A 110144-nucleotide genomic window follows, 5' to 3' on the forward strand; every position below is an offset into this window, starting at 1 on the left:
ATCTGCATCTTGTCGGCGTTGCGCACCAGCGTGTCGAACTTGATGCCGAGCTCGTGCTGGGCGGCAGCAACTTCGTGGTGATGCTTTTCGACGACGACGCCCATCTCCGAGAGAACGGTCAGCATCTCCGAGCGCATGTCCTGGCAGCTGTCGACAGGCGGAACCGGGAAGTAGCCGCCCTTGATGCGCGGACGGTGACCGAGGTTGCCGGTTTCGTAATCCGTGTCGTCGTTGGAAGGCAATTCGCTGGAGTCGAGCTTGAAGCCGGTGTTGTAAGGATCGGCCTTGTACTTGACGTCATCGAAGACGAAGAATTCGGCTTCAGGACCGAAGAAGGCGGTATCGCCGATACCAGAGGCCTTCAGGTAGGCTTCCGCCTTCTTGGCGGTGCCGCGCGGGTCGCGGTTGTAAGCTTCGCCGGAGACCGGATCCAGAATATCGCATAGGATGACCATGGTGGACTGCGCGAAGAACGGATCCATGTGGACCGTGTCCGTGTCAGGCATCAGCACCATGTCGGATTCGTTGATGGCCTTCCAGCCCGCAATCGAGGAGCCGTCAAACATGACGCCATCGGCGAACATGTCTTCATCGACGCAGACGATGTCCATCGTGACATGCTGCAGCTTGCCCTTGGGGTCGGTGAAGCGCAGGTCAACGAACTTGACGTCGTTATCCTTGATTTGTTTGAGAATTTCGCTTGCCGTCGTCATTAAATTTCTCTTCCCTTGACTTAGATGACGATTTTTAGCCGCGGCCGAAAGGCCGGGCGGGTTAAATGGCGTCTATGCCAGTTTCACCGGTGCGGATTCGAATGACCTCTTCGATGTTGGAGACGAAAATCTTTCCGTCGCCGATACGGCCTGTTTGTGCAGCCTTGCGGATAGCGTCGATCACCGCTTCCGCATTTTCATCCGCCAATACGACTTCGACCTTCACCTTCGGCAGGAAGTCGACGACGTACTCGGCGCCACGGTAAAGTTCCGTGTGGCCCTTCTGACGGCCGAAGCCCTTCGCTTCCGTCACGGTGATACCCTGCAAGCCGACTTCCTGAAGGGCTTCCTTCACTTCATCGAGCTTGAAGGGCTTAATGATCGCTTCGATCTTTTTCATGAGAAAATGTCTCTCCGCTTCCCCTGTTACAGCAGGACTACTCCCCGCTCGGCCAACGTGATGCACGTATCATGCCAGATGCGGATGGACCACCGTAAAAAAATCCCGGCGAATTTACGCCGAGAGGATGGATTGATGAGGATTTTTCGGAAAAATGGAAGCGAATTCGCGCTGAAATGCGTTGGATAAGTAAAATTTCGCAAAAAAATGCCGTGCACGTCATATTCGTACTCCAGCAAGGCCTTGAATACATTCGCATAATTATTATGCAAATGCATATTTATTGACCTAATTGAGCGATTTAAACGCGGTTGTTTTTGAGGCAAATTTCGCATCTATAATGTTCGCCATGATAACGCCGCTCGCCGATTTGTTGCTCTCTCCCGATGACATGGCCGCCGTCGATCGCGACGCTGCCGCCTCCGGCATTGATTCCTATCAGCTTATGGAAAAAGCGGGGCAGGCGGTTGCCGCAAGCGCGCTTCGACATTTCCCCGAGGCGCTACGTTATGTCGTCCTGTGTGGCCCAGGCAACAATGGCGGCGATGGCTACGTGGCGGCTCGCGCGCTCAGGCAGAGCGGAGTGGAGGTCGGGCTGTTCCATGTGGGCGATCCGCGGCGGCTGAAGGGCGATGCCGCACGCGCCTTTGCCGATTGTCCGATCGAGGGAGAGGCGATCCGAAACTACGCGCCACGCCCGGGCGACGTAGCTATCGACGCCATCTTCGGTGCGGGGTTGTCGCGTCCGGTTCCGGATGAGGTTACCGCAGTCGTCGCGCGGACCGCGGAGGCGGAGGTTCCCGTTATTGCCGTCGATTTGCCGTCCGGGGTCGACGGACGCAGCGGCCATGTCCTCGGCGCCGCCTTTCATGCGGAGCGCACGGTGACCTTCATGACTCGCAAGCCCGGTCATCTGTTGCTGCCCGGACGCGATCTTTGCGGCGCGCTGGAGGTTTTCGACATCGGCATTCCCGCACGCATCGTTCGCGCCCATTCCGATGGCATGATCGCCGAGAATATGCCGGCCCAATGGCAGGAGAAGATACCGTCAACAGGCGCGGACACGCACAAATACAAGCGCGGGCATCTCGTCGTCTTCTCGGGAGGGCCGAATGCGACCGGTGCGGCGCGCATGTCGGCCATGGCAGGTTTGAAGGCGGGGGCGGGGCTTGTCACCATCGCTTCACCGGAAGACGCGATGGCTGTCAATGCCGGCATGCTCACGGCGATCATGTTGCATACTGTCGAGGACGATGCGTCGCTGCGGGAATGGCTTGCCGATCGGCGGCTCTCGACCTTCGTGCTCGGTCCCGGCTTCGGTGCCGGCGAGAAGGCGCGCCGGTTCTGCCTCGCGCTCGCGGATCGTCATCTGGTCCTTGATGCCGATGGCATCACCTCGTTTCGCGACGATCCGCAAATTCTGTTCGACGCCTTTGCGGAAGGGCCGACGCGATTGGTGCTGACGCCGCACGAAGGCGAGTTCGCGCGACTTTTTCCCGATATTGCCGCCGATGGTGCATTGAGCAAGGTCGACAAGGCAAGGGCGGCTGCGGCGAGGGCCCACGCCGCCATCATCTACAAGGGCGCCGACAGCGTGATTGCCGCTCCGGACGGCAGGGTACTGATAAATGCCAATGCGCCGCCCTGGCTTGCCACCGCCGGCTCCGGCGACGTGCTTGCCGGTATCGTCGGCGGACTGATGGCGCAGGGTGCGCCCGCTTTCGAAGCCGCCGCCGCCGGCGTCTGGCTGCACGGCCTGGCGGGCCAGCGCGCGGGAAAAGGGCTGACGGCCGAAGATCTCGTCGCCAGCGTCACCCCTTTCTGAAAGCAGGCAGCTATTTTGCCACTTCTTCCTGCAGGGCAATGGCGCCTGGTGGCGCGTTCACCTTGCCCTCATGGATCATGAAGGCGAAGACATCTCGCGGCTCCACCTTCACCTTGCGGTCCTGATCGATCAGCGGCAGATCATCCGGCACCTTGCCTTCGGCCCAGGTTTTCAGCCGATCGGCCCAGGCTTTCAGATCCTTCGGCGGGTAGCAGGTCTTGATGTCGTCCGATCCCTTCTGCAGCCGGGCATAGACGAAATCGGCGGTGACATCCGCAATCATCGGATATTCGAAATGTTCGGCGCAGACGGGCGCGATGTTGTATTTTGCCAACAGCGCTATGAATTCCGGCACCTTGAAGGAATCGTGGCGGACCTCGACGACGTGCTTCAGCGGCAAGCCGTCCTGCTTGGCCGGCAGCAGCTTCAGGAACGCCTCGAAATCGTCCGGATCGAATTTCTTCGTCGGCGCAAACTGCCAAAGCAGGGGACCAAGATGATCGCCGAGCTCGCTGATGCCGGAACCCAGAAACTTCTGCATCGATTCACCGGCCTCGGAAAGGACCCGGCGGTTGGTGACGAAGCGTGTGGCCTTGAGCGAGAAGATAAAGCCGTCAGGCACGTCCGCAGCCCATTTGGCGAAGACCTCGGGCTTCTGCGTGCTGTAATAGGTACCGTTGACCTCGATCACCTTCAGCTTGCGGCTGGCGTAATTGAGCTCGTCCTTCTGCTTCAGGGTGTCGGGATAGAAGGTCCCGCGCCAAGGCTCAAAAGTCCAGCCGCCGATGCCTGTGCGGATTTCGCCCGCTTTGGTCATTCTCTCCTCCATGGACGTTCATCGGGTGAAAACTCACTCCGCCGCTGCGACCTTCTTCATCGGCCGCCGCTCCAGCAACTCCTTCAGGAACTGCCCCGTATAGGAACGCTTCTCCTTGACGATGGTCTCCGGCGTGCCCACCGCAACGATCTCGCCGCCGCCATCGCCGCCCTCGGGACCGAAATCGAGGATCCAGTCGGCTGTTTTGATGACCTCGAGATTGTGCTCGATGACAACGACCGAATTGCCCTGATTGACCAGCTCGTGAAGCATTTCCAGCAGCTTGGCGACGTCGTGGAAGTGCAGCCCGGTAGTGGGTTCGTCGAGGATATAGAGCGTGCGGCCAGTCGATCGCTTCGACAGTTCCTTGGCTAGCTTGACGCGCTGCGCCTCGCCACCCGAAAGCGTATTGGCCTGCTGGCCGACCTTGATGTAGCCGAGGCCGACATCCTTCAGGCTCTGCAGCTTGTCGCGCACGGCAGGAACCGCCGCAAAGAAATCGACGCCTTCCTCGACAGTCATGTCGAGCACATCGGCGATCGACTTGGTCTTGAAAGTGACGTTCAGTGTCTCTCTGTTGTAGCGCTTGCCATGGCAAACGTCGCAGGTGACGTAGACGTCGGGCAGGAAGTGCATCTCGATCTTGATGACGCCATCGCCCTGGCAGGCCTCGCAACGGCCGCCCTTGACGTTGAAGGAGAAGCGGCCCGGCTGATAGCCGCGCGCCTTTGCCTCCGGCAGCCCGGCAAACCAGTCGCGGATCGGCGTGAAGGCGCCGGTATAGGTCGCCGGGTTCGATCGCGGCGTGCGTCCGATCGGCGACTGATCGATGTCGATCACCTTGTCGATATGCTCGAAGCCGTCGATGCGATCGTGATCGGCGGGGATCTCGCGCGCGCCCATCACACGCCGCGCGGCGGACTTGTACAGCGTCTCGATCAGGAAGGTGGACTTGCCGCCGCCGGAAACGCCGGTAACCGCCGTGAAGACGCCGAGCGGAATGGAGGCAGTGACGTCCTTGAGGTTGTTGCCTCTTGCGCCGACGACCTTGATCTCCTTGCCCTTCTTGATCTTGCGTCGCTCGTCGGGAACCGGCACGCCGAGTTCGCCGGAGAGATATTTGCCGGTCAGCGACTTCGGGTTCGCCATGATGTCCTGCGGCGTGCCATGCGCGATCACCTGGCCGCCATGCACGCCGGCTGCGGGGCCGATATCGACCACGTCGTCAGCCGACAGTATCGCATCCTCGTCATGCTCGACGACGATGACCGTGTTGCCGATATCGCGCAGATGCTTCAGCGTCTCCAGAAGGCGGGCATTGTCGCGCTGGTGCAGGCCGATCGACGGCTCGTCTAGCACATAGAGCACGCCTGTCAGTCCTGAACCGATCTGCGACGCCAGCCGGATACGCTGGCTTTCGCCGCCCGAAAGCGTGCCCGAATTGCGCGACAGGCTCAGATATTCGAGACCGACGTCATTCAGGAAGCGCAGGCGATCGCGGATCTCCTTGAGGATGCGCACTGCAATCTCATTCTGCTTGTCGGTAAAGGTCTCGGGCAGCACGTCGAACCAGTCGCGGGCAACCCGGATCGACATTTCCGCGACCTGGCTGATATGCAGCTTGTTGATCTTGACCGCCAAAGCCTCCGGCTTCAGGCGATAGCCGTTGCAGGCCGGGCAGGGGGCGGCCGACATGAAGCGCTCGATCTCCTCGCGCGCCCAGGCGGAATCCGTTTCCTTCCAGCGCCGTTGGAGGTTCGGCACGATGCCTTCGAAGTTCTTGTGCGTCGTATAGGAGCGCGCACCGTCGGCATAATGGAATTCGATCTTGTCTTCCGTACCGTTGAGGATGACGTCCTTCGCCTCGTCCGACAGCTCGTTCCACCGGTTGCCAAGCTTGAAACCATAATGCTTGCCGAGGGCTTCGAGCGTCTGATTGTAATAGGGCGATGTCGATTTGGCCCATGGCGCAATGGCGCCGTCCCGCAAGGTGCGCTCCGGCTCCGGCACGATCAGATCTGGATCGATCTTCTGCTGTGACCCCAGCCCGTCGCAAGACGGGCAAGCGCCGAAGGGATTGTTGAAGGAGAACAGGCGCGGTTCGATCTCCGGAATGGTGAAGCCGGAAACGGGACAGGCGAACTTCTCCGAAAACAGCACGCGCTCATGCGTCTCGTTCAGCGATTTGTTGGCCGAGCCGCCGGCAGCGGTTTCCTCTGGTGGCAGCGGCTTGTCAGCGAACTCGGCAACGGCAAGGCCGTCGGCAAGACGCAACGAGGTTTCGAAGCTGTCGGCCAGACGAGCCGCCATATCGGGCCTGACGACGATGCGGTCGACCACGACGTCGATGTCGTGCTTGTACTTCTTGTCGAGCGCCGGCACATCGGCGATCTCGTAGAACTGCCCGTCGACCTTGACGCGCTGGAAGCCCTTTTTCATGAGCTCCGCCAGTTCCTTCTTGTATTCGCCCTTACGCCCGCGCACCAGCGGCGCCAGAATGTAAAGCCTGGTGCCTTCCTCGTAGGCGAGAACGCGGTCCACCATCTGGCTGACCGTCTGGCTCTCGATCGGCAGGCCGGTAACCGGCGAATAGGGCACGCCGACGCGCGCAAACAGCAGGCGCATGTAGTCGTAGATTTCTGTCACTGTGCCGACCGTCGAGCGCGGATTGCGCGAGGTCGTCTTCTGTTCGATCGAAATGGCCGGCGAGAGGCCGTCGATCTGGTCGACATCCGGCTTCTGCATCATTTCCAGAAACTGGCGGGCATAGGCTGACAGGCTCTCCACATAGCGGCGCTGTCCTTCGGCATAGATCGTGTCGAAGGCGAGCGACGATTTGCCGGAGCCGGAAAGCCCAGTCATGACGATCAGCTTGTTGCGCGGCAGGTCGAGATCGATGCCCTTGAGATTGTGCTCACGCGCACCACGTATGGAAATAGTCTTCAGTTCGCTCATCGTTTTACGCTGGTCCCTTGGAGTCTGCCTTTATTTAGTGATGGCTGCCCGCGAGTCGAGGCTGAAATGATGGCCGGAGCCAGGTTTTCGATTCAGTTGACACGATCATAGAGACAAACTAGAACAAATAAAGAACAAAATCGCCCTTGGATATTTCTTTGTGGATGAAGATGCCTTGGGCGGTGCTTGGATAACACCTGATGGCGGCAATGGTCTAAGGTGTGCTGGTGAAATTTAAGAGCCGTCGATGGGCGGCAAGCAGGGTGATGTCATGGCCGGTAGTGTGAACAAGGTAATTCTGGTTGGAAATCTCGGGGCGGACCCGGAAATCCGCCGCACGCAGGATGGCCGGCCGATCGCCAACCTCAATATTGCCACCTCGGAAACCTGGCGCGACCGCAATTCCGGCGAGCGCAAGGAAAAGACGGAGTGGCACCGCGTTGTCATTTTCAATGAAGGTCTCTGCAAGGTCGCCGAGCAATATTTGAAGAAAGGCGCCAAGGTTTATATCGAAGGCGCGCTTCAGACCCGCAAGTGGCAGGATCAGAACGGCCAGGATAAGTATTCGACCGAAATCGTGCTGCAGGGCTTCAACTCGACGCTGACCATGCTGGACGGTCGCGGCGAGGGCGGTGGCTCTGTTGAGGGCGGCGGTCGTGGTGGACGCGGCGGCGGCGACTTTGGTGGCGGCGATTACGGCGGTGGTGACGACTATGGTCAGTCTTCACCGCCATCTGGTGGCCGCGGCGCAGCAAGCGGTAGCCGTGGCGGCGCGCCAAGCGGCGGCGGTGGCAATTTCTCGCGCGATCTGGACGACGATATTCCGTTTTGAGCTTGGTGGTACGAGCAGCCGGATTTTCGAAGGCCTGCCTTATCGGCAGGCCTTTTTCATGGAAGCTTCAACGCTGCCCGCGCACCATCCACGACAAACTGGGCGGCAAGTGCGGCGAGGATCACACCGAGCAATCGCGTGAGGATGGCTCTGCCAGTCGCGCCGAGCATACGGTCGAGCCTGTCCGAAATGGCAAGGGCTGCGAAGACGAGCCCAAGATTGACGGCGATGACACCGATCAACTGCGCCCGGTCGAGCGTGGTCTGCAACGAGCTTGCCAGCAGGATCGTGGCCGAGATCGCGCCCGGGCCGGCAATCAGGGGTAGGGCCAGCGGGAAGACCGCGATGTTGCGGATATGATCCTGCGTGATCGCGATCTCCGTCGTCTTTTCCTTTCTGTCCTGCCGCCGCTCGAACACCATCTCGAAGGCGATCCAGAACAGCAGCAGACCGCCGGCGATGCGGAAGGCTCCGATGGAAATGCCGAGAACGCCGAGCACGCTCGCGCCGAACAGGGCGAAGGCCGCCAGGATGAAGAGGGCTATCAATGAACCCCGCAGCGCCACCTGCTTGCGTTCGGCGCGGTTCATGCCGGCGGTGAGGCCGATGAACAGCGGCGCCAGGCCTGGCGGATCGACGGTGACGAGCAGTGTGGTGAAGGCATTGATCAGCGTATCTGCGCTCGCCATATGATCCCCGGCAACGGTTCTTTGTCGTTGTTATGACCCATTGTTATGCGAGGAATAGGCTTTCGCAAAGCGCAATGCGGCGCTATAGGCATGTTGCGCCACGGAAATGTTCGATTTCACGGCTTAAAGGGCAAAAGCCTGTTCAAAAACATCGGGCTAAATTGGCGCTCGCCAGGCCTTTCGGCTATAAATTTCGCAGTGATTCTAAAAGAGATCGTGATCTGTTTTGACTGAGCAAACACCACCCGGCGGCGGGAAGCTCCCGCCAGGCATCGAGCCGATTTCCATCATGGAGGAAATGCAGCGATCGTATCTCGATTACGCCATGAGCGTGATCGTCAGCCGCGCGCTTCCCGATGTCCGTGATGGTCTCAAGCCCGTCCATCGGCGTATCCTCTATGCTGCGCATGAAAGCGGCTATCACTGGAACCGCAAATACGTGAAGTCGGCTCGTCCGGTCGCCGACGTCATGGGTAAATACCATCCGCATGGCGACGCCTCGATCTACGACGCCTTGGTCCGCATGGCGCAGCACTGGTCGCTGCGCGTACCGCTCATCGATGGGCAGGGGAATTTTGGTTCGATCGATGGCGATCCGCCGGCAGCGATGCGTTACACGGAATCGCGCCTGACGAAGGTCGCCCATGAGCTTCTTGAGGATATCGACAAGGAAACGGTCGATTTCCAGGAAAACTACGATGCGACGACGGAAGAACCGAAGGTTCTGCCGGCCCGCTTCCCCAACCTGCTCGTCAACGGCTCCGGCGGCATTGCCGTCGGCATGGCGACGAATATTCCGCCGCACAATCTCTCGGAAGTGGTCAACGGCTGTATTGCCCTGATCGACAATCCGGCGATCGAACTGCCTGAGATCATGGAGATCATTCCCGGCCCGGATTTCCCGACCGGCGCCAAGATCCTCGGCCGTGCGGGTATCCGTTCCGCTTATGAGACGGGCCGTGGCTCCGTCGTCATGCGCGGTGTCGCCGTCATCGAGCCGATGCGTGGCGATCGCGAACACATCATCATCACCGAAATTCCCTATCAGGTGAACAAGGCGTCGATGATCGAGAAGATGGCCGAGCTGGTGCGCGACAAGCGTATCGAAGGCATCTCCGATCTGCGCGACGAATCCGACCGTCAGGGCTATCGCGTCGTCGTCGAGCTGAAGCGCGATGCCAATGCCGAGGTCATCCTCAACCAGCTTTATCGCTATACGCCGCTGCAGACCTCCTTCGGCTGCAACATGGTGGCGCTGAACGGCGGAAAACCCGAACAGCTGAACCTGCTGGATATGCTGCGCGCCTTCGTGGCCTTCCGCGAAGAAGTGATCAGCCGTCGCACCAAGTACCTGCTGCGCAAGGCGCGCGATCGTGCGCACGTCTTGGTCGGCCTCGCGATCGCCGTCGCCAATATCGACGAAGTCATTCGCGTTATTCGCGGCGCTCCGGATCCGCAGTCGGCGCGTGAAGAACTGATGACGCGCCGCTGGCCGGCGGCGGATGTCGAATCCCTTATCCAGCTAATTGATGACCCGCGCCATCGCATAAACGAGGACGGCACCTACAACCTTTCGGAAGAACAGGCGCGTGCCATTCTCGAACTGCGCCTGGCACGTCTGACCGCTCTCGGCCGCGACGAAATCGACGAAGAGCTCAACCAGATCGGCGTCGAGATCAAGGATTACCTCGATATTCTCTCTTCTCGCGTCCGCATCCAAACCATTGTAAAAGAAGAGCTTATCGCCGTTCGCGACGAGTTCGGCACGCCGCGCCGCACCGAGATCGTCGATGGCGGTCTCGAGATGGACGACGAGGACCTGATTGCTCGTGAGGACATGGTCGTCACCGTGTCGCATCTCGGCTACATCAAGCGCGTGCCGCTGACGACCTATCGCGCGCAGCGTCGCGGCGGCAAGGGCCGCTCGGGAATGACCACGCGCGACGAGGATTTCGTTACCCGGCTATTCGTTCTCAATACGCATACGCCGGTGCTGTTCTTCTCCTCGCGCGGCATCGTCTACAAGGAAAAGGTCTGGCGCCTGCCGATCGGCACGCCGACCTCGCGCGGCAAGGCGCTGATCAACATGCTGCCGCTGGAGCATGGTGAGCGCATCACCACGATCATGCCCCTGCCGGAAGACGAGACCACATGGGATAATCTCGACGTGATGTTCACGACGACGCGCGGAACCGTGCGCCGCAACAAGCTGTCCGATTTCGTCCAGGTCAACCGCAACGGCAAGATCGCCATGAAGCTGGAGGAGGCGGGTGATGAAATCCTCTCCGTCGAGACCTGCACCGAGCATGACGATGTGCTGATGACGACTGCGCTCGGCCAGTGCATCCGCTTCTCGGTTTCGGATGTGCGCGTCTTTGCCGGCCGCAATTCCGTCGGTGTTCGCGGCATCAGCCTGGCGTCGGGCGACAGCATCATCTCGATGACGATCGTCCGCCATGTCGATGCGGAACCCTGGGAGCGGGCGGCCTATCTGAAGCGCTCGGTCATCGATCGCCGGTCGACGACCGGCGACGACGAAGAAATCGCGCTGGTTGGCGAGGAGGTCACTGAAGAGGGACAGCTGAGCGACGAGCGCTACGAAGAGCTGAAGGCGCTGGAGCAATTCGTTCTGACGGTTTCGGAAAAGGGCTTCGGCAAGCGATCCTCGTCTTACGATTTCCGTATCTCCGGCCGTGGCGGCAAGGGTATCCGCGCCACCGACACGTCGAAGACCGGCGAGATCGGCAAGCTCGTTGCCGCCTTCCCGGTCGAGGACAGCGATCAGATCATGCTTGTCTCGGACGGCGGTCAGTTGATCCGTGTGCCCGTTGGCGGCATCCGCATCGCCAGCCGCGCTACCAAGGGCGTGACCATCTTCTCGACCGCCAAGGACGAGAATGTCGTCTCCGTGGAACGCATCAGCGAGCCCGAAGGCGAAGACGATGCAGTGATCGAGGATGACGGCACGGCCACTGGCGAGCCAGGAGAAGCGGCCGGCGACATCGAGGGCGCAAGCGAGGAATAAGTTCGCTGCGTCCGGCGACGCAAGCGGGGTTCAACTCCGTCCGTGGTCAAAAGTAGAGTGTCTACAAACGCATAAGCCTGCCTTGAAAAGCAGACTTATGCGTTTGTTTTTGGGCGATACGCACGAGCGGTGGATGAGCTGGTCTCTATTCCGGCCGCCTGCTGCTCAAGGAAAAGGCGGCCGCACGTCCAGGCTGCCCCGGTCCAGTTGCGCCAGAACTTCGCCATAGCCGAAGCGGGAGTGCCATCCAAGCACGGCACCCGCCGAAGTCGAGGCGTAGATGCGATCGATCGTTCGCGGCAAGGGCCACTTTCGGCGTTCGAACTCGGCGGCGAGTGCGGGCACGCGCAGCCTGATGACAGACGCCGCATCGATCGCGAGATCCTCGCAGTCTCCGCGCTCGAAAAGCGTTCCGACAGAAACGATATGGCGTTGAAAATGATCGCCGCCATTCCTCAATGCCGCCGCATGGGCGTCGGCCACGTCCCGGATGTCGACTCCGCGATGCAATCGATAGACGGCCATCACATTTCCCGGTTCGGGGAAACTCCGAGACATGCGCAGAATGCGCACCTGCAAATCCGGGCCCGCCATGTTCTCCAGGATTTTCTCGGCTTCCAGTTTCGTGCGATGGTAGATGCTTCTAGGCTGCGGTTCGGTGGTCTCGTCGATCCATATGCAGCGGCCTGGCACGACCGCGTGACCATAGAGTGCCGTGGTGCTGGTGAATACCAGTCGCTTGACGCCGGCGGCTAAAGCCACCTCTCCCAAAAGGCGTGTCCCCTCGACGTTGACGCGCCGAAATTCGTCGTCGGAGACGTTTCCGACATGAGGGGCGTGGAGCGCCGCGCTATGGATAATTGCATCCGCACCCGCCAAGGCATCCCGCAGAAGCGATGCATCGGCGAAATCCCCGACAAGATGCGTTGTCGAGAATGGAGAGCGATCGATCCCCAGGATCTCGCTATCCCCTGCCAAGGCATTGAAAATCGCGCGGCCAAGCCGCCCGGAGCTGCCTGTTAGGACAATGCGCATCTCGATCCCTTAGCGACATGGGCAACATTCCGATTGAGGAAATCGGCATGTCCAAGGTCGCAAAATCAGGGTCCTGCCGCAACGGTAATCTGGCAACAAGATCAGCGAATTGATCGTGATATTTCATGGCATAAAAAAACCGGACGCTAAGGGAGCGTCCGGTTCAAGTCCATCCGAGCACCTGGTGGGGTAAGTGTGCTCGGTACGCGGAGATCAGAGCGTCTTGTGACGCTTATGCAGCCTCTTGCTCTCTTCGCTTTCGCGATGGAGCGCCGAAATGGTGGATGCGACGGAGACGATAAACATGATGCTGATGAAAAGCGTAAGCACCGTCAAAATCGTGAACATGATCGCTCCCTCCTTTGGTGGGACTAGCGTTCAGATCCCTTAGTATTGGCTCGAGGCAACGAAGGGGCGAGCCGAAGCAAAGGGACCATAAATCTTCGACTGGTCTGGTTTTTGATCGTAAAGCGCGATGGTAGCTGCAAGCATTCCCGAAATCATGGCCATCCAAACGACGTTAATAAGGGTGATCTTGTCGGGCATACTAATCTTCCTTCTTGCCGCAATGTGCAAATCTGTGTTTCGGACTTTAAACGCGGCGGTTCGTAAATGGTTCCGCCGTTGTTGAGAGGGTATTTAGCAATGCGTGCCTGAAGCGACCTTGAATGCCTTGTTCATCTGGCGTTCAGGTTCGCGATGCGTCCTGCGCATAGCAATGGCGATTTCTTGGGCAGAACTGATGCCCTCGGCACTTTCCGAGGCTGAATCCCATTCGATCGCGTAGTTATCGGCGAAAAGATGAACGAGGTATTCGACGACAAATGAACCGATGATGGCGCCTGCGATAATGAAGACAAGCATGGCGGGATGTTCCTAGAGCCGGGGAGGCGAGCCGTTGAACCAGGCTCGTTCGATGTTGGTGCCAATAAAGCATTGGCGAGCTGAAACAGGCTTGAACGCCGTATTCATCTGCGGTTCAGAGGCGGCCCTGGGGTTGCAAATGACTTGCGATACGGCCCCATCCGTGACAAAAGGCGTCGAAACAACGAGCCGGCTTGGTATGACGACAGCCTTTTATCCCGGATCCTTCGACCCGATGACCAACGGACATTTGGATGTCCTCGTGCAGGCGCTGAATGTCGCCTCGAAGGTTATTGTCGGGATCGGTATTCATCCCGGCAAGAAGCCGCTCTTCTCCTTCGAGGAGCGGGCTGAGCTGATCCGCAGATCGCTCGCGGAGGCCGTTCCGCCAAAGGCGGGTGATATTTCCGTTGTCGCCTTCGACAATCTGGTGGTCGATGCCGCCCGCGCGCAGGGTGCGACCCTGCTGGTGCGCGGCCTGCGCGATGGCACCGATCTCGACTACGAAATGCAGATGGCCGGCATGAACAGGCAGATGGCGCCGGATATCCAGACGCTGTTTCTGCCAGCCGGCACAGCGTCGCGGCCCATAACTGCCACATTGGTGCGGCAAATCGCATCCATGGGCGGCGATGTCAGCGCCTTCGTGCCGTCAGCGGTTCTGGAAGCCCTGACTGGCAAACTCAAAGATGCGGCCAGCGCCAAAAGCTGAGCTGAAATCCATTTCCGAACGGAGCACCCATGAAACTTTTCCATATCGCATTGGCAGGCTTCCTGAGCCTTGCCGCCTTCGCCGGCAGCGCATTCTCGGCAGCAGCCGCGGATCTTCTCACGATCCAGCTCAAGGATGGTCCCGTTGTCATCCAACTGATGCCTGAGGTTGCTCCCAAGCACGTCGCGCAGATCGAAGCGCTGGCGAAGAAGGGCGAATACGACAATGTCGTCTTCCACCGCGTCATCGACGGCTTCATGGCTCAAACCGGCGACGTCAAGTTCGGCAATACGACAAAGGGTTACAACGCGCAGAAGGCCGGCACCGGCGGCTCCGATTTGCCGAACCTTCCGGCCGAATTCTCCAAGGTTCCTTTCACGCGCGGCACGGTCGGCATGGCGCGCGCCCAGGACCCGAATTCCGCCAATTCGCAGTTCTTCATCATGTTCGCCGATGGCGATTCGCTGAACGGCCAGTACACGGTCGTCGGCAAGGTCATCTCCGGCATGGAGCTCGTCGACAAGATCAAGCGCGGCGAGGGGCAGAACGGCGAAGTGAGCAACCCGGACAAGATGGTCAAGGTCACCGTCACCAAGAAGTAAGTGTAGAACATATAGAACGAGGAAACGAACATGGCTGAGATCAAGGATCCCGAAAACACCCTCATCCTGGAAACCACCAAGGGCGAAGTTGTCATTCAGCTTCTGCCGCAGGTCGCTCCCGAGCATGTCGCTCGCATCAAGGAACTTGCTCGCGAAAAGGCTTATGACGGCGTCGTCTTCCATCGCGTCATCGATGGCTTCATGGCCCAGACCGGCGACGTGGAACATGGCAAAGTCGGCGGCAATACCGCCCGCGCCGGGACCGGCGGCTCGTCCAAGCCGGACCTGAAGGCTGAATTTTCCGCCACCTCGCATACGCGCGGCACCTGCTCGATGGCGCGCTCGCAGAACCCGAACTCCGCCAACTCGCAGTTCTTCATCTGCTTCACCGATGCACCCTGGCTGAACAAGCAGTATTCGGTCTGGGGTCAGGTGATCAGCGGCATGGACAATGTCGACAAGATCAAGCGTGGCGAGCCGGTGAAGGATCCGGACTCGATCGTCTCCGCTCGGGTTGCCGCCGACGTCTGATCGTGATTATTCCTGAAACCCGCCTCTTGCGCTTCGGGCGTGGGGGGCGGGTTTCGCTTTGCCTGGATGAGCTGAATGCGTGTTGACCTTTTCGATTTCGACCTGCCGGATGAGCGTATCGCGCTCAGGCCCGCCGACCCGCGCGATAGTGCGCGCCTGCTCGTCGTCGATCCGAATGACCGCGGCAACACGCTGAGCGACCATCTGGTCCGGGATCTGCCATCCTTCCTGCGCCCAGGCGACGCCGTGGTCTTCAACGATACCAGGGTGATACCGGCGCAATTGGAGGGCATTCGCCATCGCGAGGGCGCGCCCGGCCAGCAGGTCTCGGCGACCTTGCACATGCGCAGCGCGCCCGATCGCTGGAAGGCTTTCGCCAGGCCCGGCAAGCGCATCAAGATCGGCGATCGTATCCAGTTCGGCCATGGCGAGACCGTCTGTTCGCTCGGCACGCTTGACGCCACGGTCGAGGACAAGGGCGAGGGCGGTGAGATCACCCTGCTGTTCGATCTGTCCGGCCCGGCGCTGGACGAGGCAATCGCCACGGTCGGCCATATTCCCCTGCCGCCTTACATCGCAGCCAAGCGCGCGGAAGACGAGCGTGATCGCGCCGATTACCAGACGATCTATGCCCGGGAAGAGGGCGCTGTCGCAGCGCCCACAGCCGGCCTCCATTTCACCCCGGCGCTGTTTGCAGCGCTCGACGCCATGGGTGTCGAACGGCATTTCGTGACACTGCATGTTGGTGCCGGCACGTTTCTGCCGGTCAAGGCCGACGATACCGACGACCACAAGATGCATTTCGAGATCGGCTATGTCGACGCCGGGACAGCGGGCAAGCTCAATGCCGTGAAGGCGAGGGGCGGACGCATCATCTGCGTCGGGACGACGTCGCTGCGATTGATCGAAAGTGCTGCCGATGACGACGGCACCATCCAGCCCTGGCAGGGTGCCACCGGTATCTTCATCACGCCCGGCTACCGCTTCAAGGCCGTCGACATGCTGATGACCAATTTTCACCTGCCGCGCTCGACGCTGTTCATGCTCGTATCGGCCTTCGCCGGCCTCGATACGATGCGCGCGGCCTATACCCATGCTATCGAGACGGGCTATCGCTTCTATTCCTATGGCGATGGCAGCCTGCTCTACCGGAAAGACTAGGACGAGATGAGCGAGAGCTTTCAATTCCAATTGAAAAAGAACGATGGCGGTGCCCGCCTCGGCGAAGTGTCCATGCCGCGCGGCACGATCCGCACGCCGGCCTTCATGCCTGTTGGTACGGTCGGCACGGTCAAGGCGATGTATCTCGACCAGGTGCGAGAAACCGGCGCCGACATCATCCTCGGCAATACCTACCACTTGATGCTGCGCCCGACCGCCGAACGTGTCGCGCGTCTCGGTGGCCTGCACGAACTGATCCGCTGGAAACATCCGATCCTGACCGATTCCGGCGGCTTCCAGGTGATGTCGCTGTCGGGCTTGCGCAAGCTCGACGAGAAGGGCGTCACCTTCAAGTCGCATGTCGACGGCAGCCTGCATCATATGTCGCCCGAGCGCTCGATCGAGATTCAGGGACTGCTCGGTTCCGATATCCAGATGCAGCTCGACGAATGCGTGGCCTTGCCCTCGACGCCGAAGGAGATCGAGCGCGCCATGGAGATGTCCTTGCGCTGGGCGGATCGCTGCAAGGCGGCCTTCGGCGACCAGCCGGGCAAGGCGATGTTCGGCATCGTGCAGGGCGGCGATATCCCCGATCTGCGTGTCCGTTCCGCGCAAGCTTTGAGCGGATTGGACCTGAAGGGCTACGCCGTCGGCGGCCTTGCCGTCGGCGAGCCGCAGGAGGTCATGCTGCGCATGCTCGAGATCACGCTGCCTGAGCTGCCGACCGAAAAGCCGCGCTATTTGATGGGCGTCGGCACGCCGGACGACATCCTGAAATCGGTTGCGCGCGGTATCGACATGTTCGATTGCGTCATGCCGACCCGCTCCGGCCGGCATGGTCTCGCCTTCACCCGCCGCGGCAAGGTCAATATCCGCAATGCACGCCACGCCGAGGACATGCGCCCGCTCGACGAGCAGTCCAACTGCCCGGCCTCGCGTGACTACTCCCGCGCCTATCTGCACCACCTCGTCCGCGCCAACGAGGCGCTCGGTGGCATGCTGCTCTCCTGGCACAATCTCGCCTATTATCAGGAGCTGATGCAGGGCATTCGCCAGGCAATCGCCGAAGACCGCTTTGCCGATTTCATGGCGGAGACTCAGGAAAATTGGGCGAGGGGCGATCTCGAGCCGGTGTAAGCCGTGAATATCGGAGGCGTTGGCGTACGCTTGCTCCCGTCACGATTTCGCGCTATTCGATGCTTGTCGAAAAAGGCAGGGTCGGTCTCGGTAAGCCCGACCCCTTCCACCCGGAAGCTCTGCTCCACGCCATCGGCGTGAGAACCCACGACGCGGAACTTGGCCATTGTGGCCGAGTGTCCCGCGTTGGCGTGGGCCGTTTCGACCGACATGTCTCCGCGGGAAAGCCTCTTGGAGCTGTCATGCGACTGAATCATCTAGATCTGCACGTTCCCGATGTCGCCGCGACCCGGGATGTTCTTGTCTCCGCGTTCGGCCTGACCGAGGTCGAAACACGTGGCGCAAACGGTCTCGCGATCCTATGCGACGATGCCGGGCTTGAGCTGGTCATCAGCCGACCAATCGAGAAATTCGGCGGCGCCGACACCGTATCGGTCGGCCGCAACACCTATCATATCGGCTTCATGCTCCCGTCTCGCGAGGCTGTCGATGCACAATACGAGCGGGCGAAAGCGGCTGGCTGCGAGATGAGACAGCCGCCTGCCGCGATGCGTGGCGGTTGGTCGTTCTATTGCTTCGCGCCCGGACAAATTCTCATCGAGGTCGGCTGGCGCAGCGAGTGAACCTGCATGGTAAATCATTTATTATCAATTGATTGCTATCATTAATTGATATCGTTTCGAGCCGATCGGGGGCATGACGCCAGGGATGCACCCGGAGCTCCAGCAGAGCTCGTGACGGCTTTGCGATAGGAAAGTATTGGGAAAAAATAGCGAATCGGAATAAACGGTCCTTCCGCCAATGATAAGCATCACTGGCTAATTTGATTGCGTAACGCTTGGAATTTTGAAGAAATCCGGCTACAACGCATTCTCTTTGTCGATAAGGGCTGTTCTACTGAAACTAGGAGGCACTTGCCGTTGAGGGCGCAACGCAAATTGGGGGCATGTCTTTCGGGACTATTGCTTGTCGGTCTGGTAGCCACGAGCTGCACGACGACGCAGAAGGCAGCACCGAGCTCCCGCAGTTCGACGAAACCCATTCGTCCAGCGAAAGTTACATATAATTACACCGCAAAGGACAGAGACTGTCTCGAGCGCGCAATGTATTTCGAGTCGGAACATTCCGACCATGATGGATATATGGCAGTCGGGACAGTCGTGATGAACAGGCTGACGTCCGGCGCCTATCCGAATACGATCTGCGGTATCGTAGCTCAGGAAAGACAGTTCGCGCCCGGAGTGATGGTCAAGGAAGTCAAAGCCCAGGCACAGCCGGACCTTGATCTTGCAGCGACTGCTATTCTGCGGGGAGAGCGACATCCTGGCGTGAAGGACGCGATGTTCTTCCATACCCAGGGTCTGAGATTTCCCTATGATAACATGCACTATGTTGCCATAGCTGGTGGAAACGCCTTCTACGAGAAGCGCGGTCGCGACGGCGAACTGCAGACCCCCGCACCGCTTCCGGCCTATGAAGTTGCGATGAACTACGTGTCCGGGCAGAGCATGTCGGCGACGCAATCTCCGTTCGTTCTGCCGGAGACGCAACCGATGCAGCCAGCACCTTCCGTCGCCACCTTTACGCCGGTATCAAACCCGACTGTCAATTTGCCGACAGCGACTACGCTGGTTCCGGCTGAAGTTCCCATTCCGACACCGGCTCCGACTTCCATGTCGATTTCGGCGCCTGTCACAGATGCAAATGCAGTCGCCACTCCGGTGCCGACCTCCACCATAGCCGTTCCGCAGCCGCGCCCGAATTTCGACAGCGGCAGCTTTTCCGGCAACTCTCTGAGAATTCGAGGCTAGAGCGTTTTCGCTTTTCTTCGAATCGCGAAAACGCTCTATCTTTTTGTTTATTTACGCATTCCAGACGGAAAACCGCTTCGCACTTTTCCTGGAAATGCTCTAGCCAATGCCTTTTAGCGGCGCGTACTGTCTTTCGTGATGGACGCGCCGCCCTCTACGGCACCATTTCCCTTCAAATACCTTCGCTCGTCGCATTCGGCAGGATTTGCACGCCATTGATCTTGTAGGCACCATCAGGCTGTCGGGTTATCTGGTAGATCGCCGTCCAGTCTTTGCCGTCGGTGCCTGTGATCAGCACTTCCTGATAGACGACGGCGCCGTTATCGATCGCGCGGCTTTTCCCGAATGCGTAGTTGCCGGGGTGATAGACCGGCTGGTAGGCCTTCTTCACCATGGCAAAGAAAGTATCCTTGTCGGGAAACAGCGCCTTGATGCCAGGCGCTGCGAAGGAATAGGCGGCGGTTGCATCGTTATGCAGGAAAGCGCCTATCTGTTCCTGGATCAGGCTCTGGGCGGTCTGCACCAGGTCTTCCGCGCGCGCTGTCGACGCCAGGATGAGGCAGAGCATGGCGGCTACGGGAAATACACGCATGGGCGATCTCCGGCTATGTCACAGCCAGAATAGCGCGCTTCCCGCCTTCGCGAAAGCGGCTATTGCCAGCGGCGGAACAGCGCGCTGGCATTGACGCCACCGAAGCCAAAGCCATTGGAAATGGCATAGTCCATGGCCATCGGTCGGGCGGTCGTGCCGACCAAATCGATGCCTTCGGCCGACGGATCCGGTTCCTGCAGGTTGCGCGTCGGCGGGGCGATCTGGTCGCGCAGCGCCATGATGGTGAAGATCGCTTCCATGCCGCCGGCGGCTCCTAGCAGATGGCCGGTCGCCGCCTTGGTGCCGCTGACCGCAATTGCGCCATTGCGGCCGAAGACCGTCTTGATAGCCTCCATCTCGCCATGGTCGCCCACCGGCGTCGACGTCGCATGCGCATTGAGATGCTTGACCTCGGCCGGCGAAATCCGTGCCTGCGAAAGAGCCGCGAGCATCGCCCGGCGCGCGCCGTCACCATCTTCCGGTCCGGCCGTCATGTGATAGGCGTCGGCGGCAGTGCCGTAACCGACGAGTTCGGCAAGCGGCGTGGCGCCGCGGGCAAGCGCGTGTTCCAGTGTCTCGATGACGAGCATGCCGGCGCCTTCACCCATGACGAAACCGTCACGCGCGCTGTCGAACGGGCGGGAGGCTTCCTCCGGCCGGTTGCTGAAGCCGGTGGAAAGGGCTCTTGCTGCAGCGAAGCCGCCGAGGCTGACCTTATCGATGCAGGCTTCGGCGCCTCCGCAAATGGCAACATCGGCCTCGCCGGAGCGGATCAGCCGAGCCGCATCGCCGATTGCCTGGACGCTGGCCGCGCAGGCCGTGACCGGCGCGCCGAGCGGCCCCTTATATCCATAACGGATGCTGACCTGGCCGGCGGCGAGATTGACGAGGAAGGACGGGATGGTGAAGGGCGACAGCCGCCGGACGCCACGCGTTTCGGCCGTGCGCACCGCATCGGCGATGGCCGGAAAACCGCCGACCCCCGACGCTATGATCGTGGCGGTACGCTCCAGATCGAGAAGCTCCGTCGGCTGCCAGCCGGCCTGAAGGATCGCTTCCTCAGCGGCCGCCATGGCAAAGAGGATGAAGCGATCCATCTTCTTCTGGTCCTTGATCGGCACGTAGCGGTCGACATCGAATCCTGCTTCCGGGTCCTCATCGATGCTCGGAACGATGCCGCCGACCTTGGCGGCGAGATCGCCGACCATCTCCTCGGGCAGCAGCCTCAGACCGGAGCGACCCGCAATCAGCCGCTTCCAGCTCGCATTGACGCCGACGCCAAGAGGGGAAACCAGGCCCATGCCGGTTACGACGATACGATCCATGTCTTGCTCCTATTTAATCAGGCGTCGAAGCCTAAAAACCATGCTTTCATCTGGGCGATGCGCTCATGAACGGCGTCATCGGCGGCCGGCCCGGGCACCAATATCGTGTCTTCGGGATGAAATGCGCGGCCGGTTACCCTGTCGATGAGAAGGGGATCCCGATCCTCGCCCGTGTCGGCATCGGCGAGCCGCATGGCGACTTCCTCGGCCGGCAGATACTGATTGCCCCAGGTGAAAAGCGCCATCAGAACCGGAAAGAAGTCGCGCCCCCTAGTGGTCAGTACATATTCGTAGCGCGGCGGCCGCTCATTGTAGAGACGCCGCTCGAACAGGCCTTCATCGGTCAAGTGCTTGAGCCGCCGCGTGAGGATGTTCGGCGCGACGCCGAGATTTCTCTGGAATTCGTCGAACCGGCTCAGCCCCTGAAACGCGTCCCGCAGGATGAGGATGCTCCACCAGTCACCAACGCTCTCAAGCGCACGCGCGGCCGGACATTTGAAGGTGCTGAAGCTTGTTCTCTGCATGGCAAGGCGAATAGCATGAGTAGCTATCATCATGCAAGTTACTGCGAGTGACAAGCGTCCACCGGAATTTGCGTCAGGGCATTTAAAAATAAAAGGAAGCGATCCAGAATCCGTTTTGCGGTCGTTTCAACAAGGCAGCTCTGCGGTAAAGCGTCGGCGATGAAGGTGAGATACTCGGCGTGCTACCCGCAAAAGGGACCCCTGAGTTCTCAGTACGGAGGCGCCTTGTGCGCGCGCTGTCGTTTTACTGCCTCGGTCCACCAGGAAAGGTCGTCGGCAAAACGGGGAAAAGCTCTCGCAAGGGCATCGCCTCCGCTCCCGAAAGGTTTATTGTCAGCGTCCAATGCTGTCGAGATACTGGCGACGGCAAGGGTGCTTGAGATGACGATCATTCCCATCTCGGAAAGAGTGCCATGCCAGGGGACCGCCGCATGTGCGCCGGAAAGGCGGCCACCGGAGTAACTGACAATTGCGGCCGGCCGCCAAAACCACTCCTCAAGGTAATGATCAGTCAGGTTTTTTAGACCGGGTTGCATGCCCCAGTTGTATTCGCCTGTGACGAAAACAAAAGCATCGGCGCCCCGAATTTTTGCGGCAAGCCGCTCCATTTCGGGGGGAGCAGAACCTTTGGGGTATTCCTTGTACATTCGATCGAGCATCGGCAGTCCAACATCCTTCGCGTCGATCAGTTCCGCATTGTTTCCACGCTGACGGAGGCTGGTTACGATATAATTCGCGAGACGGATGCCGAGGCGATCCGACCGGTAGGAGCCATAGAGAACCAGGATATTGTCGGTCATTGTTGATTATGTCCTCCATAGCCAACTCCGAAATGAAGCAGATGCGAGCCGTGACCACATTCATAGTGGGAAGGCGACGCGCAACATGGGATAAAAAGTGATATAGGTCTAATTCCGGAACTTTGATAGGCGCTCCAACAAAATGGCGCGCCTTTCAATTCCAATTGATATCGCGACACCGATCGATCCGTCGAGTGGCGGGAGCGCTTGGGAGTTGGAGCGTCGATCAGAACGACACTGTGATCCAAGTCCACTTTTGAAATTGTCAGGTCTCACAAGACAATCGCAGCATGGCGTTTCCGGGCTTCAAGGATCGGCAATCTGGGATAGCAAAGATGGATGAGAATGAGATTCGAGAGGCGCTCAATCGGCACTGGGCCGCCTCGGATGCAAATGAGTTCGATGTCGAGCACGATATATATCAGGAGAATGCACTGCTCGAATACCCGCAATCGGGCGAACGCATCAGGGGGCGGAACAACATTCAAGCCTCTCGCATCGCGCAACCCAACGCCAAGCGCTTCAGCGTGCGGCGTATTGTTGGTGCGGGGGACCTCTGGATTACGGAATTCATCCTTACCTATGACAACAGTCCATCCTACTCGGTAAGCATAATGGAATTCCGGGACGGCAAAGTGGCTCGCGAGACCCAGTACTTCGGCGACCCGTTTGCGCCGGGACCCTCCCGAGCGCAATGGGTCGAATGAACGAGATGAGGCGGCCTCCTAGGTCTGCGACTCAGCAGGCACCGAAGCCGTCACCTCGTCCTCCGGAATATCGTCGAAGGAGGCGTAGTTGAGGTTGTAGAGCTTCGAATAGAGCTTGCCGGTGGCCATGAGCTGGTTGTGGTTACCGCTTTCGATCAACTGCCCATTTTGCAGCACGATGATGCGGTCAGCCTCGCGGATGGTGGCAAGCCGGTGGGCGATGACGAGGCCGGTGCGGCCTTCGAGCAGCTTGACCAGCGCCTTCTGGATCAGCATTTCGGTGTAGCTGTCGATATTCGCCGTCGCTTCGTCGAGCACCAGAATCTTGGCGTCCGCGACAAGGGCGCGCGCGAAGCTGACGAGCTGGCGCTGCCCGAGCGAAAGCCCGCCGCCGCGTTCGCCGAGAATGGTGTCGTAACCTTCCGGCAGCCGCACGATGAATTCATGTGCGCCGACAGCCTTGGCGGCCTCGATGGCCTCTTCGCGTGTCGCGTCCGCCTTGTTGTAGCGAATGTTCTCCAACACCGAACCGGTGAAGAGGAAAGGTTCCTGCAGCACCATGGCGACCTGTCGGCCAAGCGAATCCTGAGTGAGGGACCGCACGTCGTGACCGCCGACCAGCACCTGGCCCTGCTGCACGTCATAGAAACGATGGATAAGCGCCATGGAACTGGACTTGCCCGAGCCTGTGGGACCGATCAGCGCCACGGTCTCTCCGGGATTGACCTTGAAGCTGACGTTCTTCAGCACCGGATGCTCGGGATTGTAGCCGAAGACAACATCACGGAACTCGACCGAGCCGTCCATGTCGCGCGAAAGTTCCTTGGCATCCGGAGCGTCCTTGATGTCGATCGGAACGTCGAGCACTTCGGTCAAGCGCTGGCCGGAAGCCATGGCGCGTTGCATGACCGAATATTGCATGGTCAGCGAACGGATCGGGTCGAAGAAGCGCTGAATATAGAACAGGAAGGCGACCATGATGCCGACATCGAGCCTATGGTTCAGAACCATCGAGCCGCCGACGATAATAACGATCGCCATCGCCATGCCGGTCAGCGTGTCGACGATCGGCACCATGATCTGGGCATAGCGCGCCGCGGTCAGATGCGCATTGAGATTGGTATGCGCCTTGTCGTCGAAAAGCGAGAAGTTGACCCCTTGCCGATGCATGCCCTGCACAGCGCGCACGCCATGGATCGCCTCCGCCAGGGCGCCATTGGTAACGGAGTTGGTTTCGTGCGCATTCATGAAGGCGACGCGCGCCTTCGGCAGCCAGAAAAGCCGCACGATGAAGAGGATCGGCATGACGGACAGCGTCAGCAGGCCGAGCCGGAAATCGAGCGACAGCATGACGATGACGATACCGAAGAGCAGGGCGATGTCGCCGACCGAAAGCACGGAAGTTTCAAGGAATTCCTGCATGGAGTTGACGTCGCCTTGCAGGCGCGACATCAACCGGCCGACCTCGGTCTTGTCCATGAAGGAGAGCGATACGTACTGGAGATGCGCGAACATCGCGCGGCGTATGTCGAACAGCACTTCTTCGGCGACCTGGCCGACATATGTCTCCTGCACGTAGCTCGCACCATAATTGACGATGATCGCCACCGCAAAGATCGCCAGCGCCAGCCACAACGCCGAATAATCGATGGCACCCGGCGCCATCGCATTGTCGATCGCGTGGCGTATGACAAGCGGTATGACGATCTGCGACGCCGTGAACAGCAGCACGGCAATCACGGAAATGTAGATCTGGCGGCGATAGGGGCTGACGAAGGCCCAGATGCGGCGAATGATCTTGGTGTCGAAGACCTTGCCGAAGATTTCCTCTTCGACGCGATGCGAGCCGACCACGGCGCGGGGAGGGCGACGTCCATCCTCGCGCACGTCGTTCCGCTCGGTTTCGATAGTTTCTGACATTGTCAGACCTCCCCTTTCGCTCTTGCGAGCCTGCCGCCGGATGTCTTGACGACATCGTCCTCCGGGCGAACCTGCAGATCGTAAAGCGCCTTGTACCGCCCTCCCGCGGCCAACAGTTGCTCATGGGTTCCGCGCTCGATGATCTCGCCGCTCTCGATGAACAGGATCTGGTCGGCGTGCATCAGTGAACTCAGCCTGTGCGCCACCACCAGCGTTACCCGATCGCGGGCAAAGCGTTTCATGGCGCTGCGGATGCGCTGCTCCGTCGCCGCGTCGATCGCGGCCGTCGAGTCGTCGAACACCATGACAGCCGGTTTCAGCATCAGCGTGCGTGCGATCGTCAGGCGCTGGCGCTGGCCACCGGAGAGCGACACGCCGCGCTCGCCGACGACAGTGGTGTAGCCGGCAGGCAGGCCGAGAATATAATTGTGTAGTTGGGCCGACTCGGCGGCACGCTCAATCCGGCCTTCTTTTGCCCAGGGGTCGCCATAGGCGATATTGTTCTCGATGCTCGTCGTGAACAGGAAGGAATCCTGCTGCACGACGGCAACGTTCTGTCGCAAGGATTGCAGCGTCGCCTTGCGGATATCCTGGCCGTCGATCGTGATCCGGCCGGAGGTGATGTCGTAGAAACGCGGGATGAGATGGGCGATGGTGGATTTGCCGCTGCCGGGCGGGCCGACGATGCCGATCGTTTCGCCGCGCCTTGCCTCGAAACTGATATTCTTCAGCACCGGGCGCTTTTCCGGACCCGGATAGCTGAAACCGACATTCTCGAAGCGCAGCACACCTTCCGTTACCGCAAGCGGCTTTGCGTCGGGTGCGTCCTTGATGGCGATATCGAGATCGAGCAGCGCAAAGAGGCGCGAGCCGCAAGTCGAGGCGCGGGCGAAGGCATTGACCATCAGCCCGAGCTGGCGCACCGGCATCTGCAGGATGGTCATGAAGGTCAGGAAGGAGGCGAGGGTGCCGACGCTGATCTGGCCCGCGATCACCTTGAGACCGCCCATCCAGAGCACGAGACCCATGGCGATGAAAAAGGAGAGGTTCATGGCGCTGGTGTTGATGACGCGGATGCCGACACGCCGATGGGCGAGGGTCAGCGCACTATGCGACGCCCGGTCGAATTTCAGGATCTCATGCGCCTGCGCAGCAAAGGCGCGCACAACGCGGATGCCGCCGAGATTTTCTTCCATCACGCGGGTGAGTACCGAGAGGCGTTCCTGCAGGTCGAGCCATGTCGAGCGCAGTCTCAGCTGCGTGACAGAGGAGCGCCAGGCCACGAAGGGCACGAAGCTCAAGGCAAGCAGGCCGAGCACGACATCCGTCGACAGCAGCATGTAGGCGCCGACGCCGATCAGCATGCTCAGCAGCAGCATGCGCACCAGCGCGGTGGAGAAATACATGCGCACGCCTTCCAGATCGAGCAGTCCGACGGTGATGAGATCGCCGGAATGCATCTTGTCGTGGAAGCTGAAGGAGAGCTGCTGGATCTTTTCGTAGCAGGCGAGCCTGAGCTCGTAGCCCATGTGATGACCGACCGCCTCGCTGTAGTAGTTCTGCACCATCGTGAACAGGCCGCGCAGAATGCTGACCGTGAGCAGGAGCAGGGCGGTCGTCAGGAGTGCATTCTCGGCAATCTGGCCCGCAGCGCCACCGGCGACCGCCGTCTGCGTCTGGTCGACCGCGTGGCCAAGCAGTCGAGGTATCATCAACTGTAACGTTGCAGCTACAAAAGTTGCCCCAATGGCGAAGCTTGTCTGCCATGGATGGCGCAGTGTCATATGGGTGATCCGCACGATCGTCGAGAGACCTTGCCCCCAACCGGCCGCATTGACATGCGCACGCGAAGCCAAGGACTTCGCGGCGCTTCTTGATGAATCGCTGCTCACGCTTTTATCCAGGTATTTTCGAACGAGGCGGTCCCAGAGTCGGGTTCGTATCTCAGGGGAACTATTGATAGGATGAATTTTGCCGATTCCGTGGCGACGTTCAAGAGTCAATTGGTCACAAGTACCGCGCGAACGTTAGATTGCGTGTTCGAAAATTTTTTCGAGGCGTTGTAGGAGCGGTAATCGGCGACACGTCCTTTGGGCACGACCCCAAAAGCACGGAGGACATCATGCGCAAGGTCATAGCAGCGACATTCATCAGCCTTGACGGCGTCATGCAGGCGCCCGGCGGTCCACAGGAGGATCCGTCTGGCGGTTTCGAGCATGGCGGCTGGACATTTCATTATTTCGACGAAGCGACCGGCAAGGCGCTTTTCGAGGTTTTTGAAAAGCCGTTCGACCTACTGCTCGGACGCAAGACCTACGATATCTTCGCCGCCCATTGGCCGCATGTCGGCGACGATGATCCCATCGCCAAGCAATTCAACAGGATCACCAAATATGTCGCGACGCGCGGAAGCGGCAAACTGGATTGGAACAACAGCCGATCGCTCGGCAGCGACGTCGTTGCGGCGATCAAGCAATTGAAGGCGGACGAGGGGCCGGATCTGCTGATCCAGGGCAGCAGCAACCTCATCCAGACTCTGCTTCGCAACGGGCTGATCGACGAATTCAGCCTGCTGACCTTTCCGCTTGTGCTTGGCGGCGCCAAGAAACTGTTCGGCGACGGCGCGGTTCCCACAGCAATGAAGCTCCTGCGCAGCCAAATCTCTCCGACCGGTGTCATCATCGCGACTTATAAGCCGGACGGCCCGGTCAAGACGGGCTCGTTCGCCTTGCCGGATCCGTCCGACGACGAGATCGAGCGGCGCAACCGCCTGGAATAACCGTGGAGGCGGGGAGCTCGAAGGGGTGTTTTTCGATCGAGATTAGGCTTCGTGTTCCCGGCTGCTTCGAAGTTCGCGAAGGGATTTGATGATTTCACGAAGACCCTTTGTGAGATGCTTATCCCGGCGCAACACTATGCCGAGTTGCCGAACGAGCCTCGGTCTGAGCGGCGAGGTCACCAGCAGGTCGGACTTGTCGCGCCTCAGTGCCATATCCGGGAGGATGGACCACCCGAGGCCGGCGGCGATCAGCTCCTTGATGGCCTCGACGCTTCCAAACTCCATGGCCGGCTCCGGGCGAACCCCAGCCGTCGCGAACCATTCGTTCGTGACGCGACGGGTGTTTCCGCCTTCGTAAAGCAGTAGCGTCTTGTCTTTCATGAAGTCCGCATCCGGTCCGCCTTCCGGTATGACGCTTCGCTTCGGCCCCACGGCCAAAAGCTCGTCATCATGGAACGGTTCGACCTCAAGCGAACGGCCGGCGGCGGGCAGGGCCACCACCGCGAGGTCCAGCGCATTGGCTTCGAGATCGCGCAGAATCTCGTCAATATTGCCGATACGGACGATGATTTCGAGATCAGGCATGCGCTGCTTCGCTATGGCGATGGCGCGGGGTAGCAGATGGATCGATGCCGTACCGCCGCTGCCGATCCGCACGCGGCCGACCGATCCCTCGCGAAAAGGCGTCATCGCCTCTTCTGCCATGGTGCAGGCTTCGATGATACGGCGCGCTTGGGGAAGCAGCTCAAGTCCGGCCGGCGACGGCTGCGCCCGCCGTCCGACGCGCTCGATCAGCCTTACCCCGAGGCGCTGCTCCAGAAGCTTCACCTGAAGGCTGACGGCGGGCTGCGTCAGCCCGACCTTGTCGGCAGCCGCCGTGAAGCTGCCGAGATCGACGACGCTGACAAAGGCGGCAAGCTGATCCAGATTGAACATCAGAAGGATTCCTTATGGGTTGCATTAAGACCATAAGCTTCCTTCGCAGCAAGCGCCAGTGCATCCTAAACCATGTCCGATGAGACGAGCTTGGGGAATATGCAGATGACAATTGATATCGAAAGATCGACGGCAGCGATGCCAAGCGTGGACAAGGACAAGCGAAAACCAGGATTCCTGCGGCCGGCACTGGCAGCGCTTTTGTCCTATCTCGAAAAGCGAGAGACAAGAGGCAATCTGCGCGATCTGACCGACGACCAGCTTCGGGATATCGGCGTGACACCCGCGGAAGCGCGTGCCGAAATTAACAAGTCCTGGTTCTGGGGCTAGAAGGTCCAAGGCGCCAGAGCCGATGGCCGGGTACCCTGAACAGCAGGATGTTGCGGATTGCTCGATGGAGGAGGGGCCCAGCAGCGATATCTGAGCGAGGTGGATAACCCATTTTTTGTGGCACCGCTCTTTTTTCCGCCATAGATTTGCCCGATCTTTCGCCTTCGAAGACCGACAGTTCATACGCCCCCGGGCGACCGCCTTTCCGTCCGGCCCGCCAATCACAGAGACTGCAGACATTCATGTTCAAGACGACCTCCTTGCTCCTTGCCACGGCGATCTCTTCCGTATTTTTTTTCGGCACCCTTTCGACGGCGGAGGCCGGGCAGGCGAGCTACCTCGTGGATGTGCAGAGCGGCCAGACGCTGGAGGCATCGAACCAGGATGAGCTGAACTATCCGGCTTCGCTTACGAAGATGATGACGCTCTATCTTGCCTTCGAAGCGCTGCATGACGGCCGCCTGAAGTGGGATCAGAATTTGACCATGTCGGAGAATGCCGAAAGCAAGGAGCCCTTCAAACTGGCGGTCGGCGTCGGTGGCAAGGTCACCGTGCGGGAAGCGGTCCAAGGCATCGTCGTCCTCTCGGCCAATGACGCAGCCGTTGCGATCGGGGAGCAGCTCGGCGGCTCCGAGGACAGCTTCGGCAAGATGATGACTGAAAAGGCGCATCAACTCGGCATGAGCAACACCGTCTTCAAGAATGCCTCCGGCCTGCCCGATCCCGAACAGGTGACGACGGCCCGCGACCTGGCAACGCTCGGCGTCGCACTGATGCGAGACTTTCCGGAGGAATTCAAGCTTTTCTCGATGCGCGGCATAAAATTCCGCGGCATGAAACTACGCGGCCATAACAATCTGATGTATCGCTATGCCGGCGCCGATGGCATCAAAACCGGCTACACCGATGCTTCCGGCTACAATCTCGTGACATCTGCGACGAAGAACGGCCGCCGCGTCGTCGGTGTGGTGATGGGCGAGAAGACCGCACGGATTCGCGATGACAAAATGGCAAGCCTTTTAGACACCTATTGGGCTCCGACGGCAACGACGGCCACGGTTTCTACGAGTGCCCCAAAGCAGAGCTTGGCGAACTGATTTCTGCTTGCGAGTGACAACCCATTGAAATCATTCGCAAGTCGCACTTCATTCTTGAACCCATCCAGGCTACATATAAAGATCAGATAAGATAGATTATGGAACTAAAATGCGGTTGAGCGAACTACGAGAATTGTAGAATATTCTAACTATTCCAGATACTTAGCAAGGTTTCCGAGAGTCGACTTCAGTCCTTCGTCGTGGTCTTCCTTGCGGATGCCGTGCGGCACGTCTTCGCAAATTATGGTCACCTTCGTGCCGGATGGAACGACGTCCAAGGACCAGGTCATGACCATCGTTCCCGCAAATGCCGGATCGTCCGATTGAAAATCCACCGCCTGGACGATGCGGACTTCAGGAACGATTTCCAGGAACCGCCCGGAAACGATGTCGGTGTGCTCGGAGGTTTTACCGCGTGTTGAATGATCCGGTGCGTTATATGTGAGCGTCAGCCGATAGCTTCCGCCTTCACGAGGGTCGAATGCGTGGATCTGTCCCGTCATGCCTTGCGGCGGACGCCAGGAGATCAAGGCGGCCGGATCGACGAATGCCTGAAAGATCGCGTGCGGCGAAGCTCGGATCACTCTCGATGCCGTGTCCGTTCTCTTCTTGCTTGAAGCGTCGCTCACTGCGTCCTCCTTGTCATGCACCGCTACAGCGATCCGCGCGTGACCCAAGTGACGATTATTGCATCATCAGCTTGCCTTGATGCGGATCACCTTTGCCGCGATCTTCTCGGCAAGCAGCTTCGGATTGCAGGCAAATATGCTGTCTGGCCGTCCGGCCGCGCACCAGACCTGATCATAGGCCAAGAGGCTTTCATCGACGAAAACAGGCAGCTCGACGAGATGACCGATCGGCGCGACGCCGCCGATGGCGAAGCCTGTTTCGTCGCGAACGCGGTCGATATCGGCGCGTTTCAGGCGGATCCCGTAAGTCGCCGCGATATAGGCCGTATCGGCGTTGTGTGCGCCGGAGACGAGAAGCAATGTCAGGCCGTGCGTATCGGCATTGACGAAGACCAGTGACTTGACGATCTGGCCAACGGCGCATCCGGCTGCCTTGGCGGCCTCTTCGGCTGTCCGCGTCGGTTGATCCATGCGCTTGATCGAGATATCCAGACCCAGATTGCGCGCCGCAAGCTCGACGCGTTCCAGGCTCGAAAGCTTCCTGCTGTCTTCGCTCATAGATCGTCATCCTCCACGTCGAGCTCGATCTGCATCTGGTCGTAGGCCGGCTCGACATGATCGGGCGTTTCCGCCAGCACGGTTTCATAATCGAGCGGCGTATGCATATGGGTCAAGATAGCATGCTTCGGCCGCAGCCGTTCGATCCAGGCGAGCGATTGCTCCAGCGACAGGTGGCTTGGATGAAACCGATACTGCAAGGCATCGATGATCAGGACGTCGAGATCTTGAACTCTTTCAACGGATTCTGCCGGGAAATCACTGATATCGCTGCAATAAGCAAGGTTGCCGATGCGAAAGCCGAGCGAGTGGATATCGCCATGCAGCTGCTTGTGCGGCCAGAAGCGGATCGGACCGCCTGCCCCTTCGATCGTGAAGCTCTTGTCGAGGCTTTCAATCAGGACCGGCCGGACGATCGGCGGATAGCTGCTGCCGGGCGGCGTTTCCAGGCAATAGCGGAAGCCCTCGCGAATGCGATCCATGGTCGGCGGATCGGCATAGATCGGGATCCGCTCGTGGGAATTATGAAAGAAGCCGCGCAGATCGTCGATGCCGTGAATATGGTCGGCATGAGCATGGGTATAAAGCACGGCATCGACGGAGCTGACGCCGGCATGGATCATCTGCTCGCGGAAATCCGGACCCGTATCGATGACGACGGTCGTGATGCCGCCATCCGGTGCGATTTGTTCAACGAGAAAAGCCGCGCGCGTGCGGCGGTTCTTCGCGTTTTTCGGATCGCAGGCACCCCAGTCGCCGGTGATGCGCGGCACGCCCGGCGACGAGGAACAACCCAATATGGTGAAGCGCCGCCGGTATGTCACGCTGTCAGACCCTTGTCATCTTCGAGAAGCAGCGGAAGGCATTCGCCGTGGTGATTTCGGCGATCTCGTCCATACTGACGCCGATCGTCTCCGCCAATACCTCGGCTGTGTTGACGACATAGGACGGTTCGTTGCGCTTGCCGCGCCAGCGCTTCGGCGCGAGATACGGCGCGTCGGTCTCGACCAGAAGCCGATCATGCGGGATCGTCTTGGCGATGTCGCGCAGCTCTTCCGACTTCGGGAAGGTCAGGATACCGGAGAACGAGATATAACCGCCAAGCTCGACGCCCGTCCGGGCAAGGGCAGGGCCGGCCGAGAAGCAATGGAGGATGAAGGGAAAGGCCCCCTTCCCTGTTTCCTCCGTCAGGATCGCGGCCATGTCCTCGTCGGCGCTGCGGCTGTGAATGACAAGCGGCAGCTGCGTTTCGCGGGCAGCCGCGATATGGCGCAGGAAGCCGGTCTTCTGGTCTTCGGGCTTGACGGTATCGTAGAAATAATCGAGCCCCGCCTCGCCGATCGCGACGATCTTTTCATGCTGGTTTGCCAGCCGGACGAGATCTTCGGTCTGGATATCAAGTTCCTGATCGGCACTGTTTGGATGCGTGCCGACCGAACAGAAAACCGATGGGTAGCGCTCGGTGAGCGCTAACAGCCCATCGAGCTTCCGGACCTTGGTCGAGATCGTGACCATCTGCTTGACGCCCATTTCGTGGGCACGCGAGACGATCGCGTCACGCTCCTCCTCGAAGTCGGCAAAATCCAGGTGGCAATGCGTATCGATCAGCATGGAAAACCCTATTCGACGGTCGGCGCGACATAGCGCGGGAAGACCGGCTTGGGGGCTTCCAGCGGCGTTCCCGCAACGAGGCGGCCTGCCTCGCCGAGCGCTGCGAAATCACGCTTGTCTGAGGGAATGGCGATGAGATCCAGCAGCTTGGCGGCCGAATCCGGCATGAATGGCTGCAGCAGAATGCCGATCTGGCGCACGACGTCGGCCGTGACATAGAGCACTGTCGCCATGCGAGCCGGGTCGGTCTTCTTCAGCGCCCAAGGCTCCTGGCTTGCAAAATAGCGGTCCGTCTCCGAAACGACGGCGATAATAGACGCCAGCGCGCGGTGGATGAGCTGCTTGCCCATATCTTCGCGGGTCGAGGCCAGCAACGCGTCGGCTTGCGCGAGAAGAGCCTTGTCCTCGTCGGTCAGCGGGCCGCATTCGGGAATCTGCCCGTCGCAGTTCTTGACGATCATCGACAGCGAGCGGCTGGCGAGATTGCCGATGCCGTTGGCGAGGTCGGAGTTGATACGCGTGCCGATTGCCTCTTCGCTATAGCTTCCGTCCTGGCCGAAGGAGACTTCGCGCAGGAAGAAATAGCGCACCTGGTCGAGACCGAAATGGTTTACGAGGTTGACCGGATCGACGACGTTGCCGAGCGACTTCGACATCTTCTCGCCCTTGTTGAGCAGGAAGCCGTGAGCATAGACGCGCTTCGGCAGCGGCAGCCTTGCCGACATCAGGAAGGCTGGCCAGTAGACGGCGTGGAAGCGGATGATGTCTTTGCCGATGATGTGCACGTCGGCCGGCCAGTATTTCGCCCGCGGATTGTTGCGGTCCTCGATGTAGCCGGTGGCGGTAATGTAGTTCGTCAGCGCATCGACCCAGACATACATGACGTGCGCCGGATCGTTTGGCACCTTGATGCCCCAGTCGAACGTGGTGCGCGAGACCGACAGATCCTTCAGGCCGGATTTTACAAAGGAAATCACCTCGTTGCGGCGCTCTGCCGGACCGATGAAGTCGGGGTTTTCCTCATAGAGCTTCAGCAGCCGGTCCTGATATTCGGAGAGCTTGAAGAAATAGCTTTCCTCCTGCACCCATTCGACCGGCGTGCCCTGAGGCCCGTAGCGCACGCCGTCGGCGCGCAGCTCGGTTTCGTTTTCCTGGTAGTAGGCTTCGTCGCGAACCGAATACCAGCCGGCGTAGGAATCCTTGTAGATGTCGCCGGCATCGGCCATCAGGTTCCAGATGTTCTGAGAGGTCTCGTGGTGCCGCGGCTGGGTCGTGCGGATGAAGTCGTCGTTGGACGCATTCAGCAGCTTGCCCATCGCCTGGAATTCGTCGGAATTGCGGTTGGCGAGCTGCTGCGGCGTCAGGCCCTCGGCGCGCGCCGTCTGCTGCATCTTCTGGCCATGTTCGTCCGTACCCGTCAGGAAAAACACGTCGCGCCCATCCAGGCGCTGGAATCGCGCCAGGGCATCGGTGGCAATCAGCTCATAGGCATGGCCGATATGCGGCTTGCCATTGGGATAGGCGATTGCGGTGGTGATGTAGAACGGGGTCTTTTCGGTCATGTCAGGCAGGGATCCGCTTTTACGGTTGCATCTCTGTTATTCTTGGCTCCGCTCGCTTTAGCGCATGTTTGCCGGGAGCGAAACACCAAGTTTCGCGCGCGCAGCATTCGGAACTCCAGAAGCGTGCCTTGCTTGACAGGGTCCCGCCTCGGCTTTACCCCTTCGAGGAACCAAAGCGCAGGACAGAGATCATCGTGAATTTCATTGATTTTTTTAGCAGCCTGTCCAACGGCTTTATAGGGCCGTGGTTTTGAGTTTGATCACTTCCTTTCAACCACTCTATTCCCTTTCCGGCTTCTTCGTCGGCATGCTGGTCGGCATTACCGGCGTTGGCGGCGGGTCGTTGATGACACCGTTGCTGGTGCTGCTGTTCGGCGTGCATCCGGCGACCGCCGTTGGCACCGACCTGCTCTATGCCGCAATTACGAAAACGGCGGGAACAGCCGTCCACGGCATGCATGGACGCGTCAATTGGAGAGTGGTCAGCCTATTGGCCTCGGGCAGCGTCCCGGCAGCACTGGCCATGCTCTGGATCATGGCCGGCGTCAATCGCGAGAGCCCAGCGGTCGCCCACACCATCACCCTGTCTCTCGGCTGTCTTCTGCTGCTGACGGCGCTCATGTTGATCTTCCGTGGGCAGATACTGAATGCCATACGGAAATGGCGCGGCGAGCGCGGCACGCTCACGCCGCGCACCATCGCCTTGCTGACCGTCACTCTCGGCCTCCTGCTCGGAATACTCGTCACGATGACATCGGTCGGCGCCGGTGCGCTTGGCGTCACCGTGCTGCTGGTGCTTTATCCGCAAACGGACGTCCGCGAGATCGTCGGCTCGGACATCGTGCATGCGGTGCCGCTGACCCTGATCGGCGGCATGGGATACTGGTTCATCGGCGAGATCAACTGGACCATGCTGTTCGCGCTGCTCGTCGGGTCCATTCCCGGCATCGTCGCCGGCAGCCTGCTGGCGCCGCGTCTGCACGAGCGATCCGTGCGCATCATTCTCGCCGTCACGCTGACGATCGTCGCCTGGAAGCTTATCTTTCCTTGAGGCAATTCCATCGCCTTCAGATCGCAGGGTTTGCCGTCCGCGCTTCCATGAGAAGCCAATTTGCAAAAACCTGTATTGGGCCGTCACTCAATCGGATCGGCTCCGGCAGGATGAGGCAGAAGGTTTTGGAGATCGACTGACCGTCAGGCCAAGGCGCAATCAAGCGACCTTCCGCCAATTCTGTTTCAACATAGAGGCGCGGCACCAGCGCGACGCCGAGCCCCGCTAGCGCGGCCTCAATCAGCATGACATGCAGATCATAACGGGGACCGATCGTAGGATTGGTCAATACGATCCCTGTCTCCTGTGCATAGCGTTGCCAGGCATCCGGGTTTTGGCGTCGATGGAGGCGCGGCAGTTCATTAAGCGATACCCTGCCCTCACCTCGATCGAGAAGCGCCGGATGGCAAACAGGAACCAAGGTTTCATGCAGCAGTCGGTGTGTTCTCATTCCGGTCCACGCAGGATGCTCGAAATGGATCGCAGCGTCGAAACCGCTTCCCGCAAGGACAAAAGGCTCCATCCGCTCGGCAAGATGCACGATAATATTCGGGTGCTTTTCCCGAAAATGCATCAAACGGGGGATGAGCCAGCGAGCGGCGAAAGTCGGGATGGTGGCGATGTCGATACTCCCGCCGTCGCTCGGCTCACCCATCAGATATTGACTGTCACGTTCCAGCCGATCCAGCGACTCACGAACCTGAATTGCATAACGTTCTCCATTGGGCAAAAGCCGAACGCGATTGCCGACGCGCTCGAACAACGTGACGCCGAGGAAAGCTTCGAGCCGGCCTATCTGGCGGCTGATCGCCCCTTCGGTCAGGGCCAATTCGTCGGCAGCGCGAGCGAAGCTTCCGTGACGAGCCGATGCCTCGAACGCCATGAGTGCGGAATTGCTTGGAATCTTACGGCGCATGAGTGGTTCCTGACATGATGGCTCGGCACACGATCCGCCGTTACCTTGATATTAAATCACTGAAGCATGACCCGATGTCGATATATTGGCCGTGATCGGTAGTTTATCATGATCAAATATCAATGAGAAACAAGATCGGAAGCCGGTGCAACGGTCGGAGGTGATACGATGATCTATACGGTAGAATGCAGCTTTGCCGATCCACACAGCGAAGCGGAATGGAATGAGTTCTATAGTCTGGACAAACTGCCAGCCCTCATTTCAGTGAGCGGTTTCCAAACCTCGCAGCGTTTCAAGGCGTTGAGCCGCGGCTGCCCCGTCTATCTCGCCATTCATTCGATCGACGGCCTCGATGTTCTGACGGGTGAAAAATATCGCAAAAAGGGCGGCGGCAATTTCGCGCGCTGGCAGCAGCACATCACTGACTGGCACCGAAACCTTTATGATGGCGTCGAGCGGGCGCCAGCAATCGATGAGGGCGAATATCTGGCGTTGAGCGCAAAGGGCCCCGAGCCTCTGATCCGGTTAGGCCTCGCTCCACAGGCGATGCAGGCGGTCGCTATGGAAAAGTTCCCCGAATACCGCTGGCTCGCCAAGGTGGAGCGCACCAAGACGCCTGACCTCGAGCGTCTGCCGGAAGACGTCCACATTTATGAGCCGATGACGACGCAGTTGACGAACGGCAACGGCGGCGCCTTCGCGAAGCCTCGGTAAGCGCCGATGCCGAATGTCACGATATTCATCCCCGCAGATAGGATGCCGCCGGACGGAGCACTCGCGGCCCTCGCGGAGCAATGCACCGAACTCTGCACGGGCATCCTACGGGCCGCATTAGTCAGTGTGCATGTTATCTATGTCGCTGTTCGGCATGGGCGAGGTCACCCCGTCTTTGCAGAAATCCAATATCGCCTTGAACCCTTTCGGTCGCCGCCGGTGATGGAGCGGTTCATGGAAGGCCTGGATGAAGCCATCAGGCGCAATCTCGACCTCACCGCGCGCATCCGTTGCTTTGGTTATGCAGCGTCGAGCATCTACGCACGAAATTGAGCTGACGCTCAGAGAGAACCGATGACAGATATTCCCAGCCAGCAGGTCGGCGACTTAACAATCACGGCCATCAGCGATGGCTATCTCGCCGGCAGCCTCGACCTGCTCTCGAATATCGCCCCGGCAGATGCCTCACACATGCAGGAGAAGGCGGGCGTGAAGGATCATGCCGCGATCCACATCAGCTGCTACCTGGTGCGTGGCGGTGGTCGCACTATCCTGATCGACGCGGGAGGGGGTGGCTTCAAACAGTGGGGTGGTGGGCTGAAGGCCAATCTCGCGCTGGCCGGCGTCCAGCCTTCCGGGATCGACACGATCCTGTTGACACATGCCCATCCCGATCATGTCGGTGGGCTGGTGAGCGCTTCAGGAGAAGCCGCCTTTCCGAATGCCGAGCTTGTTGCTCACCATCGGGAAATCGCATTCTGGCAGGATGACGGCAATCTGAGCCGCGCCTCCGGTCGCGCCCGTGGCAACTTCTTCCTGGCGCGTCAGGCGTTCGACGGCTATCGCGACAGACTGCGCACCTTCGATGCCGGTGAGGTGCTTCCCGGCGTGACGGCGATGCCGCTGCCGGGCCACACGGTCGGGCACACCGGTTATCGTCTCGAATCTTGCGACCGGAATCTGCTGGTCTGGGGAGATGTTGTCCATTTCCCCCAGATTCAGGTTCCGCGACCGGATGTGTCGATCGCGTTCGATCAGGATTCACATCTCGCTGCGGCCACACGGTCGAGGTTGCTGGATCTCGTCAACTCCGAAAGGCTGCTGATCGCCGGTATGCACCTCGGCGAACTCGGCTTTGCGCACATCGAGCGGGCGGACGGAAGCTATCGCGTCATCTATGCTCAGCTAACTTAAGCCGAAAGCTGCTGCTTAAGTTCACCGAGGACTGTAATGAGCGTCTGCTTGCGATCGAGATTGTAGGCCTGCGACACATTGAGCCGTTCGGTGGTCTCGGAGTGGAGACGGGCCAATCTCTCCGCCGTGCCGATATATCCGCCAAGTGCGGCGGCCCTTGCGCGGTCTGCGATATCATCGCCGATATGGGATATGAAGAAGCCGAAGATCGTGTCGCTGTCCTTGCCCGAAAGCGCATCGGCTAGGCGGTGCATCGCCTTGCGGGCCGCCGGTCCATCCGCCGAGAGAACCTGCCGATAGGCATCGATGATGTCTCCGCCGCCATAATTCAGCAGCTTGAGCGCCTCGCTGACGCTGCCCTTGGCCGCCGGGAGCAATTCACTCCCCTTCCCGGCCGGCACGCCGAGATTCTCGAGCGCCAGGCGCAGAGCCTCGTCTCCGAGCGGCGCTAGTTTCAGTGGCAGGCAACGCGAACGGATCGTCGGCAGAAGCCTGCCCGGCGCATGCGACAGGACGAGGAACAGCGCCCGCTTCGGCGGCTCCTCGAGAATTTTCAGGATGGCGTTGGCGGCGTTGCGGTTGAGGTCGTCGGCTGGATCGATGATGACGATCCGCCAGTTGCCGGTGCCGGAGGTCTGCGAAAAGAACTTTCCGGCGCGACGCACCTCATCCACCGTGATTGCGGATTTCACCTTGCCGGTCTTGTCGTCGATGGGACGGGAGAGATGCAGCAGATTGTGGGATGCCCCGCCGGAAATCTGACGGCTGATGGCCGAGGACGGATCGGGATCTCCGATCGTCTCGGGCGCGGATGCCGGGTCGGGATGGGACAGGACATGATTGGCGAAACGAAAGGCGAGCGTCGCCTTGCCTATCCCCTCGGGTCCCTCGATCAGCACGGCATGATGACCCTTGCCGGAGCGATAGGATTGCGCCAGGAAGGCTTCCGCCTCCTCATGGCCGAAGAGCCTGGGATTGTCCTGTGGAGGGATCGCGCCGTCGAGAACGCCGGGCCGTTCCTCGCTCATTGCGCCGCTTCCGATCTCGCAGAAGAGATATTGGTGGCGGGTCCGAGCCGCCTGTCGACGATCGCGGCAATGTCCTCGGCAATCTCGTCTTCCGAGCGGAGCGCGTCGACGACGTGGCAGCGATCCGGTTCGCGCGCGGCGATATCGAGAAAGGCCTCCCGGCGTTTCTCATGGGTCTGCATCTCTTCCTTTTCGAAGCGATCCGGCGCTGTGACGGCAGAGGCGCGCTTGCGCGCGCGCTCAAGCCCGATCTCGGCGGGAATGTCGAGGATCAGCGTGCAATCGGGAATAACGCCATTGACGGCAACCCTTTGCAACGCCTCGATATAATCGGCTTCGAGATTGCCGGTTACGCCCTGATAGACGCGAGACGAGTCCATGAAACGATCGCAAAGGACGATGGTGCCGCGCGCCAGCGCCGGGCGAATGACTTCCTCGACATGATCGTTGCGCGCAGCGGCAAAGAGGATGGCCTCCATGCGCGTGCCGAACATCTCGGCGGCCCCGGAGAGCAATACATGGCGGACGGCTTCGGCACCCGGAGAGCCGCCCGGCTCGCGCGTGACCAGCACGTCGTGGCCGAGCTCGCGCAACCGTTCGGCCAACCGGCGGATCTGGGTGGATTTCCCGGCCCCTTCCCCGCCTTCGAAGCTTACGAATAATCCGTTTGCATCAGCCAATGATCATGTCCTGCACTTTTCGCCTGCCGTCCGCTCGGCACGCGATACGTCTCTTGTTTAACCCAAGACATGCCGGGGTGGAACCGTGCATGTATCGGCGCCCGCCATTCTATATGGGGTGTGAACAGGGATTTCGCGAGCCATGCAACCCGTCAGGTCGGCAAAGGCTTGTCCCAGAGCCAGGAGAATAGCAGGGATTCGGTCAATTCCATGAAGGCATCGAACGCGCGACGGCTGAGCGTGCCTTGAGCGATTGATTCCTTTGTGTAAAGCGGCAATTCGCGCACCAGTCGCGCGCCCAGGAACACACGAAGCGTCCCGGCTTCATAGTCCCCGGCCACGGGCGCCGTCAGCGGCCAGCGGTAGACGATTCGCGCGGACAGACGGTCAGGCGTGTCGACCGGCACGTAGACATCGACGGGCGTCTTGGCCAGCAGTCCCACCGTCGATTGCGCGCCGCCATAGACGCTGGCATCGCCGATCACCTCGCCGTCGGCGAAAATGCGCTGGCTCTTGAAATTGCTGAGGCCCCATTCGAGCACGCGACGGGTCTCTTCTGTCCGCTCCTTGTCGTTCTTCAGGCCGCCAAGCGCCAGGAACAGCCGGCGGCCGTCGCGCTGCACCGAGGCGACGATTGAAAAACCCTCGCCTTCGGTAAAGCCCAGCCCAAGGCCATCGACGCCGATATTGAGCAGCAGCAACGGGTTCTTGTTGCGCTGGTAGATCTTGTTCCAGGTGAAATCCGCCTGGCCGAAATATTTGTAGAGATCCTGATGCTTCTGCTGGAGATCCTGCGCCAGGGCCACCAGTTCCCGCAGCGAGACCTTGCCGCCGCCGTTGGGGTCGTTGGCGTCAGGCAAACCGGTGGAGTTGGTAAAGACAGCCCGCGTCATGCCGAGCTCCCGCGCACGCGACGTCATGCGCCGGGCAAACTCGCGTTCGCTCACCGAAATCCCTTCCGCCAGAACGATGCAGCCATCATTGGCCTGCTGCACGGCGACGCCCTGAATGAGGTCGCCTACCCGCACACGCGACTTCAGCGCGGCAAACATCGTCGACGCACGCGATGGCGCGCCGCCCGTTCGCCAGGCATTTTCCGAGACGGGATATTCCGTATCGAGCGAGATCTCCCCTCGCCCAATAGCATCGAAGACGACGTCCAGAGTCATGAGCTTCGCAAGCGAAGCCGGCGAAATCGGTTGATCCTCGTTTTTCGCAAGGAGAATGGTGCCTGTAGAGGCCTCGATCATGAATGCCTGGGCGGCTTTCGTATCGAACGCGCCCGGAACGGCCGGCTGCGCCATGGCTGCCACATTGCCGATGCCCAGGAGAAAAAGGAACAAAAGAATCAAGCGCTTTGGCATACCGTCCCCTCAATCCGACCACCGGCACCTTTATTTTAGTGACGGGTGAAGATTCAGGCAATGACGCCGATCAATCAACCTGCGTCGTGCCTTGATGCTGGCGGCGATAGGCCGAGAGGATCGACTCCTGCGTCAGTCCGTCGTTGCGAACCATGACGGCGTCGAAAGCAAGATCGACATAGACAGTCTTGACCGGGGCATTCTGATAGGCGGCGACCATCGAACCGATCGACGGATCGTTGATGCTTGCCATGCCCGGAGCGAAATCCGGACGGTCGTAAGGGATCGGTCCGATCAGCGGCAGAACGACCATGACGGGCTCGGAAGGCTCGGCAGACGGCATCGCGCCGCCGTTCCAGGTCATCGGCGGCGGATTGTTGCGCTTGTTGCCGTTGTAGGCCGTGTCCGGCGTCGAGCCGGCGAAAGCCGTGGCCGAATAGGGAGACTGGCGCGGAATGGGGGCGATCGACGGCGCGCGATCGAAGCTGCGCTGCTGGCGGCCGACGCGGACGGGATTATCCGAATCCGGCAGCTGGTCGGCGGTCATCCTGCCATTCGAGGCAACCATCACGCCCGTTGCGATCTGGCCGCCGGGATTGATGCTAGGCAGGCGCGAACCCTTGGGGATGTATGAGGCCATCAGATAGGGGTCGTCGTGGCCGTCCATGCGGGCGCGGCCGACATATTGCACGCGCACGTCGCCGGTGCCGCTGTGCTGGAGATCGAGCATCTGCGCCGTCTTGTTGGAAAGATCGATGATGCGGCCGGGGTGATAGGGGCCGCGATCGTTGACGCGAACGATGATGGAGGAACCGGTTTCGACATTGGTGACGCGCGCATAGCTCGGCAATGGGAAAGTCGGATGCGCAGCGGTCAGCGACTGTTGGTCGTAAACTTCGCCATTGGCGGTCAGGCGGCCGTGAAACGCCGAGCCGTACCAGGAAGCGATACCGACCTTGTTATAGCCGTAGTCTTCCTTGGGATAGTACCACTTGCCCTTCACCTGATACGGATTGCCGACCATGAAGCGGCCGCCGCCCTTGGGAACAGGCCCGTTGGCGACAACCCGCGGACTGGCCTTCACGCCATATTCCTTCTCGGAGAAATATTCCTTGCCGTGCTGGCGCGTCGAGGCAACCTTCTGAGACGTTCCACAGGCAGTGATGGTTGCGCACATCAGTGAGAGAGCAAACCAACGCATACCCGTTGCGTATGTCACCGCACGATTTTCGAATTTCATCTGTCCCACGCCGCTACTCAATAATTCTGACGGAGGTCTGCTATAACCGGTACATCCCTCATTCCGGTATCCAGCTACGCCTCAATCACCTAACGGTACTTTAATCATGATTAGAGTTTGTCGATTTTGCGATGCAAATTGAGCGCACTGGGGAAATACCGAAGATCATGGTTAATCTGCGGTAAAATGGGATTTGCCTGAAATACCGGGCAAGACGGCAAACCGCTCGAACAGCTGGTCTTCCCTCTGTCTTCATCAAGGGTCCCGGATCGGGACAGATCAGAGCAAATTGTGGCCGTCAGAGATGTGCCTTTGACAAGAAGCGAAGGCCCAGTTCAGGAAACTGTATCGCGGCGCATCAGTGTTTCGTGGTGATAGACGTCGCCGACCTTCAGCGCCTCGGTATCGATGGCCCATGCGTTGAAACCAAAAGATTCGTAAAGACGAATGGCCGCCCTATTGGATGAGACGACGCTGAGCCGTTTCAAAACGCTGGAATTGAAGTGGCCTAGCCGCTGGAGACGACTAGGCCACATTTGCCAGGTCAGGGGTCAAATCCGACTGAAGCGCCCTAGCAATAAGACAAGCTTAGTTTTTGTCAATGATGACTGACGGGCCACGAACGAAGAAGATGGCACTATGTCTACTCTATAGCCACCTAACTTGCTCCATAGCTTTCTGACGCCTATGGATTGCTCCGCTGTTCCCTACCCTACCACGGATGATGATGGTGTTCGTCCTGCGGAGACCGACTCACCGGCAGTCGTCTGATCTCCTCGCCGAAGAAGCGGATAGCGTCAACTTTCATGAAAATAGTGGCACTGCCCTCCGGCACACTCCCACCACCGTATTGCGGAACCAGCGATGGGCTGGATCGGCATCCATTCGGGGATGCCACATCGCCGATATTAGGATTTCTGGCGTAGCGACGGGAAGCTCGAAGCTCACCAAGCCCTGGCTGAACGGTTCGGTGCCGACCAGGCCATTTCCGAGACACGAGCGCGGCACAAGCGCGACCAGGTCAGATTGGCGCGCGATGCGCAAGGCGTCCGGGAATCCGGGCACGACAGCGATGACCTCCCGGCTGAGACCGAGTTTCTCCAGGGCATCATCGACTGGCCCTGTAAAACTCCCCTTTCGCGACGCCGCGATATGCCTGGACGCCGCATAGCGCTCGGGTGTTACGGGACCCTTCAGCAAAGGATGCCCATCCCTGACTACACCCAGGAATTTGTCGCGGAAGAGGAAGTGGGTGCGCACCTCCGGCGCAAACTCTCCGAGAACGCCAATTTCAAGATCGATCTGCCCTTCTCGGAGCGGCGCGGCATCCTTGACAGGTTTAGGTGCGAACCGCAGGCGGACCCTTGGCGCCGCGTCGGCAATGGCGGCCACCAGGGGAGCAGAGAACAGCGCGATAAAGCCCTCGTTGGCGCGAATGGCGAAGGTCCGCTCCAGCGTGGCGATTTCAAATTGGCCAGCCTGCGGGCTGAGAACAGCTCGAGCTTCGCGAGCAAGCTCGTGAACCCGATCGCGCAACTCGGTGGCGCGGGGCGTTGGGACAAGTCCGCGCCCGGCGCGCACAAGCAGCGGGTCGCCCGTGGCGGACCGGAGCCGTGCGAGGGTCCGGCTCATGGCGGAAGGACTGAGGCCGAGACGGCGCGCAGCGCCGGTCACGCTAACCTCGGTCAGCAGTGCGTCGAGCGCCGGAAGCAGGTTCAGGTCGAGATTGTCCACAACCGCAACCTACATCACTTGACGCCCACAACATAGCGCCTGATGCAACAATAATGTGCATCCTGTGCGTCTGGCGTCAATCCAATGAGGCGCTCATATTCGCTGCCGACACCGCACAACGAAAGATAGCCCCTATGTCATCAACCATTTCACACGACATCGCAGGCACGATTCTTCTCATCGGCGCATCGCGTGGCCTCGGACACGCCATGGCCGCCGAACTCCTAAAAAGGGGGTGGAACGTCGTCGGCACGAAGCGCCCGGTCGAAGGCCGAACTGAGCTGCATGACCTGGCCGACGAGAACCCGGGCCGCATCGAGGTCGAGACCGTCGACATCTGCGAACCGGAGCAGATAGCGGCACTTCGTGCTCGCTTGTCGGGCCGGGTGTTCGACATCCTGTTCGTGAACGCCGGCACCGCCAACGCGAATCCCAACGAGACCATCGCCGAGGTATCCACCGAGGAGTTCATCCGCGTGATGGTCACGAATGCACTTGGTCCCATGCGGACCATCGAGGCGCTGCAGGATCTTGTCCCCGCAGATGGCCTCATCGGCGTCATGTCGTCAGGACAGGGCAGCATCGCCAACAACACGAACGGTGGGTTTGAAGTCTATCGCGGCAGCAAGTCGGCTCTGAACCAGTATATGCGAAGCTACGCTGCGCGCCATGCAAGCGAGCCGCGCGCCTTGGTGCTGATGGCTCCGGGCTGGATCCGCACGGCGCTGGGCGGTCCGAACGCGCCACTCAGCATGGAAGAGGCTATTCCCAGTATCGTGGAGGTGCTTCTCACGAAGCGGGGCAGACCCGGTCTCGAATACCTCGATCGTATGGGGAAAACCGTTCCTTGGTGAACGTCACCGGCGCAGCATTTCTGAATATAGCGCGTCAGAGCGCAAGAATATCAGCTGAGCCGATCCATGAAACTGCCACCATCGACATTGGCTCTTTATTCGGTAATGATCGCCGAAGTTGAGGGGCTGAGCCGTGTTTTGTAGTCGGGTATTCTTGATTGGCATTGTCTTTCTCTTAGGGGCAATGACTGCCCGTGCAGAAGACAATGTCGCGCCGTTTTCCGTATCGCCTGTTTGGCCGCTGGCAATACGTTTGGATGGACCGATCGATTCTCGGTCGGCTCTGTCATTTAGAAGGATATTGGCAGCCAACCCGAACGTGAAAATCCTGGTACTGAATAGCCCGGGCGGTGACGTTCAGAACGGCTTGCTTATTGCTGATGACGTCTACACGAAGGGCATGAGCACCGTCATAGCGTCGGACTCCGTTTGTGCGTCGGCTTGCGCGTACGTCTTCTTTGCCGGCAGAAACCGAATTGTTCAGGGCCGGCTCGGCGTACATCAGATCAGCGGCAATGTCGGTCTGGGTGACGCACAGCTGAATATCTCCGATATTCTTGACACATTAAATAAATACGGCGTCGATGCTCGCATTTTCCCGATTATGTTCCGGACATCGTCTGACGATATCCATTTCTTTAGCCCAGATGAAATCAAACAATTCGGGATAGAGCATCTATCACCTGATGCAGCAAGCTCCCATATTTCGTCGGTGCCGGCCTCTACCCCAACGATTCAATCGGCACCCGCTCCGATCAACGCAATGCAGGAAGAGGAGACGGCCGCCACAAACTTTGTTTCTGAATTGGTGACTTCTGGAAGCCTGCCGGCAAATCAGGCCATTGCCTTCGCCTCCAGTGTCTATGCGGGCGAAGTCAGCTTTTATGGTAGGCGAAAGAGATTGGACGAGATACTCGAGGACAAGGCCAAGTTTTTCGAGCGTTGGCCTAATAGAACGTATCGCCTGAGACCGGAAAGCGTTGTGGTCTCCTGCGGCAGGGATCTTTGCCGAGTGACTGGCGATTTTGATTGGTATGTCAGCAGCCCGCAACGCGCGAAGACCCTGAACGGAACGGCATCGTTCTTGTATTCCCTAAGCATGAATGGTCGGATTCAAGGTAACCGGCCGATTGTTACCGCGGAGATTTCGCTTTGATGCGGGCGATGAGTTCTTTGTCGTCGACAAAGCTGTCGAGGAAGTCGTTCCACTCGTCGGTTGAGCGGCGAGCGTGGGAGAGCATCTGCTCCAGCTCTTCCATGCCATCGTCCGTCAGTGCGGTCATGGATTCATCGTCCCCGGTGTAGACGGAGATGATGCTGCCGTAGCTTAGATTATCATCGTTGGAGACGATGGCCTGAAGAAGCTCCACGTCCTCTTCGAGGATTTCGGCAACAAATTTGATCGTACGGACGTGGGTAACTGTCGCCATCACGCTGCCTTTGCGTCGATTGTGGTGATCTCCGACCAGTTCCACGGAAGCAATTCGTCTAACCGATTGATCTTGTGATCGTGGATACGATCGAGCACGTCAGCCAGATAGGCTTGCGGGTCAAGACCATTCATCTTGGCCGTCTCGATGATCGTCATGGCGCGTGCCAACGTTTCCGCTCCCGTGTCGGCTCCCGCAAAGAGCCAGTTGCGTCTTCCAACGCCTATCGGACGCAGGGCCCGCTCAGCGGCATTGTTGTCGATCGCAACGCGACCGTCTTCGAGGAACAGGCAGAGCGAAGCCCAGCGGCTCAAACCGTATCGGAAAGCTGTCGCCAGATCGCCTTTGCCTGGAATGCGGGTTAGTTGAGCTTCAGCCCAGTGGCGGAATGCATCGACCTTGGGCTTGCTCTGGACCTGACGCGCGGCAAGACGGATATCAGGAGGCTGGCCGTTGATGCCACGCTCTATGTCATAAAGAGCACCAATACGATCGAGAGCCTCCCGTGCGATCTCTGACTTGTTTGATGTCCAGATGTCGTGGAAGTCTCGTCGCCAATGGGCCCAGCAGGCCGCCTCTTTAAAGCGAGACGTTCCATTCTCTCCAGGTGAGTACAGCTTGCCGTATCCTTTGTAGCCGTCAGCCTGAAGGATGCCGCTTGATTGCCTGAGGTGAAGATGAACGTGCTCTTCTTTCCAGTCAGGAGCAAAATAGTAGACTGCACCGGGCGGGGAAGCGCCAGACCAGGGACGTTGATCGCGAACATACGTCCAGAGCCTGCCCTTCTTCACGCCTTTGCCCAATCCCTTGTCTCGCAGCGAGCGATCCAGCACCCGGATTGGCGTGTCGTCAGCATGAAGGAGATCACTTGCCATGATCGCCGTTTCGATCCGCTCGATGAGAGGCTGAAGCACCTGCATCGCACGACCACACCAATCGACCATCGTGCTGTCGGGAATGTCGGCACCCATGCGGGCAAAAATCTCGTTCAGACGGTATAGCGGCAAATGGTCGTCGAACTTCGAGACCAGAATGTACGCCAAGAGCCTAGCGCCGGCCATGCTGCCCGGGATCGGACGGCTGGGTGCTGCCACCTGCACCATCTTCTCGCAGCAGCGGCAGGACTTCTTCAACCGAGCAACCTCGATGACTTTCATCTGCGCGGCGATCATATCGAGGATTTCGCTGGTGTCCTCGCCGACAAGACGCAACTCTCCTCCGCAATCCGGGCAGCAGGAGCCGGGATCGAGTTCTCGGCGCTCGCGGACCGCCGTGTCCGACACGCGGGGGCGTCGGCGCATGGTCTTTTCGGACGGATCCGCCAGGGGCACTGTCGACGCCGCCTCATCAACTTCATCGATTGGGGCAGTAATGGCCTCAGCGGCGGCGATCAACAGATCCTCAAGCGCCAGTTCCAACTGCTCGATTTCACGCTCAATCTTCTCAGACGACTTGCCGAAGACCTGTTTCTTCAGCTTGGCGATGCGCAGCCGCAGTGTTTGGATTAACTGGTCATGCGCTTGCAATGTGGCCGACATCTTCGCATTTTCCGCCAGCAAAGCGGCAATCATTGCCTTGAGAAAGGCTGGATCGTCCGGAAGATTTGTCGTCGCGCGAGACATGATCCTGACTACCACACGCTAGGAGAAATTGCCATAAAAACCAGTGGTTTCAGTGGGATAAAATCACCCGACACGGGCCGGTGGTGCCCCCCCAATCAGGACGACGCCAATCGATCCCTTCCCACAACATCGCCAGTTGGGCAGACGTAAGCCGGGCTGCCCCGTCGGCCGCAGAAGGCCATGGGAACCGCCCTTTCTGCAAGATCTTGTAATACAGGCAGAAGCCCTGGCCATCAAAATACAGCAGCTTCAAACGATCGCCACGTTTGCCGCGAAAGGCAAAGACCGCACCGCTCGTCGGCTTCTGGCGCAGGATATCCTGCGCAAGCGCAGCCAGGCCTTCTATTCCTTTGCGCATGTCCGTGATCCCGCACGCAAGATAGACCCGAACGCCGGTCCCAGGCCCGATCATGCTGCTTCCACCGCCCGGATAAGCTTCGTCAGGGCGCCAGTGTCCACCGCGCTCCCAAAGCGAAGGGTGCGGCCGCAGCTCAATCGCAGTTCGATCGTCCCGCAGCAGTTCTTCTTGTCTTCGGGGACATCGGCCTGCACGGCATTCATGTCGACGGGAACGAACAATGCATTCGCAGACGTCGAGAGCAGCCCCTTCTTTTTCAACTCGCTACGCCAAGCGTAAATCTGCTGTCGCGTAATATCGTGCTGATGAGCAACTTCGGTGATGGTGGTTCCGGCAACCTCAACCGACATCACAATCGCGAGCTTCTCATCATCGCGCCATCGACGCCGCCGTTCCTGCCCAAGAATCTCAACGCGCATCGCAATCTCCACCTAAGACACGTCGCTAACGACGTCGTTAAACACGTGTCTTAGGCCATCACGACGATGGCTGGCAGGCGGTAGCAATCGGGCGGTTACGATTCAAGTGATTGCCGAAGACGGTAAGGCCCGGAAATGACCGCTGACTCAGAACTCGGTCAATTTTACAAGTGTAACGGAGAGAAACATGAAGCGTTCAATTGCGATTATTGTGCTCGCGATTACCGTATGCCAATAAGCGGGACTTTAAGTTTCAATCATTAAAGATTGAATGAAATCAATAAATTATGGCGGAAGAGGTGGGATTCGAACCCACGGTACGGTTTCCCGCACGCCGGTTTTCAAGACCGGTTCCTTAAACCACTCGGACACTCTTCCTGTCGCTACGGCTCGACGCCTAGCAAAAGTGGTTGGCTGGCTTTACAGCTATTCGGGCCGAAGCGTCAACTGGGCCGCTGTGCATCCGCAGCCACCGGCCACGCGAAAAAGATTCCATGACGCCGTTGCTTGTGCGAAAGATTCGCCATCGACTATCCGGAAGGACATCGCCCTCGCCCATGACCTCTGACGATCAATCTCTGTCGCTCGGTCCCAAGCCCCTGGTCGGCCCTGCCCTTGCAGCCTTCTTTGGCCGCGATGCCGTTGGCGTCGCATCCGATCTGATCGGAACGCGGTTCACGGTTGCCGGCATCGGAGGTCGTATCGTCGAGACCGAGGCCTATCGGCCTGATGACGAGGCTTCCCACGCCTATCGCGGTCCAACGCCGCGCAATGCGGCGATGTTCGGTCCGGCCGGCCATGTCTATGTCTATCGCTCCTATGGCATTCACTGGTGTCTGAATTTCGTCTGCCTTACTGGAAGCGCCGTGCTTATTCGGGCGCTGGAGCCGGAGAACGGCATAGAGGAAATGATACGGCGGCGCGGCATTGCCGATATCGTGTCGCTATGCAACGGGCCGGGAAAGCTCTCGCAGGCGATGGCCATCGACATCGGCCTGAATGGCCTGTCGCTGGATGCGGCGCCTTTCGCTATTTCCTTGGCGGAACCCGTTACCGTCGCTTCCGGCAAACGCATTGGAATCACCAGGAATGTCGATGCGCCCTGGCGGTTCGGCGCGGCGGGTTCGCGCTTCGTCAGTCGTCGTTTTCCCTGATGTTGCAATAAAAAGGCCGCCGGGGTGGTGCCCGGCGGCCCATGCGGCCACGCAGCGAACTGGAAGACTGCGCGGCTATCTTATTCCATGGCAACGCTATGATCGACGGCCGGTGGCGCCTTTGGCTTGCGCAGGAGCACCAGCAGCGGTATGGCGCAGATCGACATCAGCATCAGCAGCTTGAAGTCATCGATGTAGGCGATGATCGTCGCCTGCGTGGTGATCATGCTGTCGAGCGTGGCGCGTCCCACAGCTGTCAAGGGACTGATTCCCTGGGCCGCCGTCGCATCGAAATGGCGGTTGAACGGCGTTACATAGGCGGCGATGTTCGCGTGGTTGACCTGTGTATTTTCCGTGATCAGCATCGAGACGACTGAAATGCCGACGCTGGAGCCGATATTGCGCGAGAGGTTGTAAAGGCCTGTGCCCTCACCGCGCATCTGTGCCGGCAGCGTCGCGAAAGCGATCGTCGTCAACGGCACGAACAGGAAGCCGAGGCCGGCGCCCTGGACGAAGCCGACGGAGATGATGGTTTCCTGCGAGACATCCGGTGTCCAGCCTGTCATCTCGTACATGGCCCACGCGGTCAAAGCGAGACCGATGAACAGCAAGAAGCGCGTATCCACCTTGCCGATCAGCCGTCCCACAAGGAACATGCAGAACATTGTGCCGAGGCCGCGCGGTCCCATGACGATACCGGCGGTGACGACGGGATAGCCCATCAGCGTCTGCAGATAGGGCGTCATCAGGGCGAGCGAGGCCAGATAGGTCACGCCGACGATGAAGATGAACAGCATGCTGACGGCAAAGTTTTGATCGAGGAAGAGCCTCGGGTTCACGAAACTTCGCTCAGCCGTGAACATATGCACGATGAAGAGATAGAAGGCGCAGGCGCAGACGAGCGCCTCGACGATGATCTCGCCCGAATAGAACCAGTCGAGCTGCTCGCCACGATCGAGAAACAATTGCAGCGCGGCAATACCGAGCGAGAGCATGCCGAATCCGAACCAATCGAGTTTGGCGAACGTGTCCAGCTTGGTCTCGGTGACATAGACGACGATGCCGAAGAAGGCGAGCGCGCCGATCGGCACGTTGATGTAGAACACCCAGCGCCAGCTGATATTGTCGGTCAGCCAGCCGCCGATCACGGGACCGAGCACGGGGCCGACCATCACCGAGACGCCGAACAGCGCCATGGCGCGGCCGCGCTCCTCGACATTGTAGATATCGAGCAGAATGCCCTGCGACAGCGGCACCAGCGCCGCGCCGAACAGGCCCTGCAACAGGCGGAACCCGACGATCTGCGCCAGGGATTCAGAGAGGCCGCAGAGGACCGAAGCGGCGACGAAACCGGCGATCGCCACCAGCAGCACGCGCTTGCGGCCGAACTTTGCAGACAGGAAGCCGGAGGGCGGCGTCATGATCGCCGCTGCGACGATATAAGACGTCAGCACCCAGTTGATCTGGTCGGCGCTGGCAGAGACGTCGCCCTGGATATGTGGCAGCGCGACGTTGGCGATGGTGGTGTCCAGCGCCTGCATGATGACAGCAAGGATGACGCAGGCGGTGATCGCGCCGCGATTGGCGATGGGCGCTGACGGCGGAGCGGTAGTGGCGTTACTCATGGTCCTGACCGCGCGAATGGCCCAGCAGATTGCTGACGAAGTCGGGCAGGCCGCGGGCATGGCCGGTATCGACGCCGGCGACGACGCTCATCCCGACGCGCAGCGGAGGTTTGCCCTCCATATCGTCGATGCTGATGATCATCGGTATGCGCTGCACGACCTTCACCCAGTTGCCTGTCGTGTTCTGTGCGGGCAGCAGTGAGAAGCTCGAGCCGGATGCCGGTGCGATGCTGGCGACGGTGCCCTTCCAGGTTACGCCCGGATAGGTGTCGACCGAGATGTCGACTTTCTGGCCGGTCCGTACATAGGTCAGCTCGGTTTCCTTCGGGCTGGCGTTGATCCACATATGCGTGGTGGAAACCAACGAGAAGCCCTGCTGCGCAGCCGTCAGGTAGGCGCCGACCTGCAGCGAGGGAACATTGGCGGTGACGCCGTCGAAAGGCGCCCGTACCACAGTGTCGTCGAGCTCGCGCTGCGCATTGTCGACCGCAGCCTTGGCCTGCAGGTAGAGCGGGTTCTGCTCGGGAGGCAGATCGGCAGTGCCATCACCACCCAATTGTGCGAGGGTCGCGGCAGCTTGTGCCTGGGCAACCGAGACCTTCTGCTGGGCAGCTTCGAGATTGTGCTTGGCCTGGTCATAGGCCGACTCGGAGGCAACCGAACTGTTGATCAAATTCTGCTGACGCTCGAGCTCCGTCTGGTAGTAGGGAATGTCGGCCTGCGCCTGGGCGATCTCGGCCACGGATTGCTTGTAGCTCGCCTGCAGGTTCAGGATCTGGTTTCTGGCGTTGCCGAGCTGCGCCTGCGCGCCTTCGAGCGCGATACGGAACGAATCGGGCTTGAGGCGGAAAAGCACCTGCCCCTTCTTCACGACCTCGTTCTCATGCACATCGACCGATATCACCGTGCCGGAGACGTCGGTGGAAACGCCGACCATGTCGGCCTGGATATAGGCATTGTCCGTGGACATGATCTGTCCGCCGGTGACGTAATAATAGCCACCGATGACGAGGGCGACGGGGAGCAGCGCAAACAGGATCGGCCGCGTCGGGCTGCGGCGCTTGCGCGGCTTTTCGGGAGGCGTGACGGGGCTTGCCGCGGCAACCGCTGCAGGCGGCGGTGTCGGGTTTGGAGATGGTGCCTCGGCCACAGGGGCTTGAATCTGTTCTGTGGAATTTGCGTTTGCGGGTACGCGAAGCGAAGAGGATGCGTCAGCCATGTTGTATCTCTTTGTCGGCTGCCTTCGAGCGGCAGACGTGAAGCAGGTTCGATTTCATGAGGGTGAGCAACTCATAAAGGCGCTCGTTATCCTCCTGCGAGGTTCCGTCGAGCGCTTCCTTGCGTGTTTGGTCGCCTATGCTGCGCATGGTATCGATCAGTGGCCGGGCCTCCTCGCGCATGTAAAGGAGCCAGCTCCGCCGATCGCTCGGATGTTGCCGGCGCTCCACCAGACCGCGCTCGCTAAGCTTGTCGAGAATGCGAACCAGGGTGATCGGTTCGATCTCCAGCATCTCCGCAAGTCCGGCCTGATGAATACCTTCATTGTTCGCGAGATAGGCAAGTGTTTGCCATTGCGATCGCGTCAGTCCCAAATCCTTCGCGCGCTGCTCGAACCGCTTCCGAAGAAGCCGCGCAACGTCATGGAGGAGAAAGCCGAGGGTGGGTAGTGTGTTCATGGCATAAGAAGCCTGCTACTCATAAGCAACCTTATAATTACCGACACCTATAGTAAGCGCCCACGCGATACAAGAGGGTGGGCGATCAAGAAATAGGGATGGTCGAAGATGTCGCGGGGGTGTCGCAAAGATGTCGCACTCCCTTCGCGGGCCCGGCAAAGTCGAGGTTCACCTGCCGATCGATGCCCAAAATCGAAAAGGCGCGGACGATTCGTCCGCGCCTTTTCGGCAGTTTCGCAAGCTGGATGGGCGCGTGGGCCCGTCCTATCCGTCAGGGGTTCAGCATAGGCTAGCGGCGACTGAGAAGACCGATGAGGTAGCCGATGCCGGCTGCGGCAGCGACCATGAAAATCGGCTCCTCGCGAACTCTTTCGCGTAACTGCTCTGTGATCTCCTGGGCTTCCTCCGCGACGACGGACGTCGCTCCTTGCCCGACGGCAGCCAGGCTCTGCGACAGCCTCGATAAATCTTCGCGGAGAGCGGCGACCTGTGCCGCCAAATCTTCCACTGCCGTTTCAGTCTGCGCTCGGGCTGAAGAGGACTGGGCGGAAGCTGATTTCGTCTCTGCCATCGTATGCTCCTTGTGTTTCTTTGTTGATTAAAACGTCACGGCTCGTCAAAGGTTCCGGCACCTTGGCGCCTCGTCGGGTGATTTCCCCTCTGGCTCTTCAATTCCGGTTCGGATTGTTCTAAGGAACTTCGATTGTTTCGCCTACGGGCGAAGACGTATTTATGACGAGGTTTGCTTTCCAATGTTCGACGTGCTGAGAAAAATCGCCCAGACCTGGCTTGCCAAGGGCTTGTTGCTTCTTCTGGCGGCAGCCTTCGGTGTATGGGGCGTCGAACGTTCGCTCATCACCGGCGGCAACAGTAATACCGTGGTGACCGTCGGCGACCAGCACATCGATACCAATGAATTTCGCCTCGCCTATCGCCGCCAGATTCAGGCCATCAGCCAGCAATTGCGCATGCAGATCACGCCGGAACAGGCCCGCGCCTTCGGTATCGGACAGCAAACCGTGGCACAGCTCGTTGCCGGCGCTTCGCTCGATCAGCTTGCCGCCGATATGAGCCTCGGCCTTTCACAGGACAAGCTCGCGCAGCTGATCGGCGACGATCCGGCCTTCAAGGCGCCGAACGGCGCTTTCGACCGGCAGAAATTCGAGATGCTTCTGCGCAACAGCAACATCTCGCCCGACGACTACATCAAGGAGCGCAGCAAGGTTGCGGTCCGCGGCCAGATCGTCGAAGCGGTGTCGAACGGCTTCGTCGCTCCGAAGGTTCTGGTCGATGCCGTCAAGCAGTATCACGACGAGCACCGCAGCATCGATTACCTGCTGCTCACCAACGCCAACATCGACCCCGTCAAGGCACCGGCCGACGACGTGTTGTCCAAATGGTTCGAGGGTGTGAAGTCGAAATACCGCGCTCCCGAATATCGGAAGTTCGCCTATGTGAAATTGCAGGCAGAGGATCTCGCCGATGTGGCGAGTGTGTCGGACGACGAGGTGCGCGCCGAGTTCGACAAGCGCAAGGACAGCTACACGACGCCGGCAACGCGCACGATCGAACAGCTGACCTTCGCCAACAAGGATCTGGCCACTGCGGCCGCCGACGCGCTGAAGACCGGCACGACCTTCGATCAGCTGGTTTCCGATCAGGGCAAGAAGCCTTCCGACGTGCTGCTCGGCACGTTCACGAAGGATCAGGTTCCGGACAAGACGATTGCCGAAGCCGCCTTCGCCGTCGCCAAGGATGGCGGCACGACGCCCGTCGTCGACGGTTCGTTCGGCCCGGTCATTCTGCGTGTCACCAACGTGAAGGCCGAAACGGCGAAGAATTTCGACGACGTCAAGGAAGACATCCGCAAGCAGATTGCGCTCAGCAATGCCGCCAATGAAATCACCAGCGTCCATGACAAGTTCGAGGATCTGCGCGGATCCGGCGTCTCGCTGCAGGAGGCTGCAACGCAGCTGAAGCTGAAGACGGTCGCGATCGATTCGATCGATGCGACCGGCCTCGATCAGTCCGGCAACGAGGTCAAGGATCTGCCGGCAAAACAGCAACTGCTCTCCGAGGTCTTCAAGGCCGACCAGGGCGGCAATCCAGCGCCGCTGACGGTCGGCAACGACGGCTATGTCTGGTACGACATACTTGGCATCACACCCGATCACGATCGTTCGCTCGCCGACGTCCGGGAAAAGGCCGTTGCCGACTGGACTGCCGCGCAGCAGAAGATCGCGCTTGCCGCCAAGGCAACCGAGCTGAAGCAGGAGGTGCAGAAGGGCAAGTCGCTTGCCGATATCGCTGCGCCGCTCGGCATCGCCGTGGAAAGCAAGGCCAACATCATGCGCTCGACGGATGATCCGGTTCTCGGCCGTGGCGGCATCGCCGCCGCCTTCTCCGGCCCTGTCGATACGGCCGCCAGTGCCGTCGGCGCAGATGACGCGACGCAGATCCTGCTCAAGGTCACCGATGTCAACGACAACCCGACGACCGATGCCCTGAGCAATGACGATCAGCAGATCGCTCAGATCGCCAATGCCGCCGGCGACGACATCCTCGACCAGATGGTCAGCCAGCTGCAGTCCAAATACGCCGTCACGGTCAATCAGAGCCTCGCCGAGCAGGCGATGTCCCGCTAGGCCCGGTCGGGAGGATGGATAACCAATGGCCGAACTGAAACCTTTCCTCGCCAAGGTCGCCAATCGTGAGGCGCTGACACGAGACGAAGCCCGGCAGGCATTCGAGATCCTGATGTCGGGCGAAGCGACACCGTCGCAGATCGGCGCTTTCCTGATGGCGCTGCGTGTCCGCGGCGAAACGGTCGACGAGATCGTCGGCGCCGTCACGACGATGCGCGCCAAGATGCTGTCGGTGGAAGCGCCAGCTGACGCCATCGATATCGTCGGCACGGGCGGCGATGGCGTTGGCACCTACAACATCTCGACGCTGGCGGCATTCATCGTCGCCGGCGCAGGCGTGCCGGTGGCAAAGCACGGCAACCGTGCCCAGAGCTCCAAGGCCGGCACGGCCGACACGCAGTCGGTGCTCGGCATCAAGCTCGATATCGGTCCCGAGGTGATTGCCCGCTGCATTCGTGAAGCCGGCATCGGCTTCATGTTCGCGCAATTGCACCATTCGTCGATGCGTCATGTCGGCCCGTCCCGCGTCGAGTTGGGCACGCGCACGATCTTCAACCTGTTGGGCCCGTTGTCGAACCCGGCCGGTGCGCGCCGTCAGCTGCTCGGCGTCTTTGCGCCGCAATGGGTCGTACCGCTTGCCGAGGTGCTGAGGGACCTGAATGCCGAAAGCGTTTGGGTCGTGCACGGCAATGGCTTGGACGAGATCACCACGACCGGAGCAACCTCGGTCGCAGCACTTGAAGACGGCAAGATCCGTACCTTCGAGCTGACGCCGGCCGATTTCGGTCTGGCGCATGCCGATCTTGCCGACCTCAAGGGCGGCGATGGCATCGCCAACGCTGCAGCGCTCCGAGATGTGCTCAGCGGTGCGAAAAACGCCTATCGCGACATTGCTCTTGCCAATGCAGCCGCATCGCTTGTCATTGCCGGCAAGGCGGAAACGCTTCATGATGGCATGAAGCTCGCGGCTCAGTCGCTCGACAGCGGCGCGACCGCGGTGGCGCTGGACAAGCTGATCGCCGTCTCCAACGAGGAAGAATAGGTTCAGGACGTCATGACCGATATCCTTCAGAAGATCGAAGCCTACAAGCGCGAGGAAATCGCCGCGGCCAAGGCCAAGGTTCCCCTTGCGGATCTCAAGGCTATGCAGGCAGGTCAGTCCGCGCCGCGCGGCTTCCACAAGGCACTTCTCGCCAAGCAGAGCGCAGGCGTTTTTGGTCTGATTGCCGAAATCAAGAAGGCAAGCCCGTCGAAAGGACTGATCCGCCCAGACTTCGACCCGCCTGCCCTCGCCAAGGCCTATGAGGCGGGTGGTGCTGCCTGTCTCTCGGTACTGACGGATACGCCGAGCTTCCAGGGCGCTCCCGAATTCCTGACGGCTGCGCGCGCCGCCTGCTCCTTGCCGGCACTGCGCAAGGATTTCATGTTCGATACCTATCAGGTGCAGGAAGCCCGCGCCTGGGGCGCCGACTGCATCCTGCTGATCATGGCCTCGCTCTCCGACGACGACGCGCAGCGACTGCAGGACGAAGCTTTCGGCCTTGGCATGGACGTGCTTGTCGAGGTTCATGATGCCGAAGAGATGGAACGGGCGCTGAAGCTGTCTTCGCCGCTGATCGGCATCAACAACCGCAATCTGCGTACCTTCGAGGTCAGCCTCACGGTCAGCGAAGCGTTGTCGGCCATGGTGCCGGAGGGTCGCCTGTTGGTCGGCGAGAGCGGTGTCTTCACCCATGCCGATTGCAAGCGCCTCGAAGCCGTCGGTATCACCACCTTCCTCGTCGGCGAAAGCCTGATGCGCAAGGACGATGTCACGGCGGCGACGCGACTGCTGCTGAACGGCGAGACCGGCGTTCTGGCGGCCGAGTAAAATGAGCACCGAGAAAACGGGCCTCACCCATATCGACGCCTCGGGCGAAGCGCATATGGTCGATGTTGGCGACAAGGCCGAAACGGCGCGCAGCGCCACCGCTGGCGGTTATGTCAGGATGAAGCCGGAGACGTTGGCGCTGATCCGCGATGGCAACGCCAAGAAGGGCGATGTCATCGGTACGGCGCGGCTCGCCGGCATTATGGCAGCCAAGCAGACGTCCAATCTCATTCCGCTGTGTCATCCGCTGATGCTGACGAAGGTGGCGGTCGATATCGCCGAGGACGCCGCCCTGCCCGGCCTGCGCGTCACCGCGACGGCAAAGCTCACTGGCCGCACCGGCGTCGAGATGGAGGCGCTGACGGCGGTCTCCGTCGCTTGCCTGACGATCTACGATATGGCCAAGGCCGCCGACCGAAGCATGGAAATCGGCGGCATAATGCTATTGGAAAAATCCGGCGGCAAATCGGGGGATTTCCGCCATCCGGGGGCCTGACGCATGAGCCTGTTACCCGTTGCCGAAGCACAAGCGCGCCTGCTGAACAGTGCGACGCCGCTTCATCGTTTCGAAAGCGTTCCGCTCGATATGGCGGACGGTAGGGTGTTGGCCAGGGATCTGGCAGCGCGCCTGACGCAGCCGCCCTTCGATGCCTCTGCTATGGATGGCTATGCCCTCCGTTTCGAGGATGCGGCAACGCCAGGCTCGGAACTGCAGATCATCGGCGCTTCTGCCGCTGGCCATGCCTTCGAAGGAACAGTCGGCAAGGGCGAGACTGTACGCATCTTCACCGGCGCGCCGGTACCGGCGGGAGCAGATTCGGTGCTCCTGCAGGAGGATGCGGGACGCCTGGAAGGCGATCGCATTCGCACCACCTATCCAATCCGCCAGGGGCAGCATATACGCCCGCGTGGCCAGGATTTCCTCGAGGGTGAGGTCGTGCTGTCCGCCGGCACCGTGATGGATTTCTCCCGGCTTACCGTTGCCGCCGCCATGAATCATCCGGCGCTGGATGTCTATCGCCGACCTCTGGTTGCAATCCTTGCGACCGGCGACGAGCTGGTGGTGCCCGGCAGCGAGCCGGGTGCTTCGCAGATCGTTGCGTCGAACACGTTCGGCATTGCGGCGCTGGCACGCAATGCCGGCGCCCATGTGCTGGATCTCGGCATTGTTCCTGACGATAGCGATGAAATCACCGCCGCGATCGGCCGCGCGCGGGTCGCGAAGGCCGATATCATCGTCACGCTCGGCGGCGCCTCTGTCGGCGATCATGACCTCGTGCAAGCGACCATGATTGCCGCCGGCATGCAGCTCGATTTCTGGCGCATTGCCATGCGTCCCGGCAAACCTTTGATGGTCGGCAGTCTCGGCGAAACCCATGTCCTCGGTCTGCCGGGCAATCCCGTCTCCAGCCTGGTTTGCGGGTTGCTGTTTCTCGAACCCTTGATCCGCAAGCTCGCGTCCTTGCCGCCGGTGAAGCGCGACGGCGTCGCGAAGGCGGCCGCCCCCATTGTGGCGAACGATCAGCGCCAGGATTATATGCGCGCAACCCTGACGAAGACTGCCGACGGCGGCTGGCTCGTCGAGCCTTTCTCCAGGCAGGATTCTTCGATGATGAAGGTCTTTTCGCGCGCCGATTGCCTTGTCGTTCGCCCGCCGCATGCGCCGGAACTTGCCGTCGGCTCGCCCTGCCCAGTCATAGTACTACGGCCGGACCTGCTAGGTTGAGCCGGGCAAGGAAAAGCCCGGAGGCTTGACCCACCCGGCTCATATTTCAGCAAACCCCGTGGATTACTTGCCAGGCTTCTCATGATGACCGCCGAAGCCGGCGCGCATCGCGGACAAAACCTTATTGGCGTAATCGTCATTGCCGCGCGAGGCGAAGCGGCCATAGAGGGCGGCGCTGAGCACCGGCGTCGGCACACCTTCGTCGATCGCGGCCGAAATCGTCCAGCGGCCCTCGCCTGAATCCGAAACGCGGCCGGCATATTGCGACAAGGCGGCGTCGCCATGCAGCGCATCGGCAGTGAGGTCGAGCAGCCAGGAGGTGATCACGCTGCCGCGACGCCAGACTTCGCTGATTTCGGCGATATCGAGATCGTACTGATAATATTGCGGATGGGCGATCGGCGCGGTTTCCGCGTCCTTCTCGGCGTCCAGCTTGCCGACATTGGCGTGGCGCAATACGTTCAGGCCTTCGGCATAGGCAGCCATCAGGCCGTATTCGATGCCGTTATGGACCATCTTGACGAAGTGGCCGGCGCCGGACGGGCCGCAATGCAGATAGCCCTGCTCCGCAGTGCTGTTCCTGGAGGCTTCCTCGGAGCGCTGCTTCGAGGGAAGGACGTCGCCGACACCGGGTGCAAGGGTCGCGAAGATCGGCGAGAGGTGTTCGACCGTTTCCTTCTCGCCGCCGATCATCAGGCAATAGCCGCGCTGCAGGCCGAAAACGCCGCCGCTCGTGCCAACGTCGGCATAATGAATGCCCTTGGACTTCAGCTCCTCGGCGCGGCGAATGTCGTCATGATAATAGGAGTTGCCCCCGTCAATGACGATGTCGCCTTCCTCGAGCAGTGGTACGATTGCCGCCAACTCCTGATCGACGATCGCAGCCGGCAGCATCAGCCAAACGACGCGCGGCTTGGCGAGCTTCGATACGAAATCTTCGAGCGACTTGCTGCCGGTGGCGCCAAGCTGCTCGAGCGCCGTGATGCTTTCCGCACGCGCATCGAAAACAACCGCGCTGTGGCCGCCCTTCATCAGGCGCTGCACCATGTTGTTGCCCATGCGGCCAAGGCCAATCATTCCGATTTGCATATGTCAGTCTCCTAGGACGGTTTTAATCGTTTTGAATACTCAATAGAGACATTTCGCAGGATTTTCCAATGAACAAATGACGGGCGAGCTATGCGTGGGCCAGACAGCGGAGAAAATTTACTGTCCTCACGCATCTGTGATCGCGCTTTGCCGTCTCCGACGAAAGCTGTATTTTGCGCTCTGGCCCCTATTGATAAGTTCAGCGGCGTTCCGGGGTTCTTTGCTTAATTCTCTGTAGGTGGCGCTCACCGTGAAGCGTCAAAGGAGGCATATGGCTGCGTCTCTGAAATTGCCGTTGGTTCCGGCTGCATTCTTCGGCATGGTTTTGGGCCTTTCCGGGCTTGCCAATGCCTGGCGCGTCGGGGCACGCATCTGGCAGTTGCCGGCCGTGATCGGCGAGGTGCTGACCTTTGTCGCTGTCGCCGTCTGGTTGATGCTGATCTTGCTCTACCTGTTGAAATGGATGGTGGCCCGCGAGGAAGCCTTCAAGGAGGTGGCCCATCCTGTCCAGTGCTGCTTCATCGGTCTGGTCGGGGTGGCGACCATGCTCGTCGCCGCAGGGTTGTTGCCCTATTCGCGCATCGGCGCCGAAACTATCTTCCTAATCGGCGCAGCCTATACCCTTGCCTTCTCGGTCTGGCGAACCGGCGGCCTGTGGCAAGGCGAGCGCGATATCGCGACAACGACCGCAGTGCTTTATCTGCCGAGCGTGGCCGGAAGCTTCGTTACCGCCATCGTCGGCGCCGCCCTCGGCTTTCCCGAATGGGCTAAGCTTTTCTTCGGCGCTGGCTTCTTTGCCTGGCTCGCGATCGAATCCGCCCTGCTGCATCGTCTGTTGACTGGACCGGCACTGCCCCTGCCGTTGCGGCCGACGCTCGGGATCCAGTTGGCGCCGCCGGCGGTCGGTGCGCTCGCCTATATCGGCGTTATACAGGGGCCGACCGATATTCTTGTGCACGCGATGATCGGCTACGGTCTGCTGCAGGCTCTGATCATGATTCGCCTGCTGCCGTGGATCACGAAGGAAGCCTTCAGCCCGGCATATTGGGCCTTTTCCTTCGGTGCCACCGCGCTCGCGACCGCTCCGATGCGATTGATCGAGCGCGGAGATACCGGTCCTGTCTCACAGCTCGCCCCGATCGTCTTCATCGCGGCCAACATCGTCGTCGGTATCGTCGCCGTGGCAACGATCCGGCTGATCGTCAGCCGCAAGCTGGTTATCGGCTGGACGGATCTCCCGCCTCGCGATGCCGGCGCCATCGGCCAGGGTTGATGATGTCTGTGTCTACCAGTCAGGAGCTAATATGCTGGACCACGTGACGATCGGTGTCCTTGCTCTAGAACGATCCAGGATGTTCTACGATGCGATATTGCACCCTCTCGGCATCGAACGCCTTTATGCCGAAGGCGAGACCTTTGCGGGCTATGGGATCAGACCAAAGGCATTCTTCTGGATCGGCCAGTGCGCTACACCACAGACCGGCGCACATGTCGCCTTTGCTGCCCAAAGCAGGGAAATCGTCGATAGGTTCCACCAAGCCGCGCTTGTCGCCGGCGGCGTGGATAACGGAGCGCCGGGTGTCCGCGCTCACTATCATCCCAATTACTACGGGGCTTTCATCCTCGATCCGGACGGCCATAATATCGAAGCGGTTTGTCACCTGGCGGTGAGCTAAGCGTCGTGGCCTCCATGCGGCGCGCTATTGCACCGGCGGCCCGACATAGCGCGCACGCGGCCGAATGAGACGCCCGCTCGTCGCCTGCTCCATCGCATGTGCCAGCCAGCCCACGGTGCGGGCGAGCGCAAAGATGATCAATGGCGCATCCTGTGGCAGGTGATAGGCGTGGACCATCGCCGTCAGGGCAAAGTCAACATTGACGCGTTCGCCGACCAGCTGCTCGCCGACATCGCGAACCCTGGCAAACAAGGGCGGCAGCGTGAAGCAATGAAGCAGTGCTTCGGCGCGGGCATCGACATCCGGATAGAGCGGATGACCGAAAGCCGGCAAAGGCCGCCCTTCAGACAGGTAGCTGCGCACCGCCTCCTCCGCGCCGATCGTAGCCGCTCGGGCGATCAGCGAGCGCACGCTCTGCCAGGCACCGCCGTGCAGCGGACCGGTCAGCGTCGACAGGCCGGACAAGGTGGCTGCGGATAATGTCGCGCCGGCGGAAGCCGTGATTCGCGCCGTGAAGGTCGAGGCATTCAACTCGTGATCCGCAAGCAGCACGAAACAGCGGCGTATGAGATCCGCTGCGTCTGGACGATCCCATGCAACGGCGAGACGTTGATGCAGAGGCAAGCCCGACGCGCCCGGCGCCAGTGCCTCGGCGACGGTGCTGAAGACACTTTCGGCCTCGCGCTGCAACGCCGGCAGCGAGCGCCCGAGTGACGGCAGGTCGCTTGTCGCGCGTTCGGCCAGCGCCGAGAACGCGGCATTCAGGGATGGAGGCGTGCGTTGGGTCTCACCCTCCTCCAGCCGCAATGGACGTTTCATGTCCCAGAGCAGCAGCGCGATCTCTTCAAGGGCCGCGCTCTCGGCAAGTATCGTTGCATCCTGCCCGCGATAGAAAAGCCGCCCGCTCGAAACCGTCGACAGCGCCGAAGGCAATACCGGATCACCCCACTGGATGGCCTCGGCGGCGACCGCCTCGGTCTTGCGCCGGCCGGCATGGCGAGTTGCCAGCCGCTTCACATCGTCAGCGAAATAGAGGCTGCGTCGCGTATCCGCCGGGTCCGGCTTCGCACGAATGCGGCCGCGACTGACATTGGCGTAAAGCGTCTGTGATTTCGTTCCCAGCAGGTGCAGCGCCTGCTCCGCCGTCAACCAGCTCATCATTCCCTCATATTGATTAATTGCATCAAGATTGACGTCAATAAAAATAGGCCCGATCTAAGTGGATAGTCAAAGGAGAACAGTGATGAAAAGTGGTCTTGAAGATGTCATTGCCGCAGAAACCAAGCTATCCGATGTCGATGGCGCGGCCGGCCGGCTGATCATACGCGGCGTGTCGCTCGATGATCTGGTGGCGACCAGCCGCTTCGAGGATGTCGCGGCGCTGCTGCTCGATGGCCTGTTCGATGAACATTTCGATGCGGCGTCCATCAGAACCCAGCTTGGTGCGGCCCGCGTTGCCCTCTTCGCTCATGTCGATGCGGCCGATGCCGTATTGCTCGCTTTGCCGCCGGTGGATGCGGTACGGGCTCTGCTGGCACGGATCGAGGATGGCGAGGATTTTGCCAGCGCTATCAGCCTGATGGCCGCGCCGGCCGTCTTCCTGCCGGCCGTATTGCGGCTGCAGAAGGGCGATGCGCCGATCAAGCCGGATGCTTCATTGTCCCAATCCGCGGACATCCTGCGCATGCTTGCGGGTCGTGTGCCGACGGCCGAGCAGACGGCCGGGCTGGACGCCTATCTCGTGACGATTTCCGATCATGGCCTCAATGCATCGACATTCGCTTCGCGTGTCATCGCCTCGACCCATGCCGGCCTGACCTCTTCCGTGCTGGCGGCGATCAGCGCCCTCAAGGGTCCGTTGCACGGTGGTGCCCCCGGCCCGGTCCTCGACATGCTTGATGGAGTGGGCAAGCCGGAGAATGCTCGGGCCTGGCTGTCGCATGCGCTGGATCATGGCGAGCGGTTGATGGGTTTCGGCCATCGCATCTATCGTGTTCGCGACCCGCGTGCCGATGCATTGAAAACAGCGCTGAAGCCGATCTTCGAGAGCGGTCAGGCGGATGCCGGACGCATCGCGCTGGCAGAAGCAATCGAGGCGGCGGCGCTCACCCTGCTCAAGGAGCGCAAGCCGGATCGGCCGCTGGACGTTAATGTCGAATACTACACGGCCCTGCTGCTCGATGCTCTCGGCTTCCCGCGCAATGCCTTCACCGGCGTCTTTGCAATCGGCCGTACCGTTGGCTGGATTGCTCATGCGCGTGAGCAGACGCTCGACGGGCGTCTCATCCGCCCGCAGTCGCGCTATGTCGGCCCTCTGCCGAAGGCAGCATAAGAGGCTTATCAGGGCCGATCGACGCTCAGGCGGCCGCGGATTGACGCGGCCGCATCAGTCCCTCGCGAATATGGCGGGCGAGCTCCAGAGCCTGCGGTGTGGCGTCCCCTTTGGGCAAATGCAGGTTGATCGCGAAAACCGGCAGCTCGGGCAAGCCCTCCTCGACGGAGAGAATGTCGAGATCGGCCGGGACGGTGGAAGCAAGCCAGGCGGTAACAGCCAGATCCGTGCGCACGGTCGCGGTGGTGGCCTCGATATTGCCGTTCTCGAACACCGTCCGCCAGCGTCGCCCGTCATTGCTCAACGCCGCGAATACGGATGAGCGGAAAGCGCAGGTATCAGCCACCATCGAGATCGGCAGCGGCACCTTGCGATAGGCGTTGCCGGCCTTCGCACCCACCCAAACCAGCCGCTCGACACTCAGGCATTCGCCTCGCGATGCACCGAACTGTTCTTCGACGACGCAGAGGTCGATGGTGCCCTTCTCCAGTTCCGCCAGCAGCTCCGGCGACGAGGCGCAGACCAGCGAAATCTCTACCTGCGGGTGACGCTCGGCATAGGATTTCAGCACCGGCGCCAGCGTTGCCCCGACGAGATCATAGGGAACGCCGAGCCGGACGCTTCCCTGGATCGTCAGTTCGGTCATGTCGGCCCAGATATCGTCGTTCAGCAGCAGCAGACGGCGGGCATTGCCGAGCAGCCGCTCACCCGCATCGGTGAGCCGCAAGCCGCGCTTGTCTCTCTCGAACAAGGCACATCCCAGCATATCCTCCAGCCGCTTGATCTGCTGGCTGACGGCGCCTTGCGTCAGGTGCAGCATGTTGGCAGCGATGGTCATGCTGCCTTGATCGGCAACAGCGGTGAAGGTTCTGATGAGGGTGATATCGAAGTTTCGGACCATAAGGGCATTATAGATGCTAATGCTCTCCTCCTTCAACATTCGATTTCCTGGTGGGTGCTGCTTGCCTATTCCTTTTCCTGAATTGGAGAAAGGCTGGAATGACCATCGAATCCCTGTTGCCGCTGATCCTGTTTGCGCTCGTCTCGACCATAACACCGGGTGGCGCGACGACACTCGCGACCGCTTCCGGCGCGCATTTCGGCTTTCGCCGGTCGATACCCGTCATGACCGGTTTCGCCTTCGGCCTCGGCTCCATGGCCAGTGTGGCGGCGGCCGGACTTGGCGGCGTCTTGATAGCCCTGCCCGTCTTGCAGATCGCAATGAAGACGCTCGGCTCGCTCTATCTGATCTGGCTCGCAGTACGGATCGGCAGAAGCGGCCAGCCACATGGCGCCGGTCGGATGACGAAGCCCACGAGCTTTATCGCCGGTGTCTGGATGTTGTGGCACAATCCGAAGGGTTGGGCGATGACGGTCGGCGCGGCCGCCTCATTCGCCGCTCTGGCGGGCAGTCCCACCACCCTCGCGATCCTGCTTGGCCTGACCTTCTGCCTCGTCGCCGCATTCTCGCTGGCGGTCTGGTGCGTTCTCGGACAGATGCTCGGGCGTTTTCTGAAAACGGCGTGGCAATGGCGCGTGCTCAATATCTCACTCGCCTGCCTGCTCGTGATATCAATTATCCCCATGTGGCGCGGATGAAGCCTGAAATCTTAAGGACGTTCCGCATCATGCCTGCCGCGCCAGAGCCATATGGCCAAGGACCCGGCGCGGCCGCGCAATTTTGTTTCGATCGGGCCGTCGAGCTTGCCTTCCATAAAGGGCACGCTGTCGCGGCCGGCGGAATGAAGCAGGTCATTGCTGATGGCGATCTCGGCGCGATTGCGGGCGGCCACCTCCATCAGGCGGCTTGCTATGTTGACCGTGTCGCCGGTCGCCGTAATCTGTTGGCGGCCGCCACCGCCGAGCCTGGAGGCGACGATGGTGCCGAAATGCGCGCCGATCTTGAAGCCGATGCGGGATGCGGTTGCCGGCGGCATCGCTGCGAGCCAGCCTCTCATCCGGTCGGCAAGACGAATGCAACAGCGCGCCGCATTGGCGGGGTCGGCTCGCTTCGGCTGCGGTAGGCCGAAGAGGATCATGGCGCCGTCACCCATGAAGCTGGTGATGGCGCCGCCACTGGCCGTCACTTCCTCGTCGACAAGATAGTAAAAGCCGTTCAGCAAGTCCCGCACGGCCGTGGGGCCGATCGTCTCGCTAAGACCCGTGAAGCCGTTGATATCAATGAAGACCACCGCCGCTTCCTGATGCACCGGCGCTGCGAGAAAGCCGGGATCGCGGGCAAGGTGTTCGGCAAGACCGGGCGCCTGGATGCGCTGCAGCAGTTCGCTCTGCTCAGCGAAGCGCCCGGCCTGTCTGCGGCCGAGCCAAAGCTGGGCTGCGCCGAAGAGCAGAGCCGGCGGCACCGTCGCTGCGATCGGCAGGGCGGCGCTCAGCCAGATCCCATGTTTGAAGACGTTGACGTTGATCGCCAGCCAGGCAAGGACGACGCAAAGTGCCATGATAAGGCCGATGGTGTTGCGTCGCCAGGAGAGCAGGCTGACAACGAGGACCGGCAGACCGACGGCGAAATAGAGGTCGATGAAACGAACGCCGCGATCGCGCACCAGGCCATCCCCGGCGATCAGATGCGTGATCGAGGTGGAGATGACTTCGACGCCCGGCAGTACCGGATCGAAGGGTGTCGGAAAGACATCACCGCCGCCCGTAACGGTCGCGCCGATGACGACGATATGATCCCGGATGGCCTCCTCCGGCAGCTGCCCGTTCAGCGCCGCGCTGGCGCTGATGGTGCGGATCGTGCCGCGCGGGCCATAGAACGAGAGCGGCATGAGATAGCCACTATCGGTATGGACGGAACGGTCACCGATCTTGATCTGGTCGGAGATGACTGTCGTGTGCTCGCCGGTCGCCGCGGAAGCGACGCGCAGCGAGAAGGACGATTCGATCCGCTCGCCGCTGCGAAACAGCATGGGCAAGAAGCGCGGCGTTCCCGTCTTGTCGGTCTGTACGTTGACGACGCCGTAGCTTGCGGCATCTGCGAACCGCTTCTGCGGCTCGAGGAATTGCAGTGCGCTGGGCACGCGAGCAAGAGGTTCCTTGCTGTCATCGACAACGCGCTGGCGGCTTTCGGGAAAGATGCCGGCGGCGGCGAGCACGGCACTGGTCCGCTTGAGGGATTGCTCCAGTGCCGCATCGCCGGCCTCATCGCCGGGATCGAGCAAAAGCATGTCGAGCGCGATGGTTTTCGGCCCTAGGGCGGCGATGGCATCGATGATTTTGGCGAGCGTGGCGCGGGGCAGCGGGTAATGTCCCGCCACCCGCGACGTCTCATCGTCGATGGCGACGATAGTGACGACATCGGGCGGTTTGCGGCTGCCGCCAACCGCATTCCTGAGATTCGTCAGCGTCGCCTCCGCGCCGTCGATAAAGGGAATGTCGCCATGCAGATGCATGACGCCGAGGCCCAGACCCCAGAGAGCAGTCAAGATGAGCGCAATCAGCGTCTGCGGCGGCGGTCTGCGCATGGGCGTCAGAATCTCACTGGCCGAGGCGAGCCATCAATGCGTTTATGCGTGGCTGTCCCCAGGCTGTGACATGCAAGGGGGAGCGGCTGCGGTCGGCATCGACGCCCTGCCCTTGCCCGAGCGTGACGCCTTCCCCGGTCGAAACCTTGTTGACCGCGACGCGGCCGCGCAACACCAGTACGGAAGTCTTGCCACGCTGCGCGTCGACCGCCCATCGCGTGCCGCGGACGGCAGCGATGGCCTGCGGCGTCACCACCTCGAACCCGCCTTGAACATGATTGCTGTCGACATCGATCAGCACCGCCTTGTTGTTGAGCACGATAGCATCAACCCGACCATCGTGATTCCGATCGGCAAGCCGGTAGTGTGCGCCGCGCTCAACAGTGATGCTAAGCCCCGGTTCGCACTTCAGGGTTTGGCGCTCAGCGCTGACGGCCGGCCGCGGCGAGCAGTTGGCGGCGGCCTGCGCGTAGACCTGGTCAGCGCCGATGATGAACAGAACGCCTGCCGCCAGCGCAACACCGAGAATATCGCTTGTCTGGATCATGATCGTGGCCCCTCCTGCATGTAACTGGGGCCGCACACGACGATTTCCAGTCACGGCATTTTCGATCCTTGGCATCGATGATGCGTCAGGAGCGGTTGATCTGCAAGCTGTCATACCCTCCGGCCTTATAGAGCACTGTCGAAACCAGCCAGCTCAGCAGGAAAATACCGACGACCGCGAATCCGAAATTGGCAAGATTGTCGTTGAGTTCGCCGATGAAGCGCCAGAAACCGCCCTCGAGGCCGAGCTTGTCCGAGATAAGCCCCAGCGCCTCGATGCCGCCGATGAAGATGGCGACGACGACGGAAGCGGCTGTTATCGTCAGATTGTACCAGAGCTTGCGCACGGGTTTGACGAAGGCCCATCCATAGGCGCCGGTCATCAGCGCGCTGTCGAGTGTATCCATCAGCGACATGCCGGCGGTGAAGAGCGTCGGGAAAACCAGGATCGTCCAGAACGATGTGCCCTGCGCCGCTTGTGCGGCGGAGATGCCGAGAAGTCCGATTTCCGTCGCCGTGTCGAAGCCGAGGCCGAAGAGAAAGCCGATCGGATACATATGCCAGGAGCGGGTCACGACCCTGAACATGGGTTGGAAGATGCGCGCCAAAAAGCCGCCGCCGGCGAGCAGCGTGTCCAGATCCTCCTCGGCGATCCTCTCGCCCCTCTGCGCCCGGTTAAAGGCCGACCATACGCCCTTGAGCACGAAGAGATTGGCGATGCCGATGAGGAGCAGGAAGACCGCCGAGACGGTCGTACCGATGACGCCGCCGACATCGTGGAAGGAATCGAGCCGGCTCTGCATGGCAGCCGCCGTCGCGGCGATCAGGATCGAGGCGATCACGACGATCGAGGAATGGCCGAGGGAAAAGAAGAAGCCGACCGCATAGGGCTGCTTCTTTTCCTGAATGAGTTTGCGCACGACATTGTCGATCGCCGCTATATGATCGGCATCGAAGGCATGGCGAAGGCCGAACATATAGGCGAGAAACGCAATGCCGAGCAGCGACGGCCTGTCTGAAAAAGCGACCCAGGCCCAGGTCCAGGCGGCAATGTTGAAGGCGATCAGAAGCGCAAAGGTGAAGGCAATCTTGGCTTTCGGCCTTTCGGCACGATCGTCAAAAGGATTGAGGATCATACTTTTGTTCCCGTTATGCTTACTCGCACAGTGCCACGGAAACCAAGAGGACGCGACAGTCAAATGACGTAGCTGCCGAAGTTTTTCGCAGTGTTGTAAAAATGGGCAAGCCCGGCATTGAGCCGGGTTAGCCCGTCGTCTTGTCATCCCTTTTCGAAGGGATGCCCCTCATCTGCCCAGCCGGTGATGCCGCCGATCATCACCTTCACCCGCCTGCCGAGCGTGCCCAGGCGCAAAGCAGCCTTGTCCGTTCCGTTGCAATGCGGTCCGGCGCAATAGACGACGAACAGCGTATCGTCGGGCCATTCCGCCATCTTGCGAGCAGTCATCTTGCCATGCGGCAGATTGATCGCGCCGGGAATATGTTGCTCCTGAAACAGGGCCGGCCCGCGAACGTCGATCAGGACGAAATCCATATTGCCTGAGGTCATGGCCTGGCGCACATCGGAGCAATCGGTCTCGAAGGCGAGCCGCCGGGCATAGTGCTCGGCGACAAGGTTCGGGTCTGCGGTGGGGATTTCACTGACTAGGGACATGGAACGCTCCTTCTCTGGTTCGGTGCATTCATGCCTTAACCATCTGGCGGTTGAAATTGGCCGAAACGCCATATAACGTCAATATCATGCCAAACGCTCTTACATCGTCGCTTCGCGGACCGCATGTCGTCACCCTCGTCTATGACGGGCTCTGTACCTTCGAATTCGGCGTCGCCTATGAGATCTTCGGCCTGCCGCGGCCGGAGATGGGTGACGATTGGTACCGCTTTTCCGCTTGCGCTATCGAGGATGGCCCGTTGCGTGCCGCGGGCGGCCTCACGGTCCAGGTTGATCGCGGGCTTGATGTTCTTGCTGACGCCGATCTGATCATCGTGCCGGGTTGGCGCGGGATCGGGACGCCTGTCCCCGCTCCTCTGATCGCTGAGCTGCAGTCGGCCAGCAGTCGGGGCACACGCATCATGTCGCTCTGCTCGGGCGTTGCCGTCCTTGCCGCCGCCGGGCTGCTCGCCGGACGCAAGGCGACGACGCATTGGCGTTATGTCGATTCGATCGCCGCGCGCTATCCGGACATCACCGTCGATGCCGATGTGCTTTACGTCGATGAGGATAGCGTGCTGACTGCCGCCGGAAGCGCTGCCGCGATCGACCTCTGCTTACATGTCGTGCGCAGGGATTTCGGACCTGATGTCGCCAACAGTGTTGCGCGTCGGTTGGTGGTGCCTCCACATCGCGAGGGCGGACAAGCGCAGTACATCGAGACCCCTGTGTTGAAGCAGCGCGAAGGCGCGCGGCTGGGGCCGTTACTCGAATGGATGCGCGAGCGTCTGCACGATGATCAGCCCATAGCCACGCTCGCCGCACGGGCCGGCATGAGCGTGCGGACCTTCCAGCGCCGCTTCGAGGCGACCACCGGCATGTCGCCGGGCGAATGGTTGTTGGGAGAGAGGTTGCGTCGCGCTCGCGATCTGCTGGAAAAGCAGGCCGCCATTTCGCTTGATGACGTGGCCGTCGCGAGCGGGTTTGGATCGCTCGCCACCATGCGCCATCACTTTCGGGAGAGGCTTGCGGTCAGCCCGAGCGACTACCGCAAGCGATTTGCCGCCCTTAAACCAGCCGGCTCTGTTCCGTCGCCGCTTCGATGAAGCTGGAGAACAGCGGATGCGGTTCCAGCGGCCGGGATTTCAGTTCCGGGTGATACTGGACGCCGATGAACCAGGGATGGTCCGAATATTCGACCGTTTCCGGCAAGACGCCGTCTGGTGACATGCCGGAGAAGACGAGACCGCAGTCTTCCAGCCTGTCCTTGTAATCGACGTTGACTTCGTAGCGGTGGCGATGGCGCTCCGAGATGTCGTTCGAACCGTAGATCTCCGAAATCTTCGTGCCCTTCTTGAGAGCCGCCTTGTAGGCGCCGAGGCGCATGGTGCCGCCGAGGTCGCCGGATTTTGTGCGCTTCTGCAGCTCATTGCCCTTCAGCCATTCGGTCATCAGGCCGACGACCGGCTCTGGCGTCGGTCCAAATTCCGTCGACGACGCATGTTCGACGCCGGCAAGGTTGCGGGCCGCTTCGATGACCGCCATCTGCATGCCGAAGCAGATGCCGAAATAAGGCACCTTGCGCTCGCGCGCGAACCGGGCTGCAAGGATCTTGCCTTCGGAGCCGCGCTCGCCGAAACCGCCGGGCACGAGAATGCCATGAACCTTCTCGAGATAAGGCGCCGGATCTTCCTTTTCGAAGACCTCGGATTCGATCCATTCGAGATTGACCTTGACCCGGTTGGCGATGCCGCCGTGATGCAGCGCTTCGATCAGCGACTTATAGGCATCCTTAAGACCGGTATACTTGCCAACGATGGCGATGGTCACCTCGCCTTCCGGCGTGCGGATGCGATTGCAGACTTCTTCCCACTGGTCGAGGCGCGGCTTCGGCGCCGGCTCGATGCCGAAGGCGGCCAGCACTTCGTTGTCGAGGCCTTCCTTGTGGTAGGCCATCGGCACATCATAAATGTTGGCGACATCGAGCGCCTGAATGACGGCCGAAGGACGGACGTTGCAGAACAGCGAAAGCTTGCGACGCTCTGCTTCCGGAATCTCGCGATCCGCACGTACGAGCAGAATGTCGGGATGAATGCCGAGTGCCTGCAGTTCCTTGACGGAATGCTGCGTCGGCTTGGTCTTCAGCTCGCCGGCCGCGGGAATATAGGGCATCAGCGTCAGGTGGACGTAGATTGCGGTGCCGCGCGGCAGGTCGTTGCCGAGCTGGCGTATCGCTTCCATGAACGGCATAGCTTCGATGTCGCCGACGGTGCCGCCGATCTCGCAAATGACGAAATCATAGTCGTCATTGCCTTCGGTGACGAAATCCTTGATCTCGTTGGTGACATGCGGAATGACCTGAACGGTGGCGCCCAGATAGTCGCCGCGGCGTTCCTTGTCGATGATGTTCTTGTAGATGCGACCGGTGGTGATGTTGTCGGTCTTGGTGGCCGAGCGACCGGTAAAGCGCTCGTAGTGGCCGAGATCGAGGTCGGTTTCCGCTCCGTCGTCGGTCACGAAGACCTCGCCGTGCTGGGTCGGGCTCATTGTGCCCGGATCCACGTTCAAATAGGGATCGAGTTTGCGCAGGCGGACTCGATAACCACGAGCCTGCAACAACGCTCCGAGAGCCGCGGCCGCAATTCCTTTTCCGAGGGAAGAAACCACGCCGCCAGTGATGAATACATATCGCGCCATGGGAGTCACCGGATACCTTTTCACAAATGATTCCGCTAGCCCTAAAATTCGTTTCCGGAATTTTGGACACAGAAGACGGAATATCGACAAAACAAAACCGGCAGATCCGAAGACCTGCCGGGGATGATCTTGGGCCGACCGGGCTTACTTGCCGGTCGGAACGTCGCCGCCGCTTTGGGCGGGCGCGGGCGCCGTGGCCGCCGGCGCGGTCTGCTGACCGGTGGCGGCTGGAGCCGGCTGCGCGGACGTTGCAGCTGCCGGCTGGTTCGTCGTTGCAGGCGGCGTCGCCTGCGACTGGGGAGCAACAGCGCCGTTGTTCGGAACGCCGCTATTATCGGCCGGCTTCGGCTGCGTCGTTGCCGGCGCGGAACCCTTCTGGCCGCCAAGCGAATCGAGAATGCCGTTGCCCTGGCCCGCCGTGCTCGGGATACGGTTGAGAATGTCGGTCGGTCGCGATTCGAATCGCGACAGCACGTTCATGCCGAGCGCCAGTGCGAAGAAGAGCGCAGCCAGGATGGCGGTGGTGCGCGTCAGCGCATTGGCCGTACCGCGCGCGGACATGAAGCCCGATCCGCCGCCGATACCAAGGCCGCCACCCTCGGAGCGCTGAATCAGCACCACGCCGATAAGGGCGATAACAACCATGAGATAGATGACAAGCAGTACGGTTTGCATAGGTCCAGTCCTGCCCGCATGCGGGCATCAAAAAGAAAAGCTCGCGGCTCTTTACATGAGGCTCTCGCCTAATCCAAGCCCTTTTGACACCGGAAGTCCGGGCAAGTGGGTCCGTCAGGCGAACTGCCGTTCGAATGCGGCATAAATGGCGAGGAAGTCAACCGCTTTCAAGCTTTGACCACCCACAAGCAAGCCGTTGACGTTGGGAATATCGAGAAGGTCCCGGGCATTGGCGCCGCTGACCGATCCGCCATAGAGGATGCGCATGCCCGCGCCGCCGTTGCCGAAGCGTTCGACCAGTTCGGAACGGATGAAACCATGGGCTTCCTCGATATTTTCGCGGGTCGGAATTAGGCCGCTGCCGATCGCCCACACGGGCTCGTAGGCGATCACGGTCGATTCCGCCGTCGAATCGTCCGGGACCGAACTCGCCAATTCCCGCTTCAGCACATCAAGCGTCTGGCCGCTATTGTGCTCATAGGCAGTTTCGCCGAGGCAGATGATGGCCGTCAACCCGGCCTCATGGGCCGCATGCGCCTTGGCGCGCACCAGCATATCGCTTTCCGCGTGATTCCTGCGCCGCTCGGAATGACCGACGATGACATGGGTGCCGAAGCAGTCAGCGATCATCTCGGCTGAGATGTCGCCGGTATGTGGGCCGCTGACCTGTTGGTGGCAGTCCTGGGCGCCGATCGCCAGCGGACTGTCGTCGCAGAGTGCGGTCGCGACGTATAGCAAGGTGGCCGGGGGGCAGAGCAACGTATCGATTTTGTCCGAGAGCGGCGTCTTGACGCCGTCTCCGATCGCCTTGATCTGATCGAGGCTCGCACGCGTGCCGTTCATCTTCCAGTTTCCGGCCAGAAGCGGCCGTATGGTCTTCGTCATTCCGATCTTCTCCCCCTTGATCCACCTGTCGGCCTAACAAAACTGTCGAGGAAAGGAAAGTTATCGAATGGGGCCGGGACGGGTTAAAATCGTTTGAAAAATTGCTTATCCGGAAAATAGATCGAATTGCCCGATGCGTTTCACGATGCTTGCGGATCGACGATCCAGTTCAGCACCTTCCGCCAATCGGTCATGCGCACGGGCGTGCCATGGTTTCCTGTGGCAAAAAGCGTGAAACGTGTCGGGTAATGCGCCTTGTAGAGCTTCTCGAACAAGGCCTGCTGATCGGCCGCCGCATAGACCGGGTCTCTGCTGCCATGGGTGAACCATAGCGGCAGCTTTGCCTTGTAGAAGGCGCTTTTTGTGAAATCCGGGTCCGTCACACCGCTCAGAATCGCCATGCCCTTCAGGCGCTTGACGCTTTCGGCATCGCGGGTGATGCCCCAGCAGACGAAGCTGCCCATGGAGGCGCAGGTCAGGATGACGGGCTTGCCGCCGGATTGTTCATAGGAATAGCGGATCAACGCCGCGATATCGGCGACACCGGTGCTGTCGAAGCCTTTGACGCTCGGCGCATAATATGTGCCGCCATTCCTATAGGCGAGGTTCTTCAGCCGGTTGAAGTTGCCACCGAAGGTGTCGTCGTTGGAGCCGAGCCGGCGGTCGCCACCGCGGCCGTGAATGAAAATGACGGTGAAGGCCTGGCCCGACGCCGGGCCGATCCGCGTGACGTCAAGCTTGCGGTCGCCGAGCTGCAGGGTCTCGTCCTGCTGGGCTTTCCAGCGGACGCCGGTATCGACATAAGCCGGCTTGACGCGCTTCTCGGGAATCTGGTCGCGGCTGTTGATATCCCGCATTTCCTGGTAATCGATCGTCTGGAACGCGCCGTTGTCGTGACTTTCAAGAACGGTCTCATTGGAAAACAGCTCATCCTTGAAGGGTTTCAGCATGTCCGCGCTAGCGACAGACGCTGTCGCCAGAAGCAGGATGCTTGATATTGCGGTCAGGATCGACAAATGAGCTGTGGACATTCGCATGCGGACACTTCCTCCGATCAGCCTGCGGGCTTGCCATTCATCACCCGGCAACGCAAATCTTTTTTGAATCTGCCCCCTCATGGGGCGCCATCGCGCTTGTGTGCCGTTTCTGTCAGAATGACGATGATTCGCGAATAACAAGCGCAAATGCGATAATAAAGGGGTCTGGCCCCACCAGGACAAATCTGAGCAGCTTAAAGTTCCATGGATAACAGCAACGATCTCTTCTCCGGACTACCCCGCGCGCCGAAGCCGAAAGCGGTGGAAAAGCCTGACGTCAAGGCGGAAAAGCCTGCAGCCGCTCCGTCACCGCGCGCTGCGCCGACAACATCTTCGGCCGAGGAATATGGCGCCAGCTCCATTCGCGTTCTCGAAGGACTCGAGCCGGTGCGCATGCGTCCCGGCATGTATATCGGCGGCACGGATGAAAAGGCGCTGCACCATCTCTTCGCCGAGGTGATCGACAATGCCATGGACGAAGCCGTCGCCGGCCATGCCGATTTCATCGAGGTCTATCTCGACCGGCAGGGATATTTGACCGTCACCGACAATGGTCGCGGTATTCCGGTGGAAAACCATCCGCAGGTGCCCGGCAAGTCGACGCTCGAAGTCATCATGACGAAGTTGCATGCGGGCGGTAAGTTCGACGGCAAGGCTTACGAGACGTCGGGCGGCCTGCACGGTGTCGGCGTTTCGGTAGTCAACGCGCTGTCGGACGATCTGGAAGTCGAGGTCGCCCGCAATCGCAAGCTCTATCGTCAGCGCTTTTCGCGTGGCCTGCCGACCGGCGGCCTCGAAGAACTGGGCGATATCCACAACCGTCGCGGCACCCGCGTCCGCTTCCATCCCGATCCGCAAATCTTCGGCGATCATGCTCGGTTCGATCCGGCCCGCGTCTTCCGCATGGCCCGTTCCAAAGCCTATCTGTTCGGCGGCGTCGAGATTCGCTGGAGCTGCGATGCCGAACTGGCGCCCGAAGGGGCTGATATTCCCGAAAAGGCGGTCTTCCATTTCCCTGGCGGCTTGAAGGACTACCTCAAGGCAACAATGGGCAACGAGTTCACCGTGACCCGCGAGATCTTCGCAGGCAAATCGGAGAAGGAAAGCGGTCACGGCTCGCTGGAATGGGCAATCACCTGGTATGGCGGCGATCCGCAAGTCCATTCCTACTGCAATACCATCCCGACCCCTGAAGGCGGCACGCACGAGGCCGGTTTCCGTATCGCGCTCACCAAGGGCTTAAAGAGCTACGCCGAACTGACGCAGAACAAGCGTGCGGCCAATATCAGCACCGAAGACGTGATGATATCAGGCGTCGGCATGCTGTCGATCTTCATCCGCGAGCCGGAATTCGTCGGCCAGACCAAGGACAGGCTCGCATCCGTCGAAGCACAGCGTATCGTCGAAAACGCCTTGCGCGATCCTTTCGATCACTATCTCACCGACAATCCGACCGAAGCCGAAAAGCTGCTGGAATGGGTGATCGAGCGCTCCGAGGAGCGCATGCGCCGCCGCAAGGAAAAGGAAGTCAACCGCAAGTCGGCCGTGCGCAAGCTGCGCCTGCCGGGCAAGCTTGCCGATTGTTCGCAGAACACCGCCGAAGGCGCTGAACTCTTCCTCGTCGAAGGTGATTCGGCCGGTGGCTCCGCCAAGCAGGCGCGCAACCGCATGAATCAGGCCATCCTGCCGCTGCGCGGCAAGATCCTCAACGTCGCCAGCGCCGGCCGCGAGAAGCTTTCCGCCAACCAGCAGATCGCTGACCTGGTCCAGGCTCTCGGCTGCGGCACGCGGTCGAAATATCGCGAGGAAGATCTTCGCTATCAGCGCATCGTCGTCATGACCGATGCCGACGTCGACGGTGCGCACATCGCCTCGCTGCTGATTACCTTCTTTTATCAGGAGATGCCCGAACTGGTCCGCGGTGGCCACCTTTTCCTGGCTGTTCCGCCGCTCTATAAGATCACGCAGGGTTCGAAATCCATCTATGCCCGCGACGACGCTCACCGGCTGGAGCTGATGGAGAGCGAATTCAAGGGCAAAGGCAAGGTCGAAATCAGCCGATTCAAAGGCTTGGGTGAAATGCTTCCTGCCCAGCTCAAGGAAACGACGATGGACCCCTCGAAACGCACGCTATTGCGTGTCGTGATCGACGAGGTCGATTTCGAAGGCACGCGCGACGCCGTCGACAATCTGATGGGCACCAAGGCTGACGCTCGCTTCCGCTTCATTCAGGAACGCGCGGCATTCGCGGAGAATCTCGATATTTGACCGCAACAGCAGATCGCCGCGGGCAACGACTCCCGGCGATATTTTATTGAACTGACGGATATTCGTTACGAAGCCGTCATGGACGGATGCGTAGATGGCGGCATGGCTTGAATGCCATCATCCCATTCATCCGGATTTGTTTTATCCCTATGCTGAAGCCCTTTTTGACGACTGTCGCCGCCGTTCTGCTTTTCGGCCACGCCGCTCATGCCGCCGATATCGGCGCTACCATCGACGTGCCCTGCCCCTTCGGCGACTGCAAGGCCGGCATCAGCCTTTCCTATCTCGGCAACTACGATATCCCGACCGGTTTCATGGAAAATGGAGTAGAGGTTGGTGGCCTTTCGGGCATCGATTTCGATCCGTCCACCGGCCGCTACATCTCAATCAGCGATGACCGCTCCGAGAAGGCCCCGGCGCGCTTCTACGATCTCGATATCGATGTGAGCGTCAGCGGCTTGAAAGGGGTAACGGTTGTCGATCATGTCACCTTGAAGGACAAGGATGGCCAGCCTTTCGCTTTGCGAAAGGTGGATGCCGAATCTATTCGCTTCGGCAAGGACGGCATCTATTGGAGTAGCGAAGGCGACGGCAAGGCGCTGTCGCCGCCCTTCGTGCGCGTTGCCAACCGCGATGGCAGCTTCGTGCGCGAATTTCCCTTACCGGCGGGATTTGCTCCCACAGCCGACAAGAGCACCGGCATCCGCGACAACCTCGCATTCGAAGGCCTGGCCCTTCTCTCCGGTGGCGATCTGCTGGTCGGCACGGAATCGGCGCTTTACCAGGATGGACCGATCACGACGCTGACCGCCGGCGCGCTCGCCCGCCTCATCCGTTACGATGCGGCAAGCGGCGAGCAGAAGGCGCAATATGTCTACCCGATCTCGCCCATACCGCAGGCGCCCTCCATGGCAAGCGGCTGGAATGACTTCGGCATGTCCGAGATCATGGCGCTTGACGATCGCCACCTCCTGTCGATCGAGCGCGGCTATGCGCAAGGTGTCGGCAATTCGGTCGTGATCAACATGTTCGATCTCGATGGTGCGACCGATGTTTCGAACATCCCTTCCCTTGCTAAGACCGATCAGCGGATCGTGCCTGTGCGCAAGGTACAGATCATGGATCTGCGCGCGCTGGGCCTGGCACCCGACAATATCGAAGGCATTACTTTCGGCAAGGCGAAGGATGGCACGGACGTATTGATTCTCGTCGCCGACAACAATTTCAACCCGACGCAGAAGACCCAGTTTTTCGCCTTCAAGGTGATCCGCCGTCCCTCGTGACGCCTTTCTTATTCGCGTGCCAGTCGTGTTACTGTCACGGCGACGGAATAAAGAGGCTTTCAGGCTGCAGCTCTTGAAACAGCCTAGATCATACCCCATAACCGGTTGATCTAATAAAGAGGGGCGAAGTAAGTCGGGTGGGTGTATTTGAACGTCATAAGCCTAAGGAGCATCGGTGGCTAGGGTCGAGCGCACATGCGCGCATGCCGCTCATTCCATCCATTTCCGCGGCGCGCTGGCTGCTTATTCTGATCGCCATTGCCGGCATCTATTTCTTCTACGGCTTTCTCGTTCCGGTTATGGCCGCTGGGGTCATCGGCTTCGCCACATGGCCGCTTTACAGCGATCTGGTGCGCCGCACCGGCGGAAACACGACGATTGCGGCTACTATCGCCATCATCTTCATCGTTACCTTTCTGGTGCTGCCGATCATTCTTTCTGCCGTCTATATGGCCGGCGAAGTGCGCGAATGGTTCGGCTGGGCCGTCCATGTCAACCGCGACGGTGCGCCGACGCCGCAATGGATTTTGGCGCTGCCCCTCGTTGGCCCATGGCTTGGCGATCAGTGGACGCAATATATCGGTAGTCCTGGCTCCATCGGTGAACTGGCGCAACTCATCAGCGGCGCGCATATCGGCAATATCTACAGGGCCGTCCTTGCGGCCGGCGGCAGTGCCTTCCACGTCGTGCTGACCTTGCTGTTCATGCTGATAGCCCTGTTCTTCATCTATCGCGATGGTTCGACATTCGTTCGTCAGGTCGATCTGCTCGGCGAGCGAATTCTTCCGAACCGCTGGGAGCGGATCTCACGTGTCGTGCCGGCGACGATCAGTTCGACCGTCATGGGCATGACGCTGATCGCCATCGGCGAGGGTGTCGTGCTTGGCGTGGCCTATTGGATTGCCGGTGCCCCGTCGGCGATCACGCTCGGTGTTCTCACAGGCGTGATGGCCCTCGTGCCGGGCGGCGCGCCTCTCTCGATGTCGCTTGTTTCGATTTATCTTGTCGCCAGCGGCTCGTTTTGGGCGGGCATCGCGTTGTTTCTTTGGGGGACGATCGAGCTGTTCATCGTCGATAAGACGCTTCGCCCGAAGCTGGTCGGCGGCCCGATCAAGCTGCCCTTCCTGCCGACTTTCTTCGGCCTGGTCGGTGGCGTGAAGACCATGGGTTTCCTCGGCCTCTTCATCGGTCCAGTGCTAATGGCGATCATCGTCGCCATTTGGCGCGAATGGATTCGCGAGGCGGAATTGACCGAGGAACAGCATGCGCAGGAGCCGGAATTGCAGCTGCATGTTCGAGACGGTTCTGACGGGTGAGTTCCACGCTTAATCTTTCGTCAGTCGTTTTTCCATGAACAGGCTCAGCGGATCTGGCTGGTAGCTGCCGAAGGCGGCAATCTCGTGATAGCCGAACCTTCTGTAAAGGCCGATCGCTTCCGGCTGATATATGCCGGTTTCGAGCCGAACTGCCCTAAGGTTTCTTTCGGCCGCCGCCGCTTCGAGCGTCTCCATCAGCTTACGGGCGACACTGCGGCCCCTGGCGACGGGATCGACGAACATGCGCTTGATTTCCGCCGTGCCATCGCCTGCTTCCACCAGGGCGCAGCACCCGACGATATCTCCCGCGATCCTGGCAACCCAGAAGGTCACGCCTGGCTTTTCCAGTGACGCCAAATCGAGCATGTGATTGCTTTCAGCGGGATAGAGTGATTCCGCATAAGCGTTCGACATATCGAGAAGACGGACGACGCCATCCTGGCGCGGGCATTCGATAGCAATAGTTAGCGGCAAGACGCACCTCGAAGATAAGATGCGCGCTGAATATCACGCGGCCGCGAGGGTCGCCAGCGCGGCGAAATTGCGCGCCGTCTGCCGCCTTTCGGCGTTTGCGAGCTTTTCCACCATATCGAGCAGTTGCGTGGTCGCGGCGGGCGGCTGCTCGGCAAGGCGGAATTTGCGTATCAATCGCGCAGAAACATTTTCCAGCATGGCCGCGCCGTTCTCGCGTGATGCCTCGCGCCAGATCAGCGTCGCCTCCACGAAGACGGTGCTGATATCGCGGGATAATCCTGCGCTCTCGTAAAGCGCGCGAATGGCGTATACGCGACCTCTTGACAGAATGGAGCGCACGCGGCGTTCGTCGCAGCCGGAAAGATTGGTGATCGCGCCAGCGAAGAAATCGACCTTGCCGGAGCATAGCGCATGCATGAGGAAAGCTGGCGTCAGCCAGCCCCTTTGCCTGAGATGCTCCACCAGCTCAGGCAGATGATCATGTTGAGCTGAGCCGGCGATGGCGACAGTTGCCGATTCGGTGGCCTCGCGCGTCACCTGCTGCAGCCTGTGGCTGCCGACCGTCGCCTGTATCAGGCTTGAGCCAGAGAGAGCCTCGCTGACGCGATGCATCAGCAGGTGCCGAATATCGGACGACAAGGCATCGCGGGACAAAAGCAGGCCGCGTATATCGGCACAGTCTCCGAACCGCTCCGCTATCCGCTTCAGCGAAGCGTGCGGAAGCAATGCGCCGTCGTTCTCCAGAAGACACAGGATTTCGGCTTCTCCGCCGATTTCGCAGAGTGCTGCACAGACCGTTCTCGGCACATGCCCGCGAGAAGCGATCAAGACGCGCGTCACGTCACTACCGCGCAGTGCGAGATCGACCAGATCGGCATCGGTAAATACCGGCGAGAAGAGAATGACCTGTCCCGCGATTTCGGGCTGATCCTCGGCAAGGGACAAGATCACGTTACGCGGCGCATTCGCCGAGGCAGCGACCGCCTCCGCAAGCGAGAGCCGGACGCGCGGCGACGGATCATCAAGCAGATAGGTCATGGCCATTTCTGCGGCGGTGCGTTCTTCCCTTGGCATTTCCGATTGCAGATAGGCTCGACCGAGCGCATTGGCCGCCCTTGCCCTGTTCTCTGCTTTGGCGGTTTCGGCCCAGCGAAGAAATGCTTCTATGATCACGTAACGCCCCGATATCAGCGAGACGATTCCCGCCGCGCAAACTCATATTCTCCACGTTACCGGGGAAAGGTTTACGGCGCGTTTACCTTATTTATTAACCACTAATGCTTGCAGGCACATCAGGGTGCCTTGGGCCGTACCATCTCGAAGACATCGCTGCCTTCGCTGTAGTCCATATAGCCCATGCGCGCGACCGGCCGCGCAAGCGCCATATCAAGCCTTCTATCGCGGATGATCGTCTCGTCGATATGGATGCCGACCACTTGGCCGATGACCATAATATTTTCCGAAAGCTCCCCATCGAGACCTTTGGGCTGAAGAATTTCGGTTGCCCGGCACTCGAGTACGGCAAAGGCTTCCCCGACATAAGGCGCATCGACCAGCGTGCCGAGCTTCGCCGTCAGACCGGCCAGCTCGAACTCGTTGATGCCGTAGGGCACGCCGATCGACGAATGGTTCATTTTTTCAACGAGATTGCGGCTGACGAAATTGGCGGTGAAGGCGCCCGTTTCCTCGACGTTGCGCGCGCTATCCTTGCGGCCGGCGGAGGAAAACATCACCAGCTTCGGCCGATCGCTGATCGCGTTGAAAAAAGAATAGGGCGACAGGTTCAGCGAGCCGTCCCTGCCCTTGCTGCCGATCCAGCCGATCGGCCTCGGCGCGACGATGGCCTTGAAGGGATCGTGCGCGAGGCCGTGCCTGTTGGTATCCGTCGTGTAGAACATCACGCGTCCTCACCGCCTACCCAAGTTACGGTTTCAATCAATTCCGGACGTGGACGTTCGACGGGCGGGAACTCAGAGGAGCCGATGTGAATGAAGCCGGCAACCTTCTCGCCCCGCTCGACGCCGAGCAGCGGAAAGGCGCGCTCATCATAGGCGAACCATTCGGTCAGCCAATTGGACACCCAGCCGTGGGCGTTCGCTGCGATCAGCAGGTTGAGGCAGAGCGCCCCCGCCGACATCAACTGCTCCCATTCCGGGATCTTGAAATGCGGCGCCGCCTTACTCACGACGGCGATGACGACCGGCGCGCGGGTGAAGCGGGTGCGCTCCACCTGGATCATCTCCTCGGACAGATCCGGCTTGGCCTGCAGCGCGAGCTTCAGCAACTCCTCGCCGATGCGCGCCCGCTCCTCGCCGCGATAGACGATGAAACGCCAGGGGGCGAGCTTGCCATGATCGGGCACGCGCGAGGCCAGCCGGAGAATCTCCTCGATCTCAGCCTTGTCCGGACCCGGCTCCGCCATTTGAAACGCGGGAATGGATCGGCGCACTGCGAGATAATCGACAAGCTTGATATCGGTTTTCATTGAGTGATTGCTTTCATTTTGGCGTATGGGAGGATGTGGGTCTTGAATTTGCCATGGCATTGGTTTTGAAGTGGCCTGTGTTTTACCGGAAGTCAATCGGTTGGGAACCCATGTCAGGCATTTCATCCGCTCGCCGATTGAGCGCGGTTTTCGCGATATTCGCCAGCCTGAGCACGGTCGCTTCCGCCCAGGACGCCTTCAAGGAATTCAAGCAGCTTGACGGCAGTGTGAAGATGCCGAAGCTCAACGCCTTCGTGGCGCCGAACGGCGAAAATTCGGCGTCCCGCACATTGCGCGACGTTTCCTTGGAGGCAAAGCTGACGCCTGAGAGCGGTCCGCAGCAGCAGGGTCTGTCCTGGTATGTCTTCAGCCCCAATGCCGGCGCTGACGGCAAGCTGCCGCTGGTCGCCAGCTCCAAGGGTGGCTCTGCGTCCTTCCATCTTTTGCCCGGCGATTATTTCGTCAACGTCTCCTTCGGCCGTGCGGGCGTAACCAAGAAGCTGAGCGTGCCGGAAACGGGCGACACGCAAAAGCAGACCATGGTCCTCGATGCCGGCGGCATGGTGCTGAACGCCGTTTCCGGATCCGATGTCCGCATCCCGCCTGCCGAGCTGAGCTTCTCGATCTATTCCAGTGAAGCCAAGGAAGACGGAGAGCGCGGCCTCGTCATGGCCGATGTGAAGCCGAACACGCTGGTTGGCCTCAGCGCCGGCACCTACCACATCGTTTCCGAATACGGTGCCGTCAACGCAGTCATCCGCGCCGATATCCAGGTGGAGGCCGGCAAGGTGACAGAGGCGACCATCCAGCACCGCGCCGCAAAGATCACGCTCAAGCTCGTGTCTGATGCCGGCGGGGAAGCGATCGCCGACACCGCCTGGTCGATCCTGACATCTGCCGGCGATATCGTCGGCGAAAGCCTCAGCGCCTTTCCGACCATGGTGCTCGCCGAAGGCCGCTATACCGCCGTCGCCCGCAACAAGGACAAGATCTACCAGCGCGATTTCATTGTGGTAGCCGGCACGAACACGGATGTGGAAGTGTTGATGAAGGAACAGCAGCCTCAGGATGCCGACGACCAGCAGCCAGCCCAACAACTGCCCATCCAGATGCCGCAGATGCGGCAAAGCCAGACCCCGCAGACGCAACCGGCCACATCCACTCAACAACCGTTGCCGACCTACGAACAATTGACGCCGGCAGGTGGCGAGGGCGAAAGCATGGATTGACGGCAAGAGCGGCTTTTCCCGCGGCTGAAGGCTAAAGGCCCTCGTCCCTCATCCTGCTTTTCGCCGCGGCATCTTCCTGGGTGGTGCCATCGAAAAGACCGCGCCGTAGAGTTTCGAGAGCAGATCCTTGCGATCGCTTCCCTCGCTCAGCGTTTCCCAACTCATCAGCGTGCCGATATGGGCGGTGATCGTGCTGCCGGACAGGCGCCGGAATTCGCGGATCAACAGCGAGATGCGCAGCGTCATCGAAAGGCGGCTCGCCAGATGAAACAGCCGGCCGTTCTGCCCTTCGAAATAGACGGGAATGACGCTGGCGCGTGCCGCCTGGATCAGTTTTGCCGGAAATATCTTCCACGGCAGGTCTTCGGCGCGTCCGAAGCCTTTTTTGGCTGTCGCGACACCGCCGGCCGGAAAGACGATGATCGTCGTGCCTTCCTTGAGCAGGCGAACGGCCTCGTGGCGCGTCTTCATGTTGATCGCCATCGCCTCCTTCGTTTCCTCGAAGGAAACCGGCAGCGAATAGTCGTTCATTTCAGGCACTTTCAACAGCTCGTTGTTGATCAGCACTTTGAACGGGCGGCCGAGCTCTTCGGCAAGCGCCAACACGGCGATCCCATCCCCGATACCGAAGGGATGGTTGGCGACGATGACGATCGGTGCATCGGGAATATCGCGCGGCGGCCATTCACCCTTTGCGACCAGCCTGATGTCGATGAGATCGAGCATCTTTCCGAAGACACGCTCGCCTTTGCCGACGATATCGCTCCGCCATATGTCATAGAGCCGGGCATAGCGATCGCGCCCGGACAGGCCTTCGATCGAACGGATGAACCAGCGCTTGATGCGCGTATCCCGTTCATTGGCGTAGGATAATTCTTTGAAATCCAAATCCGCAACGGGCTGCCCCGCTCCTTGTGCTCCAGGCGCTGCATTGCCGCTCTATGTCAGTTGCCTGACGGCACCATGAACGTGTCGTCAGGCAGGATCTGAGATCAAGCGGCCTTTGCGCGTTTGGCTTCCCTCTTGCGCAGAATGTCAGGCGCCGTCGCTTCGAGGGAAAGCGATGCGATCGCCTCATCGAGCGACATCGACGCCTGAGCCTGGCTGCCGAGGCGGCGGATATTGACCGAGCGCTCCTCCGCTTCCTTCTTGCCGCAGACGATGATGACAGGAACCTTCGTCACCGAATGCTCGCGGATCTTGTAGTTGATCTTCTCGTTACGGAAATCGGTCTCGACGTTGAGGCCCGCATCACGCAACGCTTCGGCAACTTCTTCGCCGTAAGCATCGGCTTCAGAGGTGATCGTCGCCACGACGACCTGCAGCGGCGAGACCCAAAGCGGCATGTGGCCGGCGAAGTTCTCGATCAGGATGCCGAGGAAGCGCTCCATCGAGCCGCAGATGGCGCGATGGATCATGACAGGCTGCGTCTTTTCGGAATGCTGGTCGATATAGAACGCGCCGAAGCGTTCCGGCAGGTTGAAGTCGACCTGCGTCGTGCCGCACTGCCATTCACGGCCGATGGCGTCCTTCAGCGTGTATTCGAACTTAGGCCCGTAGAACGCGCCCTCGCCCGGCAGAATGCCGGTCTTGATGTTGTTCGACTGCTGCTGGATGGTCTCCAGCACATTCATCATCACGCTTTCCGCGCGATCCCAGAGCGCATCGGAGCCAACGCGCTTGTCCGGACGTGTGGACAGCTTGATGGTGATCTCATCGAAGCCGAAATCCTTGTAGACCGAGAGGATCAGATCATTGATCTTCAGGCATTCGGCCGCCATCTGCTCGTCGGTGCAGAAGATATGCGCGTCGTCCTGCGTGAAGCCGCGCACGCGCATCAACCCGTGCAGCGCGCCCGAAGGCTCGTAGCGATGCACGGCACCGAATTCCGCAAGGCGGATCGGCAGTTCGCGGTAGGACTTCAAGCCATGCTTGAAGATCTGGATATGGCCAGGGCAGTTCATCGGCTTCAGCGCGAAGACGCGATCGTCATCCGTATCGTCGCCGGCAACGGTGACTTTGAACATGTTGTCGCGATACCAACCCCAGTGACCGGAGGTTTCCCAGAGCGATTTGTCGAGCACTTGCGGCGCGTTGACTTCCTGATAGTCGCCCTGCAGCCGCCGGCGCATGTAGGACACCAACGTCTGGAAGATGCGCCAGCCCTTGCCGTGCCAGAAGACGACGCCTGGGCCCTCTTCCTGGAAATGGAACAGGTCCATTTCGCGGCCGAGACGGCGATGGTCGCGTTTCTCGGCCTCGGCGAGGATATGCAGATAGTTGTCGAGATCGGCCTGCTCGGCAAAGGCCGTGCCGTAGATGCGCGTCAGCATCGGATTGTTGCTGTCGCCACGCCAATAGGCGCCGGCCACCTTCATCAGCTTGAAGGCCGTGCCGATCTGGCCGGTCGAGGCCATATGCGGACCGCGGCAAAGATCGAACCAATCGCCCTGATAGTAGATCTTCAGGTCCTGACCTTCAGGAATGGCATCGACCAATTCCACCTTGTAGCGCTCGCCCTTAGCGGCAAAGACTTCCTTTGCCTTCTCGCGCGACCAGATCTGCTTGGTGAACGGCGCATTGCGCTGGATGATCTCGCGCATCTTCTTCTCGATGACCGGCAGGTCATCGGGCGTGAAGGGCTCGTTCTTGGCGAAGTCGTAGTAGAAGCCGTTCTCGATAACCGGGCCGATAGTGACCTGCGTTCCCGGCCAGAGTTCCTGCACCGCTTCCGCCATCACATGTGCTGCGTCATGCCGGATGAGCTCCAGCGCGCGGTCGTCCGTGCGGGTGACAATCTCGATCTTGCCGTCGGTTACCGGATCGGAGAGATCGCGCACGGTGCCGTCGATGGCAACCGCGACGGCCTTCTTGGCCAGCGATTTGGAAATGGATTCGGCGACATCGCGACCGGTCGTGCCGGCAGCGAAGCTGCGCACGGAACCATCGGGAAATGTCAGGGAAACGGATTGGGACATCGATATTCTCCTTGTCCAGTCCCGCCAACGAATGCGGGTGGTTTTAAAGATGAAGATCCAAACAGACGCAGCTTGGAACCGCGCGCCTGATAGCTTTATTTCTCTGTCTAGTAAAGAAAAAGCGGCGCTAGCGGTCGATCATCTCGGCCAAACCGCGCACGGTGTTCCAGTTTCGCATCGTTCCAATGCCAAGCCGCTTGGTCGTCAGGACTGGCAACAATTTCGTCTCGCTGGCCTTGAGCCCGAAATCGATCCAGAGATCGCCGTCAACGATCGCCATGCGCTCGCCGCTGTGCCGGTATTTCGCAAGCACTTCGAGAATCTGAGGCTCCAGCGGCTGACGCATGACGCGAATGGCGACCTCGCTGCCGATGCCATCGACAAAGGGATTGCCATCGGCAAGCTTCAGCCATGTCTTGGCGTCTCGCACGATGATGTCGACATGCTTGCCAAAGGCTTTGACAAAACCAGCTTCGAGCTGCGCCTCGATGGAAGCAATCGTCTGCGTTTCGCTCTCGAAAATCAGATTGCCGGTTGCGACGAGTGTTCTGGCATTGCGAAAGCCAAGCCCCTCCGCCATAGCTTTGAGATCTGCCATGACAACTCTGCGGCCGGCGCCGAGCATGACGCTATGCAGCAGCGCGACATAAACCGCCATGCGGTCAGGCAGCCTTTTGCCCAAGGCGGAAATAACGCCAGGGCGTCCACCAATGGTAACGGCGTTCCAACTGGCCGGGTACCGGATCGAGCCCGCTCGTGCCTCCGGGGCCGCAGCGCGCCACGCGAAACAGCGTCATCCAGCCGCCGGCCCACAGGCCATGGCGGGCAATCGCCTCATAGCCATATTCAGAGCAGGTCGGTATGTGGCGGCAGGAATTGCCGACAAAGCCAGAAAGGGTCAGTTGATACAGGCGAATGAAGCCCATGCCGAAGAGCCGGTCGGGCGTCTTGCGGAAAGGGCCGGAATAATTGCGGGATTGTGCCTTTCGACCGGATGGCTCTGCATCGCGTCGCGCGCTCCTTGGAGCTGCAGCGCCGCCCTCGTCTTCATCATCGTCCTGCATGAGACAGAATTGACACATTGCTCGGCGCCTCGATCAGACGGCTTCGGCCGTTTTGGCGTTTCCGCCCTGGCGTGCCGCCTCGATCTGGCCAATCGCATCGACGACGGCATCGAATGTCAGCATCGTCGATGCGTGGCGAGCCTTGTAATCCTTCACCGGCCTTAGGTAGCGCATGTCCTCGAAGCGCCCGCTTGGCCCCTCGCCGTCTGCCTTGAGCATGGCAAGCATATCCTCGCGTGCCTGGCGCAGTTCTTCCGCCGAAGCTCCGACGACGTGGCGGGCCATGATCGAGGATGACGCCTGACCGAGCGCGCAGGCCTTGACGTCGTGGGCAAAATCGGTCACGACGTCGCCGTCCATTTTCAGCCAGATTTTTACGCGAGAACCGCACAGTCTGGAATGGGCCTGGGCAGTGGCATCGGCGTCGGGAAGACTGCCGATTAGGCCGATATTGCCGGCAAACTCCAGAATTTTGCTGTTGTAGATGTCGTCCATCACAGATTCTGCTCCGATGCACCTGTGTTGCGTTTCGCAATAAAAAACACAGCGTGTCCATTCAGGACACTTTCACAGGGACAATGCCATACTATATGTATGTCGTTCGAAGACCATCGAAATGCAATGGTCTTCTGTAAGTTTGATGGGAAACCGTGCAGGACGGCAGGCTTGTCCGCCAGCCAGAACGCCCCGGAGCCCGCCAAAGGTACACAATCTCCGTGTCTCGGGGAATGCCAGTGGCGAGTCCGACAAGATGATATCCGCGTAGCGGGTCAGGAGATCCACAGGTAATGGACGCCATTGTAAAGAACTTTCCGCAAGTCGTTGAATCCGAACGTCCGTCTCAGAAGGAAGCCGAAGACGCAGTCCGCGTCCTGCTTCGCTGGGCCGGCGACGATCCGCGGCGCGAGGGTCTCCTCGATACGCCCGAACGCGTCGCCAAGGCCTATCGCGAGCTTTTCGCCGGCTACGACATGAACCCCGAGGATGTGCTCGGCCGCACCTTTGAAGAGGTTGCCGGCTATGACGACATCGTTCTCGTGCGCGACATTCCGTTCTTCTCGCATTGCGAACACCATATGGTACCGATCATCGGCAAGGCGCATGTCGCCTATCTGCCGAACGGCCGCGTGCTCGGCCTGTCGAAGATCGCCCGTGTCGTCGAGATCTTCGGGCGCAGGCTGCAGACGCAGGAAGCCATGACCGCGCAGATCGCCAATGCGATCGACGAGACGCTCCGCCCACGCGGTGTTGCCGTCATGATCGATGCCGAGCACATGTGCATGGCGATGCGTGGCGTGCAGAAGCAGGGTTCGTCGACGCTGACCACGACCTTTACCGGCGCCTTCAAGGCTGATCCGGCTGAACAGGTTCGTTTCATGTCGATGGTCCGGGGACGCTAACCGCGCTTCAACGAAAGAGCCGGAGATGAATCTGATTTTCAATGCGCCTTCCGAAGACAAGTCCGAGCTCGAAGACGCAGGCGATTTCACGCCCCGTTTCGACGATCGCGGTCTGATCACCGCGATCGTGACCGACGCGCATGACGGCGAGCTCCTGATGGTCGCGCATATGAATGCCGAGGCGCTCGCTCTGACGATCAAGACGGGAACGGCGCATTATTTCAGCCGTTCCCGCGGCAAAATCTGGAAAAAGGGCGAAACCTCCGGAAATTTGCAGGCTGTGAAGGAAATCCGTACCGATTGTGATCAGGATGCCATCTGGCTGAAAGTGGAGGTCGCCGGTCACGACGCAACGTGTCATACTGGGCGCCGTTCCTGCTTCTATCGGACGGTCGAACTCGAGGACGGGAAGCCGATGCTGAACGTGGTCGATGATCACCTGCATTTCGATCCGAGCGAAGTCTACAAACAGTAAGCCCAATCGATGGCACGTCGTCCCAGAAGCAACGGCCGGATATACGATTTGGAAACGAAAAAGGGACAGTATTTTAGCAAGAGGCATATAAGCCTCGGAGGAGGCTTTAAATGCTGAATTGGGGGTTGAATCGTCAGAACGGCGGACAGAACTGGAACGGTTCAGGTACTTCCAACGATACGTCCAATCCGCTTGTCGCTCCCGCTCCTCCCAAGAAGGTCAAGATTGCGCTCGCACTCGGGGGCGGCGCCGCGCGGGGCTGGGCGCATATCGGCGTGTTGCGCGCCCTGGACGAAGCGGGAATCGCAGTCGGCATGATCGCCGGCACGTCGATCGGCGCGTTGGTCGGCGGCTGTTATCTTGCCGGCAAGCTTGACGAACTGGAGGCTTTCGCCCGTTCACTGACCATGCGTCGCATCGCGAGCCTTCTCGACCTGACCATTGGTGGTAGTGGCCTGTTCGGCGGCATGCGGTTGACCAAGCGCATGCAGGAACATCTCGAAGGCCTATCGATCGAGGATCTGGATCATCCTTTCGTCGCCGTCGCTTCGGAACTCAACACCGGCCACGAAGTTTGGATTGCGAACGGCTCCCTCATTACTGCGCTGCGGGCGTCATACGCCCTGCCCGGCATTTTCGAGCCGGTGCGCTCCAACGGCCGCACCTTGGTCGATGGCGCTTTGGTCAATCCTGTGCCGGTTTCGGTGTGCCGCACATATGAACAGCCGCTCGTGGTCGGCGTAAACCTGCATTACGATCTTTTCGGCCGCTCCGCCGTGGTCAAGCACAGTGTCGCCTCGCCCAATGGCGATCTGCTGCGACGCGAAGACACTCCCGCCATGAGACTCGGCATGACCGGCGTCATGGTGCAGGCTTTCAACATCATACAGGATAGAATTGCGCGCGCGCGTCTTGCCGGCGATCCGCCCGATCTTGCGCTGCATCCCCGGCTTAGCGATATCGGCCTCTCCGAATTTCATCGTGCCGGCGAGGCGATAGAACGCGGCTACGAGGAAACATTGGCGAGATTGACGGAAATCCGGCGCATGCAGGAAGCCTATGCCCGGTAGGGCGTATTTTGCAAAAGGTGGACGTCTGTTCGGAGCCTTTTTCGGCCAAGGGTGCAAGAGGGTTCGGTAGATGCCGCACGATCCGGCGCTTCTCTTTGAGCTCAGCGCGTTCGTCGCTGCAATCGACCCACTGGGTCGATTGCTTCGGCTGGGTCGAGCCGTTCCTCGACCTCACCCAGCGATATAAGCCTTGATCTGCTCGGCCTCGAGCTCGATCTCACGGATGCGCCATTTGACGACGTCACCGATCGAGATAATGCCGGAAAGCTTACCCTTCTCTTCGACGGGGACATGGCGGAAACGACGTTGCGTCATCAGCTCCATCAGCTCGTCGGTCGTAGTGTCTTCCTTGCAGCGATGCACCTTCGCGGTCATCAGCGACGCGATCGGCTTGTCGAGGCATTCTGAGCCATGCTTGGCAACCGCATTGACGACATCCCGCTCCGTGAAGATACCGGAAATCTTGCCGCCCATGGCGATGACGACGATTGCACCGATACGCTTCTCATTGAGAATCTTGGCAGCCTCGGCAAGCGTCGTATTACCCCCGGTGGTCACGACATCGCGGCCCTTGGCGTCAAGTATGGCCTTTACGGAAACAGACATTCAATCCTCCCATCTCGAAAGCACAGTGAACACTCAAGCGTCCGATATGTTCCGAAATCACCCCCCGGATTTCAAAGCGGCGCTCTGCTCATCGGCAGAGAAGGTCTCCTCCACCTTCCCACCGATACGTAGGAATGGTGCGCCTGCGGAAGCAAGAAAGCAACAGCTTCATTCATCGAAGGGCGCGGGTTCATGCACTTCAATAGATGGCTGCCGATCGAACAGTGAAAAGAGCAGAAACCCGAAGAGAAAGCCGCCGATATGGGCGTCCCAGGCCACCGGCTGCGAGCTGTCGCCGGCAAGGGTGATGCCGAAGGCGACAAGTGCGTTACCGGCGACCCACATGACGATATAGGCAACGACAGTGCGGCTTCGCAGTGAGTCGAGAATGGTGAGGCGCGGGTTCAGATGCGCCTCCCGCATGGGGAGGCGACGGCCATCCATGGCGGGAAATGCGAAGCGGCAAGCCGCTCCCATGAGTGCCGAGACGACCCCGGATGCCCCGATCAGCAGCGTCTGGTCGCCCCAGTAGAGAGCGGCATGCATGAAGGCCGAGGCGGCGGACGAGAGGATCCAGAAAATCACGTAGCGCGTGCCGCCGATGCGCCGCGCCACCGGCGCCGCGAAGACGATTAGCCAAAGACTGTTGAAGACGATGTGCTCGATCCCGCCGTGCAGCAGCGAGTAGGTCACGGGGGTCCAGAGCCATTCCAGGCCCTGCTGCGACAGCGGAAACGCATAGCGGGCGGGAATGAAGCTGAACGTGAAGTAGAGCCAGTTCAGCGTTTCGTCGGACCACCATGGCAGGTTCATGACTGCAAAGACGATGATCAGGACGGCCAGACTTGCCAGAATGACCGGAGGCAGGTTGAAGGCCGGGACGCGCTGTTGCGGCCGCGGATCTTCAGGTTCTTGGCGCGGCAGCTGTTCATCGTCCATGTCTTGCTCTGCTTTTCCATAGATGAAGTCGACACATAGCACAGCAGGAATCAAAAAAAAGCCGTCCAACGTTGTGGACGGCGTATCGGGCGTTTCTCTCAGGGACTGGCCTGAAAAGGCCTATCCCACGCCCGGGATAGTTGGTGCTGATGGTCACCTGCGTGAAGTGATGAGCAATTCCTTTCATTCATTGTCGCCAAAGGCAATCGAAACCACTTGTTAACCCTAACAACCCGGCCCTGGCATGGAATTCGCTACGTCTGAGGTGAAGGCAATGAATGCCGTAGTATTCGAACCAAAATGGGACACGGACGCATTATGCGCCAGAAGACGAGCACCGAAATATTTACCTACTGGGAGCAGGTCCGCGGCGATGCGGATGCCCCGCTGCGCAATTTGATACAGCCATCGGCGGTTAGCCGTATCCTGCCCGAACTGTTCATCCTGGAGAACACTTCGGATGACAATCCGCGCTTCCGCTTGGCCGGCACTACAATCTGCAGCCTCATGGGACGCGAGATCCGCGGCGAGAATTTTGCCGCTTTATGGGCAGGAAGCCAGCAAGACGATCCGGTTCGTATTGCCGCCGGCGTGATGACGCATGTCGTCCCCGCCTTGATCAATGCCACCGGCTACAGCGTCAGCGGCCGCAGCATGACTTTCGAGATGGTATTGATGCCGCTGCGCACATCCGGCGATATCTGCGACAGGTTGCTGGGATGCCTGACGCCGACCGCTCGTTCGACATGGCTCGGCAACGAGCATCTGGATTTCCTGGCGCTCGACCGCAGCCGCCTGCTTTACGAGCGCCCTGCCCGCCTCGTGGATGCGCCGTCCCATCCGGACCCGGTCGATCTCCTGCCGCTTCAGGAAAGTGCCGGTCTCGGCGAATGGATGCGTCGGAAGTTGAATCTCGCATTGAATGACGGCGAACAAAGCAAGATTGATCCATCGCGAGACAGATTCGGTCGTGGTCTCTAAGCTACGTCTTAGGAAAGACAACCTTACCTTAAGAAGTTTCGGCTAATAACTGCAGAAGACGCAATCGGTTCGAGAAGCTTTTCCATGCATTCGTTCCAGCCGGTCCACGCGACACGGTCAAATCAGACGGCAGGCAATGCCCTTCGCAACGATCAGCGGACCTTCCAGCGGGTTCCGATCAACATGCAGGGTCGCCTGATGCTGGCTAATTACGAGGAATACGAATGCCTGGTGACGGAGATGTCGCCCGGCGACATGTATGTCACTTGTCTCGGCCGCCCACGCGCCGCTGAGCGCGTCATCGCCTACATCGATCATCTCGGCCGTGTCGAAGGCAATGTTGTTGCGATCGACGGCCGCGGCTTCAGCATGTCGATCAATGCGACCGAGCGCAAGCGCGAGAAACTGGCGGCGCAGTTGACCTGGCTTGCCAACAAGCACGAGCTCGGCCTGCCGGAAGATCGTCGTCACGATCGACTGATGCCGCGCAATACGACCAGCGAACTGACACTGGATGACGGCACAGTCCATATCTGCCGTATCATGGACCTTTCACTGTCGGGTGCTGCCGTGGACATCGAAATCCGCCCGACCATCGGCACGCCGGTGCGCCTCGGCAACATGCGCGGCCGTGTCATCCGTCACTTCATGGAGGGCGTCGCGATCGAGTTCCTCTCCCTGCAATCGCGCGAGACCTTGCGCGAATTCCTCTGATACTGTCATCCTCCTGTTGCGCAGCGCCTGGAAATAGCGGCGTCTATGTTTCACGCTCGACGGCACGAGATGCTCTATCCGGAAATAATCCCATATGATCAGGGTCTGCTTGAGGTCGGTGACGGCCAGCGGATCTTCTGGATGCAATCCGGCAATCCACAGGGCATGCCTGTCGTCATCCTGCATGGAGGGCCCGGATCCGGTAGCTCCGCGGGAGCGCGGCGTTATTTCGATCCGCAATATTACAGGATCATTCAGTTCGACCAGCGCGGCTGCGGCGAAAGTTTCCCGCATGCGTCCGAACCGAGCATCGATCTATCGGCCAATACGACATGGCATTCGGTTGCCGATATCGAGCGGTTGAGACTGCTGCTCGGCATAGAGCGCTGGATCGTATTCGGCAATTCCTGGGGGTGCACGCTCGCCCTCGTCTACGCCGAAACCCATCCGGAGCGCGTGGACTCCATGCTGCTCGTCGGCATCACCATGACGCGGCAATCCGAAATCGACTGGCTCTACCGTGGGCTTGGTCGCTTCTTTCCCGAGGAGTGGTCGCGCTTTCGTGCGGCAGTGCCGGAGGAGGCGCGCGACGGCGATCTGGTCGCGGTCTATTATCGCCTGTTGATTGATCCGGATCCGGCCGTTCACGCGAGAGCGGCGGGCGATTGGCACGAATGGGAGGCCGCCTCGATCCTGGTCGACCCTCGCGCGACCCTGTCCGCGCGCTGGTCCGACCCGCGCTATCTGACAGCACGGGCGCGCATCATAACGCACTACTTCCATCATCGGGCCTGGCTGGAGGATCGGCAGATCCTGCGTGACATCCATCGGCTCGCCGGTATCCCATGCACGATGATCCATGGACGTCTGGATCTCGAGGCGCCTGTGGTTACCGCGTGGGAATTGTCACAGGCTTGGCCAGCAGCGCAGCTGGTCATCGTTCCCAACGCCGCCCACTCGCCCGCGACAGCAGAAATGGCGGCTGTCATTGTCGAGGCGGCCGATGCGCTTCGTGCCCTCGGCTCAAAATAAAAGTTCAAAAATTTTTCGCGCCTGTTTTCCCAAAATGAGACAGTCCAAGGCGATTTCCCCTGTCATGGGCATTCCGTTGACGTTCCGGTGGAAGCTTTTCGTCTCGCCACGGCGCTATTTTTGACCGAACCGACGTGTGGCTGTTAAGAATTCAGCCGACCGGAAATCATTTCAAAACAGTTCGATACTGCGATTTTCCGAGCGCGAGCCAATACCGAAAACACTCAAATTCTAATCAAATTCGCCGAAAACTTGATTCAAGTTTTCCGCTTGTTTTATGAAAATTTTCTCCGGATTTGAATAAACTAAGTCCTTAATTTGACTGCGTAATTTTGCGCCGGATAAAAGCATGCGTGTCATTCTGGTCCCAATAAGAACAGGGACAGGGACATGAACTTTCAATTCGTACTTCGCGGCTGCGCCGCATTGGCGCTCGCCACTCTCGGCTTCTTCGGCTTTGCTCAGGCCGCACCTGCCAACATGACGATTACCGGTGACGCCGCGCCCCCGATCGGTCACTACGAGTTCTGCAAGGAGAACCCGCGGGAGTGCGCCTATGCCGGCGGCGACGCCGGTCCGATCCTCCTCTCCCAGGACAGCTGGAAGGCGATCCTGAAGATCAACTACACCGTCAACACGACGATCAAGCCGATGACCGATATGGAACTCTACGGCGTCGAGGAAAAATGGGCGATCCCGACCACCGCCGGCGACTGCGAGGATTTCGCATTGCTGAAGCGCAAGCAGCTGATCGATGCCGGCTTTTCCCCGTCCGACCTGCTCATGACCGTCGTGCTGCAGCCGAACGGCGAAGGCCATGCCGTTCTGACCGTTCGCACCGACCGCGGCGATTTCGTTCTCGACAACATGCGCAACACGGTAAAGCTCTGGTCGGAGACCGAATACACCTTCCTCAAGCGCCAGTCGGCTGACAATCCGGCCCGCTGGGTCAAGATACAGGACGGCCGCGCCGTCGCAGTCGGCAGTCTGAAGTGAGCCTACACACCATATCCGATCGTCGGCGACCTAGCGCCGGTGATCACGATCAGAGGCCCGGTCTCGTCCCCTGATTTCTGTCCAGGCCGGCGCCTCTGAGCCGTTCCCGCTGTCCCGGGAACGGCTCTTTTCGTTATTGGCGCATCCCTTGCAAAGCGAAAGCGAATAATTTCAGCGAGCCGGCACGACAATAGATTGGTTGCCGATGCACTTTTAATCCTTCATTAACCACTGTGGCGCCAAACATTTTCCTGACAAGACTCATCAAAGGTCTGGTGCCGCAGCGGTTTTGCCATCGACGATGGCTACCGAGGCGGAAGCAAATGAAGGCAAGAGCATGGCTTCTCCCCTGTCACACACCTCTGTGGTTGACGAACGGCCGCTGATCTCGAGCGGTCTCGTCTATAGGCTTACATTAGGCGCTGCCCTCCTGGCCGCCCTCACTGTCGCCATATCCGTCGGCGGTCATTGGCTCGGCGAGAAAATCTCGCTGGCCGGCCATACGACCAAGACCGAGGCCATTGCGGTAACGATCGGCGAGGACACGCTGCACCTCGCAGCCAACACCATCCGTTTCCCGAGCGAGCGAGTAGACGGAGCAGCCGAACGCGTCGATCTTTACCTCACATGGCCGCAGATGCAGGGATATAGCGCCGCCGATCGGCTGCGCTTCGACGACATTTCCCAGTCATCCTCGCTGATTTTCCTGCAGCTTAGCCAGAGCACGATGTCGCGGGACATGTCGGGTCGCCTGGAGCCGATCTATTCGCACCTGATCGAAGGCGTGGCCTATGCCGGCCCCTACGGTCTGGCGGCGCATCGACTGCGTGCCGACGCAGGCTATAACGACGAAGTGCTCCTGACAGCGCCACGTGCGGGCGAGCCTGATTATGTCGTGCGCTGCATCCTGCCCGCTTCGCCTGCCCTGGCAACCAGTGGCGATTGTCAGAGGGACGTGAAAGTCGGCAAGGATCTGAGCGTTCTCTACCGTTTTTCAAGTAACCAGCTTGGGGACTGGCACAGCATGGATACTGCCGTCCAAAGCTTCGTGAAGGCGCGTCTTGAGGATGTCGCGGGCGCCGGAACTCCATCTGTGGGCGGTCGCTAAAATGGCGCGAAAACCTGAAACCAACTGTTCATCATAAACCGATTGGTAACGCTAGGCCCTTAGTCTAGAACGCAACGGGCGTTTCTGGAGGCGGCGACCGGATAATCGAGAATGTAAATGCAAGCAGAGAGTGATTTAGTGTCCAGATCAAACCTTCCCGCATCGTCGTCTCAGTCCGGTAAGATTCTGGCGAGAATGTTCCTTGGATTTGCGATCGCGACAGCAACGGTCACCGTGACCGTGGATGCCAATGCAGCCGGTGGCCCGAGATATGCGGGCATCGTTATCGATGCGAATACTGGCAATATTCTCTACAGCGAAAATGCTGATACGCTTCACTACCCCGCCTCGCTGACCAAGATGATGACGGTCTACCTGACCTTTGAGGCGCTGGAAGCGGGACGGATCACTCTGGACACGCCGGTCGTCTTTTCCAGGAACGCTGCCGCTCAGGCTCCGACGAAGCTCGGCGTTGGCGCCGGCCGGTCGGTGACCGTTCGCGATGCGATCCTCGGCATCGTCACCAAATCAGCCAATGACGCCGCAATGGCGCTCGGCGAGATGCTTGGTGGCTCGGAGGAAGGCTTTGCCCGCATGATGAACGACAAGGCGCGTGCGCTCGGCATGACACGCACGACCTATCGCAATCCCAACGGCCTGCCGAACACGGCGCAGATGACGACGGCACGCGATCAGGCGCGCCTTGGCATTGCCCTGCGCGAACATTTCCCGCAGTATTACGGCTTCTTTTCCGAGACGAGCTTTCGGTTCGGCAATCGCGTCATACCCGGTCATAATCATCTGATCGGCTCGGTTCGCGGTGTCGATGGCATCAAGACGGGCTATACGCGTGCCGCAGGCTACAACCTCGCGACTTCGGTGAAAGTGGACGGACGCTCCATCGTCGGCGTCGTCTTGGGCGGCGCTTCGACGCCGGCCCGCGACAATCAGATGCGCAAGCTGATCGCGGAATATCTGCCGCAGGCATCGACAAGGCACATTGCTTCGAATGTCATCGCGCAGACGCCGGCGACGACGCCGAATGTTCAGGCCGCAAGCGCCCGCATGGCGGACATCAACCGCGCAAAGATCAAGAACGATGAGACCGCGGAAGTCGTCGATACTCAACAGCCATCCAGCGCGGCAGCTTTTGCGGCGATAGCGCCCAAATCCGCCAATCCATTGCTCGCGGCCAAGCCGGCCCAACGCGCTGCCTCCGACGAGGTTGCTTCCATTACGCCTTCAGATGACGGCGATGAGGACGAGGTCGATACCGTCACGACTGCGTCGACGTCCAAGGCCGATACGAAGATCGTCAAGCTGCAACGGGCTGACAAGGCGGAAAAAGCCGAGAAGGTAGCAAAGGCAAGCAAGGCTGAGCGTGACCCGACCGGCTGGGTTGTGCAGATCGGCGTTTCTTCCAGCAAGGATGGTGCAAGCGATCTCCTCGATGCAGCCAGAAGCAAGGGCGGCAAGGCATTGCGCTCGGCGAAGCCCTATACGGTCGCCTTCGACGGCGGCTATCGCGCGCGCTTCGGTGGTTTCGATGATCAGAGCTCGGCAATCAACGCCTGCAAGGCTCTCAAGCGGGCTGGCGTAAAGTGCTGGGCGAGTATGGAATAGAGGTGCGGCCTGAGTTTTCATGCCGCATTGCTTGAAGATCGGTCGGGTTTCTCTTGATGATGCCTGACCTTCCGGTCCCGGATGTCCATGGGGCCGGCCCTGAGTTTGTAACGTGTACGGGGACTTGAAATGGCAGTGAACGAGAACTTTCCCGGTTTCTCGCTCGATGGCGCGGGCAAGATGAAACCGAAGAGCTTTGCTCTTCATCCGTTGCATGAGGCGGCGATGCGTTTGGCGGACCTGGGTCTCAGCCGCTCGCGTTCACGCAACAAGACGAAAGACCTGATCGGCATCCTGCTTTGCCACGGCGCGCGCGCCTGGCGCTATTCGCAGCCGGGGGCACATATTCACATCCACATCACCGCGCCGAGCGGTCGATCACCGGTCCTGATGCGGCTGCGTTGAGCAGCCGCCATACCTACAACAAACCGAGCTCGGAAAGTTCCCGCCGCAGGTCGGCGGGCAGCTCAGCGACACCGCCGAGACTATCGAGATCGCGCGGCACATCCTCCTGCGGCAGATAGCGCCAGCCCTGGAAGGGCCGACGCGGCTGACCGGTCGTTTCAATGACGCTTGGGTCAAGGATAAGCCGGCAACGCTGTATGCCTTCGGCGTCAGTGAAGGTCTCGATGCCGAGCAGCTTCTGTCGCGCCTGCACCTGCCCCTTGATCACCCAGTAAAGCGAGCCTCCATCCAGCAGGTCGTCGATGCGCTTCGGTACCATGCGCGTGGTATGCGTGGTGTGCGGCTCCAGCCCGGCAGCAATGGCATTCATCGCCCGCTCGGAAACCCATTCGCGCAGATCCTCGAGCGAATCCGCGCCCACGCATAATTTGATGAGATGCAAAGCCATAACGCCGTTGAAATCCTTTTGACCGGCAGCGTCAAGCTTTTAGATCAAGCGTCCACTCAGCATTCCACGACATTCACGGCAAGGCCGCCGGTCGAGGTCTCCTTGTACTTCTCGCTCATGTCGTGGCCGGTCTGGCGCATGGTTTCGATGCAAGCGTCGAGCGGCACGAAATGCTGGCCGTCGCCTTTGAGAGCAAGCGAGGCGGCGGTGACTGCCTTGACGGCGCCAAGCGCGTTGCGCTCGATGCAGGGCACTTGGACGAGGCCGGCGACGGGATCGCAGGTCATGCCGAGATGATGCTCCAGAGCGATTTCCGCGGCATTTTCGATCTGCTCGGGCGTGGCACCCATGACGGCGGCAAGTCCCGCAGCCGCCATCGCGGCCGCCGAACCCACCTCGCCCTGACAGCCGACCTCGGCGCCGGAGATCGAGGCATTGTGCTTGATGATGCCGCCAACGGCGGCAGCCGTCAGGAGGTAGTTATGGATACCGTCGCGGTCCCAATCCTCGTGGAAGTGCTGGTAATAGCGGATCGTCGCCGGGATGACGCCGGCGGCGCCGTTGGTCGGCGCGGTGACGACGCGGCCGCCGGCTGCATTCTCTTCGTTGACGGCCATGGCATAGACGCTCAGCCAGTCGTTGGCGAGCAGCGGATTGATGCGGTTGCTGCGCCATTCCTCCTGCAGCTTGTCATGGATGGCGCGAGCCCGGCGGCGTACCTTCAAGCCACCCGGCATGATGCCTTCGACCTTCAAGCCGCGATCGATACAGCTGCTCATCGCGGCCCAGATGCGGTCGAGCCCGGCATCGAGATCATCGCTGCTCATGCGCGTTTCTTCGTTGGCGCGCTTCATCTGTGCGATCGAAAGACCCGAGCGCTCGGCCATTTCGAGCATCTGCTTGGCGGTGGCGAAGGGAAATGGGATGCGCTCGCCGGCCGCGGCCGGCTTCTTCTTGTCGGCGCGCATCTGTTCCAGCTCCGTATCGGTGACGACGAAGCCGCCGCCGACGGAATAGTAGATGCGTTTGACGAGCAGGCGATCATCCTTGTCGAGGGCGGAAAAGCTCATGCCGTTGGCATGGCCCGGCAGCGGCACCTTCTTGTCGAAGATGAGATCGGTCTTGGGCTGGAACTGGTAGGCCGGATGGCCTGGTGGCGTGATGCGTCCGCTGCGTTCGACCTCATCTATAATGGTATCCATATGGTCGGGATCGACGTTGTCGGGCCGCTGTCCCATCAGGCCGAGAATGACGGCCCTGCCCGTGCCGTGGCCGATGCCGGTATGGGCAAGCGAGCCGTGCAGGCTGACCTTGATCGAGGCGACATGCACGTTCGACGACGGGCGCGGCCACTCGTTCGACAGCAGCAGGTCCAGGAAGCGATTCGCGGCGGACATCGGCCCCATCGTGTGCGAGCTGGACGGTCCCACACCGATCTTGAAGACGTCGAAAACGGAAAGAAACATGGACCTTTGGTGCCTCCTCGGCAAATCGATTATGGTCAAGGCTACGCTATCGGGGCAACCTTGCACGGCGATCGACCGACATCGGATTTCATGGCAGCGACATTACATATAGGCATCGAGCGGTGCAAACAGAAGGCCATTGCGCCCGGCCAGAGCTGAGCTACAGTCGACATCGGATTGATCTGGAGAATCTGCCTTTATGACGACTGCCGACTATGTCGCCCTCGCCCTGTTCATTTTTCTCTGGGTTGCGTTGAACTGGATCACCGGCAGCGCCCGCTTCTTCAATCGCACCAGCCTGACGTTGGCGATGAACGAACGCCGGCGCGAGTGGATCTACAATTCGCTGCGCCGCGACCTGAAGATGATCGATACGCAAATCCTGTCCGGCCTGCAGAACGGCACCGGTTTTTTCGCCTCCACCTCGATCTTCGCCATCGGCAGCTGCTTCGCCCTGCTCGGCGCCACCGACAAGGTCAACGCGTTTTTCTCAGATCTGCCTTTCATTCTCAATGGTGGCCGCACCGCCTTCGAGATCAAGGTGGCGGGACTGGCCTGCCTGTTCGGCTATGCCTTCTTCAAATTCGGCTGGGCTTATCGCCTGTTCAATTACTGCACCATTCTCTTCGGTTCCCTGCCGATGAGAGAGGACGCCATTCTCGATCCCGTGCGCGCCGAACATGCCGCCGAGCGCGTCGTCCGCATGAACATCATTGCTGCGCGCAGTTTCAACGCTGGACTGAGAGCCATCTTCCTGTCGATCGGTTATCTCGGCTGGTTCCTCAGCCCCTATGTCTTTATGGTCACGACGATGTTCATCATCATCGTGCTGATCCGCCGACAGTTTTTTTCCGACGCCCGTCTGGCCATCATGGACAGCGATGTGCCATGACAAGGCCGCGTCCGTTCGAACCGGCGTCCACGATTTGAGTTCATGCCTGGAAGGACCCGCCAATGGTCGCTATCGCCGAGAGCGCTGATGCACCCGTAAAAACGCCCCGCATCGGCATTCTGGATACGGCGCGTGGCGTCGCTCTTCTGGCGATGGCAAGCTATCATTGCACCTGGGATTTCGAGTTTTTCGGCTATCTCGACGGCGGTACGGCAGAAACCGGATGGCTGAAATTTTACGCCCGCGCAATCGCCAGCACCTTCCTGTTTCTGGCTGGGTTCAGCCTCGTGCTCGCCAATACGCCCAGGATTCGCTGGCGCTCCTACTGGCGGCGCCTCGGCATGATCGTGGCCGCCGCCGCGGCGATCTCCATCGTGACCTTTTGGTTTATCGGTGCGGGATGGATCTACTTTGGGATCCTTCATTCGATTGCCGCCGCCAGCCTGATAGGCTTGCTGTTCCTGCGGCTGCCGGCCTTCGCAACTCTGCTGATCGCCGCTTTGCTGGCGGCCGGCATTGTCGTCGATAACGTCATTGCCCCCTTTGGGCTGCATTCCGCCGCATTCGATACGCCATGGCTCTGGTGGGTCGGCCTATCGGAGAGCCCCCAGCAATCGAACGACTACGTGCCGCTCTTCCCCTGGTTGACGCCATTTCTGTTCGGTCTCGGCGTCGCGCAGGTGGCAATGTCCTTCGGCTGGCTAGAGCGGCTGGCGACATTCGGCCCGGGCCGCAATCTGATTGCCCGCGCCGGCCGTCACAGCCTGATCTTCTATCTCGTTCACCAGCCGTTGCTGTTCGGTCTTGTCTATCTTCTGTCGCTGGTCGCCCCGGCTCCGCAGCAGGATCCGGCGGTCGGCTATATCGGGCAATGCGTGGCGTCCTGCACGCGATCCGGCACCGAAGCCATGTGCCGCAGCTTCTGCCAATGCACGCTCGACAAGTTGCAGGCGCAAAATCTCTTCAAACCCCTGGAATCCGGGGCAATCAAGGCAGATAGCGATGAACGTGTAAGCCGAATCGCGATACAATGCACGGAAGAAGCGCAATGACAGGGTTATTCGATGAATGCCTATCGTTCGAAGTCGCTGAGTTTTCCGTGGCCGCCGCTACTCTATAGTCTTGCCGTCATTTCGGCGCTGTATCTTTATCGGGATTATCCTCTACCCTTGCCTTTTGCCTGGGCATTTCTCGCATGGTGCATAGGCGCTGCCCTGACCACTTTTGCGGTGACGCTGAACGTCTGGGCCGTCAAGACGCTGATGGAGAGGAAAACAACCGTGCTCACGCAGCGCTGCAGCCGGCATCTGGTGACGACGGGGCCATTTCGCTTCACCCGCAATCCGACCTATCTCGGCTATACACTGCTGACGGCCGGGCTTGGCCTGCTGATCGGCAATCTCTGGTTCGTGACAATGGCGGCTGTCGCAGCGGCGCTGATGACACTTCTGGTCATCCGCTGCGAGGAAATGCATCTCCTTTCGCGCTTCGGCTGTGAGTTTGAATTCTACTGCAAGCATACGCGCCGGTGGCTTTGATCTGAGAATTGCCGATTCCGGCGCAATCAGGTCCCCACACCGATATCGGCCAGGCGACCAAGACAGGCCTCTTCGACATTGTCGAGCTCGGTTAGCGTATCGTCGATATCCTTGCGCTTCTGGCGCAGTTCGTCGCGCTTCTCGTCGACGCGCTTCATCAGCAGCTTCAGCTGACCGATCTCGCCCGGTGGTTCCTTGTAGACCTGGATGATCTCCCGGATTTCGGCGATGGTGAAGCCGATACGGCGGCCGCGCAGAATTTCCATGATCAGACGCCGGTCGGCTGCGCGGAACAGCCGCGTGCGGCCCCTGCGTTCGGGGTGGATGAGGCCCTCGTCCTCGTAGAACCGCAACGTCCGGGTGGAAACCCCGAATTCCCGAGTGAGCTCCGTTATGCTATAATATCCGTCTACCAAGAATCCGCCCCTATCTGCCAGCGACCATAATATTGACTTTTACGTAATAGTCAATTTTCGTCCAGGAGGGCGATTTTGGCATTTCCACCTAGCGAAGCGCAAACCACCATGTCGCAAGGCCGAGAAATGCCAGATATCCGGTGCAATCCGTAACGGTGGTCACGAAGGCGGATGATGCGATCGCCGGATCAGCTCCGAATCGATGCAATAGCAAAGGCAGCAAAATGCCGCCGAGCGCGGCCGCGACAAGATTGATGATCATCGCCACGCCGATGACTATCCCGAGCTGGAAATCATGAAACCATAGCACCGCGATCGCTCCCATGATGACAGCGAACAATATGCCATTGAAAAGGCCGACGCTCGCTTCCCTGCGCACGACGCGGAAGGCGTTGTAGATATCGAGGTCGCCAGTGGCGAGCGCCCTCACCGTGACGGTCATGGTCTGAGTGCCGGCATTGCCGCCCATCGAGGCAACGATCGGCATGAGTACGGCAAGTGCCACCATCTTCTCGATCGCGCCGTCGAAAACATCAATAATGCTGGAAGCCAATATGGCCGTCATCAGATTGACGGCCAGCCAGACGAAGCGCGACCGCACCGTGGAGATGACATTATCGGACAGCTCTTCGTCACCGACACCGCCGAGGTGCTTGATATCCTCGTCGGCCTCTTCCTGAATGACGTCGACCACATCATCGATCGTCAGTACCCCGACAAGGCGCTGGTTCTCATCGACGACGGCGGCCGACAGCAGGTCATATTGCTCAAAGATCTGAGCCGCCTCCTCCTGGTCCATCTCAGCCGGGATCGGATGCGATGTCTCGCGCATGATGCTCTCGACCTTGGCCTCAAGCTGCGCTCGCAGAATGCGATCGAGATCGATGCTGCCGAGCAGTTTGAAGCTCGGATCGATGACGAAGACCTGTGTGAAGGTTTCCGGTAGTTGCTCGCCTTCCCGCATGTAGTCGATCGTCTGCCCTACCGTCCAGAACGGCGGCACGGCGATGAACTCCGTCTGCATGCGACGGCCCGCAGACTGCTCCGGGTATTCCAAAGCGCGTCGCAGGCGAACGCGTTCCGTGAAAGGCAGTTGCGACAGGATCTCGTCGCGGTCTTCCTGATCGAGGTCTTCCAGAATGTAGACGGCGTCGTCCGAATCCAGCTCGCCGATACCAGCGGCGATCTGGTCGTTCGGCATCTGATCGACGATCTCCATGCGGATCGCCTCATCCACCTGCGTCAGCGCCGTCATGTCGAATTCGTCGCCGAGCAATCGGACAAGGGTCAGGCGCTCGGGCGGTGGCAACGCTTCCAGAAGGTCGCCGAGTTCGGATTCATGCAGCCTGACGACATGCCGCTCGATGACGGAACGATCGCTGCGATCGATCGCATCGCTGATCTCAGTCAGAAAATCCGAGCGTACCGCGCCATGTTCGTCGTAAATATCGGCGTCGCTGATCCCGTCTTCATCGGTCATCGTCATGAGCCGCCCCCACCTTGCAATTCGTGATCGCTCCGCATTTCGTCCCTCAGAGTGAAGGGAAAAAACTCATTGTCAACAATCGGATAGGCGGAATTGCTGATATTTCGTCTTTGATCGTCGAAGACGATGGCATCATCTCTTCCTCGCCCCTATTCTAAGCCAATCAACATTTCGTCCAGTCAGTAGAGAGCGCTTTGCCGGTTCGTCCCATCATCCGTTTTCCCGATCCCTTGCTTCGAACCGCCTGCCCGCCGGTCACGGTCTTCGACGATAACCTACGCATGTTCACGGTCGATCTTTTGGACACGATGCGCGCCGCGCCCGGCGTCGGTATCACCGGTCCGCACATCGGCGTGCTCACGCGCGTTGTCGTGATCGAGCTCAGCCGCGAGGATAGTGTCCGCACCTTCATCAATCCGGAGATCCTCTGGTCATCGGAGGAGACCATGCGGCATGTGGAAGGCAGTGTCTCCATGCCTGGAATGACCGAAGAGATCACCAGGCCGAAGGCCATTCGTTTTCATTATCAGGATATCGACGGTACGGCGCACGAAGCAGCGGCCGAAGATTTTCTGGCCATCTGCATCCAGCATGAGATCGACCAGCTCGACGGCATATTCTGGCTCCAGCGGCTTTCAAAACTCAAGCGTGATCGCCTGGTAAAGAAATGGGAGAAGATGCGGAGCTGAAAGCGCTTAAAAATGAAACGGGCGCCACGAAGGCGCCCGCTCGATCGTCCGGTCAATCCGGAAATCAGCCCTTGAGCTTGGAGTTGCAGAGGCTGTAGTAGCCGCCGCCCTTCTCGATCCACTTCAGGCCGCCGAGCGAATTCTTGGCCTTGTTGGCATTGTATGCGTCGACGCAGGTATGGAAACGGCCCTTGCCGGGGGTTTCGCTTGCATACTTCGGATCAACGCTTGCCGGGAAGCTGACGCCGGCCGGGGCAGCCATCGTCGGCTTTGCCGGCTCTTTGGCCGGCGGCTTGGTGGCGTCAGGCTCATTGGCGTCGACCTTGGCCGCAGCGGTCGTCGTCTTCGTGGTCTTCGGCGGCGTCGTCGCAGCAGGTGCGGTCGTTGCCGGCGCGGTCGTCGTTGTGGCGCTGGCGTCCGCACTGCACTGAGTGGCACGGAAGTCGTTCCACTTCTGGCCGTTCAAGGTACCAGCGGTCTTGGCTGCCTGATACTTGGCGCTGCACTCTTTCATGGTTAGCGCAGAAGCTGACGAAGCGAGGCCGATCGAGCCTACGACTGTGAGAGATGCTAGAGACATCAACAGGATGGCACGACTAGTCATTGGCATTTCCTCCGCTCTATGACGAATGTCGAAATTATTAATCGTATCGTCCCCATCGATTGTCAATCGACACGCGATTAGGAGGCGACGGATGACACCATATGCGGACGAAGATGAACGCAAACTGTACGAAAACAGCCATCGGGAAGAGCGGCTTGGCCTCGCTCTCAACTGTTGATGGGAATTCATGTCGTCGTCTGATTCGCGGCGAAACATATCCGCGCACGGGTTCGACGGCTCACAACAGATCGATTATTGCGGACGCGACCACGACTTCAGTTCCTGCCAATCCGACCGAGCAAAACAATGTTGTGTCTTGAGACGATCTTCGACCGATCTCCCGTTTGGCAATGATGTCAGCTAGATCAGCCATCCGATGTTCGTTGCCGGAGCCAGCGAGAAAGAAGGGAGAAGCGTAGGCGCGTGTCTGCTCGGGGGAGTCGGTCGCTATCACATCTGCAATGTCCGCAATATCGAGGCCCAGTTCGTATTCTCTTTGCGTTTTAGGCCCGACGGTATTGACGTGCACACCGGGCTTCAAATCCGAAGCACGTATTATTGGCGTGCTGCTCGTCGTGGCGCAGATAACGATGTCAGCATCACGCGCAGCGTCTAGGACGCTCCCAACAGGCCTCACCTCAATACCGAGCTCCCGCTCCATCTCCTGGGCAAAGGTAGTACGGTTTTTCTCGTCTCTGCTATAGACGCGTGCCGATGTGATTTGCCGGACGGTGGTCGCTGCAGCCAGTTGAGTTCGCGCCTGAGCACCACTTCCGAGAATCCCAACAATTTTGGCATCAGGCGAGCTGAGATGCCGGATCGCGACGCCGCCAATTGCACCCGTTCGTATGTTGCCCAGGCGCTCGCCCAAGACAATTCCTTTTAGCTTCGCGTCTTCCGCAGACCACACAGCGACGATCTGTGAATGCTCCACACCGTCGAACGTTTCATAAACCCGGAAGCCCGCAAGTGGCTTCTCACCCAACATTCCGCCGACTGTAAACACCAAATCGCCTCGGTTCGAAAACGAGACATGATGCCTGGGCGGGGATATCATCTGGTCCCGAGCTCTGGCAAGGAAAGCGGCATCCAAGGCATTGATTGCAACGCCCATAAGTTCGCTCCCAACCAAATCATCATCCCTGAGTATTTTCATCACGGTTTGACCTCCGAACTGCTAAGGCATTGTGCAACCTCAACCGTACTTCGGGTCAATGGACCCACTTAAGAAAATCCATGCCCGATAGAAATCCTGCACCGGAATCCGCTTTCTGATAGCAATTGCTGCAGAGTAGCGGGCATTTGACGTTCACGAGATCGTGCAATGAACCCAAGACTTGAAGTACGGACGCGCCGCCCTAACCTCTCTAATGCAGTTCCCCTCTCTTGCCCTGGATGCTCTCCCTTCCAGGGCATTTTCTTTGCGAGCACAAATGATAAGTGCGCCTGATCAATGGCAATCATTCATTAATCATTGTATCGGGACAGGCGTCCGCGGCTCCTCGCCATCATCACAAGCCCATTTGCCATACCGATCATCACAAGGTGAAGGTGCATGGAAAGTGGATCGTCAAGACCATCCGGGTTTGCAAGTAAAAACCAGGGGGCGGCTTAGCTAGGCCGCCCCTTCTCGTTAAGGCACAGCTACCCGGCCGCAAGACAAAGGCGCCGCGAAAAATGGCAACTATTACAAAATGACTAGCCATTCGCCCTAAGGATGCGTAGGGTATGGTCATCGCTGGTTACCGAACCCGCGGGACACCAGCGGCTGAGAGCGACACGCGCTCTCGCCTGCAGAGGTCAAGGAGCAATCGCATGACCTCGCATGACGATCGAGACAATATTCTCACCGACCAGAAGTTACACGATCTTCTTAAAGTGGAAGATGAGATGGATCGTCTGGCGGGATTGAAGCGCGACCTTCCGGTTGAGCCTGGACGGATTCGAGTTGAAGACCCGCAAGCGCCGTCCTCGTGAAAACGACCGCCGGTCGTTGACGGCAGGCTCCGGAATTAGACCGGATATTTCTTGATCACCGGTCACACTTCCTGCCATTTAGCTGGCCTGAATTGTTTTCGCGCCCAGAGCCGAACCGCAGGCTGGGCGGTGGCGCGTGCAAATCATTCAAAAGCCATCAGAGCAGAGAAGACTAAACACGCGCTATCGGCGCATGCCTACCATGTCACGCCCCTTGTCACGCGACATCTTGCTTTTGGTCATGTAAGCAGCCTCTCACTTTGTGGTTCGAGGCAAAGATGTTCGAGGAGCGAGATGATGTCGACTTCGATT

113 protein-coding genes and 1 tRNA gene (1 of these 114 only partly in view) are annotated in these 110144 nt (G+C 59.9%); 50 read left to right on the forward strand and 64 right to left on the reverse strand.

Annotated features, from left to right (window positions below; genetic code table 11):
• Positions 1-713: the 5' portion of a type I glutamate--ammonia ligase gene (gene glnA, locus AB8B29_RS07020; RefSeq protein ID WP_037202069.1), read on the reverse strand. It extends 697 nt beyond the left edge of the window; only the first 713 of its 1410 coding nucleotides appear in the window; its start codon is at positions 711-713; its stop codon lies off the left edge, out of view.
• A 61-nt stretch (positions 714-774) separates the two neighbouring features.
• Positions 775-1113, reverse strand: coding sequence for a P-II family nitrogen regulator (locus tag AB8B29_RS07025; protein WP_003579240.1), 339 nt, complete (start codon positions 1111-1113; stop codon positions 775-777).
• Between the two features lie 349 nt (positions 1114-1462).
• Between AB8B29_RS07025 and AB8B29_RS07030 the strand changes: the two genes are divergently transcribed.
• Positions 1463-2938 (forward strand): bifunctional ADP-dependent NAD(P)H-hydrate dehydratase/NAD(P)H-hydrate epimerase, encoded by a 1476-nt coding sequence (locus AB8B29_RS07030; RefSeq protein WP_047561789.1) that lies wholly within the window; start codon positions 1463-1465, stop codon positions 2936-2938.
• A gap of 10 nt (positions 2939-2948) precedes the next feature.
• Here AB8B29_RS07030 and AB8B29_RS07035 read toward each other — a convergent pair whose 3' ends face one another.
• The gene (locus tag AB8B29_RS07035; protein ID WP_037202071.1) at positions 2949-3755 is read right to left on the reverse strand and encodes a DUF72 domain-containing protein; all 807 of its coding nucleotides are present in this window, start codon (positions 3753-3755) and stop codon (positions 2949-2951) included.
• Positions 3756-3788: 33 nt separating this feature from the next.
• Positions 3789-6710, reverse strand: coding sequence for an excinuclease ABC subunit UvrA (gene uvrA / locus AB8B29_RS07040; RefSeq protein ID WP_047561762.1), 2922 nt, complete (start codon positions 6708-6710; stop codon positions 3789-3791).
• Between the two features lie 271 nt (positions 6711-6981).
• On the opposite strand from uvrA, the gene AB8B29_RS07045 reads away from it, so the two are divergent.
• On the forward strand, positions 6982-7542 hold the full coding sequence (locus tag AB8B29_RS07045) for a single-stranded DNA-binding protein (protein WP_037202811.1): 561 nt from the start codon (positions 6982-6984) through the stop codon (positions 7540-7542).
• A 56-nt stretch (positions 7543-7598) separates the two neighbouring features.
• Here the strand turns inward: AB8B29_RS07045 and AB8B29_RS07050 are convergent, their stop codons facing one another.
• Positions 7599-8231, reverse strand: a complete 633-nt coding sequence (locus tag AB8B29_RS07050) for a MarC family protein (protein WP_037202076.1) — start codon at positions 8229-8231, stop codon at positions 7599-7601.
• A gap of 226 nt (positions 8232-8457) precedes the next feature.
• Here AB8B29_RS07050 and gyrA point away from each other — a divergent pair, with 226 nt between their 5' ends.
• A complete protein-coding gene (gene gyrA, locus AB8B29_RS07055) occupies positions 8458-11256 on the forward strand; it encodes a DNA gyrase subunit A (RefSeq protein WP_037202078.1) in 2799 nt (932 codons plus the stop codon).
• Between the two features lie 165 nt (positions 11257-11421).
• Here the strand turns inward: gyrA and AB8B29_RS07060 are convergent, their stop codons facing one another.
• The 4 genes from AB8B29_RS07060 to AB8B29_RS07075 form a co-directional block, all read right to left on the reverse strand.
• Positions 11422-12291 (reverse strand): NAD-dependent epimerase/dehydratase family protein, encoded by an 870-nt coding sequence (locus AB8B29_RS07060; RefSeq protein WP_047638106.1) that lies wholly within the window; start codon positions 12289-12291, stop codon positions 11422-11424.
• Positions 12292-12504: 213 nt separating this feature from the next.
• Positions 12505-12639: a hypothetical protein gene (locus tag AB8B29_RS07065; protein ID WP_280518123.1), complete on the reverse strand. Its 135-nt coding sequence runs from the start codon at positions 12637-12639 to the stop codon at positions 12505-12507.
• A gap of 39 nt (positions 12640-12678) precedes the next feature.
• Complete coding sequence (locus tag AB8B29_RS07070; RefSeq protein ID WP_167669546.1) at positions 12679-12837, reverse strand: hypothetical protein; 159 nt, start codon at positions 12835-12837, stop codon at positions 12679-12681.
• A 93-nt stretch (positions 12838-12930) separates the two neighbouring features.
• A complete protein-coding gene (locus AB8B29_RS07075) occupies positions 12931-13155 on the reverse strand; it encodes a hypothetical protein (RefSeq protein ID WP_037202083.1) in 225 nt (74 codons plus the stop codon).
• Positions 13156-13354: 199 nt separating this feature from the next.
• Between AB8B29_RS07075 and coaD the strand changes: the two genes are divergently transcribed.
• The 7 genes from coaD (at position 13355) to AB8B29_RS07110 (ending at position 19109) form a co-directional block, all read left to right on the forward strand.
• On the forward strand, positions 13355-13867 hold the full coding sequence (gene coaD / locus AB8B29_RS07080) for a pantetheine-phosphate adenylyltransferase (protein ID WP_037202812.1): 513 nt from the start codon (positions 13355-13357) through the stop codon (positions 13865-13867).
• A 29-nt stretch (positions 13868-13896) separates the two neighbouring features.
• Positions 13897-14469 carry a peptidylprolyl isomerase gene (locus tag AB8B29_RS07085; RefSeq protein WP_037202085.1) on the forward strand — a complete coding sequence of 191 codons (573 nt, stop codon included), beginning with the start codon at positions 13897-13899 and terminating at the stop codon, positions 14467-14469.
• A 30-nt stretch (positions 14470-14499) separates the two neighbouring features.
• Positions 14500-15000 (forward strand): peptidylprolyl isomerase, encoded by a 501-nt coding sequence (locus tag AB8B29_RS07090; protein ID WP_037202088.1) that lies wholly within the window; start codon positions 14500-14502, stop codon positions 14998-15000.
• 75 nt (positions 15001-15075) lie between these two features.
• Positions 15076-16161: a tRNA preQ1(34) S-adenosylmethionine ribosyltransferase-isomerase QueA gene (queA, locus tag AB8B29_RS07095; RefSeq protein ID WP_047561767.1), complete on the forward strand. Its 1086-nt coding sequence runs from the start codon at positions 15076-15078 to the stop codon at positions 16159-16161.
• Between the two features lie 6 nt (positions 16162-16167).
• The gene (gene tgt / locus AB8B29_RS07100; protein WP_113118257.1) at positions 16168-17298 is read left to right on the forward strand and encodes a tRNA guanosine(34) transglycosylase Tgt; all 1131 of its coding nucleotides are present in this window, start codon (positions 16168-16170) and stop codon (positions 17296-17298) included.
• A 242-nt stretch (positions 17299-17540) separates the two neighbouring features.
• Positions 17541-17921, forward strand: a complete 381-nt coding sequence (locus AB8B29_RS07105; RefSeq protein ID WP_113118256.1) for a VOC family protein — start codon at positions 17541-17543, stop codon at positions 17919-17921.
• 297 nt (positions 17922-18218) lie between these two features.
• On the forward strand, positions 18219-19109 hold the full coding sequence (locus AB8B29_RS07110) for a cell wall hydrolase (protein WP_113118255.1): 891 nt from the start codon (positions 18219-18221) through the stop codon (positions 19107-19109).
• Positions 19110-19281: 172 nt separating this feature from the next.
• Here the strand turns inward: AB8B29_RS07110 and AB8B29_RS07115 are convergent, their stop codons facing one another.
• The 4 genes from AB8B29_RS07115 to AB8B29_RS07130 all read right to left on the reverse strand — a co-directional run bounded on the left by AB8B29_RS07115 (position 19282) and on the right by AB8B29_RS07130 (position 22350).
• A complete protein-coding gene (locus tag AB8B29_RS07115) occupies positions 19282-19701 on the reverse strand; it encodes a DUF4864 domain-containing protein (RefSeq protein WP_113118254.1) in 420 nt (139 codons plus the stop codon).
• A gap of 59 nt (positions 19702-19760) precedes the next feature.
• Positions 19761-21026, reverse strand: a complete 1266-nt coding sequence (gene fabF / locus AB8B29_RS07120) for a beta-ketoacyl-ACP synthase II (RefSeq protein WP_113118253.1) — start codon at positions 21024-21026, stop codon at positions 19761-19763.
• A 17-nt stretch (positions 21027-21043) separates the two neighbouring features.
• Complete coding sequence (locus tag AB8B29_RS07125; RefSeq protein WP_113118252.1) at positions 21044-21550, reverse strand: winged helix-turn-helix transcriptional regulator; 507 nt, start codon at positions 21548-21550, stop codon at positions 21044-21046.
• Between the two features lie 209 nt (positions 21551-21759).
• Positions 21760-22350 (reverse strand): NADPH-dependent FMN reductase, encoded by a 591-nt coding sequence (locus tag AB8B29_RS07130; RefSeq protein ID WP_092573732.1) that lies wholly within the window; start codon positions 22348-22350, stop codon positions 21760-21762.
• A gap of 335 nt (positions 22351-22685) precedes the next feature.
• Between AB8B29_RS07130 and AB8B29_RS07135 the strand changes: the two genes are divergently transcribed.
• Complete coding sequence (locus AB8B29_RS07135; protein WP_037202105.1) at positions 22686-23057, forward strand: nuclear transport factor 2 family protein; 372 nt, start codon at positions 22686-22688, stop codon at positions 23055-23057.
• A gap of 18 nt (positions 23058-23075) precedes the next feature.
• Here AB8B29_RS07135 and AB8B29_RS07140 read toward each other — a convergent pair whose 3' ends face one another.
• Entirely contained in the window at positions 23076-24977 is a 1902-nt protein-coding gene (locus AB8B29_RS07140) for an ABC transporter ATP-binding protein (protein WP_113118251.1), read from the reverse strand.
• A 2-nt stretch (positions 24978-24979) separates the two neighbouring features.
• Positions 24980-26869 carry an ABC transporter ATP-binding protein gene (locus AB8B29_RS07145; RefSeq protein ID WP_113118250.1) on the reverse strand — a complete coding sequence of 630 codons (1890 nt, stop codon included), beginning with the start codon at positions 26867-26869 and terminating at the stop codon, positions 24980-24982.
• 230 nt (positions 26870-27099) lie between these two features.
• Between AB8B29_RS07145 and AB8B29_RS07150 the strand changes: the two genes are divergently transcribed.
• Positions 27100-27756, forward strand: a complete 657-nt coding sequence (locus AB8B29_RS07150; RefSeq protein ID WP_047638111.1) for a dihydrofolate reductase family protein — start codon at positions 27100-27102, stop codon at positions 27754-27756.
• Positions 27757-27798: 42 nt separating this feature from the next.
• On the opposite strand, the gene AB8B29_RS07155 is transcribed toward AB8B29_RS07150, so the two are convergent.
• Positions 27799-28692: a LysR family transcriptional regulator gene (locus AB8B29_RS07155; RefSeq protein WP_047638113.1), complete on the reverse strand. Its 894-nt coding sequence runs from the start codon at positions 28690-28692 to the stop codon at positions 27799-27801.
• Positions 28693-28830: 138 nt separating this feature from the next.
• Here AB8B29_RS07155 and AB8B29_RS07160 point away from each other — a divergent pair, with 138 nt between their 5' ends.
• Complete coding sequence (locus AB8B29_RS07160; RefSeq protein ID WP_208865003.1) at positions 28831-29022, forward strand: DUF1127 domain-containing protein; 192 nt, start codon at positions 28831-28833, stop codon at positions 29020-29022.
• A 242-nt stretch (positions 29023-29264) separates the two neighbouring features.
• A complete protein-coding gene (locus AB8B29_RS07165) occupies positions 29265-30119 on the forward strand; it encodes a D-alanyl-D-alanine carboxypeptidase family protein (RefSeq protein WP_037202121.1) in 855 nt (284 codons plus the stop codon).
• 149 nt (positions 30120-30268) lie between these two features.
• Here the strand turns inward: AB8B29_RS07165 and AB8B29_RS07170 are convergent, their stop codons facing one another.
• The 5 genes from AB8B29_RS07170 to metG form a co-directional block, all read right to left on the reverse strand.
• On the reverse strand, positions 30269-30748 hold the full coding sequence (locus AB8B29_RS07170) for an SRPBCC family protein (RefSeq protein ID WP_113118599.1): 480 nt from the start codon (positions 30746-30748) through the stop codon (positions 30269-30271).
• A gap of 66 nt (positions 30749-30814) precedes the next feature.
• Positions 30815-31306, reverse strand: coding sequence for a YbaK/EbsC family protein (locus AB8B29_RS07175; RefSeq protein ID WP_047556756.1), 492 nt, complete (start codon positions 31304-31306; stop codon positions 30815-30817).
• On the reverse strand, positions 31303-32130 hold the full coding sequence (locus AB8B29_RS07180; RefSeq protein ID WP_047556754.1) for an MBL fold metallo-hydrolase: 828 nt from the start codon (positions 32128-32130) through the stop codon (positions 31303-31305). Before AB8B29_RS07180 ends, AB8B29_RS07175 begins: the two co-directional genes overlap by 4 nt.
• Before the next feature lie 4 nt (positions 32131-32134).
• Positions 32135-32917, reverse strand: coding sequence for a TatD family hydrolase (locus AB8B29_RS07185; RefSeq protein ID WP_047638116.1), 783 nt, complete (start codon positions 32915-32917; stop codon positions 32135-32137).
• An 8-nt stretch (positions 32918-32925) separates the two neighbouring features.
• Entirely contained in the window at positions 32926-34479 is a 1554-nt protein-coding gene (metG, locus tag AB8B29_RS07190) for a methionine--tRNA ligase (protein ID WP_113118600.1), read from the reverse strand.
• Positions 34480-34729: 250 nt separating this feature from the next.
• Between metG and AB8B29_RS07195 the strand changes: the two genes are divergently transcribed.
• Positions 34730-35530, forward strand: a complete 801-nt coding sequence (locus AB8B29_RS07195) for a sulfite exporter TauE/SafE family protein (RefSeq protein ID WP_037202813.1) — start codon at positions 34730-34732, stop codon at positions 35528-35530.
• 16 nt (positions 35531-35546) lie between these two features.
• Here AB8B29_RS07195 and AB8B29_RS07200 read toward each other — a convergent pair whose 3' ends face one another.
• Positions 35547-36446 carry a LysR substrate-binding domain-containing protein gene (locus AB8B29_RS07200; protein ID WP_037202137.1) on the reverse strand — a complete coding sequence of 300 codons (900 nt, stop codon included), beginning with the start codon at positions 36444-36446 and terminating at the stop codon, positions 35547-35549.
• 168 nt (positions 36447-36614) lie between these two features.
• Between AB8B29_RS07200 and AB8B29_RS07205 the strand changes: the two genes are divergently transcribed.
• Genes AB8B29_RS07205 through AB8B29_RS07215 form a run of 3 tightly spaced genes read left to right on the forward strand, consistent with a single transcriptional unit; the run spans position 36615 to position 38354 of the window.
• Positions 36615-37160: a hypothetical protein gene (locus tag AB8B29_RS07205; RefSeq protein WP_037202140.1), complete on the forward strand. Its 546-nt coding sequence runs from the start codon at positions 36615-36617 to the stop codon at positions 37158-37160.
• Positions 37161-37166: 6 nt separating this feature from the next.
• Positions 37167-37493, forward strand: coding sequence for a hypothetical protein (locus AB8B29_RS07210; protein WP_037202814.1), 327 nt, complete (start codon positions 37167-37169; stop codon positions 37491-37493).
• A gap of 21 nt (positions 37494-37514) precedes the next feature.
• The gene (locus tag AB8B29_RS07215) at positions 37515-38354 is read left to right on the forward strand and encodes an MBL fold metallo-hydrolase (RefSeq protein ID WP_113118601.1); all 840 of its coding nucleotides are present in this window, start codon (positions 37515-37517) and stop codon (positions 38352-38354) included.
• Here AB8B29_RS07215 and AB8B29_RS07220 read toward each other — a convergent pair.
• The 5 genes from AB8B29_RS07220 to AB8B29_RS07240 all read right to left on the reverse strand — a co-directional run bounded on the left by AB8B29_RS07220 (position 38351) and on the right by AB8B29_RS07240 (position 44400).
• On the reverse strand, positions 38351-39382 hold the full coding sequence (locus AB8B29_RS07220) for a DNA polymerase III subunit delta' (protein WP_113118602.1): 1032 nt from the start codon (positions 39380-39382) through the stop codon (positions 38351-38353). The two genes, AB8B29_RS07215 and AB8B29_RS07220, sit on opposite strands and share 4 nt — an antisense overlap.
• A complete protein-coding gene (gene tmk, locus AB8B29_RS07225; RefSeq protein ID WP_113118603.1) occupies positions 39379-40062 on the reverse strand; it encodes a dTMP kinase in 684 nt (227 codons plus the stop codon). The genes AB8B29_RS07220 and tmk overlap by 4 nt, the downstream gene beginning before the upstream one ends.
• Before the next feature lie 152 nt (positions 40063-40214).
• Positions 40215-41426: a D-alanyl-D-alanine carboxypeptidase family protein gene (locus tag AB8B29_RS07230; RefSeq protein WP_113118604.1), complete on the reverse strand. Its 1212-nt coding sequence runs from the start codon at positions 41424-41426 to the stop codon at positions 40215-40217.
• A gap of 70 nt (positions 41427-41496) precedes the next feature.
• Entirely contained in the window at positions 41497-42666 is a 1170-nt protein-coding gene (locus tag AB8B29_RS07235) for a septal ring lytic transglycosylase RlpA family protein (protein ID WP_113118605.1), read from the reverse strand.
• Between the two features lie 804 nt (positions 42667-43470).
• Positions 43471-44400 carry a LysR family transcriptional regulator gene (locus AB8B29_RS07240; RefSeq protein WP_113118606.1) on the reverse strand — a complete coding sequence of 310 codons (930 nt, stop codon included), beginning with the start codon at positions 44398-44400 and terminating at the stop codon, positions 43471-43473.
• 134 nt (positions 44401-44534) lie between these two features.
• On the opposite strand from AB8B29_RS07240, the gene AB8B29_RS07245 reads away from it, so the two are divergent.
• Together AB8B29_RS07245 and AB8B29_RS07250 are read left to right on the forward strand one after the other, a co-directional pair.
• The gene (locus AB8B29_RS07245; protein ID WP_113118607.1) at positions 44535-45254 is read left to right on the forward strand and encodes an SDR family NAD(P)-dependent oxidoreductase; all 720 of its coding nucleotides are present in this window, start codon (positions 44535-44537) and stop codon (positions 45252-45254) included.
• A 184-nt stretch (positions 45255-45438) separates the two neighbouring features.
• Complete coding sequence (locus AB8B29_RS07250) at positions 45439-46410, forward strand: ATP-dependent Clp protease proteolytic subunit (protein WP_162740590.1); 972 nt, start codon at positions 45439-45441, stop codon at positions 46408-46410.
• Here the strand turns inward: AB8B29_RS07250 and AB8B29_RS07255 are convergent.
• The 5 genes from AB8B29_RS07255 to AB8B29_RS07275 form a co-directional block, all read right to left on the reverse strand.
• A complete protein-coding gene (locus AB8B29_RS07255) occupies positions 46388-46684 on the reverse strand; it encodes a hypothetical protein (protein ID WP_092852021.1) in 297 nt (98 codons plus the stop codon). The two genes, AB8B29_RS07250 and AB8B29_RS07255, sit on opposite strands and share 23 nt — an antisense overlap.
• The gene (gene tnpC / locus AB8B29_RS07260; protein ID WP_092852023.1) at positions 46684-48306 is read right to left on the reverse strand and encodes an IS66 family transposase; all 1623 of its coding nucleotides are present in this window, start codon (positions 48304-48306) and stop codon (positions 46684-46686) included. The genes AB8B29_RS07255 and tnpC overlap by 1 nt, the downstream gene beginning before the upstream one ends.
• A 49-nt stretch (positions 48307-48355) precedes the next feature.
• A complete protein-coding gene (gene tnpB / locus AB8B29_RS07265) occupies positions 48356-48718 on the reverse strand; it encodes an IS66 family insertion sequence element accessory protein TnpB (protein ID WP_113118609.1) in 363 nt (120 codons plus the stop codon).
• Positions 48715-49083: an IS66-like element accessory protein TnpA gene (gene tnpA, locus AB8B29_RS07270; protein WP_092852027.1), complete on the reverse strand. Its 369-nt coding sequence runs from the start codon at positions 49081-49083 to the stop codon at positions 48715-48717. The genes tnpB and tnpA overlap by 4 nt, the downstream gene beginning before the upstream one ends.
• A 288-nt stretch (positions 49084-49371) precedes the next feature.
• Positions 49372-49461 (reverse strand) — tRNA-Ser (locus AB8B29_RS07275).
• Positions 49462-49640: 179 nt separating this feature from the next.
• Here AB8B29_RS07275 and AB8B29_RS07280 point away from each other — a divergent pair.
• Entirely contained in the window at positions 49641-50237 is a 597-nt protein-coding gene (locus AB8B29_RS07280; protein ID WP_113118610.1) for a DNA-3-methyladenine glycosylase, read from the forward strand.
• 80 nt (positions 50238-50317) lie between these two features.
• Here the strand turns inward: AB8B29_RS07280 and AB8B29_RS07285 are convergent, their stop codons facing one another.
• The 4 genes from AB8B29_RS07285 to AB8B29_RS07300 form a co-directional block, all read right to left on the reverse strand.
• Positions 50318-51862 carry a DHA2 family efflux MFS transporter permease subunit gene (locus tag AB8B29_RS07285; RefSeq protein ID WP_113118611.1) on the reverse strand — a complete coding sequence of 515 codons (1545 nt, stop codon included), beginning with the start codon at positions 51860-51862 and terminating at the stop codon, positions 50318-50320.
• On the reverse strand, positions 51855-53081 hold the full coding sequence (locus AB8B29_RS07290; protein ID WP_113118612.1) for an HlyD family secretion protein: 1227 nt from the start codon (positions 53079-53081) through the stop codon (positions 51855-51857). The genes AB8B29_RS07285 and AB8B29_RS07290 overlap by 8 nt, the downstream gene beginning before the upstream one ends.
• A complete protein-coding gene (locus tag AB8B29_RS07295) occupies positions 53074-53538 on the reverse strand; it encodes a MarR family winged helix-turn-helix transcriptional regulator (protein WP_037202168.1) in 465 nt (154 codons plus the stop codon). Before AB8B29_RS07295 ends, AB8B29_RS07290 begins: the two co-directional genes overlap by 8 nt.
• Before the next feature lie 289 nt (positions 53539-53827).
• Positions 53828-54109 carry a hypothetical protein gene (locus AB8B29_RS07300; RefSeq protein ID WP_047556730.1) on the reverse strand — a complete coding sequence of 94 codons (282 nt, stop codon included), beginning with the start codon at positions 54107-54109 and terminating at the stop codon, positions 53828-53830.
• A 181-nt stretch (positions 54110-54290) separates the two neighbouring features.
• Between AB8B29_RS07300 and AB8B29_RS07305 the strand changes: the two genes are divergently transcribed.
• Genes AB8B29_RS07305 through AB8B29_RS07325 form a run of 5 tightly spaced genes read left to right on the forward strand, consistent with a single transcriptional unit; the run spans position 54291 to position 59779 of the window.
• Positions 54291-56183 carry a peptidylprolyl isomerase gene (locus AB8B29_RS07305; protein ID WP_113118614.1) on the forward strand — a complete coding sequence of 631 codons (1893 nt, stop codon included), beginning with the start codon at positions 54291-54293 and terminating at the stop codon, positions 56181-56183.
• Between the two features lie 25 nt (positions 56184-56208).
• Complete coding sequence (gene trpD, locus AB8B29_RS07310; protein WP_047556727.1) at positions 56209-57225, forward strand: anthranilate phosphoribosyltransferase; 1017 nt, start codon at positions 56209-56211, stop codon at positions 57223-57225.
• A gap of 12 nt (positions 57226-57237) precedes the next feature.
• Complete coding sequence (gene trpC, locus AB8B29_RS07315) at positions 57238-58053, forward strand: indole-3-glycerol phosphate synthase TrpC (protein WP_113118615.1); 816 nt, start codon at positions 57238-57240, stop codon at positions 58051-58053.
• A gap of 1 nt (position 58054) precedes the next feature.
• Entirely contained in the window at positions 58055-58549 is a 495-nt protein-coding gene (gene moaC, locus AB8B29_RS07320; RefSeq protein WP_037202178.1) for a cyclic pyranopterin monophosphate synthase MoaC, read from the forward strand.
• A 3-nt stretch (positions 58550-58552) separates the two neighbouring features.
• Entirely contained in the window at positions 58553-59779 is a 1227-nt protein-coding gene (locus AB8B29_RS07325) for a molybdopterin molybdotransferase MoeA (RefSeq protein ID WP_439006340.1), read from the forward strand.
• A gap of 63 nt (positions 59780-59842) precedes the next feature.
• Here the strand turns inward: AB8B29_RS07325 and gnd are convergent, their stop codons facing one another.
• Positions 59843-60868 carry a phosphogluconate dehydrogenase (NAD(+)-dependent, decarboxylating) gene (gene gnd, locus AB8B29_RS07330; protein ID WP_113118617.1) on the reverse strand — a complete coding sequence of 342 codons (1026 nt, stop codon included), beginning with the start codon at positions 60866-60868 and terminating at the stop codon, positions 59843-59845.
• 271 nt (positions 60869-61139) lie between these two features.
• Here gnd and tehA point away from each other — a divergent pair, with 271 nt between their 5' ends.
• Both tehA and AB8B29_RS07340 read left to right on the forward strand, forming a co-directional pair.
• Entirely contained in the window at positions 61140-62141 is a 1002-nt protein-coding gene (gene tehA / locus AB8B29_RS07335) for a dicarboxylate transporter/tellurite-resistance protein TehA (protein ID WP_113118618.1), read from the forward strand.
• Between the two features lie 31 nt (positions 62142-62172).
• Entirely contained in the window at positions 62173-62544 is a 372-nt protein-coding gene (locus AB8B29_RS07340) for a VOC family protein (RefSeq protein ID WP_113118619.1), read from the forward strand.
• Between the two features lie 24 nt (positions 62545-62568).
• On the opposite strand, the gene AB8B29_RS07345 is transcribed toward AB8B29_RS07340, so the two are convergent.
• Entirely contained in the window at positions 62569-63702 is a 1134-nt protein-coding gene (locus tag AB8B29_RS07345; protein WP_113118620.1) for a citrate synthase, read from the reverse strand.
• An 85-nt stretch (positions 63703-63787) separates the two neighbouring features.
• Between AB8B29_RS07345 and AB8B29_RS07350 the strand changes: the two genes are divergently transcribed.
• Positions 63788-64876, forward strand: a complete 1089-nt coding sequence (locus AB8B29_RS07350; RefSeq protein WP_037202190.1) for a citrate synthase/methylcitrate synthase — start codon at positions 63788-63790, stop codon at positions 64874-64876.
• Between the two features lie 25 nt (positions 64877-64901).
• Here AB8B29_RS07350 and AB8B29_RS07355 read toward each other — a convergent pair whose 3' ends face one another.
• On the reverse strand, positions 64902-65816 hold the full coding sequence (locus tag AB8B29_RS07355) for a LysR family transcriptional regulator (RefSeq protein WP_234903730.1): 915 nt from the start codon (positions 65814-65816) through the stop codon (positions 64902-64904).
• 59 nt (positions 65817-65875) lie between these two features.
• On the opposite strand from AB8B29_RS07355, the gene AB8B29_RS07360 reads away from it, so the two are divergent.
• On the forward strand, positions 65876-66475 hold the full coding sequence (locus tag AB8B29_RS07360; protein ID WP_037202192.1) for a LysE family translocator: 600 nt from the start codon (positions 65876-65878) through the stop codon (positions 66473-66475).
• An 11-nt stretch (positions 66476-66486) separates the two neighbouring features.
• Here the strand turns inward: AB8B29_RS07360 and AB8B29_RS07365 are convergent, their stop codons facing one another.
• The 4 genes from AB8B29_RS07365 to AB8B29_RS07380 all read right to left on the reverse strand — a co-directional run bounded on the left by AB8B29_RS07365 (position 66487) and on the right by AB8B29_RS07380 (position 70579).
• Positions 66487-68361 (reverse strand): adenylate/guanylate cyclase domain-containing protein, encoded by a 1875-nt coding sequence (locus AB8B29_RS07365; protein ID WP_113118621.1) that lies wholly within the window; start codon positions 68359-68361, stop codon positions 66487-66489.
• A gap of 13 nt (positions 68362-68374) precedes the next feature.
• Positions 68375-68908 carry a FecR domain-containing protein gene (locus AB8B29_RS07370; RefSeq protein WP_113118622.1) on the reverse strand — a complete coding sequence of 178 codons (534 nt, stop codon included), beginning with the start codon at positions 68906-68908 and terminating at the stop codon, positions 68375-68377.
• An 85-nt stretch (positions 68909-68993) separates the two neighbouring features.
• Positions 68994-70043 carry a HoxN/HupN/NixA family nickel/cobalt transporter gene (locus tag AB8B29_RS07375; protein ID WP_037202198.1) on the reverse strand — a complete coding sequence of 350 codons (1050 nt, stop codon included), beginning with the start codon at positions 70041-70043 and terminating at the stop codon, positions 68994-68996.
• Positions 70044-70186: 143 nt separating this feature from the next.
• Positions 70187-70579, reverse strand: a complete 393-nt coding sequence (locus AB8B29_RS07380; RefSeq protein ID WP_037202200.1) for a rhodanese-like domain-containing protein — start codon at positions 70577-70579, stop codon at positions 70187-70189.
• An 86-nt stretch (positions 70580-70665) separates the two neighbouring features.
• Here AB8B29_RS07380 and ftrA point away from each other — a divergent pair, with 86 nt between their 5' ends.
• Positions 70666-71682: a transcriptional regulator FtrA gene (gene ftrA / locus AB8B29_RS07385; protein ID WP_037202817.1), complete on the forward strand. Its 1017-nt coding sequence runs from the start codon at positions 70666-70668 to the stop codon at positions 71680-71682.
• Here the strand turns inward: ftrA and AB8B29_RS07390 are convergent.
• The 4 genes from AB8B29_RS07390 to AB8B29_RS07405 all read right to left on the reverse strand — a co-directional run bounded on the left by AB8B29_RS07390 (position 71645) and on the right by AB8B29_RS07405 (position 75870).
• Positions 71645-73273, reverse strand: coding sequence for a CTP synthase (locus tag AB8B29_RS07390; RefSeq protein WP_037202202.1), 1629 nt, complete (start codon positions 73271-73273; stop codon positions 71645-71647). The genes ftrA and AB8B29_RS07390 overlap by 38 nt on opposite strands.
• A gap of 144 nt (positions 73274-73417) precedes the next feature.
• Positions 73418-73948, reverse strand: coding sequence for a preprotein translocase subunit SecG (gene secG, locus AB8B29_RS07395; RefSeq protein ID WP_037202205.1), 531 nt, complete (start codon positions 73946-73948; stop codon positions 73418-73420).
• Between the two features lie 114 nt (positions 73949-74062).
• On the reverse strand, positions 74063-74833 hold the full coding sequence (tpiA, locus tag AB8B29_RS07400) for a triose-phosphate isomerase (RefSeq protein ID WP_047638179.1): 771 nt from the start codon (positions 74831-74833) through the stop codon (positions 74063-74065).
• 140 nt (positions 74834-74973) lie between these two features.
• A complete protein-coding gene (locus tag AB8B29_RS07405; protein ID WP_047556812.1) occupies positions 74974-75870 on the reverse strand; it encodes an alpha/beta fold hydrolase in 897 nt (298 codons plus the stop codon).
• A 204-nt stretch (positions 75871-76074) separates the two neighbouring features.
• Between AB8B29_RS07405 and parE the strand changes: the two genes are divergently transcribed.
• From parE to AB8B29_RS07420, 3 genes are all read left to right on the forward strand, one after another.
• Complete coding sequence (gene parE, locus AB8B29_RS07410) at positions 76075-78138, forward strand: DNA topoisomerase IV subunit B (RefSeq protein ID WP_037202211.1); 2064 nt, start codon at positions 76075-76077, stop codon at positions 78136-78138.
• Between the two features lie 149 nt (positions 78139-78287).
• Entirely contained in the window at positions 78288-79421 is a 1134-nt protein-coding gene (locus AB8B29_RS07415; RefSeq protein WP_047638180.1) for an esterase-like activity of phytase family protein, read from the forward strand.
• A 137-nt stretch (positions 79422-79558) separates the two neighbouring features.
• Positions 79559-80737 (forward strand): AI-2E family transporter, encoded by a 1179-nt coding sequence (locus AB8B29_RS07420; protein ID WP_047556703.1) that lies wholly within the window; start codon positions 79559-79561, stop codon positions 80735-80737.
• Between the two features lie 9 nt (positions 80738-80746).
• Here the strand turns inward: AB8B29_RS07420 and AB8B29_RS07425 are convergent, their stop codons facing one another.
• From AB8B29_RS07425 to AB8B29_RS07440, 4 genes are all read right to left on the reverse strand, one after another.
• Positions 80747-81211 carry a GNAT family N-acetyltransferase gene (locus AB8B29_RS07425; protein WP_037202215.1) on the reverse strand — a complete coding sequence of 155 codons (465 nt, stop codon included), beginning with the start codon at positions 81209-81211 and terminating at the stop codon, positions 80747-80749.
• A gap of 33 nt (positions 81212-81244) precedes the next feature.
• Positions 81245-82399: a DUF2336 domain-containing protein gene (locus tag AB8B29_RS07430; RefSeq protein WP_092573760.1), complete on the reverse strand. Its 1155-nt coding sequence runs from the start codon at positions 82397-82399 to the stop codon at positions 81245-81247.
• A gap of 104 nt (positions 82400-82503) precedes the next feature.
• Entirely contained in the window at positions 82504-83109 is a 606-nt protein-coding gene (locus AB8B29_RS07435) for a flavin reductase family protein (RefSeq protein WP_113118623.1), read from the reverse strand.
• Positions 83109-83696: a nitroreductase family protein gene (locus AB8B29_RS07440; RefSeq protein ID WP_047638185.1), complete on the reverse strand. Its 588-nt coding sequence runs from the start codon at positions 83694-83696 to the stop codon at positions 83109-83111. Before AB8B29_RS07440 ends, AB8B29_RS07435 begins: the two co-directional genes overlap by 1 nt.
• Positions 83697-83806: 110 nt before the next feature.
• Between AB8B29_RS07440 and AB8B29_RS07445 the strand changes: the two genes are divergently transcribed.
• The gene (locus tag AB8B29_RS07445) at positions 83807-84925 is read left to right on the forward strand and encodes a hypothetical protein (RefSeq protein ID WP_047638187.1); all 1119 of its coding nucleotides are present in this window, start codon (positions 83807-83809) and stop codon (positions 84923-84925) included.
• Positions 84926-84973: 48 nt separating this feature from the next.
• Here the strand turns inward: AB8B29_RS07445 and AB8B29_RS07450 are convergent, their stop codons facing one another.
• The 5 genes from AB8B29_RS07450 to AB8B29_RS07470 form a co-directional block, all read right to left on the reverse strand.
• Complete coding sequence (locus AB8B29_RS07450; RefSeq protein ID WP_037202227.1) at positions 84974-85813, reverse strand: lysophospholipid acyltransferase family protein; 840 nt, start codon at positions 85811-85813, stop codon at positions 84974-84976.
• Positions 85814-85917: 104 nt separating this feature from the next.
• Positions 85918-87903, reverse strand: coding sequence for a threonine--tRNA ligase (gene thrS / locus AB8B29_RS07455; protein WP_439006342.1), 1986 nt, complete (start codon positions 87901-87903; stop codon positions 85918-85920).
• A gap of 127 nt (positions 87904-88030) precedes the next feature.
• Positions 88031-88561 (reverse strand): DUF1697 domain-containing protein, encoded by a 531-nt coding sequence (locus tag AB8B29_RS07460; RefSeq protein ID WP_047638189.1) that lies wholly within the window; start codon positions 88559-88561, stop codon positions 88031-88033.
• Positions 88562-88565: 4 nt separating this feature from the next.
• Positions 88566-88985, reverse strand: coding sequence for a membrane protein insertion efficiency factor YidD (gene yidD / locus AB8B29_RS07465; protein ID WP_047638190.1), 420 nt, complete (start codon positions 88983-88985; stop codon positions 88566-88568).
• A 15-nt stretch (positions 88986-89000) separates the two neighbouring features.
• Positions 89001-89462 carry an iron-sulfur cluster assembly scaffold protein gene (locus AB8B29_RS07470; protein ID WP_047638192.1) on the reverse strand — a complete coding sequence of 154 codons (462 nt, stop codon included), beginning with the start codon at positions 89460-89462 and terminating at the stop codon, positions 89001-89003.
• Positions 89463-89755: 293 nt separating this feature from the next.
• On the opposite strand from AB8B29_RS07470, the gene folE reads away from it, so the two are divergent.
• From folE to AB8B29_RS07485, 3 genes are all read left to right on the forward strand, one after another.
• Positions 89756-90367, forward strand: a complete 612-nt coding sequence (gene folE / locus AB8B29_RS07475; protein WP_037202236.1) for a GTP cyclohydrolase I FolE — start codon at positions 89756-89758, stop codon at positions 90365-90367.
• Positions 90368-90392: 25 nt separating this feature from the next.
• Positions 90393-90842 (forward strand): phosphoribosyl-AMP cyclohydrolase, encoded by a 450-nt coding sequence (gene hisI / locus AB8B29_RS07480; protein ID WP_037202238.1) that lies wholly within the window; start codon positions 90393-90395, stop codon positions 90840-90842.
• A 110-nt stretch (positions 90843-90952) separates the two neighbouring features.
• Entirely contained in the window at positions 90953-91912 is a 960-nt protein-coding gene (locus tag AB8B29_RS07485; protein ID WP_037202241.1) for a patatin-like phospholipase family protein, read from the forward strand.
• Between the two features lie 171 nt (positions 91913-92083).
• Here the strand turns inward: AB8B29_RS07485 and AB8B29_RS07490 are convergent, their stop codons facing one another.
• Positions 92084-92518: a CBS domain-containing protein gene (locus AB8B29_RS07490; RefSeq protein ID WP_047556685.1), complete on the reverse strand. Its 435-nt coding sequence runs from the start codon at positions 92516-92518 to the stop codon at positions 92084-92086.
• 168 nt (positions 92519-92686) lie between these two features.
• Positions 92687-93457: a rhomboid family intramembrane serine protease gene (locus tag AB8B29_RS07495; protein WP_439006344.1), complete on the reverse strand. Its 771-nt coding sequence runs from the start codon at positions 93455-93457 to the stop codon at positions 92687-92689.
• Positions 93458-93775: 318 nt separating this feature from the next.
• Here AB8B29_RS07495 and AB8B29_RS07500 point away from each other — a divergent pair, with 318 nt between their 5' ends.
• The 7 genes from AB8B29_RS07500 to AB8B29_RS07530 all read left to right on the forward strand — a co-directional run bounded on the left by AB8B29_RS07500 (position 93776) and on the right by AB8B29_RS07530 (position 100316).
• Positions 93776-94438 carry a PAS domain-containing protein gene (locus AB8B29_RS07500; RefSeq protein WP_052224144.1) on the forward strand — a complete coding sequence of 221 codons (663 nt, stop codon included), beginning with the start codon at positions 93776-93778 and terminating at the stop codon, positions 94436-94438.
• Positions 94439-94522: 84 nt separating this feature from the next.
• Positions 94523-95152, forward strand: a complete 630-nt coding sequence (locus AB8B29_RS07505) for a PilZ domain-containing protein (protein WP_037202247.1) — start codon at positions 94523-94525, stop codon at positions 95150-95152.
• Positions 95153-95197: 45 nt separating this feature from the next.
• The gene (gene pip / locus AB8B29_RS07510; RefSeq protein WP_113118624.1) at positions 95198-96184 is read left to right on the forward strand and encodes a prolyl aminopeptidase; all 987 of its coding nucleotides are present in this window, start codon (positions 95198-95200) and stop codon (positions 96182-96184) included.
• Positions 96185-96574: 390 nt separating this feature from the next.
• The gene (locus tag AB8B29_RS07515) at positions 96575-97180 is read left to right on the forward strand and encodes a transglutaminase-like cysteine peptidase (RefSeq protein WP_037202251.1); all 606 of its coding nucleotides are present in this window, start codon (positions 96575-96577) and stop codon (positions 97178-97180) included.
• Between the two features lie 337 nt (positions 97181-97517).
• A complete protein-coding gene (locus AB8B29_RS07520; RefSeq protein WP_439006345.1) occupies positions 97518-98288 on the forward strand; it encodes a hypothetical protein in 771 nt (256 codons plus the stop codon).
• A 117-nt stretch (positions 98289-98405) separates the two neighbouring features.
• Entirely contained in the window at positions 98406-99911 is a 1506-nt protein-coding gene (locus AB8B29_RS07525) for a serine hydrolase (protein WP_113118625.1), read from the forward strand.
• A gap of 129 nt (positions 99912-100040) precedes the next feature.
• On the forward strand, positions 100041-100316 hold the full coding sequence (locus AB8B29_RS07530) for a hypothetical protein (protein WP_113118626.1): 276 nt from the start codon (positions 100041-100043) through the stop codon (positions 100314-100316).
• A gap of 13 nt (positions 100317-100329) precedes the next feature.
• Here the strand turns inward: AB8B29_RS07530 and AB8B29_RS07535 are convergent, their stop codons facing one another.
• Both AB8B29_RS07535 and AB8B29_RS07540 read right to left on the reverse strand, forming a co-directional pair.
• On the reverse strand, positions 100330-100764 hold the full coding sequence (locus tag AB8B29_RS07535; RefSeq protein WP_037202257.1) for a DUF1489 family protein: 435 nt from the start codon (positions 100762-100764) through the stop codon (positions 100330-100332).
• Between the two features lie 56 nt (positions 100765-100820).
• Positions 100821-102230 carry an L-serine ammonia-lyase gene (locus tag AB8B29_RS07540; RefSeq protein ID WP_047638198.1) on the reverse strand — a complete coding sequence of 470 codons (1410 nt, stop codon included), beginning with the start codon at positions 102228-102230 and terminating at the stop codon, positions 100821-100823.
• Positions 102231-102429: 199 nt separating this feature from the next.
• On the opposite strand from AB8B29_RS07540, the gene AB8B29_RS07545 reads away from it, so the two are divergent.
• The 3 genes from AB8B29_RS07545 (at position 102430) to AB8B29_RS07555 (ending at position 104660) form a co-directional block, all read left to right on the forward strand.
• On the forward strand, positions 102430-103122 hold the full coding sequence (locus AB8B29_RS07545) for a DUF599 domain-containing protein (protein ID WP_037202261.1): 693 nt from the start codon (positions 102430-102432) through the stop codon (positions 103120-103122).
• Positions 103123-103184: 62 nt separating this feature from the next.
• The gene (locus tag AB8B29_RS07550) at positions 103185-104174 is read left to right on the forward strand and encodes a DUF1624 domain-containing protein (RefSeq protein ID WP_037202264.1); all 990 of its coding nucleotides are present in this window, start codon (positions 103185-103187) and stop codon (positions 104172-104174) included.
• A gap of 12 nt (positions 104175-104186) precedes the next feature.
• On the forward strand, positions 104187-104660 hold the full coding sequence (locus AB8B29_RS07555; RefSeq protein WP_047638199.1) for a methyltransferase family protein: 474 nt from the start codon (positions 104187-104189) through the stop codon (positions 104658-104660).
• A gap of 26 nt (positions 104661-104686) precedes the next feature.
• Here AB8B29_RS07555 and AB8B29_RS07560 read toward each other — a convergent pair whose 3' ends face one another.
• Positions 104687-105076: a MerR family transcriptional regulator gene (locus AB8B29_RS07560; protein ID WP_037202268.1), complete on the reverse strand. Its 390-nt coding sequence runs from the start codon at positions 105074-105076 to the stop codon at positions 104687-104689.
• An 88-nt stretch (positions 105077-105164) separates the two neighbouring features.
• Positions 105165-106562: a magnesium transporter gene (mgtE, locus tag AB8B29_RS07565; protein ID WP_037202271.1), complete on the reverse strand. Its 1398-nt coding sequence runs from the start codon at positions 106560-106562 to the stop codon at positions 105165-105167.
• 194 nt (positions 106563-106756) lie between these two features.
• Here mgtE and AB8B29_RS07570 point away from each other — a divergent pair, with 194 nt between their 5' ends.
• Positions 106757-107251 (forward strand): peptide deformylase, encoded by a 495-nt coding sequence (locus AB8B29_RS07570; RefSeq protein ID WP_439006346.1) that lies wholly within the window; start codon positions 106757-106759, stop codon positions 107249-107251.
• A 64-nt stretch (positions 107252-107315) separates the two neighbouring features.
• Here the strand turns inward: AB8B29_RS07570 and AB8B29_RS07575 are convergent, their stop codons facing one another.
• Together AB8B29_RS07575 and AB8B29_RS07580 are read right to left on the reverse strand one after the other, a co-directional pair.
• Positions 107316-107855, reverse strand: a complete 540-nt coding sequence (locus tag AB8B29_RS07575) for a hypothetical protein (RefSeq protein ID WP_037202275.1) — start codon at positions 107853-107855, stop codon at positions 107316-107318.
• A 238-nt stretch (positions 107856-108093) separates the two neighbouring features.
• Positions 108094-109014, reverse strand: a complete 921-nt coding sequence (locus tag AB8B29_RS07580) for an ornithine cyclodeaminase family protein (protein ID WP_047638201.1) — start codon at positions 109012-109014, stop codon at positions 108094-108096.
• Between the two features lie 656 nt (positions 109015-109670).
• Here AB8B29_RS07580 and AB8B29_RS07585 point away from each other — a divergent pair.
• Positions 109671-109832, forward strand: a complete 162-nt coding sequence (locus tag AB8B29_RS07585) for a hypothetical protein (RefSeq protein WP_156143714.1) — start codon at positions 109671-109673, stop codon at positions 109830-109832.
• Positions 109833-110144: the final 312 nt, after the last annotated feature.

This window comes from Rhizobium sp. 11_C7_N12_5, from assembly GCF_051811145.1.
Lineage (GTDB): Bacteria > Pseudomonadota > Alphaproteobacteria > Rhizobiales > Rhizobiaceae > Rhizobium > Rhizobium lusitanum.

Excerpts from the sequence above, each read along its gene's own strand:
- AB8B29_RS07045 (WP_037202811.1), top strand. The coding sequence starts at position 6,982 with ATGGCCGGTAGTGTGAACAAGGTAATTCTGGTTGGAAATCTCGGGGCG.
- AB8B29_RS07285 (WP_113118611.1), bottom strand. The coding sequence starts at position 51,862 with ATGAGTAACGCCACTACCGCTCCGCCGTCAGCGCCCATCGCCAATCGC.
- AB8B29_RS07030 (WP_047561789.1), top strand. The coding sequence starts at position 1,463 with ATGATAACGCCGCTCGCCGATTTGTTGCTCTCTCCCGATGACATGGCC.
- AB8B29_RS07490 (WP_047556685.1), bottom strand. The coding sequence starts at position 92,518 with ATGTCTGTTTCCGTAAAGGCCATACTTGACGCCAAGGGCCGCGATGTC.
- yidD (WP_047638190.1), bottom strand. The coding sequence starts at position 88,985 with ATGTGTCAATTCTGTCTCATGCAGGACGATGATGAAGACGAGGGCGGC.
- secG (WP_037202205.1), bottom strand. The coding sequence starts at position 73,948 with ATGCAAACCGTACTGCTTGTCATCTATCTCATGGTTGTTATCGCCCTT.
- AB8B29_RS07050 (WP_037202076.1), bottom strand. The coding sequence starts at position 8,231 with ATGGCGAGCGCAGATACGCTGATCAATGCCTTCACCACACTGCTCGTC.
- moaC (WP_037202178.1), top strand. The coding sequence starts at position 58,055 with ATGAGCACCGAGAAAACGGGCCTCACCCATATCGACGCCTCGGGCGAA.
- AB8B29_RS07205 (WP_037202140.1), top strand. The coding sequence starts at position 36,615 with ATGATCTATACGGTAGAATGCAGCTTTGCCGATCCACACAGCGAAGCG.
- AB8B29_RS07250 (WP_162740590.1), top strand. The coding sequence starts at position 45,439 with ATGACTGCCCGTGCAGAAGACAATGTCGCGCCGTTTTCCGTATCGCCT.
- folE (WP_037202236.1), top strand. The coding sequence starts at position 89,756 with ATGGACGCCATTGTAAAGAACTTTCCGCAAGTCGTTGAATCCGAACGT.
- AB8B29_RS07060 (WP_047638106.1), bottom strand. The coding sequence starts at position 12,291 with ATGCGCATTGTCCTAACAGGCAGCTCCGGGCGGCTTGGCCGCGCGATT.
- AB8B29_RS07255 (WP_092852021.1), bottom strand. The coding sequence starts at position 46,684 with ATGGCGACAGTTACCCACGTCCGTACGATCAAATTTGTTGCCGAAATC.
- AB8B29_RS07535 (WP_037202257.1), bottom strand. The coding sequence starts at position 100,764 with ATGGCTTTGCATCTCATCAAATTATGCGTGGGCGCGGATTCGCTCGAG.
- pip (WP_113118624.1), top strand. The coding sequence starts at position 95,198 with ATGTTTCACGCTCGACGGCACGAGATGCTCTATCCGGAAATAATCCCA.
- AB8B29_RS07555 (WP_047638199.1), top strand. The coding sequence starts at position 104,187 with ATGAATGCCTATCGTTCGAAGTCGCTGAGTTTTCCGTGGCCGCCGCTA.
- queA (WP_047561767.1), top strand. The coding sequence starts at position 15,076 with ATGCGTGTTGACCTTTTCGATTTCGACCTGCCGGATGAGCGTATCGCG.
- trpC (WP_113118615.1), top strand. The coding sequence starts at position 57,238 with ATGACCGATATCCTTCAGAAGATCGAAGCCTACAAGCGCGAGGAAATC.
- AB8B29_RS07185 (WP_047638116.1), bottom strand. The coding sequence starts at position 32,917 with ATGCTGATCGATACGCATTGCCACCTGGATTTTGCCGACTTCGAGGAG.
- tehA (WP_113118618.1), top strand. The coding sequence starts at position 61,140 with ATGGCTGCGTCTCTGAAATTGCCGTTGGTTCCGGCTGCATTCTTCGGC.
- AB8B29_RS07280 (WP_113118610.1), top strand. The coding sequence starts at position 49,641 with ATGACCTCTGACGATCAATCTCTGTCGCTCGGTCCCAAGCCCCTGGTC.
- parE (WP_037202211.1), top strand. The coding sequence starts at position 76,075 with ATGGATAACAGCAACGATCTCTTCTCCGGACTACCCCGCGCGCCGAAG.
- AB8B29_RS07505 (WP_037202247.1), top strand. The coding sequence starts at position 94,523 with ATGCATTCGTTCCAGCCGGTCCACGCGACACGGTCAAATCAGACGGCA.
- ftrA (WP_037202817.1), top strand. The coding sequence starts at position 70,666 with ATGCCAAACGCTCTTACATCGTCGCTTCGCGGACCGCATGTCGTCACC.
- AB8B29_RS07035 (WP_037202071.1), bottom strand. The coding sequence starts at position 3,755 with ATGACCAAAGCGGGCGAAATCCGCACAGGCATCGGCGGCTGGACTTTT.
- AB8B29_RS07115 (WP_113118254.1), bottom strand. The coding sequence starts at position 19,701 with ATGCGTGTATTTCCCGTAGCCGCCATGCTCTGCCTCATCCTGGCGTCG.
- AB8B29_RS07365 (WP_113118621.1), bottom strand. The coding sequence starts at position 68,361 with ATGCGCAGACCGCCGCCGCAGACGCTGATTGCGCTCATCTTGACTGCT.
- metG (WP_113118600.1), bottom strand. The coding sequence starts at position 34,479 with ATGACCGAAAAGACCCCGTTCTACATCACCACCGCAATCGCCTATCCC.
- AB8B29_RS07065 (WP_280518123.1), bottom strand. The coding sequence starts at position 12,639 with ATGTTCACGATTTTGACGGTGCTTACGCTTTTCATCAGCATCATGTTT.
- AB8B29_RS07220 (WP_113118602.1), bottom strand. The coding sequence starts at position 39,382 with ATGAGCGAGGAACGGCCCGGCGTTCTCGACGGCGCGATCCCTCCACAG.
- AB8B29_RS07540 (WP_047638198.1), bottom strand. The coding sequence starts at position 102,230 with ATGTTTCTTTCCGTTTTCGACGTCTTCAAGATCGGTGTGGGACCGTCC.
- tnpA (WP_092852027.1), bottom strand. The coding sequence starts at position 49,083 with ATGCGCGTTGAGATTCTTGGGCAGGAACGGCGGCGTCGATGGCGCGAT.
- thrS (WP_439006342.1), bottom strand. The coding sequence starts at position 87,903 with ATGTCCCAATCCGTTTCCCTGACATTTCCCGATGGTTCCGTGCGCAGC.
- AB8B29_RS07340 (WP_113118619.1), top strand. The coding sequence starts at position 62,173 with ATGCTGGACCACGTGACGATCGGTGTCCTTGCTCTAGAACGATCCAGG.
- AB8B29_RS07245 (WP_113118607.1), top strand. The coding sequence starts at position 44,535 with ATGTCATCAACCATTTCACACGACATCGCAGGCACGATTCTTCTCATC.
- mgtE (WP_037202271.1), bottom strand. The coding sequence starts at position 106,562 with ATGACGATGACCGATGAAGACGGGATCAGCGACGCCGATATTTACGAC.
- tpiA (WP_047638179.1), bottom strand. The coding sequence starts at position 74,833 with ATGACGAAGACCATACGGCCGCTTCTGGCCGGAAACTGGAAGATGAAC.
- AB8B29_RS07575 (WP_037202275.1), bottom strand. The coding sequence starts at position 107,855 with ATGACTAGTCGTGCCATCCTGTTGATGTCTCTAGCATCTCTCACAGTC.
- AB8B29_RS07360 (WP_037202192.1), top strand. The coding sequence starts at position 65,876 with ATGACCATCGAATCCCTGTTGCCGCTGATCCTGTTTGCGCTCGTCTCG.
- AB8B29_RS07445 (WP_047638187.1), top strand. The coding sequence starts at position 83,807 with ATGTCAGGCATTTCATCCGCTCGCCGATTGAGCGCGGTTTTCGCGATA.
- AB8B29_RS07415 (WP_047638180.1), top strand. The coding sequence starts at position 78,288 with ATGCTGAAGCCCTTTTTGACGACTGTCGCCGCCGTTCTGCTTTTCGGC.
- AB8B29_RS07140 (WP_113118251.1), bottom strand. The coding sequence starts at position 24,977 with ATGTCAGAAACTATCGAAACCGAGCGGAACGACGTGCGCGAGGATGGA.
- AB8B29_RS07355 (WP_234903730.1), bottom strand. The coding sequence starts at position 65,816 with ATGTTGAAGGAGGAGAGCATTAGCATCTATAATGCCCTTATGGTCCGA.
- AB8B29_RS07175 (WP_047556756.1), bottom strand. The coding sequence starts at position 31,306 with ATGAGCGAAGACAGCAGGAAGCTTTCGAGCCTGGAACGCGTCGAGCTT.
- AB8B29_RS07370 (WP_113118622.1), bottom strand. The coding sequence starts at position 68,908 with ATGATCCAGACAAGCGATATTCTCGGTGTTGCGCTGGCGGCAGGCGTT.
- AB8B29_RS07130 (WP_092573732.1), bottom strand. The coding sequence starts at position 22,350 with ATGACCGACAATATCCTGGTTCTCTATGGCTCCTACCGGTCGGATCGC.
- AB8B29_RS07515 (WP_037202251.1), top strand. The coding sequence starts at position 96,575 with ATGAACTTTCAATTCGTACTTCGCGGCTGCGCCGCATTGGCGCTCGCC.
- AB8B29_RS07345 (WP_113118620.1), bottom strand. The coding sequence starts at position 63,702 with ATGAGCTGGTTGACGGCGGAGCAGGCGCTGCACCTGCTGGGAACGAAA.
- AB8B29_RS07235 (WP_113118605.1), bottom strand. The coding sequence starts at position 42,666 with ATGAAATTCGAAAATCGTGCGGTGACATACGCAACGGGTATGCGTTGG.
- AB8B29_RS07105 (WP_113118256.1), top strand. The coding sequence starts at position 17,541 with ATGCGACTGAATCATCTAGATCTGCACGTTCCCGATGTCGCCGCGACC.
- AB8B29_RS07295 (WP_037202168.1), bottom strand. The coding sequence starts at position 53,538 with ATGAACACACTACCCACCCTCGGCTTTCTCCTCCATGACGTTGCGCGG.
- AB8B29_RS07485 (WP_037202241.1), top strand. The coding sequence starts at position 90,953 with ATGCTGAATTGGGGGTTGAATCGTCAGAACGGCGGACAGAACTGGAAC.
- AB8B29_RS07380 (WP_037202200.1), bottom strand. The coding sequence starts at position 70,579 with ATGTCCCTAGTCAGTGAAATCCCCACCGCAGACCCGAACCTTGTCGCC.
- AB8B29_RS07525 (WP_113118625.1), top strand. The coding sequence starts at position 98,406 with ATGCAAGCAGAGAGTGATTTAGTGTCCAGATCAAACCTTCCCGCATCG.
- gnd (WP_113118617.1), bottom strand. The coding sequence starts at position 60,868 with ATGCAAATCGGAATGATTGGCCTTGGCCGCATGGGCAACAACATGGTG.
- tgt (WP_113118257.1), top strand. The coding sequence starts at position 16,168 with ATGAGCGAGAGCTTTCAATTCCAATTGAAAAAGAACGATGGCGGTGCC.
- AB8B29_RS07150 (WP_047638111.1), top strand. The coding sequence starts at position 27,100 with ATGCGCAAGGTCATAGCAGCGACATTCATCAGCCTTGACGGCGTCATG.
- trpD (WP_047556727.1), top strand. The coding sequence starts at position 56,209 with ATGGCCGAACTGAAACCTTTCCTCGCCAAGGTCGCCAATCGTGAGGCG.
- AB8B29_RS07550 (WP_037202264.1), top strand. The coding sequence starts at position 103,185 with ATGGTCGCTATCGCCGAGAGCGCTGATGCACCCGTAAAAACGCCCCGC.
- AB8B29_RS07375 (WP_037202198.1), bottom strand. The coding sequence starts at position 70,043 with ATGATCCTCAATCCTTTTGACGATCGTGCCGAAAGGCCGAAAGCCAAG.
- AB8B29_RS07390 (WP_037202202.1), bottom strand. The coding sequence starts at position 73,273 with ATGGCGCGATATGTATTCATCACTGGCGGCGTGGTTTCTTCCCTCGGA.
- coaD (WP_037202812.1), top strand. The coding sequence starts at position 13,355 with ATGACGACAGCCTTTTATCCCGGATCCTTCGACCCGATGACCAACGGA.
- AB8B29_RS07165 (WP_037202121.1), top strand. The coding sequence starts at position 29,265 with ATGTTCAAGACGACCTCCTTGCTCCTTGCCACGGCGATCTCTTCCGTA.
- AB8B29_RS07215 (WP_113118601.1), top strand. The coding sequence starts at position 37,515 with ATGACAGATATTCCCAGCCAGCAGGTCGGCGACTTAACAATCACGGCC.
- AB8B29_RS07090 (WP_037202088.1), top strand. The coding sequence starts at position 14,500 with ATGGCTGAGATCAAGGATCCCGAAAACACCCTCATCCTGGAAACCACC.
- AB8B29_RS07585 (WP_156143714.1), top strand. The coding sequence starts at position 109,671 with ATGACCTCGCATGACGATCGAGACAATATTCTCACCGACCAGAAGTTA.
- AB8B29_RS07210 (WP_037202814.1), top strand. The coding sequence starts at position 37,167 with ATGCCGAATGTCACGATATTCATCCCCGCAGATAGGATGCCGCCGGAC.
- AB8B29_RS07405 (WP_047556812.1), bottom strand. The coding sequence starts at position 75,870 with ATGCGAATGTCCACAGCTCATTTGTCGATCCTGACCGCAATATCAAGC.
- AB8B29_RS07460 (WP_047638189.1), bottom strand. The coding sequence starts at position 88,561 with ATGGCGGTTTATGTCGCGCTGCTGCATAGCGTCATGCTCGGCGCCGGC.
- AB8B29_RS07160 (WP_208865003.1), top strand. The coding sequence starts at position 28,831 with ATGCCAAGCGTGGACAAGGACAAGCGAAAACCAGGATTCCTGCGGCCG.
- AB8B29_RS07230 (WP_113118604.1), bottom strand. The coding sequence starts at position 41,426 with ATGCCAAAGCGCTTGATTCTTTTGTTCCTTTTTCTCCTGGGCATCGGC.
- AB8B29_RS07350 (WP_037202190.1), top strand. The coding sequence starts at position 63,788 with ATGAAAAGTGGTCTTGAAGATGTCATTGCCGCAGAAACCAAGCTATCC.
- AB8B29_RS07300 (WP_047556730.1), bottom strand. The coding sequence starts at position 54,109 with ATGGCAGAGACGAAATCAGCTTCCGCCCAGTCCTCTTCAGCCCGAGCG.
- AB8B29_RS07075 (WP_037202083.1), bottom strand. The coding sequence starts at position 13,155 with ATGCTTGTCTTCATTATCGCAGGCGCCATCATCGGTTCATTTGTCGTC.
- AB8B29_RS07325 (WP_439006340.1), top strand. The coding sequence starts at position 58,553 with ATGAGCCTGTTACCCGTTGCCGAAGCACAAGCGCGCCTGCTGAACAGT.
- AB8B29_RS07290 (WP_113118612.1), bottom strand. The coding sequence starts at position 53,081 with ATGGCTGACGCATCCTCTTCGCTTCGCGTACCCGCAAACGCAAATTCC.
- AB8B29_RS07495 (WP_439006344.1), bottom strand. The coding sequence starts at position 93,457 with ATGGACGATGAACAGCTGCCGCGCCAAGAACCTGAAGATCCGCGGCCG.
- AB8B29_RS07520 (WP_439006345.1), top strand. The coding sequence starts at position 97,518 with ATGGCTTCTCCCCTGTCACACACCTCTGTGGTTGACGAACGGCCGCTG.
- AB8B29_RS07305 (WP_113118614.1), top strand. The coding sequence starts at position 54,291 with ATGTTCGACGTGCTGAGAAAAATCGCCCAGACCTGGCTTGCCAAGGGC.
- tnpB (WP_113118609.1), bottom strand. The coding sequence starts at position 48,718 with ATGATCGGGCCTGGGACCGGCGTTCGGGTCTATCTTGCGTGCGGGATC.
- AB8B29_RS07200 (WP_037202137.1), bottom strand. The coding sequence starts at position 36,446 with ATGCGCCGTAAGATTCCAAGCAATTCCGCACTCATGGCGTTCGAGGCA.
- tnpC (WP_092852023.1), bottom strand. The coding sequence starts at position 48,306 with ATGTCTCGCGCGACGACAAATCTTCCGGACGATCCAGCCTTTCTCAAG.
- hisI (WP_037202238.1), top strand. The coding sequence starts at position 90,393 with ATGAATCTGATTTTCAATGCGCCTTCCGAAGACAAGTCCGAGCTCGAA.
- AB8B29_RS07435 (WP_113118623.1), bottom strand. The coding sequence starts at position 83,109 with ATGTTCTACACGACGGATACCAACAGGCACGGCCTCGCGCACGATCCC.
- AB8B29_RS07085 (WP_037202085.1), top strand. The coding sequence starts at position 13,897 with ATGAAACTTTTCCATATCGCATTGGCAGGCTTCCTGAGCCTTGCCGCC.
- AB8B29_RS07470 (WP_047638192.1), bottom strand. The coding sequence starts at position 89,462 with ATGGACGACATCTACAACAGCAAAATTCTGGAGTTTGCCGGCAATATC.
- AB8B29_RS07125 (WP_113118252.1), bottom strand. The coding sequence starts at position 21,550 with ATGCAGAGAACAAGCTTCAGCACCTTCAAATGTCCGGCCGCGCGTGCG.
- AB8B29_RS07135 (WP_037202105.1), top strand. The coding sequence starts at position 22,686 with ATGGATGAGAATGAGATTCGAGAGGCGCTCAATCGGCACTGGGCCGCC.
- AB8B29_RS07500 (WP_052224144.1), top strand. The coding sequence starts at position 93,776 with ATGCGCCAGAAGACGAGCACCGAAATATTTACCTACTGGGAGCAGGTC.
- AB8B29_RS07530 (WP_113118626.1), top strand. The coding sequence starts at position 100,041 with ATGGCAGTGAACGAGAACTTTCCCGGTTTCTCGCTCGATGGCGCGGGC.
- AB8B29_RS07025 (WP_003579240.1), bottom strand. The coding sequence starts at position 1,113 with ATGAAAAAGATCGAAGCGATCATTAAGCCCTTCAAGCTCGATGAAGTG.
- AB8B29_RS07155 (WP_047638113.1), bottom strand. The coding sequence starts at position 28,692 with ATGTTCAATCTGGATCAGCTTGCCGCCTTTGTCAGCGTCGTCGATCTC.
- fabF (WP_113118253.1), bottom strand. The coding sequence starts at position 21,026 with ATGGATCGTATCGTCGTAACCGGCATGGGCCTGGTTTCCCCTCTTGGC.
- AB8B29_RS07070 (WP_167669546.1), bottom strand. The coding sequence starts at position 12,837 with ATGCCCGACAAGATCACCCTTATTAACGTCGTTTGGATGGCCATGATT.
- uvrA (WP_047561762.1), bottom strand. The coding sequence starts at position 6,710 with ATGAGCGAACTGAAGACTATTTCCATACGTGGTGCGCGTGAGCACAAT.
- AB8B29_RS07545 (WP_037202261.1), top strand. The coding sequence starts at position 102,430 with ATGACGACTGCCGACTATGTCGCCCTCGCCCTGTTCATTTTTCTCTGG.
- AB8B29_RS07440 (WP_047638185.1), bottom strand. The coding sequence starts at position 83,696 with ATGAAAACCGATATCAAGCTTGTCGATTATCTCGCAGTGCGCCGATCC.